Annotated in this window: 87 protein-coding genes (1 of these 87 running past the window's edge); 40 read left to right on the top strand and 47 right to left on the bottom strand. The window is 43.4% G+C overall.

Features of this window, described 5'->3' with window-relative positions; genetic code table 11:
- The 4 genes from DQQ10_RS13270 to DQQ10_RS13255 all read right to left on the bottom strand — a co-directional run.
- Positions 1-1,485, bottom strand: the 5' portion of a protein-coding gene (locus tag DQQ10_RS13270; protein ID WP_112747367.1) for an alpha/beta hydrolase family protein. Its footprint begins 306 nt before the window's first position; the window shows 1,485 of its 1,791 coding nt (coding positions 1-1,485); the start codon lies at positions 1,483-1,485; the stop codon falls past the left edge of the window.
- Positions 1,486-1,508: 23 nt separating this feature from the next.
- Positions 1,509-2,681, bottom strand: coding sequence for a hypothetical protein (locus DQQ10_RS13265; RefSeq protein ID WP_112747366.1), 1,173 nt, complete (start codon positions 2,679-2,681; stop codon positions 1,509-1,511).
- A complete protein-coding gene (locus tag DQQ10_RS13260) occupies positions 2,678-3,031 on the bottom strand; it encodes a PadR family transcriptional regulator (protein ID WP_112747365.1) in 354 nt (117 codons plus the stop codon). The genes DQQ10_RS13265 and DQQ10_RS13260 overlap by 4 nt, the downstream gene beginning before the upstream one ends.
- A gap of 75 nt (positions 3,032-3,106) precedes the next feature.
- Entirely contained in the window at positions 3,107-3,859 is a 753-nt protein-coding gene (locus tag DQQ10_RS13255; protein ID WP_112747364.1) for an SDR family NAD(P)-dependent oxidoreductase, read from the bottom strand.
- Between the two features lie 95 nt (positions 3,860-3,954).
- Here DQQ10_RS13255 and DQQ10_RS13250 point away from each other — a divergent pair, with 95 nt between their 5' ends.
- Complete coding sequence (locus DQQ10_RS13250) at positions 3,955-4,323, top strand: winged helix-turn-helix transcriptional regulator (RefSeq protein WP_112747363.1); 369 nt, start codon at positions 3,955-3,957, stop codon at positions 4,321-4,323.
- Between the two features lie 6 nt (positions 4,324-4,329).
- Here DQQ10_RS13250 and DQQ10_RS13245 read toward each other — a convergent pair whose 3' ends face one another.
- Complete coding sequence (locus DQQ10_RS13245) at positions 4,330-4,815, bottom strand: GNAT family N-acetyltransferase (protein ID WP_112747362.1); 486 nt, start codon at positions 4,813-4,815, stop codon at positions 4,330-4,332.
- A 161-nt stretch (positions 4,816-4,976) separates the two neighbouring features.
- Between DQQ10_RS13245 and DQQ10_RS13240 the strand changes: the two genes are divergently transcribed.
- A complete protein-coding gene (locus DQQ10_RS13240) occupies positions 4,977-7,349 on the top strand; it encodes an ABC transporter permease (RefSeq protein WP_112747361.1) in 2,373 nt (790 codons plus the stop codon).
- A 38-nt stretch (positions 7,350-7,387) separates the two neighbouring features.
- Here DQQ10_RS13240 and DQQ10_RS13235 read toward each other — a convergent pair whose 3' ends face one another.
- The 9 genes from DQQ10_RS13235 to DQQ10_RS13195 all read right to left on the bottom strand — a co-directional run bounded on the left by DQQ10_RS13235 (position 7,388) and on the right by DQQ10_RS13195 (position 20,463).
- Entirely contained in the window at positions 7,388-7,813 is a 426-nt protein-coding gene (locus DQQ10_RS13235) for a hypothetical protein (RefSeq protein WP_133259639.1), read from the bottom strand.
- A gap of 634 nt (positions 7,814-8,447) precedes the next feature.
- Entirely contained in the window at positions 8,448-9,587 is a 1,140-nt protein-coding gene (locus tag DQQ10_RS13230; protein ID WP_133259638.1) for a hypothetical protein, read from the bottom strand.
- Between the two features lie 3 nt (positions 9,588-9,590).
- Positions 9,591-10,628, bottom strand: a complete 1,038-nt coding sequence (locus DQQ10_RS13225; protein WP_112747358.1) for an LIC11966 family surface protein — start codon at positions 10,626-10,628, stop codon at positions 9,591-9,593.
- A gap of 11 nt (positions 10,629-10,639) precedes the next feature.
- Positions 10,640-12,721 carry a carboxy terminal-processing peptidase gene (locus DQQ10_RS13220; protein ID WP_112747357.1) on the bottom strand — a complete coding sequence of 694 codons (2,082 nt, stop codon included), beginning with the start codon at positions 12,719-12,721 and terminating at the stop codon, positions 10,640-10,642.
- Between the two features lie 70 nt (positions 12,722-12,791).
- The gene (locus DQQ10_RS13215) at positions 12,792-16,205 is read right to left on the bottom strand and encodes a CotH kinase family protein (protein WP_112747356.1); all 3,414 of its coding nucleotides are present in this window, start codon (positions 16,203-16,205) and stop codon (positions 12,792-12,794) included.
- A 31-nt stretch (positions 16,206-16,236) separates the two neighbouring features.
- Positions 16,237-17,484 carry a hypothetical protein gene (locus DQQ10_RS13210; RefSeq protein ID WP_112747355.1) on the bottom strand — a complete coding sequence of 416 codons (1,248 nt, stop codon included), beginning with the start codon at positions 17,482-17,484 and terminating at the stop codon, positions 16,237-16,239.
- Positions 17,481-18,479: an HlyD family secretion protein gene (locus tag DQQ10_RS13205; protein ID WP_112747354.1), complete on the bottom strand. Its 999-nt coding sequence runs from the start codon at positions 18,477-18,479 to the stop codon at positions 17,481-17,483. Before DQQ10_RS13205 ends, DQQ10_RS13210 begins: the two co-directional genes overlap by 4 nt.
- A 5-nt stretch (positions 18,480-18,484) precedes the next feature.
- Positions 18,485-19,153 carry a DUF4956 domain-containing protein gene (locus tag DQQ10_RS13200; protein WP_112747353.1) on the bottom strand — a complete coding sequence of 223 codons (669 nt, stop codon included), beginning with the start codon at positions 19,151-19,153 and terminating at the stop codon, positions 18,485-18,487.
- A 38-nt stretch (positions 19,154-19,191) separates the two neighbouring features.
- Positions 19,192-20,463 carry a lamin tail domain-containing protein gene (locus DQQ10_RS13195; protein ID WP_112747352.1) on the bottom strand — a complete coding sequence of 424 codons (1,272 nt, stop codon included), beginning with the start codon at positions 20,461-20,463 and terminating at the stop codon, positions 19,192-19,194.
- A 104-nt stretch (positions 20,464-20,567) separates the two neighbouring features.
- Between DQQ10_RS13195 and DQQ10_RS13190 the strand changes: the two genes are divergently transcribed.
- From DQQ10_RS13190 to DQQ10_RS13170, 5 genes are all read left to right on the top strand, one after another.
- Complete coding sequence (locus DQQ10_RS13190) at positions 20,568-21,272, top strand: DNA alkylation repair protein (protein WP_112747351.1); 705 nt, start codon at positions 20,568-20,570, stop codon at positions 21,270-21,272.
- Complete coding sequence (locus tag DQQ10_RS13185) at positions 21,269-21,841, top strand: hypothetical protein (protein WP_112747350.1); 573 nt, start codon at positions 21,269-21,271, stop codon at positions 21,839-21,841. Before DQQ10_RS13190 ends, DQQ10_RS13185 begins: the two co-directional genes overlap by 4 nt.
- A gap of 170 nt (positions 21,842-22,011) precedes the next feature.
- Entirely contained in the window at positions 22,012-24,996 is a 2,985-nt protein-coding gene (locus DQQ10_RS13180; protein ID WP_112747349.1) for a methyl-accepting chemotaxis protein, read from the top strand.
- A 131-nt stretch (positions 24,997-25,127) separates the two neighbouring features.
- On the top strand, positions 25,128-26,036 hold the full coding sequence (locus DQQ10_RS13175) for a helix-turn-helix domain-containing protein (RefSeq protein WP_112747348.1): 909 nt from the start codon (positions 25,128-25,130) through the stop codon (positions 26,034-26,036).
- Between the two features lie 86 nt (positions 26,037-26,122).
- Positions 26,123-26,887 (top strand): SDR family NAD(P)-dependent oxidoreductase, encoded by a 765-nt coding sequence (locus DQQ10_RS13170; RefSeq protein WP_112747347.1) that lies wholly within the window; start codon positions 26,123-26,125, stop codon positions 26,885-26,887.
- 26 nt (positions 26,888-26,913) lie between these two features.
- Here the strand turns inward: DQQ10_RS13170 and DQQ10_RS13165 are convergent, their stop codons facing one another.
- The 22 genes from DQQ10_RS13165 to DQQ10_RS13060 form a co-directional block, all read right to left on the bottom strand.
- Positions 26,914-28,215, bottom strand: coding sequence for a cation:proton antiporter (locus DQQ10_RS13165; protein ID WP_112747346.1), 1,302 nt, complete (start codon positions 28,213-28,215; stop codon positions 26,914-26,916).
- 181 nt (positions 28,216-28,396) lie between these two features.
- Entirely contained in the window at positions 28,397-34,555 is a 6,159-nt protein-coding gene (locus tag DQQ10_RS13160) for an alpha-2-macroglobulin family protein (protein WP_165823923.1), read from the bottom strand.
- 462 nt (positions 34,556-35,017) lie between these two features.
- A complete protein-coding gene (locus DQQ10_RS13155; protein WP_245970405.1) occupies positions 35,018-36,580 on the bottom strand; it encodes a RagB/SusD family nutrient uptake outer membrane protein in 1,563 nt (520 codons plus the stop codon).
- 25 nt (positions 36,581-36,605) lie between these two features.
- Positions 36,606-40,220: a SusC/RagA family TonB-linked outer membrane protein gene (locus DQQ10_RS13150; RefSeq protein WP_112747343.1), complete on the bottom strand. Its 3,615-nt coding sequence runs from the start codon at positions 40,218-40,220 to the stop codon at positions 36,606-36,608.
- Between the two features lie 177 nt (positions 40,221-40,397).
- Positions 40,398-41,417 carry a FecR family protein gene (locus tag DQQ10_RS13145; RefSeq protein WP_112747342.1) on the bottom strand — a complete coding sequence of 340 codons (1,020 nt, stop codon included), beginning with the start codon at positions 41,415-41,417 and terminating at the stop codon, positions 40,398-40,400.
- A 79-nt stretch (positions 41,418-41,496) separates the two neighbouring features.
- Complete coding sequence (locus tag DQQ10_RS13140; RefSeq protein ID WP_165823922.1) at positions 41,497-42,066, bottom strand: RNA polymerase sigma factor; 570 nt, start codon at positions 42,064-42,066, stop codon at positions 41,497-41,499.
- 567 nt (positions 42,067-42,633) lie between these two features.
- A complete protein-coding gene (locus DQQ10_RS13135) occupies positions 42,634-43,383 on the bottom strand; it encodes a hypothetical protein (protein WP_112747340.1) in 750 nt (249 codons plus the stop codon).
- A 286-nt stretch (positions 43,384-43,669) separates the two neighbouring features.
- Positions 43,670-45,409 (bottom strand): methyl-accepting chemotaxis protein, encoded by a 1,740-nt coding sequence (locus DQQ10_RS13130; RefSeq protein WP_112747339.1) that lies wholly within the window; start codon positions 45,407-45,409, stop codon positions 43,670-43,672.
- 17 nt (positions 45,410-45,426) lie between these two features.
- On the bottom strand, positions 45,427-46,704 hold the full coding sequence (locus DQQ10_RS13125) for an alginate export family protein (protein ID WP_133259637.1): 1,278 nt from the start codon (positions 46,702-46,704) through the stop codon (positions 45,427-45,429).
- 1 nt (position 46,705) lies between these two features.
- A complete protein-coding gene (locus tag DQQ10_RS13120) occupies positions 46,706-47,014 on the bottom strand; it encodes a hypothetical protein (RefSeq protein ID WP_112747337.1) in 309 nt (102 codons plus the stop codon).
- Between the two features lie 12 nt (positions 47,015-47,026).
- Complete coding sequence (locus DQQ10_RS13115; protein WP_245970404.1) at positions 47,027-48,061, bottom strand: protein-glutamate methylesterase/protein-glutamine glutaminase; 1,035 nt, start codon at positions 48,059-48,061, stop codon at positions 47,027-47,029.
- Complete coding sequence (locus DQQ10_RS13110) at positions 48,058-48,531, bottom strand: chemotaxis protein CheD (RefSeq protein ID WP_112747336.1); 474 nt, start codon at positions 48,529-48,531, stop codon at positions 48,058-48,060. The genes DQQ10_RS13115 and DQQ10_RS13110 overlap by 4 nt, the downstream gene beginning before the upstream one ends.
- 2 nt (positions 48,532-48,533) lie before the next feature.
- Positions 48,534-49,409, bottom strand: a complete 876-nt coding sequence (locus DQQ10_RS13105; RefSeq protein ID WP_112747335.1) for a sensor histidine kinase — start codon at positions 49,407-49,409, stop codon at positions 48,534-48,536.
- Entirely contained in the window at positions 49,406-50,263 is an 858-nt protein-coding gene (locus tag DQQ10_RS13100) for a CheR family methyltransferase (protein ID WP_112747334.1), read from the bottom strand. The genes DQQ10_RS13105 and DQQ10_RS13100 overlap by 4 nt, the downstream gene beginning before the upstream one ends.
- Before the next feature lie 12 nt (positions 50,264-50,275).
- Positions 50,276-50,776 carry a chemotaxis protein CheW gene (locus DQQ10_RS13095; RefSeq protein ID WP_112747333.1) on the bottom strand — a complete coding sequence of 167 codons (501 nt, stop codon included), beginning with the start codon at positions 50,774-50,776 and terminating at the stop codon, positions 50,276-50,278.
- 193 nt (positions 50,777-50,969) lie between these two features.
- A complete protein-coding gene (locus DQQ10_RS13090) occupies positions 50,970-52,958 on the bottom strand; it encodes a chemotaxis protein CheA (RefSeq protein WP_112747332.1) in 1,989 nt (662 codons plus the stop codon).
- Between the two features lie 26 nt (positions 52,959-52,984).
- On the bottom strand, positions 52,985-53,350 hold the full coding sequence (locus DQQ10_RS13085; protein ID WP_112747331.1) for a response regulator: 366 nt from the start codon (positions 53,348-53,350) through the stop codon (positions 52,985-52,987).
- Positions 53,347-53,631 (bottom strand): hypothetical protein, encoded by a 285-nt coding sequence (locus DQQ10_RS13080; RefSeq protein WP_112747330.1) that lies wholly within the window; start codon positions 53,629-53,631, stop codon positions 53,347-53,349. Before DQQ10_RS13080 ends, DQQ10_RS13085 begins: the two co-directional genes overlap by 4 nt.
- Positions 53,632-53,634: 3 nt before the next feature.
- Positions 53,635-54,390, bottom strand: a complete 756-nt coding sequence (locus tag DQQ10_RS13075; RefSeq protein ID WP_112747329.1) for a hypothetical protein — start codon at positions 54,388-54,390, stop codon at positions 53,635-53,637.
- Entirely contained in the window at positions 54,383-55,060 is a 678-nt protein-coding gene (locus DQQ10_RS13070; RefSeq protein WP_133259636.1) for a hypothetical protein, read from the bottom strand. The genes DQQ10_RS13075 and DQQ10_RS13070 overlap by 8 nt, the downstream gene beginning before the upstream one ends.
- Positions 55,061-55,259: 199 nt before the next feature.
- Positions 55,260-55,892 carry a response regulator transcription factor gene (locus DQQ10_RS13065; RefSeq protein WP_112747327.1) on the bottom strand — a complete coding sequence of 211 codons (633 nt, stop codon included), beginning with the start codon at positions 55,890-55,892 and terminating at the stop codon, positions 55,260-55,262.
- 1 nt (position 55,893) lies between these two features.
- The gene (locus DQQ10_RS13060; protein ID WP_112747326.1) at positions 55,894-58,749 is read right to left on the bottom strand and encodes a PAS domain-containing protein; all 2,856 of its coding nucleotides are present in this window, start codon (positions 58,747-58,749) and stop codon (positions 55,894-55,896) included.
- 413 nt (positions 58,750-59,162) lie between these two features.
- On the opposite strand from DQQ10_RS13060, the gene DQQ10_RS13055 reads away from it, so the two are divergent.
- From DQQ10_RS13055 to DQQ10_RS13025, 7 genes are all read left to right on the top strand, one after another.
- Complete coding sequence (locus DQQ10_RS13055; RefSeq protein WP_112747325.1) at positions 59,163-59,720, top strand: RNA polymerase sigma-70 factor; 558 nt, start codon at positions 59,163-59,165, stop codon at positions 59,718-59,720.
- An 80-nt stretch (positions 59,721-59,800) separates the two neighbouring features.
- The gene (locus DQQ10_RS13050) at positions 59,801-61,633 is read left to right on the top strand and encodes a T9SS-dependent choice-of-anchor J family protein (RefSeq protein WP_112747324.1); all 1,833 of its coding nucleotides are present in this window, start codon (positions 59,801-59,803) and stop codon (positions 61,631-61,633) included.
- Between the two features lie 10 nt (positions 61,634-61,643).
- Positions 61,644-62,687, top strand: coding sequence for a FecR family protein (locus tag DQQ10_RS13045; RefSeq protein WP_112747323.1), 1,044 nt, complete (start codon positions 61,644-61,646; stop codon positions 62,685-62,687).
- Positions 62,688-62,866: 179 nt separating this feature from the next.
- Entirely contained in the window at positions 62,867-66,499 is a 3,633-nt protein-coding gene (locus DQQ10_RS13040; protein WP_112747322.1) for a SusC/RagA family TonB-linked outer membrane protein, read from the top strand.
- Positions 66,500-66,518: 19 nt separating this feature from the next.
- Positions 66,519-68,000: a RagB/SusD family nutrient uptake outer membrane protein gene (locus tag DQQ10_RS13035; RefSeq protein ID WP_165823921.1), complete on the top strand. Its 1,482-nt coding sequence runs from the start codon at positions 66,519-66,521 to the stop codon at positions 67,998-68,000.
- Positions 68,001-68,017: 17 nt separating this feature from the next.
- Positions 68,018-69,382 carry a zinc-binding metallopeptidase gene (locus DQQ10_RS13030; protein WP_112747320.1) on the top strand — a complete coding sequence of 455 codons (1,365 nt, stop codon included), beginning with the start codon at positions 68,018-68,020 and terminating at the stop codon, positions 69,380-69,382.
- A 15-nt stretch (positions 69,383-69,397) separates the two neighbouring features.
- Positions 69,398-70,759, top strand: coding sequence for a DUF4302 domain-containing protein (locus DQQ10_RS13025; protein ID WP_112747319.1), 1,362 nt, complete (start codon positions 69,398-69,400; stop codon positions 70,757-70,759).
- Between the two features lie 59 nt (positions 70,760-70,818).
- Here the strand turns inward: DQQ10_RS13025 and DQQ10_RS13020 are convergent, their stop codons facing one another.
- Positions 70,819-71,715, bottom strand: coding sequence for a glycoside hydrolase family 43 protein (locus DQQ10_RS13020; protein ID WP_112747562.1), 897 nt, complete (start codon positions 71,713-71,715; stop codon positions 70,819-70,821).
- Positions 71,716-71,876: 161 nt separating this feature from the next.
- On the opposite strand from DQQ10_RS13020, the gene DQQ10_RS13015 reads away from it, so the two are divergent.
- Positions 71,877-73,163 carry an acetyl-CoA C-acetyltransferase gene (locus DQQ10_RS13015; RefSeq protein WP_112747318.1) on the top strand — a complete coding sequence of 429 codons (1,287 nt, stop codon included), beginning with the start codon at positions 71,877-71,879 and terminating at the stop codon, positions 73,161-73,163.
- 13 nt (positions 73,164-73,176) lie between these two features.
- On the opposite strand, the gene DQQ10_RS13010 is transcribed toward DQQ10_RS13015, so the two are convergent.
- Positions 73,177-73,710 carry a TlpA family protein disulfide reductase gene (locus DQQ10_RS13010; protein ID WP_112747317.1) on the bottom strand — a complete coding sequence of 178 codons (534 nt, stop codon included), beginning with the start codon at positions 73,708-73,710 and terminating at the stop codon, positions 73,177-73,179.
- Between the two features lie 467 nt (positions 73,711-74,177).
- Here DQQ10_RS13010 and DQQ10_RS13005 point away from each other — a divergent pair, with 467 nt between their 5' ends.
- The 8 genes from DQQ10_RS13005 to DQQ10_RS12970 all read left to right on the top strand — a co-directional run bounded on the left by DQQ10_RS13005 (position 74,178) and on the right by DQQ10_RS12970 (position 85,377).
- Positions 74,178-74,555 (top strand): response regulator, encoded by a 378-nt coding sequence (locus DQQ10_RS13005; RefSeq protein WP_112747316.1) that lies wholly within the window; start codon positions 74,178-74,180, stop codon positions 74,553-74,555.
- Complete coding sequence (locus tag DQQ10_RS13000; RefSeq protein WP_112747315.1) at positions 74,548-76,545, top strand: chemotaxis protein CheA; 1,998 nt, start codon at positions 74,548-74,550, stop codon at positions 76,543-76,545. Before DQQ10_RS13005 ends, DQQ10_RS13000 begins: the two co-directional genes overlap by 8 nt.
- A 14-nt stretch (positions 76,546-76,559) precedes the next feature.
- Positions 76,560-77,039 carry a chemotaxis protein CheW gene (locus DQQ10_RS12995; protein ID WP_112747314.1) on the top strand — a complete coding sequence of 160 codons (480 nt, stop codon included), beginning with the start codon at positions 76,560-76,562 and terminating at the stop codon, positions 77,037-77,039.
- A 21-nt stretch (positions 77,040-77,060) separates the two neighbouring features.
- On the top strand, positions 77,061-79,220 hold the full coding sequence (locus DQQ10_RS12990) for a HAMP domain-containing methyl-accepting chemotaxis protein (RefSeq protein WP_112747313.1): 2,160 nt from the start codon (positions 77,061-77,063) through the stop codon (positions 79,218-79,220).
- 13 nt (positions 79,221-79,233) lie between these two features.
- On the top strand, positions 79,234-80,451 hold the full coding sequence (locus tag DQQ10_RS12985; RefSeq protein WP_112747312.1) for a TolC family protein: 1,218 nt from the start codon (positions 79,234-79,236) through the stop codon (positions 80,449-80,451).
- The gene (locus DQQ10_RS12980) at positions 80,448-81,308 is read left to right on the top strand and encodes a CheR family methyltransferase (RefSeq protein ID WP_112747311.1); all 861 of its coding nucleotides are present in this window, start codon (positions 80,448-80,450) and stop codon (positions 81,306-81,308) included. The genes DQQ10_RS12985 and DQQ10_RS12980 overlap by 4 nt, the downstream gene beginning before the upstream one ends.
- 16 nt (positions 81,309-81,324) lie before the next feature.
- Positions 81,325-82,362, top strand: coding sequence for a protein-glutamate methylesterase/protein-glutamine glutaminase (locus tag DQQ10_RS12975; protein ID WP_112747310.1), 1,038 nt, complete (start codon positions 81,325-81,327; stop codon positions 82,360-82,362).
- A gap of 93 nt (positions 82,363-82,455) precedes the next feature.
- Positions 82,456-85,377 carry a DEAD/DEAH box helicase gene (locus tag DQQ10_RS12970; RefSeq protein WP_112747309.1) on the top strand — a complete coding sequence of 974 codons (2,922 nt, stop codon included), beginning with the start codon at positions 82,456-82,458 and terminating at the stop codon, positions 85,375-85,377.
- Here DQQ10_RS12970 and DQQ10_RS12965 read toward each other — a convergent pair.
- Complete coding sequence (locus tag DQQ10_RS12965) at positions 85,374-86,258, bottom strand: helix-turn-helix domain-containing protein (RefSeq protein WP_112747308.1); 885 nt, start codon at positions 86,256-86,258, stop codon at positions 85,374-85,376. The genes DQQ10_RS12970 and DQQ10_RS12965 overlap by 4 nt on opposite strands.
- A gap of 234 nt (positions 86,259-86,492) precedes the next feature.
- On the opposite strand from DQQ10_RS12965, the gene DQQ10_RS12960 reads away from it, so the two are divergent.
- Positions 86,493-87,308 carry a class I SAM-dependent methyltransferase gene (locus DQQ10_RS12960; protein WP_112747307.1) on the top strand — a complete coding sequence of 272 codons (816 nt, stop codon included), beginning with the start codon at positions 86,493-86,495 and terminating at the stop codon, positions 87,306-87,308.
- A 189-nt stretch (positions 87,309-87,497) separates the two neighbouring features.
- Here the strand turns inward: DQQ10_RS12960 and DQQ10_RS12955 are convergent, their stop codons facing one another.
- The gene (locus tag DQQ10_RS12955; protein WP_112747306.1) at positions 87,498-88,310 is read right to left on the bottom strand and encodes a hypothetical protein; all 813 of its coding nucleotides are present in this window, start codon (positions 88,308-88,310) and stop codon (positions 87,498-87,500) included.
- A gap of 246 nt (positions 88,311-88,556) precedes the next feature.
- On the opposite strand from DQQ10_RS12955, the gene DQQ10_RS12950 reads away from it, so the two are divergent.
- Positions 88,557-89,342 (top strand): Ig-like domain-containing protein, encoded by a 786-nt coding sequence (locus DQQ10_RS12950; protein ID WP_112747305.1) that lies wholly within the window; start codon positions 88,557-88,559, stop codon positions 89,340-89,342.
- Between the two features lie 56 nt (positions 89,343-89,398).
- Here the strand turns inward: DQQ10_RS12950 and DQQ10_RS12945 are convergent, their stop codons facing one another.
- Both DQQ10_RS12945 and DQQ10_RS12940 read right to left on the bottom strand, forming a co-directional pair.
- Positions 89,399-90,139, bottom strand: a complete 741-nt coding sequence (locus tag DQQ10_RS12945) for a 3-keto-disaccharide hydrolase (protein WP_112747561.1) — start codon at positions 90,137-90,139, stop codon at positions 89,399-89,401.
- A 146-nt stretch (positions 90,140-90,285) separates the two neighbouring features.
- The gene (locus DQQ10_RS12940; RefSeq protein WP_165823920.1) at positions 90,286-92,460 is read right to left on the bottom strand and encodes a tetratricopeptide repeat-containing sensor histidine kinase; all 2,175 of its coding nucleotides are present in this window, start codon (positions 92,458-92,460) and stop codon (positions 90,286-90,288) included.
- Between the two features lie 352 nt (positions 92,461-92,812).
- Between DQQ10_RS12940 and DQQ10_RS27950 the strand changes: the two genes are divergently transcribed.
- A complete protein-coding gene (locus DQQ10_RS27950) occupies positions 92,813-92,956 on the top strand; it encodes a hypothetical protein (protein ID WP_165823919.1) in 144 nt (47 codons plus the stop codon).
- 64 nt (positions 92,957-93,020) lie between these two features.
- On the opposite strand, the gene DQQ10_RS12935 is transcribed toward DQQ10_RS27950, so the two are convergent.
- Together DQQ10_RS12935 and DQQ10_RS12930 are read right to left on the bottom strand one after the other, a co-directional pair.
- Entirely contained in the window at positions 93,021-93,458 is a 438-nt protein-coding gene (locus DQQ10_RS12935) for a GNAT family N-acetyltransferase (protein WP_112747303.1), read from the bottom strand.
- An 86-nt stretch (positions 93,459-93,544) separates the two neighbouring features.
- Positions 93,545-93,943 carry a hypothetical protein gene (locus tag DQQ10_RS12930; RefSeq protein ID WP_112747302.1) on the bottom strand — a complete coding sequence of 133 codons (399 nt, stop codon included), beginning with the start codon at positions 93,941-93,943 and terminating at the stop codon, positions 93,545-93,547.
- 214 nt (positions 93,944-94,157) lie between these two features.
- On the opposite strand from DQQ10_RS12930, the gene DQQ10_RS12925 reads away from it, so the two are divergent.
- The 10 genes from DQQ10_RS12925 to DQQ10_RS12880 all read left to right on the top strand — a co-directional run bounded on the left by DQQ10_RS12925 (position 94,158) and on the right by DQQ10_RS12880 (position 105,174).
- A complete protein-coding gene (locus DQQ10_RS12925) occupies positions 94,158-94,556 on the top strand; it encodes a DoxX family protein (protein WP_112747301.1) in 399 nt (132 codons plus the stop codon).
- Between the two features lie 156 nt (positions 94,557-94,712).
- Complete coding sequence (locus DQQ10_RS12920; RefSeq protein ID WP_165823918.1) at positions 94,713-95,711, top strand: alpha/beta fold hydrolase; 999 nt, start codon at positions 94,713-94,715, stop codon at positions 95,709-95,711.
- A gap of 36 nt (positions 95,712-95,747) precedes the next feature.
- On the top strand, positions 95,748-96,206 hold the full coding sequence (locus tag DQQ10_RS12915; RefSeq protein WP_112747299.1) for an organic hydroperoxide resistance protein: 459 nt from the start codon (positions 95,748-95,750) through the stop codon (positions 96,204-96,206).
- A 164-nt stretch (positions 96,207-96,370) separates the two neighbouring features.
- Positions 96,371-97,387, top strand: a complete 1,017-nt coding sequence (locus tag DQQ10_RS12910; protein WP_112747298.1) for a sensor histidine kinase — start codon at positions 96,371-96,373, stop codon at positions 97,385-97,387.
- Positions 97,368-98,129: a LytR/AlgR family response regulator transcription factor gene (locus DQQ10_RS12905; RefSeq protein WP_112747297.1), complete on the top strand. Its 762-nt coding sequence runs from the start codon at positions 97,368-97,370 to the stop codon at positions 98,127-98,129. Before DQQ10_RS12910 ends, DQQ10_RS12905 begins: the two co-directional genes overlap by 20 nt.
- 120 nt (positions 98,130-98,249) lie before the next feature.
- A complete protein-coding gene (locus tag DQQ10_RS12900; RefSeq protein WP_165823917.1) occupies positions 98,250-99,029 on the top strand; it encodes a DUF1223 domain-containing protein in 780 nt (259 codons plus the stop codon).
- Positions 99,030-99,058: 29 nt separating this feature from the next.
- Positions 99,059-99,841: an alpha/beta fold hydrolase gene (locus DQQ10_RS12895; protein WP_112747295.1), complete on the top strand. Its 783-nt coding sequence runs from the start codon at positions 99,059-99,061 to the stop codon at positions 99,839-99,841.
- Positions 99,842-99,852: 11 nt separating this feature from the next.
- A complete protein-coding gene (locus tag DQQ10_RS12890) occupies positions 99,853-101,268 on the top strand; it encodes an aldehyde dehydrogenase family protein (protein ID WP_112747294.1) in 1,416 nt (471 codons plus the stop codon).
- A 164-nt stretch (positions 101,269-101,432) separates the two neighbouring features.
- The gene (locus tag DQQ10_RS12885; protein WP_112747560.1) at positions 101,433-104,678 is read left to right on the top strand and encodes an AsmA family protein; all 3,246 of its coding nucleotides are present in this window, start codon (positions 101,433-101,435) and stop codon (positions 104,676-104,678) included.
- A gap of 70 nt (positions 104,679-104,748) precedes the next feature.
- Positions 104,749-105,174 carry a DoxX family protein gene (locus DQQ10_RS12880; RefSeq protein ID WP_185147034.1) on the top strand — a complete coding sequence of 142 codons (426 nt, stop codon included), beginning with the start codon at positions 104,749-104,751 and terminating at the stop codon, positions 105,172-105,174.
- Positions 105,175-105,309: 135 nt separating this feature from the next.
- Here the strand turns inward: DQQ10_RS12880 and DQQ10_RS12875 are convergent, their stop codons facing one another.
- Both DQQ10_RS12875 and DQQ10_RS12870 read right to left on the bottom strand, forming a co-directional pair.
- A complete protein-coding gene (locus DQQ10_RS12875; protein ID WP_112747558.1) occupies positions 105,310-106,239 on the bottom strand; it encodes a polysaccharide deacetylase family protein in 930 nt (309 codons plus the stop codon).
- A gap of 114 nt (positions 106,240-106,353) precedes the next feature.
- Positions 106,354-107,397: a glycoside hydrolase family 43 protein gene (locus DQQ10_RS12870; protein WP_245970402.1), complete on the bottom strand. Its 1,044-nt coding sequence runs from the start codon at positions 107,395-107,397 to the stop codon at positions 106,354-106,356.
- 213 nt (positions 107,398-107,610) lie between these two features.
- Here DQQ10_RS12870 and DQQ10_RS12865 point away from each other — a divergent pair, with 213 nt between their 5' ends.
- The 4 genes from DQQ10_RS12865 (at position 107,611) to DQQ10_RS12850 (ending at position 114,665) form a co-directional block, all read left to right on the top strand.
- Positions 107,611-110,700: a WGR domain-containing protein gene (locus tag DQQ10_RS12865; RefSeq protein ID WP_112747293.1), complete on the top strand. Its 3,090-nt coding sequence runs from the start codon at positions 107,611-107,613 to the stop codon at positions 110,698-110,700.
- Positions 110,701-110,703: 3 nt separating this feature from the next.
- Positions 110,704-112,344 carry an SWIM zinc finger family protein gene (locus DQQ10_RS12860; protein WP_112747292.1) on the top strand — a complete coding sequence of 547 codons (1,641 nt, stop codon included), beginning with the start codon at positions 110,704-110,706 and terminating at the stop codon, positions 112,342-112,344.
- Between the two features lie 268 nt (positions 112,345-112,612).
- A complete protein-coding gene (locus DQQ10_RS12855; RefSeq protein ID WP_112747291.1) occupies positions 112,613-114,109 on the top strand; it encodes a reverse transcriptase family protein in 1,497 nt (498 codons plus the stop codon).
- A gap of 205 nt (positions 114,110-114,314) precedes the next feature.
- Entirely contained in the window at positions 114,315-114,665 is a 351-nt protein-coding gene (locus DQQ10_RS12850; protein ID WP_112747290.1) for a hypothetical protein, read from the top strand.
- A 53-nt stretch (positions 114,666-114,718) separates the two neighbouring features.
- Here the strand turns inward: DQQ10_RS12850 and DQQ10_RS12845 are convergent, their stop codons facing one another.
- Positions 114,719-115,267 carry a hypothetical protein gene (locus tag DQQ10_RS12845; protein WP_112747289.1) on the bottom strand — a complete coding sequence of 183 codons (549 nt, stop codon included), beginning with the start codon at positions 115,265-115,267 and terminating at the stop codon, positions 114,719-114,721.
- Positions 115,268-115,343 lie beyond the last annotated feature (76 nt).

Raw genomic sequence — 115,343 nt, 5'->3', positions numbered from 1 at the left:
TTTCGAAAATACGTCCGCCTGCAAAAAATCCGTATGCGTTGATATTGCAATGACATGGTCCACCTTTTCAGTAAGGCCACCGATCAATAGCCCAACCGTTGCACCTCTACTAATTCCCATGACGAGCACTTTTGTATCCGTACTTTTATGATATAATGTTTTCACGACCTCCAAAAATGAAATCGCATCTTCTGCCGGGCCCTGCCACACGTCGCTAGTGTTACCTTCCGACCGAAAGCAAAACTCCCTTCCTTTCACAATTTCGCCACGAAAAGACGGTGCGATAACAATGTATTTATTCAAGACATCGCGACAAGCTGTACTCGCAATACGCTTTAAATATTCCGGCTCAAGTACGTCCGTTTCCACACCACCACCGTGCAATGCCATTAAAATCGGCGCCGAAGTGATATCAAGACCCGCGGGTATTCGAATCAAGCCATAGTGTCTCTTACTTTCTACGATATGTGAGACCACGTACAGCGTATCGCCGTTAGGTTCACGTTGCTGAAATTCGATTTGAATATTCTTCGGGCTAAAGTTTTTGTTATGCCACGCGTGTCTAATCGTATCAATTTCCATTTGTGTAACGGGAGCAAACAATTCGCTCAATGGAACACCCGGATCTGTAACTAATGGATCCGGAGGCACAACCTCACCAACGCAATCATGACCGCCTGTATTGACGAAGAATTTAAAGTCACGGTCAAAAGCGAGGAAATAGAAATCCAAAGAAACCGAATAGAGTATGAAAATGATCAACACATGGTTTTTCTTTAGCAATATGATCGCCGATGGCAGCACAATCATGCTCACAAAACCTAAGTGCAGGATAACGCGATATAGGCCAGGCTGCACGAGATCTGGCATCTGCCACCTTACAATCCAAAAGAGCAACATCACGAGTGACAATAATAGCGCAAAAATCGATTGTTGTTTATTCGGCAAACCCTTGCGAAACACTGCCCATAAAAAGTATCCTGCATAAAAGAAAACGAGCAAGACAAAACTGTAATAGATAAATTGTACCGTTCCTGGTAATATTCGTGCTACACCAAGAAAACCGAGAAAGCTGACAAAACTCGCGATACCAATTACAGTACCGACAACATTTTGATGTGTACGATCGGTGTCGTTCTGGAGGGCTGACACGTTGAAGAAGATAAAAAGTCCGAGCAATAAAAATCCTATGACAATATATATTTGATTAAACAGCGACACAGCCAACAAACTTTTATCTATCGCGAGGCTGAACCCAAGCATAAAAAGAATCGCGACCATCACAATGCCAATAGTAGCGGCCGCCACAGGAAAACTTAAAAAATTCTTTCGCTGTTCAAATAAAAATACCGTATAACATCCCAAGAGAATCGCGCCTCCGCTGAGTACAAAAACCGCGCCGATGCCATAGCTCACAAGTACCGTACATATCAAACCGAGAAAATAGACCACCAGCGCTACATTAATAACTGCTAACTTTTTCATAAACAATTGGGGTTGGAGATTTGCTATTTAAAATATTCGATCATATATCCCGCTGCAGATACAATCAAGTATGTCCGCGTGGCCTCGTATTTCCTGCACAATAAAATTCCTATCAATAGCATCACCGCGATTGGAATATTAAATATTATAGTTTTGGCATGCCCTGAGACAAAATCCAATCTGCAGAGGCCCCACACAGAAAATATAAGCGAAACGAAGCACGCGAAGGCCGTTGGAATGATTGAATTTGTTTGATCAACCTTCAGTGCTAGCCATGCTGACACTATCGTGTAGAATACAATCAATGCTATTCGAACATCCATCCGAACAATTTCTCCTAGGAACACCATGGCTAAACATGCTGCGGAAAATATTTGTGCGATAACTACCTGATAAATGGGAAGTAAAATCTGTTTCTCAACGGCACGCCAAGACAAAGCAATGAGCTGAATACCGCCACCAAATATGACGATCAACGCCAACGGGTCCACGATTCCATGCTGAACATATCCTAACGCCTGCAACACTTTCCCGATGGCGATGGGTATTAGTAAAAGCAACAAAAACCGATCGATTCCAGGTGAGTATTTCTCATGAAGAAAAGTCATTAAATTTTCTCTCGCTCTATTCGCACGGTGAGCATGAAACGTATTGACAACAATCGAAACTAGCACCATCACGATGGAACCTAGGATTAGAATCTCAGCACCTGCTAAGTGACTAATTTTAAATCCATAACCAGCAATGAGAATAACGGCACTTAATACAAATAACAACACCCGGAACACGCCGCGTTTTTTGCGGTGTAGATACATGCCATGCAAAGAGCTTTGAAGAAGCGACAGCCCGAGTAGTACAAACGAGAGCAACAGTATCTCAGTAGCAAACTGCAAATGAAAGATCTTGAATACAACGCTTAAAGGCAGCATAAGCAGGACCGCGTATGTTATCCATTTGCTCATGGACGCGCGCTTATCGATGACCTCAAGCGTTTCTTGTTGGATGTCTTCAAAATGATCCTCAGGCAGATCAAGTAGCGCACTTTCCAGCGCATCTTCAAATGATATGCCCGTCGCCATGCGATCTTCGACATCACAGCTGATATGATCAATCATCTCCGCTTGAAGTGGCTTAAATGTCATGCCTTTCCTTTCGAGAAACTGTCGAATAACTTCGCGTTGCCCATCACTTATCATGCAGCCGATGTTTTGAGACTCAATTTCGAATCGTTCAAAATAGACGTCAGTATCTTATTGAATTCTTGAAGTTCAGACACCTTTGCTTTGGCTACTTTCTTACCTTCAGACGTAAGCGCATAATACTTCCGTGCGCGGTTATCCACAACTTCCGTCGTCGTGACCAACAAACCTTCAGATTCTAATTTGTGCAGCACAGGATACAGCGCACCGTAGGATAGTACAATCTCGTTCTTCGACAACTGGGCAACATGTTGGGTGATTTCATAACCATACATCTGCTTGTTTTGTGCCAGGAGTTTCAGAATGATCGTACGAATTGTACCTCGAATAAATTCCTTGGAAAGCATCTTATATATATAATTTTCTTAAATATATAAGATTTAGATAATAAAACAAAAAACGACAGCTGCGTGATGATGCGTTCAAAACGCATGGTGTCGCCATCCACCGTCCACAACGGATACGCTACCCGTTATGTAGCGAGCGCGATCAGAAACAAGAAACACAGCCATGTTTGCCATATCTTCAGGATGACCAAATTCACCGAGTGGGATTTCTCGTGCAGCAAATACTTTCTGATCTTCTTTCGTGAAAACGCGACGAATGTTGGCCGTTTCAATGAGGCCGGGCTGTAAACAATTCACACGGATACCATATTGCCCCAATTGTCCCGCGAGCTGCTTCGCCCACATCACCACACTCGCCTTTGCCACAGCTGACGCATTGATAGACCTTAACTCATACGTACTCGTAATATTTAATATCGCACCTTGATGACGCGCGATAAAATCTGGGATCAATTGCTGCGTGAGTTGGCGATGACGACAAAAATCTAGCGTCATTGCCGCTTCCCATTCTTCCTCCGAACCCACCACATCTAAAGCGCGGCTTCTCCCCGCATTATTAACCAATATATCAACGTGCCCCAGTGCACTTTTAGCAGCGATTGAAATTTCTTTTGGAGCTTCCGGTGCTGTGAAATCTTTCACAAAAACAACGGGCTTAACACCACCCTGCTCCACTGCTTGCAGTTCAAGTTGTGCTAATAAATTTTCGTTTCGCGCAACAGCGAAAACTTGTACCCCCTCGCGCGAAAGTTCCAGCGTGATTGCTTTTCCAATGCCTTGGCTTGCACCTGTCACGATAGCTGTCTTTCCTTTTAAATACAGATCCATAAATTTTATTTTTTTATTGAACGCAAAACTAGTCGGGCGATCTATTCGTAAAGACATCAACAATTCATTGTAGGATACGCACAAACATGTAAGTAATGGCTACTCAAAAAAAAGACACGACCTACTCCCGCAACGAGAAATGCATCAACGAATGCGATCTTACGTATGTAATCGCGAAGATTGGAGGACGTTGGAAACTTCAGATTCTGAGCAAACTCGATGGTAAAACCCTTCGGTATAGTGCACTTAAAAAAGAATTCCCACACACTACAGAACGCATGCTTGCACTCCAACGCAAAGGACTTGAACAAGACAATTTGATTTCACGCACCGTATACGCAGAAGTACCGCCGCGTGTAGAATATGAACTTACAGACATTGCAAAAGAACTCATCCCGATATTCGCGCATCTCAGCACATGGGGGAATCGGCATAAAGAAGTCGTAAAAGAAAAATCAAACTAATCATAATTATATTGCGGGAACATCTAGCTTCTTCTCCATATAAATTGTCCCGGCTATTGGACTAAACCGGTAAGCATCGATGGTATAGAATCCAGCATCGCGATAAAGTTGTTGCGCTTTTTCTTGTCCGGGTACAGTATCGAGTCGCACAAAACGATAACCCAGTACACCAGCTTGTTCAATGGCTTTCTCCAGCAACTGTTTTCCGACTCGATGTTTTCTAAATTCCGTTTTTACAAACAAGCGCTTAAGCTCGGCCACCTCTTCTGAAACCCGGCGGATACCGACACATCCCATAGCTTGATTTTGATATACCGAAAGGATCATAGCGCCCTCCGGATGAGCGTACTGACGAGACAAGGTCGCTAACTCTGCTTCAAAATTCTGATACGACAGCGTAAACGAAAGCGAGTCGGCATATGCCCTGAATAAACTCCTAGCCTCACTGAAATCTGAGTCATTACCAGCCACGCGAAATTCAATTTCTTCCATGCAATAAGCTAATAAAAATATGAATACAATTGCCCAAGATCGGACACCATTGACTTAATTCGAACATGCGACATGCTAAATCCAGCTAATTGAGTGGTGTTTTGTGAATGGCACGATTCTGTCATATAAGCCGACGAACTTAGACGTAATATTCAGAGCTTATGCTGAAAAACTATCTCAAAATCGCTATCAGAAGTATTCGCAGATCATCGTCCTATGCCGCTATCAACGTATCGGGATTGGCACTTGGCATAACTTGCACGCTGCTCATTTTTTCGCTGGTAACGTATCACCTTAGCTTCGATAATTTTCATGAAAATAGCGACCGCATTTACCGTTTCGTAACGGAACAACATCGCGACGATGTAACGTACGCACCTGGTGTACCGCCTGCTTTCGGAAAACAGTTTCGAGAAGATTTCACCTATGGTGAAGCTGTCGCGAGGCTCTACACAACATCAGATGTTTTGGTCAGCATCGACCAGGGCAACGATGTCCGTAAGTTCAGAGAAAGTATTTCCTTCGCAGATCCAGCGTTCTTTGATCTTTTTAATTTCCCTTTGGTATCCGGCGATATAAAAACGATTCTATCGGCGCCCAACAATGCTGTGATCACGGAGAAGATGGCTAAAAAATATTTTGGCGAAGAAAATGCCGTTGGGAAAACGCTTCGCTTTGAAAACACAATTGACTTCGTTGTCGCAGGTATTCTAAAAGACATTCCCGATAACACCGATTTCCGGACTGAAATATTCTTTCCGTATATGACGGTCGGAAAATACAATGAGTGGTATGCACGCGATGACGCTTGGGGAGGAATCACATCCGAAATTCAAACCTTCGTTAAATTACATCAAGGCATCAATCCAACGGAGGTAGAATCGAAACTTCCCGCTTACGTTACCAAATACAGACCAACGAGTAAGAACGTCCATCATTATAAACTGCAGCCGCTTGACGACATCCATTTCAACCCGAAGTATCAAGGCGTTATGGAAAAGAATACGCTTGTCATATTATCGATCATCGGATTCTTCTTGATCTTCACGGCATGTTTAAACTTTATAAACTTAGCAACAGCACAGGCGGTTACACGCTCGAAGGAAGTTGGCGTCCGCAAGACACTGGGTAGCATGCGCGCTCAATTATTTTGGCAATTCACATTAGAAACTTCTGTCATTGTTGTGCTCTCTACAACGGTAGCGCTAGCGTTCGCATATGCCATACTTCCGATGGTCAACCAACTCTTCGAGACGCGCGTTCAATTTGAAGTTTTTAACAATGCACAACTATTATTCTTCATCCCGTTATTAATGGTGATTGTTACCGTGCTATCAAGTTTATATCCTGGATTGATTCTCTCTGGCTTTAAACCCGTATTGGCGTTAAAAGGAAAACTTACCAATACCGGTAACTTTAACATTCGTCGCATCCTCATCACTACGCAATTCACGATATCGCAAGTTCTGTTGATTGGACTAATTGTGGTGATGTACCAGATGCACTATTTCAAAGAAAAAGATCTTGGATTTTCACAAGAGGCAATCGTGGTGATCCCAGCAGGAACCACTGACGAGAAAATAAATTTGCTGCGCGATCGCCTTGCACAGTTACCCAATGTACAACAGGTAACGGCATGTTTTTCGGCACCAGCATCTGAAAGTCATTGGCATACTTCACTTACTTACGATAACCGTACGGAACCCGAAGACTTTGGCGTAAGCTTTCGTGGTGGCGATGAACATTACATTTCAACATTTGGATTGAATCTTATCGCGGGTAGAAATATTGAGAAGGCTGATACCGTACGTGAGTTTGTTGTCAATGAAACATTCGTTGAAAAAATTGGCGTTGCTTCACCAGAAGAAATTCTTGGCAAAGAAATTCGGGTGAATGGCCGTTGGACAGGACCTGTCGTTGGCGTTGTGAAAGATTTTCATGACGCATCATTACACTCCGACATCAGTCCGATTTTTATTACAACGTCGCGAGAAAATTATCAATCGCTGGCCATTAAAATCAGTATGAATGAAGCGAAGACTACTTTGGCTTCAATCGAAAAAACATGGATGGATATTCACCCGGATCTTCTTTACACCTACGACTTCGTCGATAATCTCACCGCGCAGTTCTATCAAACGGAAGAAACAATGCTGACGCTGATACAAGTATTTTCCTGTATCGCGTTGTTCATTGGATGTATGGGACTTTACGGATTAGTATCGTTCATGGGAACACAGAAAACGAAAGAAATTGGCATACGCAAAGTACTCGGTGGCGATGTGACTCATATCCTCTGGATCTTTGGGAAAGAGTTTTCGCGACTCATCATCATTGCATTCGTCCTTGCGGCACCGGTGGGATGGTATCTGATGTCGCAATGGCTTGAAGAATTTGTATTTCACATCGACTTATCACCGTGGATTTTTTTGGTAGAACTTGCCGTAATCGCCGTGTTTGTACTGGCCACCGTAGGATACCAATCTGCAAAAGCCGCACTGATGAATCCAGTAAAGGCGCTACGAACAGAGTAGCGCTTAGGAATATGAATCATTAACAATGCGTGATCAATCTACCATTTTGTGTAGAGACGGCAGACGTTTTGTTTCGCCGTGTCGTTCCAATACGCGCATGACGAAAATCCTTTGTGATCCGTCCACTGAATACCGCCGCAGAAATTAAGCGTTTCTTTGTTGACGTCAGCAATTGCAATTTTCTTCACAACCAGCGTTTTCAACGGCGCATGCTTCACATCAACAGTAAAGGTTGTATCGAAGGCTTCCGTGAACGTGAAGTCTTCTTTGGAAAGGCGTTCGATGCGCAGATAAAATGTCACCTCTTGAGGGTCGAGTGATTCAGCGTCAGAATTATCGATTTCGAATTGAATTTCTGCAACCGCTGGCTTAGCCTCAATTTTAGGCTCAGCATTATTATCATCATCGCAGGACAATAACAGTGTTAAACTCATCAAGACGAAGAAAAGGGAGAATAATTTCATGGGTGTTTATTTGATTGGCAAATATCAAGGGAGCTTTCTTAATATCACTTGATGTTTGTCAATTTCGCACAAATAGTGCCATGTTTATTTAGTATCACAAATACACTTATCTATAATTCTATTTTATTACTAAAGACACACGCGAACATGTGGCTTAAATTCGTCTACAACCAAACTGCAGAATTCGTTTTGCCGCTAAGGCACTAGGGCACAAAGGTGAACGCAACATCGATGATCGCGAACATCGTCTTTTCGTGGCTTAAATTTGTCTATAACCAAACTGCAGAATTCGTTTCGCCACTAAGGCACTAGGGCACAAAGGTGAACGCAACGGTGCTTCGCGAACATCTTCCCCTCCTGGCTTAAATTTGTCTATAACCAAACTGCGAATTCGTTTTGCCACTAAGGCACTAGGGCACAAAGGTGAACGCAAACATCGATGATTCGCGAACATCGTCTTTTCGTGGCTTAAATTTGTCTATAACCAAACTGCGAATTCGTTTTTGCCACTAAGGCACGAGGACACAAAGGTGACCAACAGTGCTTCGCGAGCATGGTGTCTTCGTCGCTGAAATTCGCCTACGCCCAACTGCAGAATTCGTTTTCCTATTAAAGAGCAAAGACGAAGTGTTCATTAATTTATCAACTCCACCTGATTAAGTTTAATCAGATTAACCTCAAATTTTTCAACAATCATGTTCATGATTGGATCATTGTGAACCTTCTGGACGATACGTGAAGTCTGATGCTTGTCGTATCCCATCACCATTTGATCGGTAAGTTTTAAATGTTTTACAGCGTAGAAGAATCCAGCCACTACATAGGGACCAAATGGTGTATGTGGAATATCAAACGATGTACCAGTCATGTTAAACACAGTATTCGGAAGATAGTCGCCGCTATGTGCAATGTTCTTCATCGACATATAATGATTGGCTGCAAGCGTACGCGACGCCATACGCGGATCACTCATACTCAGCAATCCCGCAAGTGGTTTTTGTTTTTGCGATTGATGTATCAATACATCTTTTGCACTACGATCATTCTGCGAATGCTTTCTAACCTCCATCTGTACTTCATCCCAGAAAGTAACAGCAGGGTCGCCATCATCAACGCGGATCAAGGCATGAATGGCATAGTCCATGATACCGCATGTTATCTTAATGTCTAACATTTTCAATTCAGGATCCGTAGCGATACTTTTCTCCAACACCGTACGTTGATGGCGTGGATGCGTTCGAAGTAAATCTATGCTCTTGATCCAATCACCCGCAAGATATCCATCATAGGCATAGTGATGCTGTAGCAAGTTTTTGATCTTCGTATCGTTATCGATAACGACGCGCTTACCATTAATGGCAATAACTGGTTTCTCCTCGATAATCATCTGCTCAATTTCTACACCAACCGTAGATGCGCCAAGCATACCACAATTAAGCGGTGAGCCATCAACAATACGAAGGTCATGCACGTGACTGATGTAATGGTCATTGGAATCTTCCGTAAGGTGACCATGCGTTTGGATGTGCACGAAATATTTTATCGGCATTGTGGCATCCGCGTTGCGTTGCACTTGCTCAAAGGTGCGTTTGATATCCATCACCACGTCAGGCGACACAAAAGATCCTGCTGCGCGAATGGCGTGCATTTCGATTTCTATACCGTTATCCTTAAACTCGCTAGTAACTTTTGCAACGGCATCGAGTTGAACTTGACTTAGATCGCGTGCATCGGCGCAACCCACAAGAATGTGTACCTGTTTTTCGTGCATCATTTTTTATTTAGGAACGTGTGTATCTAAAAATTTCCGTTCTGCCTCCTGATGGTCATCAAGTAGTTTTTTACGCGCTGTATTGTCTGCGTTCGACGCTACGTTCGTCGCATTCACCGTCGCATTAAATTTCGTCACGGCTTTGTTGTAGGTGTCAATATCAGCTTGTGTTCGCTTGTTGGCAGGCGTTGTTTCCATCGACTTCTGCAATTTATCAAATTCTGCGCGCTTGATCATAAAATCGATTTGCTTTACAATTCCCTGCTGCGCTTCCTTTATGTAGAAATTCAGAATTCGCCGCAGTGATGTTGTCAATGAAGCATCGTGACCATAGGGCTTAATGGTATCTAATTTCGCCAAACCCTCTTCAGCGTACTTAATCAACGTCAGTCTGTTTTGTTCTGCGCCATTAACATCATTTTTATTGATCGCATCCAACAAATAGGCTTCTTGTTTATAGCTCTTGAAGTAGATCAAATAAATCTTATTGAAGTAATCTGTAACCTCACCAGTTTTGTCAAGCTTCGAATTGACTTTACTTTCGGTATCAACCAACGTAATCTTATTACGGTTAGCAAAATCTGAAAATACAAGACGCACCTCCCCGTGAGCCGATTGTAAAACTTTTGCAGCTTGTTGCTGTGCAGTCATATAGGCTTCCATTGCATCATACGACTGCTCCGCAATTTCTTCCATATCAACAATCTTGTGATAATCTTCATTAAAAACTTTCAATTCTAGATCCCAATATTTTTTGTAAGCATCTCGCAACGTCGCATCCCCTTGAAAGGGCTTTAAGCGCGTGACCTCACCAAGATTCTTGCGAATCTCGGCAATCAATTCACTACGACGTTTCTCCATCTTCTTTGCACGACGACTGTGCGCCACCGCTGCCATGTAGCTCATATACTTATCGGCAAGGTTATTACTTCTGCTACTCAAATACTCCATGTATTCAACGGCTGTTTGAGGCGTCTGCGCAAATGTTACGTTTAACGATGCTGGCACACACAAAACGGACAGCAAAACAATTAAGGTTCGCATATTTTCTAGTGTTATTTTATGGCTAATAAATCATTCATAATCTGAAACGCTTCCGCCAAGTATATATCCTTTTCCATCTCCCTCATACTCGATTGATGAAATTCATTGGCGTATGCATCAAGTGTTAGTCGCGCCTTCTCAACATTTACTACACGAGCCTTGAAAACTGCAGTTGGCAGTGTTAACGTTTTTTGAAGTCCTTCGGTAATCTCTCTCTTCGTACGTTCTTGCTTCACCAATTCGTCCCACGTCAATACCTCGGCATTTTCTAGCAACAGTTCATTTTGAAGTCTCTCGATTCCGTCTGCTACGCCTTTAAAAGCCGCGGATGAAGACACACGTGCGTTGCTACGTTCGCGTAATGCAGTAATCGATAGTGGTCGCAATGGTTTATAATATGATTTTTTCATAATCGAATCTGCGATGATTGCATGATCGAGATTAACTTCTCGATAGGGTGATGCTGCGATAATATCAGGAAGAATAATATCCGGTATCACACCCCTACCTTGCAATGATTTACCAGTTACGCGATAAATTCGGCTCGTTGTAATTTTAGCAAATCCTTGGTTACCATTGCTCGACATGTTAGCAGCGTTAACATTTCCATTAAGCGGTATCACCTCTTGACCTGTAGCCTTTCCGAATGTCTGTCCACCAACAATCACAGCACGGTTATAGTCTTGAAGCACCGCAGCAACAATCTCCGACGCAGATGCACTTCCCCCGTTTACCATCACAACCAGGGGACCATCATAGAGCGTACCGCGATTCATATCCTTTAACGATATTGGGTCGCTGCCCGTAGCCCTCATCATCGCCATAGCACCTTCTTCCAAAAAGATCCCCGACAACGCAATGGCTTCCTTCAACGAACCTCCACCATTGTGACGGATATCAAAAATCAAACCTTGTATCTTTTCTTTTGTGAGCTTCATGATCTCCTTTGCAACATCATTCGCGCAACGATTGGCCGCCAAGTCATCAGAATCCCATTGTGAATAAAACTCGGGTAGCACAACATATCCATAACGACCACCATCGACACCCTCCAGCACATAGCCGCGCACAAGATTTTGCTCTTGCGACAACTTTTCCTTCTGCAGCGTTACAGTTTTCACCTCGCCATTCGATTTCTGCAACGTGAATTTTAAATTCATTTGATCAGCCTCGCCCAGGAGTTCATTCACTTCATGAAGACGCAAATCACTCAGATCAATGGCCTTTTCATTTTCCCATTGTAGTGCAATTAGCTTGTCATGCAGTTGAAATTCTCCGGAGCGCCATGCAGGTCCGCCAGGCGCCAACGATGAAATGATCACATCACCACGTTCATTTTCTTTCAACGAAAACCCAAAGTAAAAACCTTCAGCACTTACAAGCGCGCTAAAAATCTCCATGTTACTCAGGTTGAAATAGTTTGTATGCGGATCGTAAGTTGTTGCTAGGTGTTCGAGATATTGTTCAGCAATAAAAACATCAAATCCTTCTTTCGGGTTTAGCGCGCGATGAACATCCCGCATCGCCATGTTTTTTACACGATGCCTTGCGTCTACTTCTTGTTTCTGAAAAACTTGTGCGGTTGTGATGCTCGCGCCGTGTAACATCGTAAGCTTCAACAGCGTTTGGTAATGAAGCGTGTTACGCCATCGTGTAGCAAGTGCCTGCTCATCTGTAACCCATGTTGTGGTATCTGCAAAAAACGAACTCTTTGCCGTGAACGAAAACGCGGGTTCCGACTGCTTTTGAATAATCTGTTTGGATCGCTCTAACACGTCGCGATACATTGTAGTAACGTCAGGAATAAATTTCCAAGAAGAAGTATTAATCTCATCATCGAGCATTGTGCGATACTTCTCCAATCGCTTAAGGTCCACAGCACTGAAATAAAGTCCATCAGGATCCAGTCCTTCTAAAAAACGATCAAAAAGTTCAGATGAGAAGACGTCATCAACAGGACGTGGCGCGATATGTTTACTCGCTATGGTTTTGCGTAGCGCGGCAACTTCTTTTTTGAAGTCGCGCGAAACTTGCGCCGTTGCTAATGTAGTAGCACAACAGGCAAAAAGGGTTACAAACAGTAAACGGGGCATAACAAAAAGGAACAGCAATATAGTAAACCGCTGGTTCGCTAGTTATGCCATGCAGAAATATTGCAAGAATTTATTCCTTCACAACCCGTGTTGTTTGTCCATAAGTGCCAGAAATAATTCGCACCAAATAGAGTCCACGGGCTACATCATTCATGGGGATATTGAAGTTTCCTGTGACGTTTTTAAAGGATTTAATTTCGTGGCCAAAAGAATCAATAAGCACGACTTCATCAATGATTGCCGCCGATTGAATCCACAACGTGCTGGCTACTGGATTGGGATACAATTGAAAGGTGAGTCTTGGCTCGACCGATGTCACCGTTAACATATTTACTGCACCTGGCGTCGCGCCATCGGTGTGTACGAGCGGCCCCGTTCCATCCGGAATTCTACTCCACGAGCCTGCATCCGTTTGCGCATTATAATACATCTCATCAACGGCGGTGATCACACCATCAAGTTCTTGATAAAGTCCGACCATTTCACCATCGGCAGAAAGCTTAAAACGCACGTGATCTTTGCCTTCCGCAAGTTCTTCGTCGGCCCAGAAAATCTTATAAGCGCCTGGCGCTAGCATTGTTTCGGAGCCATCCGCGAGAATAATATGCTTTTTCTTTTGGGATGGATTGTCTGTTAAGAAAAGGCCAGCCAAGTTCACGGCTTTACCACTCACATTTTTTATCTCAAACCAATCTTCTGCTTCGTTGTTGCCGTCGCGGTATGCCGATGGGATAGCACTGATCTCATTGATTACAAGACCGGTAATAACGCGGTTATCCACTTCAAATAGCGCCTCAAACTCAAGCGCAGAATATGCCGTTCCCGTAAGCGCAGGCGTTGTCGTTGTTGATTCTTGTTTTGCACCTAACTTGACCGTACGCATTGAAAGATCGAAACTTAAATCAGAACTACCGACGCCATTCTGATGCACTTCAACAGCCAACACATTCATACCGGGTTTAATAATTCCCTTGGCAATTTTAAATGGATAAAATATGTTCTCTGCCGGAAGATTTCCCAACGCCAGGGTATTTCGATCAATCACACCTTGCGGCATATTGCTTCGATACATTTCAACACCGTTTAAATAAACGACGATACCATCATCGAATAAAGCTTCACCGAGGATATCATCAAATCCAACGGTGTCCGCCACGGTGAACGTCTTACGGAAGTATGAAGTAACGTATTTATTTGCCGCATCTGGGCCATATGAAATAACCGTTTGCTCATCACCGTCGCCGTATCCTAACTGTGCTTGTCCAGTCGACCACGAAGCATCGTCGAATGCCGCAGTATTCCATCCGTTAGTCACCACACCTTGATCAAAATACCTCCATGCAGATGCTGGATCGATCAGCGGAACAGGAGTAGCATCACGCTTTGTTACTTTCCAAGATTTGAACTTGTATCCGGAAACATTCACTGGTTTAAGATCGTATGCCATTCCCTTCGGGAAAATTCCATCAACAACGGGTGCGTCGCTGGTAATACCGTTGAAGGTAAACGATCCGCTTTGCACTGGATTTGTTTTAATTGAAATCGAAACGTCTTCACTCGTAGTTCCGAAGAACTCACGCAAGTGTTGCCGCATAAACGAATTTCTATTTCTTGCGAATTGACGCATGCGCTCTACTTGGTAATTAAAATCATTTATAGATCCACCCCACCGCGTTTTATGATAAGGCATCTCCGTAGCGATACGCGATTGAAACGAATTCAGAAAACCGATTACACGCTCTGGTGCAAACGTAGTGTTCAATGCCGTATTGAAAGTTTTAATGAACTGTTCGCGAAACTTCGGATTGTCAAGCACCAATCGAATATGCAGTGTCGACCATGCTGGGTTAGGCCACGCATCGCCTGTAGTCACCGTTGCAAAATTTAGCGTTGGGTGTGTTACCATGTTATCATCATATATCCCAAACCCGAAATCCATATCCCAGAGTATCCATCGGAAGGGACTGTCGTTAGAACGTTGGCGCCAGAACTTTACATTGTTACCAGGCCAATCTGTATTACCATAATAGATTTCAGTGACGAGATAGTTGATGTACGACTGAACATCGATATTCTCGCTGATAAAATCATACGCTTCAGGTGTGCTACGATCCATCGATCCTAACGCTGTACGATAGTTCACGTACTCTGTCTTCGTCCCTTCCAATGCCCGCTCATCAGTCTCTAACAAATCGAGATCATCTTTATCGATATTGTAATTCGCTTCGATGTAATCAGCATCAATCTTTTCACGCATATTCAATATGCCCCAATATTTTCCATTCAGATAAACGATCGTCGGCTGATAGTCGAGATAGTCTATATCCATTTGATCAGCAACAATCGCCTGCTCTACAGCATCGCGAAAGTGTGTCATATTAAAATCATTTCCAGAGTTTCTTAACACAAAACCACCGTAAGCATTGATATCCTTATTGGGAAATAATTTTTGCTCAATCAGCTTACTACCATATTTATCGCGCGCCTTAACAACAAAAGATTTTTGCGGAAAATTTCTACTGCATGCACCACCCAAACGAATATCAATGTGCTGATCAAACTTTTTGTTCCCAGATGGCTCGAAGTACTCAATCACAGCATGACGATCCCAGTCTTGATTCCAATTTCTTGGGCCATTGCTACAGTTTAACGTAATTCCATTAGTGCCCTCGACATAAATACCAATCAAGTCACTATTGAGATATGCGTCACTTGTAGAAAGTGATATTACCGGAAGTGAAAAGGCATGTTCATTGATAAAATATGTTGCGGCAACAGTTTCGCTGGGTAAGAAACCATTTTTATAGGCTCTCACTTTAAGCGTCTTCGTAGATGTGATCATAATCGGCGCGCTATACAGTGATGAACTGCCATTGGGCTCACTGCCATCGAGCGTATAGCGAAATGAAACACCCGATGCCGAGTGTAGACACGAAACGCTTCTCGATCCCGAGTGACGACCAGCATCAACAGAAAGTTCTGGTTTATCGAGAACCTCTGTTCCACCACTCTCGGCATTCGCTCCGCTTGGCGAAGCGTTCACCAAATATCCCATAGCCGTACCGTTAGAAATACGTCCATAAGAAACGTTTGTGTATTGCTTGGGGAATTCAACCTGATCAACCAACTGAGACGACGCATTGCTCAGCACAAAAAATTCGCCATCACTATCAAGGGAAAAATTTGTATGCGTACCACTATTCATATCGTCGCACCATATCAGTAGATATGCTTTGGCCGGGATAGATTGATTATTGAGACGAAACTTATTGGGAACAGCTGGGTCATCTGACACGTAATATCCATTCAGGTTAACCGCGCTACTTCCCGCATTGTACAATTCCACCCATGGAGAAAAGTTATAGTACTGCGGATCATATTTCACATCAGCATTGGCCGCGCAAATTTCATTGATAACAATCTGCGCATAACTCATTGAAGTGATCGCAACACAAGAAAATAATAGAAGTACAATTCTTTTCATATTCCAAAAATTGAAAGAACAATCAATGTTATCACTCCATCGCTCGAAGGTCCGACGTAAAATAGTTGATCATCGGCGTCTGCTGTAAAACATCCATCTGCGCCAAAAACTCTATGTACGCGTAATAGACACTTTGTTTTAATTTCACAGCCACGATCTCTAATTTCAAAATGTTCGCATTCAACCGAATCCTTACCGCAGGATTGTTTCCCTGCATGGTGTTGAGTGTCTTGGAAATATTATCGACACGCAACGACTTAATCTTTTCCTGAATACTAGTATACCTTTTGATGAGGTTCCGTAACTGCTCTCTGGCGCGAATTGAAGCCGTTTGTTGTTCTGTCGACACCTCTTGCTTTTCCTGTTCTTCTTCCATCATCTCTATCTTGCGCTTCGCCATGTCTCCTTTATTCGGGTTGAATATGGGTATGGTAACCCCTGCCGAAATACTCCATGGATGCCGCCCCTGCGCCTTCCTGAATTCTTCATAGGTCGCCTGAACAAAACCAAGATTTACATTCGCTTTTTCCAAAGTATATTCTTTTTTTGCAAGTGTAATGCGCTCGTTGTGATAGGCTATTGTACTGGGCGTAGCGGGAACACTAAAGATACTATCGACGATCATCATCATGCGCTCAAATGTAAGCGTATCACTTTTCCACGCCGTTGGGTCTGTGTCTGTCTTATAGATTGTTGTTATCTGCCGTGCTACGTCGTCACGCTCAAATGCCGCTTCTTCAGCCTCTACGTCTCGGTCGATTTGATCAAGCTTCAACTTCACATAGTCTTCACCATCGAAAAAATCTGAGTACTGCTGCTGTTCCATGATGCCGATATACGTATCGATCAATTCACGCTCCTTCTGCCTGACATTCTTCAATTCTTGATGATACCGTAAATCTGCCAACAATAAATAACGCTCATACAAAGCTTCTTTCAACAACACTCCCCGCTCTAACGCTAACATTGATCTGTATTGGCGAAAGTATTGATTGTTGTTTCGTAACTCCCACGGATTTGCTGGATTTACCCGCAGTCCATACTCCTGTCGTGTGGGATCGAGTTGATTACTCGCAGTACGCAGCTCAATCTTTTGCAGTGGCGCAAGGCGGTAAGGTTTCTCATCTAAATATTTGATCTGATTATCGACAGATTTTACTTCCGAATCTTCTCGTGCAGCAAGTAAAAATCCCTCCGCATCGTTTTGTGCGTATACGGCCACCGTTGCACTGATCAACACGGAGAAAAGAACTGGCAACGCGCGTAACATCAATTTCATTTCACTAAAACTTTCTGACCATTCGCCAATTCGTTATTGCCTTCAATCTCGATGAATACTTCGCGACCGAATGCCTTAATTGCGGTGGACTTCTGTAAAATCTCTGGAAGTTCTGTTACCGAACCGTAACCAATTACTTTTCCGCCAACCTCATTCGCCGACTGTAAACCGTAAGCCTTTACAGTCACCTTTGATCCAACATCAAACTGCGAAGTCTTTGGACCAACGAGATACGCCACCACTGCGGCAGGTCTCAACGGCGTTACCGAAAGCAATGGCGTAAAGGCATTCACTTGCTCACCTGTTTTGATGTAGACGTTTCCGATCACGCCATCGTTCATCGCATATTTACTGAGCTTCTTCTTCTCTTCTAATAAAAGTGCAAGTTCTCGCTCCGATAATCTGATCTGATTAATCAGCTGTGTTTGATCAAGGGCATGATCCTTTTGAAGATCACTAATCTTGATATCAACCGCTGATTGATGTTTCCGTTGCTGTTCACGAAGCGAGTTTATCTTCACTTGCAATGGACTTTTCGAATCGTCGCTCACTGAATCTTTCACAAATGCTTTCGTCAACTTCCGATTCAATTCTATCTCGCTTTGCGTTTGACTTATCTCCGCTTCAAGCTCTTCATCCACTATACCTTCATCAGCTACGATGTAGGCGATTTTCGACTCAACATTCTTGGCCTTCACTTGCTGTTCACCACGCATTACCTCCAAGCGGTCTTGTAGTTTTTCAATCTCGATATCCAATGCTGTGCTCGAAAGCTCCATCAATAGATCTCCCATTTTAACTTGCTGACCAGGCACGACTAATACACTTTTTACGATCGATGCTTTTTCTGCATTGATTTTATACTCTTTCGAGCTTGCGATACCAACAGATGAACTTGTGCTTCCTTTGAAGTAACGTCCACTGATATAAATCATTCCAACGAACAAAAGTCCGATGAATACATAGTACCAATTAAATCCTGATTGCTGTTTCATTGTGGTCAGTTCAAAACTTCATTGGGTGTAATTTTCACTTGACGCACACCGTCAATAAGCTTCAGATCACTCACGAGTTGAAACTTATCTTCATCGCGAGAAAACGAAATTGAATACTGGTACCGCATACCTTTCTCACGATCGTCAGAAATATTGATCACTTTGTAATCGCGCGAAAATCGTTCAATAGTCGAAATAACTTCTTCTAAGTGACTGGCATCAATCAACGTAAAATAAAGACGGCTATTAAAGTAGAAGCTTCTGAAAGGTGAAAAGTGCAGAATAAACGCAACGATGCTAAAGAGCATTGTGCCGGCAAAAGAAATCGTAAATCCATATACACCGATCGCTAGCCCTGTACTCAGTGCGGCAAATAAAAACAATACGTCGCGTGGATCGTCAATGCGAGTCCTAAAACGAATGATCGCCATCGCACCGAAAACACCGAGTCCACGCGCAAGACTATCGCCAATGGCCATCATCACCATTGTCGTAACAATCGCACCGAGAATCAGTGACTGAAAAAAGTTCTTTGGATACTGATCGCCTGTAAATGTTAAACGATGAACAATCGCGATGATGGAGGACAAAAGAAAAGCCCACACAAAAGAGTACAGAATATTCACCATCTGTGAATACTCATACACGGGCTGATCCGGAAATAACTCGAACATTGGGGTTGGTTTGGTTTAGGTCGGCTTCTGACGAGCGATTATTTGTTATTCGATGATCCCTGACTTGGTGTGAGCGAACCCCACGTATCGCCGCCATCGCTGGTACGTCCATAAGAGACATCATCAGCTTGAGCGCCGTACGTATAAGAATCTATCAGGCGCCCATCGATATAAAATAAACCGATATCTTCACCTGTTCCACTAAGTTTGAAATTCAAGTGATACGATCCTTGATCTCTCATTTCATCTGCCCAGAACACCACAAAGCCACCTGCAGGAATCGGCGGAACATCTGATGGAATTTTACTACCAAACGGATTGTCTTTGTTATCTGAGAGATACATACCAGCAATCGGTACTGCAAAGTCATTCGGATTATAAATTTCGATCCAATCATCAAACTCTTCCGCACCACTATCGTCATCAGGACAGCACGATACATTGAGCGCCATAAATTCGTTGATCTTCAATACAGGAAGTTCATCATCGTTCAATAAATAGTCGTGGTAGTTTTCTGTGTTTGCCGGATGACGTGACTGAACACCAGCACTGCTCTTCGCCAAAATGTAATATTCAATTTCGCCTTCAGCATTCTGCGCAGGAATCGTTGCTGAATAAATTGATCCGGCAGCAACCATGTTCAATTCTTTAAATGAACCGCCATCAAATCTGTAAACAAGTTTAACACTTCCGATGATTGTTGCACTGATAACTTTGGCGGTAACATTGACGTCCTGATTCAACCCTGGCACTAACGGTATGCGTGTAACATCGCTTATCGCTGGCGCATTAGCATCATTGTTCGATTCAGCTTTACTTGAGTTCCCTGAAATTTGAAATCCACCTGTTCCATCAGGAAATCTTCCGAATGACTGTCCATTACTGAGCGCTGGCACTTCAGCTTTGTCAATTAATGTTCCACTTGCGTTCTCGAGGTATATTGTTTCGCCATCAGAAGTAATCTTGAAATTGGTATGAATGCCTGTTGCAGTCCCGTCAGCTAAGAGTACCAAGAACCCATTCGCAGGAACAGTGGTACCGGCTGGCAACGTATACTTATCTGTTTCGTCGTCAAATATTTTATATCCACCAATGTTCATTGGAGAATCTGACGAATTGTATAACTCAATCCAGTCATCGCCTGCACTGTAAACTTCGTTGATAGCGACTTCTTCCGGTGTTGGCTCCGGATCTTCATCATCCCCAGGTCCGCATGAGGCTAGAAATGCTGTAGCGAGTGCAAGTACCAACCATGCGCTACCGTTAACGATATGCTTTTTTAGTTCCGAAAAGGGGGCAGTTTGAGGCATATTAATTATAATGAATCCTTAAAGATATGGTAATATTACAGAAATATCACAGCTACGTCGATTGCTAAACGTAGCCAAACGCATAAGATTTTGTATTCTTCGCCATGAATTCACACCATCGCGATCTTCTTGAAGCAATTGAGCATGCCGCGGGTGAACCAACACAGCATACTTTTTCCGATACCTACCTCGGAAACTCTAATCCCAGGTTCGCCATCAATGCGCCCACGCTCCGTGCAATAGCCCGCACGTGGTCTATGGAAAACAAAGCACTTTCGCAAAATGAATTTGTCACAACCATCGACAGCCTAATCAAAGGCGTATCGTCAACTGAGAAAATGTTGGCAGGGATGCTGTTGGATCGCGCGACTGCGGACCAACGAGCCTTTAACCCAAAATCTTTTGATAAGTGGCTAGAACATCTGTGCGGTTGGGCTGAAGTGGATGTTGTTTGCACGGGAGCTTTTACAAGCAAAACTTTACCCTTACAACCTAACGCATGGTCGCCTCTATTAACAAAGTTCTCTAAAAGTAAAGACATCCATAAAAGACGAGCTTCATTGGTCTTTTTGTGCTCACCTATGAGCCACCACAAAGCATCATGGATGGAAGCAATAGCCATCCATAACATCGAGCGACTAAAATCTGAGAAAGAAATTTTGATCACAAAAGCAATCTCGTGGTTGTTGCGTAGCATGATCAAAAATTATCGCAGCACAGTAGAAAAATATCTAAAGCTGCAGGGTGATACCTTACCCGCAATCGCGTTGAGAGAAACGAAAACAAAACTATTGACGGGAAGAAAATGATGGCAGAACATAAAGACGCAATGCAGTTAATTGCCGGCATTATTGCCATGATCGCCTACATCCCACTGATTGTCGGCATCGCGCGAAACAAAGCCGAACAAAGTTTTGCTGCATTTCTTTTATGGGCATTATTGGATTCTATCGCTACGATTACAACCTATCTTGAACATGGAAATTATTGGCTTCCCTTCAGTAATGTAATAGGCACTATAACGGTCACGCTACTGCTCGTCGTTAAGCGCCAAGTATCTTGGTCGTGGGTAGAAAATGTTACCGCGTTCCTGGTTATTATTTGCGTTGCTATTTGGTATTCCGCCGGGGAGCAAGCTGGCATTGTGGCCAGTAGCCTCGCCGTTGTAATTGCCAGCATCCCACAAATGGTCGACACGTTTAAGCGTCCACGCACCACGCCCGTACTTTCTTACATCCTGTTCTTCAGTGCAAATGTGGTCTCATTTCTCGCCGGCAGAACATGGACTATCGAAGAACGTTTCTATGCTGCATGTTCCATGTTCCTCTGTTTCGTGATCATCTTTTTTGCCTTCTCACGACGCACTACGCATCGATAAATCAAACCGTTTTCCCCAACTATGTCTACGTACTTCTACGCATAAGTCTACGGACAACAGCGTAAATTCAAATACAACCTTCTTCGGATAAAGCTTAGCCATGGGAGCGTTAACTTTGTATGCACTTTTAATGTGTACGAAGCGCTCATTTTTTCTCAAACATCGCTGTCATGAAGAAAAACTATTATCAAGAGAAAGCCAACGGCTCTGCAGGAGCGGGTTCCTCGAAAACGCCAAATGACCTTTTGAAGCGAATTGCTGAACTCGAAAAGTCACAGCTGCACCTTCAGCAGCTCGTTGACAACACATCGGACGTGTTCATTCAGTTTAATGAAACGCGTAAAATTAACTTCATCAACACCGCGGGTGAGACGCTTTTTGCTCATCCTAAATCAGATATCGTCGGAAAAAACATACAGCAGTTCCTGCCGACGACAATAGTTAACGTCGATGAATTGATTTCGAATGAGCAACCTTATCACTTTCGCTATATCAACACCGACAGTACCTACCGTTGGCTCAATGTGAGCATTTCGAAAAGGAAACATCAGGACGAAATTCAGTACACGCTCGTATTAAAAAACATCTCGGAAGAGATGCGATTGGAAGAAGATTTGAAGAGCTATAAAGAACAAACGCAAGCGCAAGAAGAAGAGATGCGTCAAACGATGGAAGAAATGACTTCCACACAAGAAGAGATGGCGCGCAAGCAAATGGAAATTGAAGGACAGATGAGTGCAATCAATGCAACATTGGCGTTCATTGAATTTTCACCGGATGGCACAGTGCTTCTTGCGAATGAATTATTTCTTTCAGCCATGAAGTGCGAGCTCAAAGATATTGTCGGCAAACATCACAGCATTTTCTGCGACGCGCAGTATATCAAAACCAATGCGTACACGACTTTCTGGAATAATCTCCGCAAAGGAATTGCACAGTCTGGAGAATTTAAACGCCATGCACTAGACGGATCGGAAGTTTGGTTACTGGCAAACTATACGCCTGTCGTCGATCGTTTTGGTCACGTCGTAAAAGTTGTAAAACTTGCCAACGACATCACGAAGGTCAAACTGGCATCCGCAAATTATCAGGGGCAAATTGACGCCATCAGTAAATCACAAGCTGTCATCGAATTTGATTTGAATGGCACTATTTTATCAGCAAACGATAACTTCTTAAAAACGCTTGGATATTCCCTAGCAGAAATCACTGGCCAACATCACCGCTTGTTTGTACCGCCGGCCATCGCCAATAGTCGGGAGTATGCCGATTTCTGGCAGAAGCTTAGCCTCGGCGAATTCTATTCCGGAGAATTTCAGCGTATTGGCAAAAACGGAAAAGACATCTGGATTCAAGCATCATATAATCCAATTTTTGATTTGAACGGAAGGCCATTCAAGGTTGTAAAGTTCGCGACCGACATCACAGCACAAAAACTTTTAGCCGCCGACAACAAAGGTCAAATGGATGCCGTCAATCGTTCTAATGCCGTTATTGAATTCGAACTCGATGGAACGATCCTTCATGCAAATGACAACTTCTTAAACTTGCTCGGTTATTCTATTCACGATGTGAAAGGCAAGCATCATCGCATGTTTGTAGAACAGAAGTACGCGCAAAGTCAGGAGTATAAAGATTTTTGGTCAGCACTCAACCGCGGCGAATTTATATCCGGAAATTTCACTCGCATCAACCGCAAAGGCGAAGAGATTTACATCCAGGCGTCGTACAATCCGATCTTCGATATCAATGGTCGTCCCATGAAAGTGGTGAAGTATGCAACTGATGCAACGGAATTTACACGTGCCCTGAAAGCTGTGTCGAAATTTACAAGTGAGCTTGCTGAAGGAAACTTGCGCGCCGAGTTAAACATTAAAGCAGAAGGCGACATCGGCAAGATGGTGAACGATAACATCGCCCTTCGCAATACATTACAACGGATTCTTACGGACGTCAATAAGGTGGTGCAGGCTGCAGGAAACGAAGGTAAACTTCAAACCCGACTTAACATCGCTGATGCAAAAGGTGCATGGCGCGAGCTTACAGATTCCATCAATCAGCTTTTGCAATCTATAGCCGAACCAGTAATGGAATTTAATAAGATCATTACAGAGATGTCAAATGGAGATCTTACACAACGGTTCCGTATGCTCGCCAATGGTGACATCAAAAATATGGCGAGTGCATTGAATAAAGCCATCGACAATCTTAACGACTTGCTTTACAGCATTGGCATGAACGCAGACGTCGTCGCTAGTTCATCAATGAACATGTTGCAGAAAACGGAGAGCATGAAGCGCAATACCAATGAAGTAGCCGCAGCGATATCGCAGATGGCAAAAGGCGCACAAGATCAGGCCGCAAGAACAGATGAATCGTCGAAACTCGTGGAGAAAGTAATGAACTCTGCGAACGACATGGAGAAAAAAGCAAACCACATCAACAAGGCTGCAGAGAAAGGACAAAAGAGCAGCGAAAGCGGATTGAAGATCATGAAGACTTTGGTCAATAACATGAGCGGCATCAATGAGTCTGCTGGACTAACATCTAAATCTATCGATATCTTAACACGTCGTTCAGAAGAAATCGGCCGTACGTTAAATGTAATCACTGACATTGCTAGTCAGACAAATCTCCTCGCCTTGAATGCAGCAATTGAAGCGGCACGCGCAGGCGACGCAGGTCGTGGTTTCGCTGTTGTTGCAGAAGAGATCAGGAAGCTTGCTGAAGATTCACGCAAGTCTGCTGTCGAGATAGAAAAGATTATTAGCGATGTTCAAAAAGATACGCAAGCCGCAACGAAAGCAATTGACACCATGCAGCGTAGTGTAAAAGACGGAAACGCTGCCACGAATGAAGCACAGGATATCTTCCAAGAAATTGCAAAGTCCAGCCATGAAACTTTTAGTTTCTCGAAGGAAATTCAAGAAGCTACCAGCGGGCAACGTTCGACAATAGATATCGTCGTGAAAAACATCGAACAGATTGTTGTTGTCGCAGAAGAGACTGCTGCAGGAACACAGGAAGCTGCGAGCGCGTCGCAGCAATTGAATGGTGCCATGGGCGAAATTACCGAGGGCAGCAACAAGCTTTCTGGCGTCGCCCTCGAACTTCAAACAGGCATTAACAAATTTAAATTGAAAAAAGTCGGGTAACCGAAATCGATACTGAAAGGTGAGTTGTTTGTGCAGAACACCGGAGTGAGGGCTTCGGTGTTTCTTTTTTCAATGCTGGTAACATCAACATTCGTCTAGCATTTCCGTATATTTGATTTTTACAACATCTTATGCCAGACATCACATCGCTCGAACAGTTCTACAAAGATACGGCGACATTGATTCCAGAAGGCATCAATAAAGAAATTGGTCACTTCAACGTATTTCGCATCAGCGAACTGATGACGCGCTTACGGGAGAAACCTGGCATGCCCTACAACCGCCGCGCCTACTATAAGATCAGCTTGATTATCGGAAAAAATACCGCGGAATACGCAGACAAAGTGATTGAGATCAAGAAGAACGCTTTGCTGTTTGCGACACCGAAAATTCCGTATAACTACATTCCGCAAGACGACAAACAAACAGGTCACTTCTGCATTTTTACGAGTGATTTTCTGTTGCAAAACAAGACTGGCGTCGTGCTCGATGAACTCCCTATTTTTAAACCCGGCGGCATTCCTATTTTCACCCTAACCGCCGATCAAGTAAAAGAACTTGAAATACTGTTCACGAAAATGCATCGGGAACTCTCTTCTGATTACGCATTTAAATATGATCTGTTAAGAAATTACGTACTCGAACTTATTCACTTCGGGCAAAAACTCCAACCTGCCACTACGCTTTACACCAGCCATAATGCGTCAGCACGTGTATCGTCGCTTTTTATTGAATTGTTGGAGCGTCAATTTCCAATTGAATCACCACAACAAAAACTAATCCTTCGAACAGCGAAAGATTTCGCAGACAGGTTATCCGTGCACGTAAACCATTTGAATAAAGTGCTCAAGGAAAATACGGGCAAAACGACTACGGATCTGATCACATCAAGGGTCGTACAAGAAGCTAAAATTCTCTTAAAGCAAACGAATTGGAACGTTTCTGAGATCGCTTACAGCTTGGGCTTCGAAGAAGTCGCGCATTTTTCAAACTTCTTCAAAAAACAAACAACGGTCGCGCCGCTTACATTCCGGGCTTGATTTGATTTTTACAAACCTTGGATTGATCTGCGCAAACACTTCCCCATCGCCGTCGATGATCTTTGTATCATCAAAAACAAACAACGATGGCAAACAAGAATAAAATTGCACTGGTTACTGGCGGAAGCCGCGGTCTTGGAAAGGATATGGCAATCAACCTCGCCAAGAAAGGAATAGACGTCATCTTAACATACAACAGCAAGAAAGACGAAGGGCAAGCGGTTGTCGAAGAAATAAAACAAGCAGGGCAAAAAGCTGTTGCATTACAATTCGATGCTGGTAATGTAAAAAGTTTCACAGCATTCATCGAACTGGTAAAAACAACGCTAAAGACGACTTTCAACACTGATCGTTTTGACTTTCTAATCAACAACGCCGGCATTGGTATTCACGCTGCGTTTTCTGAAACCACTGAAGACCAATTCGATCAACTTGTAAACATTCATTTCAAGGGCGTATTCTTCCTGACACAAAAGTCGCTTCCCATCTTAAACGACGGCGGACGTATTATCAACATCTCGACAGGTCTTGCACGTTTTTCAACACCTGGTTATGCAGCCTACGCTTCGATGAAAGGCGGTATTGAAACGTTATCACGATACATGGCAAAAGAGCTCGGCGCAAGAGGCATTGCCGTGAACGTAGTAGCACCGGGTGCGATCGAAACCGATTTTGGAGGTGGTGTTGTTCGCGACAACGAACAGCTAAACAAATATATCGCCGGTGTTACAGCACTTGGTCGTGTTGGTCGTGCTGACGATATCGGAAGCGTCGTGGCATTCCTCTGTACCGAAGAAGCAAAATGGATTAATGCACAACGAATAGAAGTATCAGGCGGAATGAATCTATAATCGCCTGGCAGTAAAAGGAAAAGTAATCATGCTGTGTTGCTTTTCCTTTTATTTCCACGCGTCTTCGCCTTCGGCATTGCCGTGGTAATACTTGTTGACCTTTGCATCGATGTTAATTTTCCAATACTCAACCCCTGCACAACAATGGAGAACACAACGATATAATAAGTAATCGCCAGAAATAAATTCTGATGTAGGTGTTGATCTATCGTAAGCGCTAAAGCTACAGACACGCCACCACGAAGTCCTCCCCACACCAAAATAGTTATGGTCTTTGCATCGAACTTCCCGATGTTGGGCACAAACCTAATCGGAAGCCAGATCGAGAAAAATCTTGCCAAGAGTACAATCGCGATACTGATCAACCCAACTTGCCAATATTCACGTATATCATTGATGAGTAGTAACTCAAACCCAATGATCAAGAACAGCATGGCATTGAGAATTTCATCGATCAACTCCCAAAACTTATCCAAATAATCTTTATCTGCGGCAGACATCGCAGTAGCCTTGCCGTAGTTACCAATCACTAATCCCGCGGCAACCATTGTGAGAGGTCCGGAAATGTGGAGATACTGTGTAACCAAATATCCACCCATCACGATCGCGAGGGTAATCATCACTGTGACGTTATAATTATTGATACGTTTGATGCCTTGCGAGCCGATGAATCCAAGTAAGAGTCCGATCAACAAACCACCAACAGCTTCACGAATGAACAAACCTGTCACGTTCGCAAACGTTAGATCATTTTCGCCTCCACGCGCAAGTTGCAGCAACACGGTGAACAACACGACGGCTACACCGTCATTAAACAACGACTCACCGGCTACCTTTATCTCCAATGTTTTTCTGATCCCGGCCTTTCGCAAAATGCCAATCACAGCAATCGGGTCTGTTGGTGATATAAGTGCTCCGAAAACCAAACACAAAATGAATGGGATTTCAAGCTGCATGAGCATAAACATGAAATACATCATCGCACCAACAAGTACCGTCGAGATGATTACACCTACTGTTGAAAAAATCATGATCGGAATGCGCTGCTTGCGTAGATCGTGCAAGCTGATGTGAATAGCGCCTGCAAACAACAAGAAGTTCAACATCGCCCCCATGAGTACTTCGGTGAAGTCAACACTCGCGATGACATTTGAGAATCCTTGAATAAGACTAGGGTATGAATTACCTGCAACCACCAAACCAATAGAGGCCATGATGGCAATAAGCATCACGCCGATGGTTGACGGGAGCTTCAGGTATCGCAAATTCAAATAGGAAAACACCGCCGCCAAGACAATCAAGATTGAGAAGGAGTAGTATAATTCCATGTGTAATTTTTAAGGCAGGTTTAAAGATAGCAACATTGCCGGGCAATAGGAAACAGATCAAGCAACGTGTACTGAAATGTAGAAAATTGTATCTTTTCTCAGCTACTTTCTGAAGTATATAAAAAAAAGCGTGAGCAACAGACCCACGCTAATTTTTTTTAATACAAAATTAATTTCAGCACTACTTCATCTCGACACGAATTCCCTGCGAGTGACTTGAAAATTCCGGTGCATACATACACTGTATTGTTGTAACGCCATTTGAGAAATCTCCTTTCTGCGACACCCTTAAGGCATACTCAAAAACGTAAGTCCCCTTCGGAAGGTATCCGATAAAAAAATTTGTCGCCAAATCCTTTGGACTTTCGTAGTACCATAACCCATCTTGGTACTTATGGGTTGATATTGTCGACACCGGTTCAAATCCTGCAGCGCGCATATCTTTCATATGAACATACTCCATCGTTCTGTCTACACGAAGCTCAATACGAACTTTCACAAGGTCGCCTAGCCGTAGCGTTGTCTTTTCATTCACCGGTGTAATCACCGGTCCACGATCCGTGTTCTGTTGCAGGAATAGATCTTTCTTTAACTTCAGTGGTGTTTCCACCGGCGTAATCTTATCAAGCTGCTCGAAATACTGCCAGTAAGCGGCTCCCCAAGCAACACCTTCATCGGTTTTTGTAACTGTAATTGAACCCATCTCTGATTTAACTTCATCCGCTTGCCACGCTGTTTTAAAATATCCCGTGCCCGCCTCTACTTTTGCATCCGCGCGCTTCGTCGGATCGACAACTTCGTTTCCAACTTTTACTTCTACAAGTTTACTACTCGCCAACGCATCCGTTCCGCGACGTAGCAATGCATAACACGCCTCCACTGTGGCTTTGGTTGTGCGCCAATCTTGCGTTTGCTTCTGCTTCAGCAACCACGCCTTCATATCCTCCACAGCCGCCACATCATTCGCAACCTCGTCGTATACCTCAATCATAAGCGCCTGTGTTTCAATCGGAGCCTGATACCAATAATATCCGACGTCGCTTTTCCAGTACATGCCCATCTCTTCAGAATGCAATGCGCGTTCGGAGAATGACTTGATCATATTCTTCGGCGTTTCTTTATCACCAAACCTACTCAATGCCAAACATGTCATGCCTTGCAAGTAAAGATTTGTCTTCAACCAATATCTTTTTGCTTGGTCGAGATAATAATCAAAAGCCTCCTTACAGTTTGCCGGCACCGCTACATCTTTAAAATAACTTCGCGTGTACAAGTAATGATATTGCAAATATCCGATATGATTGTCTTCGAGTTTAATCTCCTTGCGTTTCGAACTTGCCTTCAAGCGATCATAGTCGTCCTTCATGTTCGCATCGATAAACGAAAGTGCGTGGTGGATCATCTGCCAGGTATCGCTATGGTCACGAACCGACTTCACACCCATCACATCAAGGTGCCCCATACCGGCAATAATATGCTGTGTCATGTAAGGATCAGAAGGGAACCCGGGAAACCAACTGAACCCACCGTTACCGTTTTGCGCTTTCGTGATCTTCTCTAAAGCACGACCTTGCTCAGAGGCCATTCGGTTCAGATCAAAAAGAACACCTACCATTCGCTTGCGCTGGCTTTCATCCTTCGCCTGCAACACCCATGGCGTTTCTTCCAACAATGCAGATTTCAATTCTTGATTCTTTTCAAGATTAGAAAGTAATGCGTCAGGCTGAATATTCTTCCACGTATCGAACACCTGCTTGATGCGTGGATTCGAATTGGCGATGTGCGATGCAATACTATTGGCGTAATACTTACTAAACGTTTGCTCCACGCAATCGTATGGATATTCCATCAGGTATGGCAGTGCTTGTATAGCATACCATGCAGGATTAGACGTATACTCCAATGTAAAACGCTGATGACGCAAGGTTGTTGACTTATTATTCATCAACTTCTCAAACTTGAACGTTTTCGTTTGCTTACCACGAATCGGAAGCGGTAATGTTTCTGTCACCAGCATACGATTCGTCACAACCGGAATCACCATTTCTTCACCATCAGAAAAATTCTCTGCCTTTGCAACAATACGATACGTGATCGCTTGAATTCCTTCTGGAATCTCGATTGCCCACTCTACACTTGTACTTTGACGCGCCTTCAATGCGAAACGCAAAGTTTTGTCATTGTTCTTCATCAACACATCCACAGGCTTCATCGTGAGCGCATCAAAAAACTCCAATTGCGCTTGACCATTAACGTCTTTGTCAACGAGACTACTGATCTTCGCAGAAAATTTCATTTTATCATTTTCACGGAAAAATCTAGGTTGATTCGGTACAACCATCAGATCCTTTTGCGTCACAAGCTGATTATAGGCAAATCCCGACTTCAAATCCTTCGTGTGTGCAAAGCCAAGCATTTTCCAACGTGTGAGCGCTTCTGGGATCGTAAAGTTCACGATGATCTCACCCTTCTCATTGGTCATCAGTTGCGGATAGAAAAATGCAGTTTCATTAAAATTCGTCCGAACCTTTACATCACCAAAATCGGCTTCTTTTTTTGATGGTCCCTGCGTTGGCGGTGGCGTGACATTGGCACTTACAGCGGCTTCAACGGGCGCCGCTTCTTTTTTCGCGCTATCCATCACAACTTCATTCAACGACTCTTCCGCTTCTCCTTTCGGAGCCGCCATAGCAGGTGCACTTTCTAACTTCATCACAGACTTCGAACGACGCGCACCGCCATGGAAACTGTAAAAATTAAAACCAAACCAATTCAGATTATCAAAATAAGCACTCTCTGCATAACGACTCGCGCGATCATTCCAATCGTTGGTATATACTTGCAATGCTTTTTGATTGAACCCATTCGACGAAGTCCAATTCAATCGTGAGTAGTTTGATCCGTAAAAGTTTGCCCACCAACTGTTCATACGGAATTCATCCAACGAAGCATCATATAATGTCGCCACCATCTCGGCGGCAACCTTGTCGGCATTTTTTCCTTTCACTAAAATCTTCCACTGTTCCTGCGCTCCAGGCTGCAGTTTATCACGGAACGTCGCGAAAGAAACATCGAGCATCTTGTTTGTAAACGGAACCGCTATATCCTGATGCATACTATACAATCGATTATGCTTGATGAAAGTATAATGCACGGCGATGTTACCACGATACTCTTCTTTTAAAGCTACCTCAAAAAGTCGCTGCTCAGATTTTAGATTCAGCCATTGACTCGATAACAAAGTACCATCAAGCTCAACCTCGTACAGTACATGGATGTTCTCAGAAGTACCTGCTACAAATGAAGCCTTCTCGCCAGGCTCACCACTCATCTTTAATGCGTGGTAGTGATGTACCAACGGTGTGGCTATTGTTTTCGCTGACGGAGAAAATACAGTGAAGTAATTTACCTCTTTCACATCTCCGCCATCCTTATCACGGGAAGTGATTTCGAACATGTATTCGCCAGCTGCCCAGCTTGCTAAATCAGGAACAGTGAACGTCTTTGCTTTTTCTGTATCGAAATTCAATTGGAGTACTTCACGCTGTTTTTCCCACTTCACCTTGTTGGTTTCGTCGTCGTAAAGATCTTGCGGAAAAAATTTGTAGTACTCTTCTCGTGAATAGAGATGTCTATCAGGTTGCTCCCACAAGCGATTGCGAAAGGCCTTGACCGACGGTTTCAATCGCCATATTTTAAGTTGACCTTTTGCTGCTTGAAATTGTCCTGCAAGGTTTGTCGTCGAGATAGAAAACTCATTCTTTAATGAACGATCATCTTTGTTAATGTTTCCGATGATTGCGTTCACCAATAAAGATTTGTAACCCACAGCAATCGACGTCGACGAACTGTGCGTCTCCCCGTTGATGTCTGTCACATCCGCATAGATGGTATAGGTGAATGTTGGATCAGCACTGCGATCGACGGACAAATCAGGAATTGCTTGAAAGTTCACCTCAAATTTCCCATTCACATCAGTTGTACCTTTGCCATGCGCGATCTCCATTGCAGGTGAGGTAGGATAGTGTCCCCAACGGTACCACCACCAGATAGGAAAGTTCGCCTGACGAACTACGCGATAACTCACCGCAGCACCATCGATGTTCGCGCCCGAATAGGCACGCGCAAAACCATTTGCTTTTATCGTCTCATTCAGCCTGAATGACGACGTGATCGGATCAAACCCAACTTCAAACTTAGGTCTCTTATATTCCTCCACGGAGAAATCAATACTTCCACTCTCATCGGAAGCTTGAATAGACATGTTGCCCGTCAAACCACTCGACGGTGCCGTGAGTACACCGTTAAATGTACCATACTCGTTTGTCGTAAAGGAAAGCTCACCTTGCTCCTGCCCGTTCACGTCATACAAGGTTACACTGGTGTGATATCCTACTTTAATCGTTGATTGCTTTCCATTTGTATCTACAACAAGGCCTTTGAAATAGATCTGCTGCCCAGGGCGATAGATAGCACGATCGAGGAAAAAGAATGTCTCCGTTTTGTTGTGAGGTCGCTCCTCACGATTCTGGTAGATGGTCCCTGAATGATAATAATAATTACCCGCATCAATAGGCTCCGTGCTGTTCACGTCATTCCCTTTCGTAAAATCAATCGAGAAATTTCGTGTATCGTCGGATTTAAAGTAAGCTACTTTCAGATAACCATTCGCATCGGTTTCATACGTTCCGACTTTCAGCTTTTCATACTGGTTCTTCTTATAATTATATCGCTGTGTAAACAAGTTCACGCCCACGTTTCCAATGGCCTCTCCCGATTCGCGGTGACGTGTATAAATTTCCGTACCACCATCAGCCGCATCGCGGTGAACATATGACAAGTTTGATACGCGTGTAAATCCATAGGCTAATGCATTGTTGGTGGATGCAAAGTCATTGCCATGACTAAACAACACGATGTACTCACCCGGAGGCGCTGCATCAAGTTTCACCTCAAGGGAATGTTGCTGATAGTCCTTGTCATCTGGCAATACAAATGAACCTGTTAACTGCGGTGTCTTCGACAAAAAATGACTGATAAACTTTCGCTCTTGCTCATCGTAATCGCGCTCCAACTTGCGCCGCAAATCGTACACCTCTTGTCGCGAAACTTTCACCAAACGATAATGCAACGCCGAAATATTTCTGTAGCGGATCAAAGCCCTGAACGGTTTTTCAGGGATATTATTCTCTTCAATTACAGCATCGATTGACTTATACAAAAGACTTTCTTGTAATTGTTCACAAAGAATAGCACCATCAGAAGACGGAAAACGTTTTTTAACTTCCTCACACAAATTATAAGCGGCGCGTAAATCCCATTTATGTTCGTCACTCACCAACGGTTTGTACTGCGATGAACGCCCAACGTATACTTGCGCTTTCTCATACACAACAACACCTACTATCGGATGATCTTTAACCTTTTGCTCCAGTTGCTCCAACGATTTAAAGTAGTAACTATCGTCTTTGATCGTCAAATGTTGCTGCACAAATTTCATTCGTTCTAAGTCGACATCCACCAACGCGTCAGGGTCTTCATCCTTCAGGTGGAAGCGAACAAGATCTTGCAATATTACCAGCGCTTGAAATTTCATCGATGAAGAATCTCTGCTATCAATTTTGACGTCTACGAATTGACCGGCGTCAGATAGGTATGCGGCGTTGTCGATTTCGAAAGCAAAGGCTGGCCTCGTGAGATGAGGTTCGTCTGATTTAAAAAAATCTACTGCCAGATGTGCAAGAAAATCATATAACGTCGGCCTAAATTTCCTTCCTTTTGTATTGGCTTTGTTCAATACCGGCTCATACACATCTATCTTGAGTTGTTTACTTTTTTCTGCATCGGCAAGACTCAGCTGATAATGCTTAAAGGTTTCTTCAGCAATTTTATCAAGGCTCCAAGTCTCAATATCTTGCGCATCGAAATTGATTGTTTTTGATCGATTATAAAATTGATAGCGATTACTCTGATAATACTGCCAATACAACTGTGCGAGCATGGAATGAAGTACAGGTTTAACCGGAAAAGTTGAAGCGGCTATCTCCTGCTTTAACTGTTCAAGGCTCTTAACGTAACCATCTTCTTCCTTGTCATTACGAAACTTCATTTGATGAATGATCGCCTTAACCAATTGCGCCGCGTTGTTTTCCGCTTTTGCTTGGCTGGCAATCTGATTAACTACTTTCAAAGCCGATTCAGGTAATCCTTTGTTCTCAAAATCCAAAACTTCCTTCCAGGCTTTTTCATAGTCGATTGATGTCATAGTATTGGGTTTATTTTGTGCAACGCATTGTGCTAAAATCAATAGCAGCGATAGGGCTAGAATTGAATTTTTCATAGTCATCAAAGTTAACAATCCATTGAATAATACCGCGTTCCGGTAAAAGTCACACACTAGATGCAGCGCAAACCGCGATTCCACAATGCTGTCGCACAATTATTTAGCTACACGAAAATGGGGTTGAGTTGATCGATAAAAGAATAAGAACGAAATGATGCACACAGGCGTCACCATAAAAGAACACGCGATGCAAATAAATATAGGACCTGTTTTTTTTTAAGCAGATGGAACCTCAAACAGAAGGTGTGTCGCTACCGCCCAACGTTCGCGAAAAAGTTAAAAACGCGGGAACAAAGTCAACATGACGACAAACAAATAACCAATAACCGATAACAAAAAAAGAAGGGATTAGTCTCCACTAACCCCTTCGTCCCAATTCACCCCAATTATGAACAACGCTATAATTAGGACTCGTGGAATGAATGGACTTTTACATCCATTCACTCGACAAATCTTAATTTACCATCCAGGGTTGTTTGGTCTTAAGTTTTCATTATTTCTGAAGTCTGCTGCCGGTAGCGGAAGCAAGAGATGTTTTTGCTCAAGTGTGTGCGGCTTTCCTGATACCACGATCACCGATCCTACAAATGGATCGAACTCATCATTTTCGGCGTCGTATACAAGCTGCAAACGAATCATGTCGAACCAGGTTAAATTTTCAAATGCAAGTTCATGCCAACGCTCTCTCAACACAGCCTCTTTAAAGCTTTCTTGCGTGAAAGTACCGATATCAGGCGTTGTAAGCCCTGCACGTGTGCGCACGGCAGCAAGTGCGTTATAAGCATCTGCTGTCAATGCACCTGCTTCATTTTGAGCTTCAGCATAGATGAGTAAAACCTCGGCGTAACGAATAAGCGGATAGTTAAGACCAGAGTTACCTGTCCCCGCAGCTCCGGGAGCACCATTCGCGGGCAAATCGAAATGTTTATAGATATACTTCTTATTAAAATCGATTTCGCTACCCGTGCCACCATTGTCAAAATACTTCTGAAAATAGTATCCCTTCTCTTCAATACGTTTGTCACCGGCTTCATAGCTGTCGAGGAAAATTTCTTTGGGCACGGTCGTTCCAACCTCACCGCTAGCCGTCACGTTTGTGTTGTTCGGAAGATACTTATCTTGGTAGCCTGCGTTAGCGATACCCGCGGCATATTGAATACTAAAGATGTGTTCAAATTTATTTTCATTTGCAGGTGTACGAATTAGATCCAATGTTGCAAACAAGCCGATCCCCTTATCGATACTTGTATTCGCGGCAGCATAGTCGATCACTTCTTTTGCTTTGTCCGCTGCAAGTTGGTAGTAACCATCTTTATTCATCGGTTCTCCTGCCATCACGAGATATACTTTTGCAAGCAGCGACTTCACTGCGGCACGCGATGCAAGTCCACTTGCATCCACCCATGGGAACTCGGCAGCTTCAGCATCTTTAAGATCGGCAACGATGAGGTCGTAAACACTTTCTTTAGAAGCACGAGATGGCGTAACCAACGGATCGAGGTAACTTGTTACTGGTTGCGTCATCAGCGGAACATCACCCCAAAGTTGCACAAGCCAGAAATAATGAAGTGCACGTAAAAACTTAGCGTGCCCTACCCACTTTATCTGAAGCTCTGGCTTGATATTGGGAATCGTAGGAATTTTTGTAATGGCAAGATTCGCATTGCCAATGCCTTCGTACAACTCTCTCCACCACTGCGACAATAACAAGTTATCACCAGTGTGCTCAAACGTGTATAAGTTGTTAAGGTCAGAGTTCTGCCCTGTTTCAGTTTCAGCTGTTCCACTTAAGGCATCCAGCATCTGAAAGTTCGACACGAAGATTCCCGCGCCACCACTGTGAAAACGCAAGTTTTCATAGATACCGTGCACGGCAAGTTCGGCGTGTTCAGGGAACGTAAAGAAAGTCTCAGGCTCGATGTTCGATGGATCTTCTTCATCGAGGAAACCCGAACATCCTGATCCCACCATTAAAGCGCCTGACAAGAACAAAGCAAATATTTTATGTATGTTGAATTTCATCTTCTTAGTCATTTAAAATTAAATACTATAATCCGAGGCTTACACCAAACATGTAAAGTGTTGGCTTAGGATAGTCAAAGAACGTTTGACCTTGAGAAAACGGATTCGGATACGTGTTTACTTCTGGATCGTTACCGCTGTATTTAGTCGAGAGGAAGAAATTTTGGGCCGACACATATACACGTGCCTTGCTTAAGCCAACGCGCTCAACCACACTGCCAGGGAAGTTGTATCCCAGCATGATGTTACGTCCACGGATAAACGATCCATCTTCCACCCAATGTGTGTCAACCATGGAAGTATATCCAGCTTTTGAATCGCGAACGGCAGCAATCGGCGTGTTTTGATTTGTTTCTGTCCACGCATTCAAAACAGTTCTGTAGCTATTTGCGAGACCAGTACGATCTTCACCAGAGTGTTTCGTCATGTTCAACACATCGTTTCCGTAATTGAATTGAATATCAATCAAAAGATCAAATCCTTTATAGCGGAAGTTGTTGATCAATGTTCCATAAAAATCCGGATTACCATTACCGATGATCATACGGTCGTTGTCATTGATTTGGTAATTGCCGTCAACATCCAAATACTTGATATCACCTGGCTTCAACGGCCTGTTGGTACCGTAGCTGTATTTGGCAGCTTCTTCCGCTTCTGCAGTACTCCAGGTTCCTAATCGGTTCAGTCCCCAGAAAGAACCGACGGGCTGACCTTCCATGATCACACCAGTTTGGTTTGTAAAGTTGGGATTACCCACACCAAAGATTGGCGCAGGGTTCGCAAGCTTCAACACTTTATTTCTGTTGAACGAAATATTAAATGTCGTTGTCCACGCTAATTCACCTGCGGTTAAATTTTCCGAAGTAACAGCAATTTCTAACCCTTTATTTTCCATACTTCCTACGTTGCGTGTGATGGTCGCATAACCTGATGTAACCGGAAGTGGTGCTGCCAATAGCATGTCCGTTGTTTTACGATAGTAAACATCTGCTTCGATAGAGATACGATTTTGGAACAGGCCTACTTCAACACCAACATCTGTTTGCGCTGTCCGCTCCCATTTCAAATCCGGATTTCCAAGGCGATTATTCGCAACGCCAATAGCGCGGCCGTTATTAAACACGTTTGTCACAGTGCGTAATGCTGGTAGTGCAGAATATGTTGCGATCTCCGAATTCCCCGTTACACCATAGCTTGTACGAAGTTTCAAATTTGAAACAACGGAATTGTCTTTCAAGAAATCTTCTTCAGACACTCTCCAAGCCAATGCACCTGATGGGAAGAATGCGTATTTGTTATCCGATCCGAACTTTGACGATCCATCGGCACGACCGCTTATGGTAAGTAAGTATTTATCTTTCAGACTGTAATTGATCCTCCCAAAATACGAGTTGAATGCAAACCTTGCCGCGTTTGAACTAATCGGTGGCGAATCCACTAAAAAATCTGCGGCTGAACCGATGTTGTTATACTGAAAGTGATCGGTTATAAAGTTACGAGCACTTTCGTTGAACGAGAATATTTCCGTCTCTTGCGCCGATTGACCGACTACTGCAGTGATGGAATGAATGTCATTGAACCGTTTTGTATACGTGAGGTAATTTTCGAATGACCAGAATACCTCTTGATCCTCATTCAATCTCGCTGTACCGCGTGAGTTTACCGGGTTAACGAAGTTCGCAGTCTCAACGGCGGGTTGTCCATTGTAACGCTGACGTAAACGTGTCATGACGTTGGCACCTATGATAGACCGAAATTCAAGACCTTCCGTCAATTTAACATTAGCATACACGGTGCTCAATAAATTTTGAACATTGAGCAAGTACGTATTTTTCAATAGCTGGTCTACAGGATTTTGTCCGCCCTCAATTGACGTATTCCCGACGAGTCCAGCTGAATTCTGCGTATAGTTTTTATTGTGCGAATAGATCCCATTCGGATACTTCACTGGCAAGATCGGAAGTGCTTCCACAATCATACGGGGTACGTTCAGTCCACCTGTTCCAGTATCAACAATATTTTCTTTCTGTTTATTGTAGCTGATCGATCCACCAATTCTAAGCCATGGCTTAATTTCAGAATCCATGACAAATCTGGCAGAATAACGCTTCAAGTAAGATGTTAGCAAAAGACCATTATCATCCCTGTAACCGAGATAAACTCCGTAGCTATTTTCTTTGTTACCGCCCGTTAAAGACAATTGATGGTTCTGCGAAAGTTTGCTTTGCGTAGACTCTTTCATCCAATCTGTGTCATAGAGTGGATTACCATTGTCATCGAATAATGCCCAGTTACCAGCAACTGATTGATAAAAACGCGGGCGAACAATTTGCGGATCTTGACGCGCACCAGAAAAATCGTGGGAGTCACCAGCATCGGGTTGATTCGGATTTCCACCTTCGTTCCATCCAAGTGGATCGTAAATCTTCATATTATCCCAACCGAGTTGCTCGATCTCAAGATATTCTTTAGCATTCAAAGGTTTTACACGATTTGGATTTGGCCCAAGCGTAGGCACACTTAACTGCATATTGTAAGTGATACGACCTCCACCGGTACTTCCTCTCTTCGTCGTAATGATCACAACACCGTTCGCACCACGCGCACCATAGATCGCCGTTGATGAAGCATCTTTCAAAATCTCAACCGAAGCTATATCAGATGGATTGATGTTATCGATCGCGTTGTTCAAATTATAGTTACCATCCGTTTGCGTTCCAACCGGCATGATCACACCGTCGATTACATACAATGGATTGTTCGACGTACTGATAGAGCTAAATCCGCGAATACGAATGCTTGATTGTCCACCAGGTCTACCGGAGTTTACGCTTACATTTACACCCGATACGCGTCCCGCAAGTGCTTGCGATACTGAAGGCGCCTGGCGCTCCTGAATTTCTTCAGTCTTCACTGTACCTACTGCACCCGTAAGGTCTGATTTCTTTTGTGTACCGTAACCAACAACAACAATCTCTTCAAGTGATGTGATGTCGGATGCAAGGGTTACACTGATATCAGTTTGTTTACCGACAACGACTTCTTTCATTTCATATCCGATGAAAGAAAATACCAACACATCATTTTCGCTATCTACATTGATCACAAATTTTCCATCTGAATCAGTGGTTGTGCCACGCGTGGTACCTTTAATGAGAACGTTTACACCTGGTAATGGCGATCCTGTATCGTCGATAACGGTACCAGTAACATCAATTAACATGATGGGAATTCTTTCCGCGTTCACACTGGCTTCCGCAATGTCGTTCGTGGGCGTTCTGTAAAGCGAAATTCTGTCGGCAATTACTTGATAAGAAATCCCTCTCGGTGTGAGAAGATTACTTAGTAAGTCGCCAAGTTTTTCATGATGTGCTGTTACGGTAACTTTTTCGAGATCGCGAACGATACTGGGACTATACGCGAATTTCGTCCCCGCCAGTTTCTCAAGTTTGCTCAATGCATTCTTCAACTGAATGTTCTCGATATTGATCGTCACCTCAGTATCGAGGATGCCCTGTCCATTGGTAGTACCGCAAAATGCAACGGTACTAACAACAGCGGCGATAACGAACTGAATAACCGAGATCTTCATGATGAATAGCATTAAATCATAGCTTTGCAGCCAAGGCAGTTTTTTCATAACTTGATAAAGTTTTGTTAGTGAGTGGATATTATTAACAAGACACTTTGGACATCTTGCAGGATCTCCAAAGCATACAGGTCGGCAGTAGCAATATTGCCGGCCTTATTTTTTCAAGTAATTGTTCTATTCATAGTCAGCAGGGTTTGGGTTGATTGATATATAAATTAAAATCGGTTAGTCACATCCTTTGCCGGTAATCAGGATTTTCGTCCCTTTTACCTCATAGCTATTGCCTGTTGTCTTACAAATGACATTCAGCATATCGTAAAGTTCCATTGCGGAAACATCGCCCGTAAATGTGCACGCATGAATCGAGTCACTATCCACGATTACATCGATAGCATAACTCTTTTCGACGCGTTCGATAATCTGATCCATTGTTGTGTTACTAAAAACAAATTCTTCAGACTTATTCACCCCTGGCGACGGCTTGGGCTGCTCCACCAAACTCGTAACCCAATGACGGTTGTCGACAAAAAACTCTACTTCCTCGTTGGGTGTTAACACCACGCCATGACTACTGGACACTTTGCTCTTAACAGGCTCTTTATCTTCATACACTGACACCTTCCCTGTTCGCACGGCGACTTTAATACTTTTAGCGTCCTTGGCTGCATTCACCGAAAAGCTTGTCCCCAATACTTTCGTTACAATGTCTCCGCCATACACATAAAATGGTCTTTGGCTATCTTTCACGACATTAAAAAACGCTTCGCCAACAAGCCGAACCTCGCGTTTGTTACCGTGCCATTCACGTGCATAGGAAATTTCTGCGTTGGGATTGAGCGCCACCGTACTTGAATCCGGAAGCTTCATTAACACAACATCGGTCGTCGTGTTGAGATGATGAAGGTGTTCTTCGTCTGTATCCATCGGGTCATAAGCAACCTGATCTGTCGACGACGACCACGAGCGATGAAATATTAAATATGTTACGAGAACAGTTGCCAAAACACTGGCGGCAACTTTTAACAATGTAAAAGAATTCGGCTTGATTCTCTTTCTTCCAGAAGGAAGCGCATACTGGATTTCGGCTAAGATATGATCATGAATATCTTGCTTTTCAGAAGCGTCGAGATCGATGTCTTCGTCCGACACATTGGCGAACCATCGGTCAACCTCGCGTCTTTCTGCTTCTGAGCATTGCCCGGCCGTATATCGTTGCAGGAGGTCCTGAAATTCTTCTTTAGTCATAGGTCAACCCTTCACACTGATGGGTTATACAGATGACGGTGATCCAGGATTAAATCCTCAAATGAGTTTTGATTTTTTCTTACAAAAAGAACGCAGCGAGAAACATCAAGAGATACTCGCGAAGATAAGTCCGCATAAACTTCAAGGACTTGGTAAGATGATAACCAACGGTTTTCTCGGAGAGATTCAGATGACGCGCAATCTTTTCGGAACTCCAACGATCCAATCGACTTAGCTTAAATACTTCTTGCGTTTTTACCGGCAATTTTAAAAGACCTTTTTCGATGGCCTCAGTGAGATCATCAAATTCAACAACCTGCTGCGTTGCCGAAGAACTTTGTTCAGCATACGATTTGTAGAAGTCAACATACTTGTTGGCGACAAGACCTGCGTTGATATGATCGATTACAGAATTCTTAATTGATACCGAGAGATAGTTACCAATTTTCTGTGGCCTTAATGCTTCGCGCTTCTCCCACAATTTCAAGAAGAGATCTTGTGTGAGTTCTTGCGCAATTTCTTTTTTACCAAGACGCTTGTACGCGATCATGAAGACATGATACCAATAGGTTTCATAGATCTTCAAGAAAGCCTCCTCATCACCATTGCGAAGAGCCTTCAGAATTTCTTCTTCATTGGTTGTATTCACGAACATTGTTGAGTAGTCTCGTTCAGGTCTCAACAATTTTAGGACAAAGAATTTTTAAAAACAACATCGCATTGCGAAGACGATTTCAAAGCGCACACGCAAATCCAAAAAATCAGACGAACGGTTGAGCATTTTCTTTCACAAAATCGTCATCGAAAAATTAAGTGTATGCATGCACTTAAATGATTCACGTTGCAACGTCGAGTTTACTATTTGCTACGTCATGATAACCCAATTTTCTGCGTAATCTGCTTATTTAGAGCGATATCAATTCACCAACAAATTTATATGTTAACCCATTTTACAGTACTTCATCAGCTTCATGCTACGTCATCAAAGGCTCATCATGTACCCAAATTCAATACGACTCGTGTGCCGTGCATCCATTATTTTTTTGTTGATTTTTTATTGAAAATATTTTTTTGCTAAATCGATTTTACCCCTTACAATTTGCCAGGTCAGCACATTTTGACCACGACCTAATAACAGGCTTCAATGTCTGTAAAAAAGAAAAGCGCTCCGTGAAGAGCGCTTTCAGATTAAATAACCCAACCTAAATTCTTATGCTTATGCTTCCCAAGTACCCGAGTCTGATACTTCGCCATCCTCGTAGAAAGCCCATGTTCCATTACCTGCCGCATCCCATGTCATTTCATACATCTTTGCGCCATCTACAACGGCAACAACACTTCCTGCTCCTGTTTTTGTATTTACTTCAACAGTCCAAGAGTTCTGATCTGTTCCATCATTGAACTCAACCGTGAAGATGTCGCCCGACGTTGACCACTCATAGGCTAGCACCACTTTCGATGGATCTTCTCCTTCTGTATCGAAAACCTTGAATGAACCGGCGCTTTGATCCTTCTTCTCTTCTGCATGCACTACCTTCAACCAATTCTCACCAGTTTCTTTTGTGAAAATTTCCCACACAAAGCGATCAGACGTTTCGCTTACTTGGTATGCAACGCTCATTCCTGACTGCTCATCTTCCCACGTGTATACCAATACATCGCCTGCCTCTTTTACACGTGCATTACTTGCTGTAATTCTAGAACCCGACTTCGCCGCGCCTTCCGGAAATTCAAAAAATCCGAAATATTGCGTCATACCATTCGCCATCTGAATCCAGGCATTCGCTTGCATAGCATGTTCGTCATCGGAATTTTGCAATCCAGCGGGAGCCGTTACAACGGTGCTCTTATTGGCTAAACTAAATTTAGCTGATTCGAGACTTGATTTTTTGTCATCATCGTCATCGCTACAAGCTGACGCAACAATTGTTGCCGCCGCAAGCAAAAGTGCTTTGGTGATTTTCATGAATTAAAGTTTATGTGAGTTGTTTGTTAAAAAGATTCTATATCAATAGTGCACATCAAAAAGTATTATCAACGCTATCTGTCATTCAATTTCGGTATACATACGGCCTGTTACAGAAAAGGTGACACCTGAACTTCGTTTTTTCCGAAGAATTACATCTTCATGTAGGCGCAGCGACCAAGTCCAAAATCAAAAAAACAATAAACATCACCCAGCTTGCGTGAAAATATAAAAGCGCTCGTCAACAAAGTCAACGAACGCTCTATACTCAGTTAAAGGTTTCTAATCAATAAGAGGTAAACTCATCGTCTTTTCCGTTGTGATCAAGTGTCACGCTGATACCGTTCTCGCGCTCTTGATATTCGAAAGAACGCTTCGGCCTTCTTTCATGCTCTCCTTTTAGTTTCTTGATCTTGCTCGCTGGTGCAGTGGCATTCCATTGCTGATACTTTTTCGTCGCGTGATCATCATAACCTTTCTCTTTCTTCTCCTCTTCAATCTTGAAGAATGAAACGAGATCTTTCAAACTATCAGCCTGGGCCGCAAGTTCTTCCGAGCTACTCGCCATCTCCTCAGCATTGGCCGCATTTTGCTGCACAATCTGATTCAACTGCTGAAGTGCGTTATTCACCTGGTTAGAAGATTCACTCTGTTCTTGCGAACTCGCTGCAATCTCTTGCACTAAGTTTGACGTGCGCTGGATATCTGGAACAATTGACTCTAACAATTTACCCGACTGCTCCGCTACATCGACACTATTCTTCGACAATGAGTCAATCTCTGCAGCTGCATTGTGACTTCTTTCTGCAAGCTTTCTAACTTCCGCAGCTACCACCGCGAAACCTCTTCCGTGTTCACCTGCACGTGCCGCTTCAACCGCCGCATTCAACGCAAGAATATTTGTTTGACGTGCAATTTCACCAATGATCTTAATCTTATCCGCGATTGTCTTCATCGACGAAACCGTCATCGCTACAGACTTATTACCTTCCGCTATATCCGTCGCCGCTTTCACTGAAATCTTCTCAGTTTGCTGTGCGTTGTCAGTATTCTGCTGGATCGCGCTCGACATCTCTTCCATGGACGACGCTACTTCTTCTGCTGATGCTGCCTGCTCATTCGCACCTTGTGAAATCTGCTGAGAACCTGATGACAACTGACTTGAAGCAATGGCAAGATTATCAGAGATAATCGCAATGTTTTGAATAACACCGCTAAGCTTTTCAACCATCGCTTTTAAGTCCTTGTACAAACCGATCTCTTTCTTCTTTGTGAAAGCGATACGCAAGTTTCCATTCGCAAGATTCTTAGCAATATCAGCGGCCTCAAATGGTTCACATCCCAATTGGCGAACAATGCTTCTCGTTAATAAGATACCCGCGAGCACTAACGCGATAAGCACTGCACCGAAGAAAATGAAAGCAAGCTTCGTGATCTCGTCGGCTTTATCCATACTCTCCTGATATTCCGTGGCTGTCTGTGTTGAACTAAACTCAGTCAAATCATTGATTGCATTACGCATGCTTTCAAAATGCGTCGAATACTCGCCGAAATAAAGATCTTTAGCAGGTTGAATCTTTTTATCTTGGATCAACGTCTCCAATTCAGCAGAATGCTTTTCAACGATCGCAAACTCATGCTCGAAAATATTAAAGGCATCATGGTTTTGCCCGCCAGTTCCCAAGAAGATATCCTTGAACTTAGCAAAACGCTCACGCAATTGAACCAAGTTATCTTTAAGATCTTTAAACTCAATCAGTGCAGCACTGTCTTTTTCATTTGTCTTTTTGCTGTTTACGATAGCAATCGCCTCCATCACAGAGATCTTCGACTGATAACCATCTCGATCGGCTTCGAGCAAAGCTGTGATGCTCAATAGCCTGTTTTGATAGATGCTCGTAACATTATCGCGGATATCATTCAAACTGACAATGTTATACGCAATATTTCCGATGTAGAATCCGATGATGACCACGAAGGTGATCAAAACACGATGTCCTACTTTTAAATTGGTTAGCGCTTTCATATTGATTTAGTGATCTTTTATTGTTCTGATTTGGTTTTAAAGAAATTAGGCGTTGCTGTAATCACAGCATAAAGCACCTGGTTCTCTTGACTCTTTCTTCCGTCAAAAACTTGATCAAGGGTTGCCGTACCAAACATGATCGAGTGTCCCACACTAGCTTTGAATGTCGATGAGAACTTGTAATTCAAGAGAATATCATTTTCAATTCCGAGCGCATGACTCATCGGTGAATCGTCAACTTGATTGTATACACGTGCTGATGTTGTGAAATTGTGAATATGATCTTCTATCGAAAACTTTTTGTTTACATTCACCTTTGTTTTCAAGTAATAATCATGGACACCGTAATTTGTCGGATTTGTCACGTAGAAATAATCGAGGTACCCGAAGTGACCGTGAAGCAACCCATAGTGCCGGTCGAAGGTGTACGACTTCGTATTATTTGGATCGCCTTGTCTATGTGTATTTGTCCCAGTCCCCGCATCAACACCTAAAATAAATTCAAGCGTCTCCGACGGTTCATATTCTAACAGTGCAGAATAGAAAGATGCATTGAGGTCATGGCCTTCGATCGTCTCGCCAACCTGATAGTAGTACAACCCTTTGAATGTAAGCTTATCCGATAATTTGATCTTTGTATACGGGCCGAAAGTTTGAGTATAGGCAGATGTCGTATCGCCTTTCTCCATACCGCGGTTGATCACCGTAAAAGTCAAGAGGTGGTCGTTGATCTTTTTTTCCACCCAGAAGAACTGCATGTTCTTGTACATGTTATAATCATACACCTCACGTTTCAATTCTTGTCCATTAGCATTGTACGCTACCGCGAGGTGTGCTTTGAAACCTTCTGTCTCATATTTAAGTAGGGCTGCATCATGCGCGCGTGTACCCACCCAGTTAGGATCACCGAGGATGTGTTGTTCGTCATAAACAAATCCTTGACGACCAAGTCGGACGGAAAACTTAGGTGTGAAATACTTCTCTACCCATGCGCGAAACACCGAGAGGTTTGCAACGTCGGCGCGATCATCTTGATCTCCCCAAAAACGCCTGTCTTGCACGATGATCTCTGCTTCCAAATCATCAGGTTTCTCATAGCGCAAAATGAGGCGTGTCCGTTGCATGGTAAAAAGGCCTGCCTCGTCGCCTTTATACATCGGCTCCCGAAAACCGCGAGAATACACCGGATTAATTCGATACTCTCCATCAAAAGAAACAGACTGCGCTGTCGACCATTGACAAAGTAATGTCAGCATCGCGATCAACAACATCAACCTACAATTCAATCGTTTCATATTACTTGTTCGTATAGTTTTCTACATTATTTAATAACTCATTTTTTTCTTCGTGGCGATTCAACGTTCTAGAAATCGCGACAGTCACTTTCTCGATTGTATTAATCTCGTCGTTCAACATGATTATCAGCTCTCGTGCTGACTGTGGAAGTTTTTCATAGTTCAACAATTCGAGTAATCCCAACGCCCTGCACACAGGACCTCTCATGATGTGATCATTGTGAAAACGATACACATTCACCAATTCTCTAATGCGAAAGAATGGATCATCTGGCGGAGAGGGGTCTATTTTTTCCTGTAGTGGTTCCATGTCGTTCTTATTTTAATCAAGGGTAACTAGTTCGTTCGGAATATTCTCAAGCGGTAGAATTTTATCTACTGCATTGAGTTTCGCAGCTTCCTTCGGCATGCCATACACCACCGAAGTCGCCTCGTCTTGTGCAATTGTAAATGCACCTTTCTTCTTCATTGCCAAAAGTCCTTGCGCGCCGTCTTTGCCCATTCCGGTGAGCAGTACGCCAATACAATTTTTACCAAGCTGATCCGCCGCAGAATCAAATAATACATCCACCGAAGGCTTATGAAGATTTACAGGCTCACCGTCCCAAAGTTTTACAACCGTAGTGGCTCCGTGACGAAGAACTTTTACGTGAATTCCACCAGGGCAAATCAGTACTTTACCTGGCAACACACGTTCACCATCTTCTGCCTCTTTTACAGTAAGTACCGACAGCTCATTCAGTCGCGCGGCAAAATGTTTGGTAAATTCCCGCGGCATATGTTGAACGATCACCATACCGGGTGTATCGATTGGCAGCGCCGACAGTATGTTATGAATCGCCGTGGTGCCTCCCGTAGAAGCGCCCAACACGATAATCTTATCGCTTGTACCAATCTTATTCAGTTCATGCACCGGATTGATTTGGATTGCCGATGGCTTCAATCGTTTAATCCGTGCTTGGTGCGCCACGCGAATACGTGACACCAACGAATCGTATCCGCTATGATCATTACTCACCACACGAATATTATCTTTCAAGAAAACATCCACCGCACCATATTCCATAGCCTTGACCGCTACTGCCGCACTCGTTAAGCTCGACACGATGATAACCGGAATCGGATGCTGCTCCATGAGCTTACGCAAGAAGGTTAACCCGTCCATGCGTGGCATCTCGATATCAAGCGTAATCACGTCGGGCTTCTGCACACGCATCTTGTCTACAGCGATATATGGATCAGCAGCTACACCGATCACTTCCATATCTTCTTGCGCGTTGATCCATTCACGCAAAGTTTTCCGAACCAATGCTGCATCGTCAATGACCAGCACCTTTATTTTGGCGTTGCTCATCATCGGATGTTACCTTTTATGTATTTCAACTTCACTACACCTGTTGATGTATCGAAACGAATATTCATTCCATGCTCTCCTACAACATTCTCCGCCACCACAGGAATACCATATTCAGACATCATCTGCTTTGCAATCTGCGCATTACGCTCACCGATATTGAAAGAAATGCGTGTATCGTGTTGTGCACGACCACCGAAAATCTTACCAACCATATGACGTCTGTTGGCGCCGTAAGACTCCATCTTCGAAATCAATTTCTCGATAGCAATATTTCCATACTTTGGAGAAGCAAGTCCTTCACCATTCCAAAGCGGCAACAAATAATGGTTCATCCCCCCGATCTTGGTTCTCGTATCCCAAAGACATACTGCAACGCAAGTTCCAAGCAACGTCGCGATGCAAACCGGACGAAGCGAAACATGGATGTTTGCCGGATAGAGAAATACCTTTTCGAGTGTTTCAGCTTCCATGCTTAGAAAGATTGATCAAATAGAATCTCATCACCATTTCCAAGCGACGCATCTAAACCGTCTTGACTAAACTTCACCGGTAGCACGATGCTAAAGGCCGATCCTTCTGCCGATGACTTCACCGAGATCGTGCCGTCAAGCAATTCCACAAGATCTTTAATGACCGACAAGCCAATGCCATGCCCTTGATATTTCTTCATCGTTCCCACATCGAGCTGCGTAAAACGATCGAATATTCTTGGAAAATCCTGTTGTGAAATACCGACACCAGCATCCACAACATCTATGTTCAACGATTCACCACCGTGGGAAACTGAAATTGCAACCACACCTTCTTCTCTGCTAAACTTCACAGCGTTCGACACGAGGTTAGCAACAATAATTTTGAAGTAATGACTGTCCGTAACGAAGTGAATGTCTTTCTCTTCAGGAACGACGATATTAATTTTCTTCTTATCGATACTGCTTTTGAAAGCATGAATCACCTGATCTATAATCGTGGACACATTTGCATCATCAAATCGAGGCGACACTTGACCCGCCTCAATTTCTGCCGCGGTCATAATATTATCCAATTGAAAATCGAGTGCATGCGCTTCATTGTAGATCAAACGAATACTCTTCGACAACTCTGGAGACAATTGATCTCCTTTACGAAGTACGTTCTGCGACAACGCCAGAATACTTGCTAAAGGATTGTTGATCTCATTCTTGATATTGCTGATAAAATGACTCTTCAGCGCTTCCGATTGCTCGAGCTTTCTATTCAGATCTTTCAACTGCGCAAGCATATCTTGTTGCTCGCTGATGATTTGTTCGCAGCCGGCAAGTCTCCGGTTTATCTCCTGCAAAAGCGCTTCGTTAGAAATATCTTTCATCGGATCTTTTTGTAAATGGTGGGCTTCACTTGCTTGAGTGGAAGATTCATATTCGTAAGTGATTCTGAATGACCGATGAATAAATAGCCACCAATCTTCAAATGCTCACACAAACTTTGAACAACCTGAAACTGTACATCTCTATTAAAATAGATCAGTACGTTCCTACAGAAAATCACGTCAAAGTGACGTTCAATACCGTGTAGCGACTTCAGAAGATTCACTTGACGAAAGGCTACATTCTTCAAAAAGTCGGCCTTCACGCGTGCACGTGGATTCTCGCGGTCTTTACTTCTTTGGAAGTATTTCTTTTTGATAGCCATTGGAATGGCATCAATTCGGTCTTCGTCGTAAACCGCTTTTACCGCTTGCTGAAGTACTTCTCCCGAGAGATCAGTACCAAGTATTTGATACGGGAATTTTTTAAACTGACGGAACAGAAATTCTTCGATTGTAATCAAGATAGAATAAATCTCTTCACCTGTTGACGATGCTGCACTCCACACTTTAAGGCCACCGGGCGCATTGCCCAGGTGATGTCCGAACTCCGGAAGCACAACTTGCGTCAAATAATCAAAATGTGCTGGTTCACGAAAGAATTCTGTTTTATTAGTCGTGATAAGATCAACCATGCGGTTGTACTCTTCACCTTGTCCTTGCGAAAAAGCAAATTCGAAGTATTCAGGAAACGAATCGATTCTCAGCGCACGAAGACGTTTCTGCAAACGAGCCTCCACCATCTTCTTCTTAGAGATGGGCAACTGAATTCCATAATGCATTTCGATATAATCGCTAATGCGAAAGAAATCATCGTCACTAAGTAATTGCGCTCCGGTTGCAGTGGTGGTGCTCATCGTACCGTTCAATTAAGCGACAGAATCTGTTGATTGTAAAGAAAGAAGCTCTTCTGTTGAAAAGACGCGATCGACATCGAGCACCATAATAAAGCGCTCATTCATCTTGATCACACCTTGAATAAACTTCATGCTTGATTTGTTACCAACTGCCGGGAGTGGCAACACAGCATCGTTCGTAATTTCTATCACTTCCGACACCGCATCAACAATGGCTCCGACCTTTACGACCTCATCTTCCATTTGAATCGTCATCACGACAATGCATGTATTGATTGTATCCTCAACGGACTTCAATGAAAACTTAATTCGTGTATCGATTACCGGAACAACAGCGCCGCGCAAATTGATAACACCCCGCATAAATTCGGGAGCGCGCGGAACATGCGTTACAGGAAGCATCTCCAAAAGTTCAGTAACTTTCGTTACACTCACAGCAAATAGCTCGTTATCCATCAAAAAGGTGAGATACGATTCGAGCTGTGCTTCTGGCTTAGTAGATGTTGATTGCATCGCGTTGTACTTTTTTGTTATACAAAGAGAGCGAATTGCAATAGGCGACTGTATAGGAGGAATCTGAAATCGTCAGGAAATGACCTTTTTTTCACTAGGAAATTTCCCAATCCTTCAAACAAATAAAAAAGTCCCGCGGAAACCGCGGGACTGGCACACAAACTTACCCAAACCTAACCCCGTTTGTATGCTGTTAGTTTATCGATAACCTTTCGATCAATCGATTTGTATCCAAAACCAGCGCCACCCTTCCATTTCCAAGAATAGTCGCACCGGAAGCAAAATCTTGCTCTTTATAAATCTTTCCTAATGGCTTGATCACCGCCTGGTATTCGTCAATAATGGTATCAACTTCAAACGCCACCTTCTGACCTTCGTGTCTCGCCACTACCAAATTAACATACTGTGGCTTCGCACTCTTACAAGCGAATACATCACGCAGTTCAATGTAGGGTATCTGCTCACCGTCAAGTACAATCAAGTCGTGCATATCAGGTTTTACAGCATCACTCTCCATCTCGTAACATTTATCGATTGCACTCAATGGAATAACATAATTTGCGCGCTCAATGCCGACCAGCAAACCATCAATAATGCTAAGGGATAATGGAAGTTTCATGCGCATAACCGACCCTTTACCCGGCACTGAATCCACTTCTATTTCTCCGCGCAAATTCTTGATCGCCTTGTTCACCACGTCCATGCCGACACCACGCCCAGAAACGTTGGTCACCTTCTTTGCCGTCGAAAATCCTGCATGGAAAATGAAATTGAAGATCTCATGATCAGAAACTTCGTCAGCTGCTTTCACGAGTCCCATCTCAATAGCTTTCTGCAATACGCGTTGCTTATTGATTCCCGCGCCATCATCTTGTATCTCGATAATCACGTCAGTACCGGCATAATATGACTTTAAGGTAATCGTTCCCACTTCATCTTTCCCTTCACGCTTGCGCACTTCTGGAAGTTCAATACCATGATCGATGCTATTGCGTAATATATGAAGCATCGGATCCATCAAATTCTCGATGATCTTCTTATCGAGTGCCGTGTCACCGCCAATGGTCACAAACCTTATCTTCTTATTCAGTTCTTTCGACGTATCACGAACGAGACGCTCAAAACGCGTCGACAAATGACTGATCGGTAACAACGAAATACTAAACGCTTCATCTCGTAACTGACGCACGAGCTTTTCAACGTTCTCAGAAATCTCTTCCAACTCCGTATTCTTAGTCCCCTCGACAAACAAACTCAAGCGCGCCTGTGTCGTTACGAGCTCGCTCACAATGCTCATGAGCTTATCGATTTTCTCGTATGTGACCTTAATAGACTGCAACGACTTTTGGTGACTCACCTTCTGTGTTGCATCTTCCTTTTTACTTTTCACCTCACCTTGTCCACGTTCATCAAAACGTGTCACCAGTGTCGGAGGCAGTACACCATCAAAGTCATCCACGAACTTCTTGAAGTCTTCTCTTACCAATAAGTTTTCTTCACCGATAACATCGATCTTCAAATCGCATTGATCTTCAACAAACAGAAACTCGCTGCGGATTTGCTTCGTGTCGGCCTGCGTGAACAGCAGGATATTCCAATACAAGTATGCGTTGTCTGCCACATATCCTTCCGCATCGGGAATTTCATCGGTAAACGTTTTAATGTAAACCATTCCATGCGCAGAGAGATCTTCGATGAGATACAAAGGATTGTTTCCGCTTTTTAAAAAATCGGCATGAGGCTTAAAAAATATGCAAAACAATCTCCCCGTCTTCGTATCCACTTCATTTGCCGCAGTCACCTCTGAAGATTTTTCGCTTGACATGCGCTTCACGGCCTGCATGATTTTGTCATGCTCAGCTTCTGAATGTCCCGACTCGCGAGTTTCCAAAAGCATCCGTAAATAATCTACGGCATTCAAGGTGATCTCCAGAATTTCGTCAGAGAGATCAATTTTGCCGCGACGTAGATCATCAAAAATATTTTCTAAGTAATGCGTGAACTCACCGATCCGGTCGAATCCAAACATCTTCGCAGTTCCTTTGAATGTATGCATCACGCGAAAAACTTCTTCAACCTGACTCGCATCGTCGCGTGACTTATCGAGCTGAAGAACTGCTTTCTCCAACGCGTCCATCAGTTCGGCGGCCTCGTGCAAAAATTTTTCGTGCGCTTTATCCATGAGTACTACTTCAAATCTGTTCTTAATTAACGTAACACCTTTTTAACAACAGCCTTCAAGTTTTCTGGCTGAAAGGGTTTTACGATCCAACCTGTTGCCCCCGCTTCTTTTGCCTCTTGCTTCTTCGCCATCTGCGATTCTGTTGTGAGCATGAGGATCGGAACCAGCGATAATTTCTCCTGGCTTCGGGCTTGCTTGATCACCTGAATTCCATCCGCCTTCGGCATGTTCAAATCAGTGATGATCAAATCTATCTGAATACCGCTCGCGAGTTTGCTAATCGCTTCAGCACCGTCAGATGCGGTAATCACCTGATACTCCTCTTCCAGAGTTGTTGAAACGACCGCAAGAATACTCTCCGAATCGTCTACTGCTAATATTGTCTTCTTCATTTGGTTTGGATTAAAGCTTCAATTACCTCCGCGATTGGCGATGCCGGTTTGTGATCTAGCCATACGATGGAGATTGTTTTTTTCTCCTTCGCCAGTAGCCCCATCATTTGAACAAGCATGTAGTCATGTGCCAATACACTATTCAATTCGAACTTTATCGGTGCTTGCCGCTGCAATAAATCCTGATAAAGGTCATTAATAAAATCAGCGCTGGTAACCCTCTCCGTTATGGTGAGCGTTACCTCCCCTCTCTCCCCTATGATTATTTGCGCTGATTTCATGTCTTAAAAAAATATTTCGTCGTCACTCACCAACTCTTCCTGAATACCGAACGTGTTGTTAAAGATCTCACGCTCAGAATCCATCGTATACGTTTGTTTCACCTCGTTGAGGATCGACATTCTCAATTCCTCCGAGATCTCAACCTCAAAAGCTCTTCGCTCTTCGCGCAGACGATCGTGCATCTTGATAATCAGATCCATCGCTTCTAACACATTGCGAAGATTCTCTGCCGTATTAAACAAAAACAGCTGAAGTGTTTTCGATATATCACGGTCGGCCCAAAGCTGCCGAAGTATCCGCTGGATCTTGTTAGAAGCCATCAGATAATCTTCTTTCACCTGCAACATCTGATTGTAGGAAAGCTTGATTACATCATACAACACCAAAGTAAAATGTGCATTCCCTGTTGTATCGTTGCTCTTATATATCTGAGAAAACTCTTTGCTCAATGTAGATTCAACGGCATAGATATGCTCTAGCTTTTGACGGATAATATCATGGTACTGCAACTCTATAATGATCGAGTCGAAGCTTTTCACAGCTATACGAACCTTCTCCCGTAAATCTGTATTTAATTTGCCCGAAGCCATTTTTTCGCGTGCGATCGTATTGTACTTCTTTACCTTGTTGGTAGTCACTAGAAAATCATTATTCAAGTGATCATACAATGCATCAATCTTTTGATTCAGACTCTTAAACAAACTTGAGTACTGATTGGCTATATAAGCGCTGATATGGAATTTAACGACCTTACTCATGATTGATTAATGACGATGAATCCCACTTCGGGAAGAGGGAGTTAATAATTTGTTGTTCTTCGCGCGAATTCAATCGATTCGATATCATGCGCAGCACAATCCACCGATGGAAGACTTCATCTTTTTTGTTGCACTTAATGGCGATCGTAAAATCAGCATACAGCACTTCAGCCCGATGAAAAGCCTCCTCAAACTTCTGATAGAGAATGTGATTCACGCTCAATATCAATTTCAACTTCTCTGCTAACTCCCGATCCAGCCAAAGTTTTGTTATCTTAACTTTAATGGTATCAAGAATACGTTCGTAGCGGCTCTTAATGTATTTTATTTGCCCCAAGCATACATTTGAAATCGAGTCTATGTAACTGGTCACATTATTAACAAGATCTTCCTTACTGCTCATGGCAAAGCGAACCATCTTATTCACTTGTTTGATATGTTGAAGCGGCTCAATGAGTTCGGCAAGTTGCGCACTGTCTTTTTTAGCATCTTCAAAAACACGCGAAGCCTTATGCAGCTTCTGTTCAAACTTCGTTTCAACTTTGCCCGTATGGCGCCGAATGCGATGAAGATATAGATCGAACGACTGCTCCAACCCACGCATCTCCTGCTGGAGAACGCTGGTCATCAGGTCAATACTTTCGTCTATCTCGTTAATGGCTATCTTCATATTCGACACCGACACTGGTGAAGTCATATCAAACACACTACTTCCTTTTGGTTACAAAGTAGCATCGAAATAAAGACGAGAAATCTAGGAGGATTCAGAAATTGAAGGGATGATGTCATAAAGTGGACTGGGAAATTTCCCAATCCCACCGACATACCCTTAGCCTGCGGGCTTTAAATTAGATTTTCAACCAAAAATACTAGGCGTGCTGCAGGTAAAGCTTAATTAATTGCACAACATTTTTTACATCGCACTTTTGAAGAATGCTCACGCGATAATTAGCCGCTGTTTTCTCACTGATAAATAATTTAGCCGCAATCTCATCGGTATCATGACCTTCTACGATCAATTCAAGAACCTCAAGCTCACGCTTTGAAAGCACTTGCTTAAAAAAATCGTGACCCACTTTAGGCTTGTTCATGTTCTCGACAATATTCGACATGATATTTTGCCCGATATACTTCTTTCCCTGTGATACTGACACAATACCAGCAATCAACTCCTCTTTCGGCGTGTCTTTCGTCAAATATCCTTTCGCACCTGCGTCAATAGCCTTCGTCGCATATGACGATTTATCATGCATCGTCAACAGCACAACTTTGATAGATTTATTATACGTCTTGCAATATTCCAGAACCTCAAAACCATCGCCGTCTGGAAAATTAATATCACACAACAGGATCTCGGCATCGGTGTGTTTATCGAGCATCGTTTTGGTCTCAGCAACCGTGCCTGCTTCGGCTAACACGGTACATTTTCCTGACAATTGCAGCATGTTTACCACACCTTCGCGTAGTAGGCTATGATCATCGGCTACTAAAATCTTTATCATATTAAGAGAGGGGAATCGTTAAGCTGATTGTTGTTCCACTATTTTCTGCAGCATTGATAAGCAGTTTACCCTTCAGTAGGCGCGCTCGCTCATGCATCGTTTTCAAACCAAAACTATTCTGTTTTTTCATCTGCACAGAAAGATCAAATCCTTTTCCATTGTCTTCCACGATCAAGTTGATGCTTCCCTTTAACTTCATACACATCAATGAGATACTTGTTGCACCTGAATATTTGATCGCGTTATTGATCGCTTCCTGTGCTATACGGTAAATATGAATCGCATTACGTTGATCGGGTTCATAACCATCGAGATGAATCTTGCACGTGATTTCTTTGTCTTTCAACGAATGGTATCGTTCTAACAATCCAGATAAAGCAGCTTCCAACCCAAGGTTACGAACGCTTAGCGGCATTAAATCACGCGTAAGGCTCTTGATGTCCGTTGTGATATGCTGGACGAGCTCGCGTACATTTTTTCCTTGCTGCTGCAGCTCCGGGGAAAGGCCGGCAGAAATTTCTTCAAGCTGAAGTTTTGCAAGACTTAACAATTGCCCCACGCCGTCATGCAACTCCCGGGCTATGCTTTCTTTCTCATTCTCTTGCACCTGAATACTAATCTCTGTTTGGCGACGCTGTGCCTCCAACTGCGCCTCGAGCTTTGAAAGCGTCAACAAGTTAATCTCATTCTCCAACCGCGCTTTCTCGGTCATGTCGATGATGTTAAATACAAAGCCTATCGGGTCACCCTCGTGCCATATCAACGAGGTCGCTGCTTGTGTCACAAACTCTCTTCCTGATTTCGACATCACCGAAAGCTTACTGTGGAATTTATCTTCCAACACACCCTTCAATCCAAGCTTAGGCAACACCGTTCGAATATCTTTACCGATAATTTCATGCTGTTTGTACTCCAAGGAATCGAGCGCGGTTTTATTCACAAACTCTATCGTTCCATCTACCGATGTAAACAAAATCATTGAGTGATTCTGTTTAATCATCTCCTCGTAAATGGTAAGCTCTTTCTTAAATAATTTATCCTGCGAAAGATCGGTTACCGTACCCACCATTCGCAATGGCGTATCGTCATCGGCAACTTCTACGACTTTTCCACGAAGTAAAACCCAACGCAGATTGTTTCTATTATCACGCAATTGAAGTTCGACCCGTAGCGGTTCAAATGGCGCATGCAAGGCTATTGTCAACAGGCTTTGAAATTCAGATAACGACTCATCATGAAGCGCATCTGTGAAGGCAAATGATTCTTCTTTATTGAAGCCTAAAATTTCGCGCGCACGCTCTGAGAAATACCACTCCCCTGTGGCGATGTTAAACTCACATACACCATCCCCATTACCCTCCAACGCGTACGCCCAGCGCAATTTGCTCTCCCGTAAATCTTTGTTAAGGCTTTGCAACGCACGCATCTGGGTGATGAGCTTATCTTGTGTAACCGTTAACGTCTCATTGAGTTCTGTTTGCTTCTGCAATGACTCCACCAATCTCGCTTCGGCATCTTTCGCATCCTGAATGTCCTTGATAATACCGATGATCCGGGTGATATGACCTTTATCGTTAAACTCAACAGCCATATTCGATGACTCGATCCAACGATATTGACCTTCTTTTGTCATCATCCGGTAGGTATAGTCCATGGCCTTGTTATTGGCGATACGTTCTTTAAAACTTCTCCAATCGAATTGCCATCGATCGCTCGGGTGAATTAAAGACAGCCACTTCTCACTTGATATTGTGATCTGCTCACCGGGCATTCCGATCATCTCACAAAGGCGTGCGCTAAAAATACAATGATCTTGCTCAACGTACCAGTCGTAGACACCGAGTGATCCTACCTTCAAAGCAAACGCATACCATTCCTCACGCTGCTTTATACGCTGATATAATCTTTCCTGAAGATCATATGAAAGATTAAGTTCTTCCTCGCGTTTAACTTCTTCATCAACATCTTTTATAATTCCAACATTGCGCCGGTATAATTTAGCCGCGTCGGAATAAAATGAATAGCTCTGAATTTCTACCCACTTATAATTACCTGATTTCGTTTGAATGCGATATCGTGTAGGACCAAAATATTCCTTTTCGTCTTCTATCTTCCGGGCGAGCTGTATCGCAAGCTTATCATAATCATCAGGATGAACTAATGAAACCCATTTGAGATAAGTGGGCTGAAACTCTGCTGGCGTAAATCCGATAATCTCGAATAGCCGCGCGTTAAAAATTAAATCTCCGTTGTAAATATTCCAATCGTATACACCAAGGTCGCCGGCTCTCAAGGCAAACTCCAAGCGCTCCTGCTGTTCTTTCATGCGCTGCTCCATGAACAACCGCTCAAGCTCAGCTTTAATCCTAGTCGACAAAACTTCAAAAGCAAGACTTACAAAATCAGGATCTTGCACAGGAGACTTGAAGAGACCCACCACAACACCGATGGGAACATTCGCAGCATTTACCAGCGCGATTCCAACGTATCCCTCAATGCGCATCTCCACCAACAAATTATCGTCTGGAAATTGCGCCGCAACACCTTCTTGATAAACACAAGACTTTACCGAGCTCAAGGTTGCGCAAGGTGTTCCCTCTAGCGGATACGCAAACGGTTCCATCAATCCATTTCGATCGTATGCCGCAATGGTCGATACTTCTGTTCGCGTCTTATTGACATTGCCAATGAGGGTGTAGTCCGCATTGACAAGTTTCGCGATGCGCTCTACCGTGAGGTTAAAGAACTCATAGCCGATTTTTTCTGACAACTCAAGCTGCATGCGCAACAACGCCTTGTCGGGTGACGAAGCCCGTTGCTGAAAATCATGGCTATGTATTGTTTTCTCGTTAATCATCCGCTTTGTCGAAGTTGTACTTTATCGAATCGTTTTATGCATCGTTGTCAAAAGCATATTACAATCTTGTTCCTGCTTGAATGAGCGCCTTTTGAGATTCATTTTGAATTTACAAAAATCAACACGAACACCACCAACAAATAACATTTTTGAAAATTAACTCGTGTAGGATTTACGCTTTTTTGCGATCCTTTACTGCTTTTACGACCGAATTCACAGACGACCTACCGCCACGATACTGCAACTATAAAAGCGTTCACCGCGTGCGACGCCATCAATACCGTTGACATGGATGACGTACCTGATCACAGATGATTTTCTCGAGAATTTTACCGGAGCAGGTGAGAATTCCAATTATTTAATAATTTAAGCTTTTCAAAGCCCTCCCCTTTCAATTGACAAGTAGCTGAACGGTGAAAGAATATTCATCTGAAGAAGATATTGTAGCGCAACTTCGTGTTGGTAATGACGATGCATTTAAATTCATCTTCGACCAATACTATAGACCGCTCACTATCTTCGCCATGAAATACGTTGGTGATGTATCGGAGGCAAAAGAAATTGTGCAAGATTTCTACGTTCGCCTCTGGGCTCGCCGCGCCGATCTTCAAGTTCGGTTCTCGCTCCGCATGTATCTCTACCAAAGCATTCGCAATGCCTGTCTCAATTATTTAGAATCCAGTAAAGTCGCACAAAAAAGATTGAAAGGTTATCACGTTCCCCTAAGCACCACCGACAATGCCCTTGACCACATCGTAGTGGCTGAACAAGAAGAAATGCTCATGCGCGCCATCGATAATCTTCCCGAAAAATGCCGAGAGATATTTCTGCTCAGCAGAATGCAACGACTATCGAATCAGGCTATCGCCGACCAGCTCAACATCTCTATCAAAACCGTCGAAGGCCAGATTTCAATCGCGCTCAAACGTTTACTGGAATGGATAATCGCATTGATTATCTTTTTTTTATAAAAAAGTTAAAAAATCTTTAAGGGTAACAATTCATTTTCCTGTCTCTGGTAAAATTTTAATTCTAAAACCAGAACGGAAGCATGATGCACCATTTCTACAAAAAGAATTTTCTTCGCGGTTCAATTCTCTTGTTTACGATCAGCATTTTGTTGATCTCCTCCTCGACCTCCGCTCAAACATTCACGTTTTCCGAAACATTCGATGACACACCCACAGGTGAGGTTCCCGAAAATTGGAAATGGTATTCGCTTGGCGGAACCCATGGCAATAATTGGGTGCGTAGTACGTACGGATTCTTTGGACCGAAAGTGATGAGTAGTGGCGCTGAATACGCCTTTCCTGGACAAGTAGATGAAGATTGGTTGGTAACACCACAGATCACTCCCGTCAATGGCGACTATTTGATTTTTGACTCAGGGCAAGAATTTGTTTGGGATGATTGGGGATCAACTTTCGAAATTTTGATCTCAACAAAATCAGCAAGTCGGAGTGATTTTACGAACGTACTCGCCTCCTATACGGAAACCGAATTCCCTGGCTACCTGTACGAAGAAAGAATTACGCTCGACTTATCGGCATACGTTGGAAAGCCCATCTACATCGCGTTCGTACACAAAAATCCCGTCTCCGACGAAGCAGGTGAGATGCCTCCGGTTGAAAACTGGTATCTCGACAATGTAGCCGTAAGAGCGCTGCAACCCTTGGACTATGCGGGCGCCGAAATTCATGGATCATATAAAAGCGTTATCAGAATCGTTCAATCAAAAACGTCGGTCATTGTAGGATTTATCGTGCGCGCTGCCGGCGACAACGGTGAGGCTAACATCACTTCCATGCGCTTTACTACCGCCAACACTTCTCCACTTGTGAAAATCAAAGAAGCAACAGTCTACATCACCTACGATCAATCATTCATCGCCACCGATGACGAAAATGGTATTGTGTGGGCAGATGTGTATGGTACGGTTGAAAATCCCGGCGATGAGTTTATTGTTGAGGGTGACAAACCTTTATCACGGGGCGACACATTCTTTTGGTTGATGTACACCTTGGAAGCCGATGAACATGATCTTCGTTATCCATATCCAGAAGCCGACGCAACCTTTGAAAGCGTAGTGGTAAATGGTGTAGAACACGCTACAACAGTGCCGTCAACGGACGGGGCACACGCAGTCGTCCCGCACACACCGCCTAATGATTTTTATGCTAACGCGGAAGATATCACCCTAGACAAAAATCGTTATGGCTCCTATACATACAAAGCCACGTTCGAATCCGAATTGGAAAAACTAGCCTACTGTGCTACCCCTGTTAACGGGACAGCAATGGATGGATCTAACTCTGTATGGTGGCGCTTCAAAGCACCTGGCGATGGCAGAATAACCGTCGACCTTTCAGCGTCAGATTTCAACACACTCCTTCTCATCCAGGACGATAATTACTATCAACTTGCTTGTAACAAAGACATCGATGGAAATGCCTTCATCTTCCAATCTAAAATCACCGACTTCGACGTACGCGCCAACCAAGAATATTATATCCGCGTGAGTGGAGAAGGTCTATACCCGGGTGATCCTAATACGGCCAACGGCGTTGTTCACATGGATTTCTCATTCTCATTTCCGCTTTCCAATGAAGGCAATTTGGAAGATGATCTTTCTGCGTTATATCCAAATCCAACGACAGGTCTAGTGTACGTGGATCTTTCACTCAAACGCCCCACGCATGTCACATTCGACATTATTGATTTTATGGGACGCCCCGTTGCAACACAAGATCTTGGATTCTACACCACGGGAAAAGTTGAGCGAATCCCAGTAAACTTACAGTCGCTCCCGAATGGAACGTACATGGTTCGACTGCGGGAAGCGCAACACGATCAGCCAAAGAAACTTGTAATCTTCAATAAATAATCCACACGTCATGCAAAATACAGAGCCTGCAGAACGTCAATGGTACCTCGCCGCGAAAGCACTTTCAAGCTCCCTCACTTCAGAGGAACAAATGGAGTGGGAAGCTTTTACACGCAACGAGAAATTCCGACATGACTTCGAACAACTAAAAAAACATTGGAATGTGGCCACAACCCTGCCCTATGCCGACATCAACAAAGAAGCCGACTGGGAAATTGTGCTGGGTAAAATCAAAGCGAAAAAACCAACTAAACAAAACTTTTCGATCGGTAAGATTTGGCGCGTAGCAGCGGTTATTACAGGTTTTATCGCGTTATCCATCATCGCATGGAATGTCGGATTCAAGCGCAACGGTCAGGCGATTGCCACCATGATACAAGCACCTAAAGGCGCCAGAACGCACGTTGTTCTTCCCGACAGCTCGAGTGTATGGCTTAATGCCGAAAGTAAAATTTCTTTTGATCAACACTTCGGGAAAGATAATCGCGACATCACCCTTGAAGGTGAAGCGTTCTTCGATGTAGAAAAAGAAGCGGTGCCGTTTCAGATCCATACCGCAGATTTTGATATCGAAGTGTTGGGTACAGCTTTCAATGTGAAAGCCTATCATAACGACGACGTTCTCAGCACAACGCTAATCCGCGGTTCGCTTCGCATCTCGAAAGAAAACAGTAGTGGTACCGTTGATCAGGTTGTATTGAAGCCGAATGAAAAAGTAGTCTTACGCGGCACGCCACAGGAACGCCTCGCACAATCCTTTGCGCTTGAGAAAAATATCGACGGACAAGCCGAAGCCGATTGGAAAGATGGCTGGCTCACTGTTCGCGGTGAATCGCTTCAAGACCTTTGCAAAAAGATCGAGCGTCTCTACAATGTAACCGTCCGTTTTGAAGACGAAAGCTTAAAATCTTACCACTATACCGGAAGAATTCAACAACTCAGCCTTGAACAAGTATTGAACGCACTCGCTCTTACATCGCCTGTGATGTTCAACGTAAATGAAAAAGAAGTGACACTACGACTCAACAAGTCGACACAATCAAAATACCAGTAAGAATATTTATTGTTAACCGAAAACCACAAATATGAAATGATTTTACACTAGCCGTCGGTGCAAAAAAAAGTGGGACCAAATGATGCGGCAACATCAGATGATCCCGGTGGACTGACAACCTTTCTGAACCTACCTGCAAGGGCGAGGACAAAACATTTATCCAATCCTAAATTAAGTCTATGAAAAAAAACGAATACGGCCAACACCGTTGGTCAGTATTGAACAAAACAGTATTGGTTATGAAAATTTGGCTTTTATTGTTGATTCCTATCGGTGTAGCGATCGCAGGCGATGTGCACTCACAAAATGTGAGCATCTCGCTGAAAGACGCCACCATCCGGGAAGCACTTCACGCGATCGAACGAGAAAGTGGATACTCCTTCTTTTACAATGATTCGTTCAACGACCTTGAAAAAAGAATCTCCATCACGGCGAAAGCTGAAGCACTGAGTACGGTCGTTCAAAAAGTACTTTCGAACACCAACCTTACGCACAAATTTCTAGAAGGAAAGCTAATCGTCATCATGTTGAAAGATACATCCGACAAGATTCGTGTGAAGGGAAAAGTAACAACCTCCGATACACACGAAGCACTTCCTGGTGTAAACGTAACAATCAAAGGCACTGCGCAAGGCACGATAACGAATGCTGACGGTGAATACATGATCGACGTCGAGACGGGCGCCACATTGATATTTTCTTTTGTGGGGTACCTCACCGCAGAATCCGTAATCACCAACGCCACTACGGTTAACATCGAACTACAAGTAGACGCACAGACCCTTGGCGAAATAACCGTTGTGTCCACGGGCTATCAAGAAATGGATAAACGTCTGTTCACGGGTTCCGCCGTGATGCTCGACGCAAAAGACATCAAGACAGAGGGTACTACCGACTTAGGACGAATGTTACAAGGACGTGCAGCAGGCGTATCGGTTCAGAATGTGTCCGGAACATTTGGTGCCGCTCCAAAGATTCGCGTGCGTGGCGCTACTTCAATCACTGGCGACAATAAACCATTGTGGGTTGTCGACAACGTAGTGCTGGAAGACGTCGTAAACATCTCTGCCGAACAACTCACCACCGGAGATCCAAACACACTCATCGGCTCATCAGTAGCCGGACTTAACGCCGACGACATCGAAAGCATTACGGTGTTAAAGGATGCATCAGCAACGGCACTGTACGGCGCACGCGCAAAAGACGGTGTCATCGTAATCAAAACTAAAAGAGGTAAAGTCGGTAAACCGCAGATCACCTACACTGGAAATTTCTCAACATATCTCAAGCCATCCTACAATAATTTTAACATCCTGAACTCAGTCGACCAAATGTCTGTGTATTCAGAAATGGAAAGGAAAGGTCTCTTGAATCATGCAACGATGTCCGCACTCCCCAATGGTGGTGTATTTAAAAAGATGTATGATATCATCAACGACTCGTATAATGAGCAAACCGATGAATACGAATTACTGAACACGCCAGAAGAACGTCGCGCATTCCTCAAACAATATGCGCTGAAGAATACCGACTGGTTTGATCTGCTTTTTAAAAACTCTTTTGTTCAAGAACATTCGCTAGGTGTCTCCGCAGGTACTGATATCTCGCAACTATATTTTTCAGCCAGCTATTATAACGACAACGGTTGGACTATTGCCGACAACGTAGACCGTTACACGCTGAACGCAAGGGGAACATTCAAACTTTCTGAAAAAGTAAGCTTTGGATTAACAGCCAATGGTTCCTCACGTACACAACGCGTACCCGGAACCGTTACGCGCGACGTCAACGTAGTGGAAGGAGGATACGATAGAGATTTCGATATCAACCCTTTTAGCTATTCACTTAACACCAGTCGTGTACTTACCGCTTATGATGATTCCGGCGACCGTGAATACTTCACGAGGAACTACGCACCGTTCAACATCATGCACGAAGTTGCAACAAATTATATCGACCTCAATCTTTTAGACCTTCGATTACAGGGTGACCTGAGCTATAAACTCTCAAAAGATTTTAAGTATGAATTCGTTGGTGCAGTGCGCGATGTAAGAACAACAACAGAACATAAAGTCGAAGAAGAATCGAACATGGCAGAAGCCTATCGCGCCGATGGAACGCAAATCATACGGCGTGGCAATAAATTCCTTTATTACAATCCCGACTTTCCCAATCTAGATCCTGTAGTTGTACTTCCAGAAGGTGGATTTTACAATCGCTCCGACGATCGGATGCGCAGCTACTACATTAAAAATCAGCTCGACTGGAACCATACGTTTACAAATAAACACAACTTAAGCATCGTAGTAGGCCAAGAAATAAGAATGGTAGATCGCCAAAATGCATACAACAACGGCTACGGCTACCAGTTTAACAAAGGTGGTTTAGCGTTCACGGACTATCAAATTGTAAAGCAACTCCTCGAAGGAAATTTTAATTACTTCGGCATGGGCTACACACAAGAGCGCTATGCAAGTTTCTACGCAGGGGCAAATTACTCTTGGCGCGACAAATACATTTTTAATACAACGCTTCGTGCCGATGGTTCCAATAAACTTGGCGAAGCACGCACCGCACGATGGTTACCCACGTGGAATGTGAGCGCCGCGTGGAATCTTGATACCGAACGCTTCATTCAACAAATAAACCTGATCGATTTCTTGACGCTCAAAGCGGGCTATGGTCTTACCGCCAATGTTGGAAACGCCACAAACTCTTCCGTCGTCTATCGAAGCGGCACAACACGCCGACCTCACCTCGATGAAACAGAAGCGCAAATCATCATCGACGGTTTAGAAAACCAAGACTTGACGTGGGAGAAACAATATGAATTAAACATCGGACTAAGTGCTGGCATCTTCAAAAAGTACACCATCGCTTTTGACTACTACAAACGCGATCATTTTGATCTTATCAGTGTGATCAAAACTTCTGGTATTGGCGGCGAACCATACAAAGCCATCAACTATGCTGATATGAAATCCCAGGGCATCGACCTTACCCTCGGTGCAACGGTATTGAATCGCGGAAACTTCAATTGGTCTACCAACTTTGTTTACAGTTACAACAAAAGCGAGATCACAAAACTCAAGAACTTACCACGAATCTATAATCTTGTGTTTCAAGATGGCGGTGCACAACAAGGCTACCCGGTTCGTGGACTTTTCTCCATCGACTACCAAGGTTTGAGTGCCGACACCGGTGTACCGACGTTTATCGATCATGAAGGAAATTTAACATCGAATGTATACCTCCAAAGTCTCAATACCCAGTACCTAAAATACGAAGGCCCTGTCGATCCAACTTTTACAGGTGGTCTGTCGAATACGATTCAATATAAAAACTTCGCATTGAACGTATTCTTCACCTATCAAGGTGGCAACAAAATTAGACTCAACCCTTCTTTCAAAAGTGAATATTCAGACCTCGACGCCATGCCGCGTGAATTTTTAGATCGCTGGATTTTACCTGGCGATGAACAACACACCGACGTACCCGCTATCGTCGACCTCAGCACGTTGGTGTCGTTAGGCACGACGTATCCTTACAATGCCTATAACTATTCCACCGCACGTGTTGCCGATGGTGGTTTCATTCGCATGAGAACGATCGCGCTTACCTATACACTACCAAGCAAAATGGTTGGCACCACGCCTTTCAGCAATGCTTCAATCAGTATTACCGGAACAAATCTCTGGCTGCCTTACGCTGATAAAAAATTATACGGACAGGATCCTGAGTTTTTTACTTCGGGCGGTGTGGCGCTTCCTGTACCGAAGCAGGTTACACTTTCTGTAAAACTTAGTTTATAAAATGAAATCATTGAAAGCTATGACGAAAAAGAATTTGATAATCTTACCCGTGCTTTGCATCATGATTATCGTTACGGGTTGTGACGATTTCCTCTCGGAGACGCCAGACAACCGCGCTTCGCTCGACACACAAGAAAAAATTGCCGAACTACTCGTGACCGCATATCCGGAAGCCAATTACATTCCTTTCTGTGAGGCGATGTCGGATAACGTGGAAGACAACTTTGGCGCACCACAAGATGTGATCAATGCTGATGCTTACTTCTGGCGTGATGGCGCTGCAACCTGGCAAGACTCCCCTGAAAATTATTGGAACAACGCCTACACCGCCATTGCGGCAGCGAACCATGCATTACGTGCAATTGAAGAACACAATGACCCTGCATCGCTCGACGCTCAAAAAGGAGAAGCGCTTGTAGCCCGCGCTTATGCACACTTTATGCTCGTGAGTTTATTCTCGAAGATGTATGATCCTTTAACAGCTGATCACGATGCAGGCATTCCCTACGTCACTGAACCCGAAACAAAATCATTGAAAGAATACGAAAGAAAAACAGTGCAGTACGTCTACGACATGATCGAACAAGATCTCGTCACAGGCATTCCGTTGATCAATGATCAAGCTTACGGCGGTGACGGCAACAATGCTTCGAACTTGGCACGTTTCCATTTCAATCGCGCCGCTGCACACGCCTTCGCATCACGATTCTACTTGTTTAAGAAAGAATACGATAAGGTTGTTGAACACGCCGACTTCGTACTCAACGAAAGCGACCTCGTATCATCATTACGCCCGTGGACAACAACGTACCGGTCCTACACGACCAATGAGTTATCGATTGCCTATACGCGCTCCACAGAAGATACCAATCTCCTTTTATGTGAAACCGCTTCGAGTTGGGGATCCACGTTCAACAATCTCCGTTACGCAACAGGTGCTACGCGCATGAATGAAATGCTACTCGTGAATAATCCGGCAGCATCGTACTATGCTTATTCCACATACGCTACAAACACCGGCATTCAATTCATATTTAAGTTCCGTCAGCATTTCGTTAAAATAGGAACCAACGCTACGACAGGGTATCCCTACACGATCATACCACTTTTTACGAAAGAAGAAGTGTTGCTGAACCGTGCCGAGGCGTACGCCATGCAAATCAAGTTTCACGACGCGCTCATTGAAATGAATAAGTTCATCAGTGCACGCGTCTTGAACTACAATCCCGAAGTACACAACGTGACATTCAATAGACTTTACAACCTCTATCAGGAGAATGACAACAAAAAGGCAATTGTGCGTGGGATTCTCGAATTACGCAGGGTAGAATTTGTACATGAAGGCCTTCGCTGGTTTGATATACTCCGACATAAAATCCCTGTAACGCATACAACTAATAACGGACAATCATTCGTGTTAGGTGCCAACGACAAACGCCGTGTCATTCAACTCCCCGCCGAAGCAATTTCTATGGGAGGATTAGAACCCAATCCACGCTAACGTATAATTAAACGACTATGACATTTAAAAAATATACGGTCACTGCAGCGATCTTTCTATCACTCCTACTCGGATGCGAGGATCCCTACAACAAAAATATCGACGAATCTAAAACAGATTATGTCACGAACGACCCGAAGTTTCCGCCAACTCCCTTGGACAATTGGTTGGTCGACAACTTCACATATCCTTACAACATCGAAGTTAAATATCGCTGGGATGCCAGCGAAGCCGACCTCTACAGAACACTTGCTCCTGCAAAGGTGAATCAAGTGCAGCCGCTCATGGAAGTTGTTAAAGATGTTTGGATAGATCCTTATGCAACGTTAGCTGGTCCTGCATTTATCAAAACATATTGCCCGAAACAATTTCTGCTTGTGGGAAGTGCGCGCTACAACGTGGATGGCACTTTTACCCTCGGCACGGCTGAAGGCGGTAGAAAAGTAGTGCTGTACGTAGTGAACGACTTTGTTCCGGCAAATCGATCGGCGCTCAAAACAATGCTCCATATTGTGCATCACGAGTTCGGCCACATCCTAAATCAAAAAGTAATTTATCCTTCCGCTTTCCGCGAAATTACCGCAGGTGCCTACACGGGAGACTGGCGCTTTAGATCCGTTGCCCAAGCACGTGCGCAAGGATTCATCACCAACTACGCCATGTCATCACCCGATGAAGACTTCGTTGAAATGATTGCAACGATGCTCATTGAGGGAAAAGAAGGATATGAAGCAATTCTCGAATGCGAGACCAACGGCAACAGTCGCGCAATCATCAGAAAAAAAGAACAGCTCGTGGTGAAGTATTACAAAGATGCATTTAACATCGACTTCTATGCACTGCAAGAAAAAGTACAAGCCGCTATCGACGACATCGCGCCGCCGAGCGAAGACCCTGAGGAACTTCCGCCGCTGTTCGATTTATGGGGATTCGACAAAGAAAAGAAATCGGTAAGGTTCGACCTCACACAAACAAGTCAACCCGCTGAGTTCGCCGCACGATTCAATCAAGACAATAGAATTCTACATGACAACGGTTTAGCCTTAGACTATAATTTTAAGATGCATTACATCGCCGAAGATGAACTCGTTCTTAAACTATACTACTACACCATTGAAGAAGAAGATAGGGTCTACAAATATGCTAACTTCTACTTTATCACAACGGTGAATGAAGACAACACCATTAACTTGATTATGAATGGTGGTGATGACAACGCGTTGTACTTGGCCAATGAATTGAAAGCAAGTGCGCTCCTCGGATTTTTTGCAGACCGAGCATTCACGATCGATTGGCTACAAAGCTGCGGCAGCGAAGTGTACGTTGGCTTTATCCCTAAAGACTCGCCAAGCAATTTCTGCTTCGGTATGTTGGAAAATTAAAACACGTTTAACACCATGAAGCAAATAAAAATATACACCATAGTTTCACTCGTTGCCACACTGGCAATGATGACGAGCTGTGATAAACAGTACGACACGATCTTTAAAGAAACACCCGATGAACGTGTACAGGCTGCCCTTGCTGAATACAACCAAACTTTAGTAAATGCGCCACATGGATGGACAGCATCTTTGTACACAGGTACTGGCGCGGGCTACTTTTACTATTTCAATTTCAAAGACGATGGCACTGTGAATATGCTCTCTGATTTTAATGTTACAACTGCCGGCGAAATCATGGGTAGCACATGGACGTTGAAAGCGCTACAGCGACCTTCGTTAAGTTTCACCACTTACTCCTACGTTCACCTTCCTGCAGACCCTGACGGAAACATCAACAACGGAATTCCAGGTAGCGGCTTACGATCCGACTTCGAGTTTGCATTCGTACGCACTGCAGGCGACAGCATTATCATGGAAGGTCTGTTACACAAAGCACAACTCTTTCTCGTGAAAGCTAGCGCCGAAGAAAAAACCGCTTACGAAGGAAAACGAATCCAGGAACTCTTTTTAAAAACTGAGACTTACCTCAACGACTATCGTGGCTATACACTTACACTACCGAATAACGTAGAAGTACCTATGGCCCTTGCGCTCGAACAAAAACTAATTTCGTTTCAATATCTCGCCGCGCAAGACGAAACCATCCAACTTCCGATGAGTGCATTTACCTTTAGCACCGACGGAATTATTCTCAAAGACCCAATCAGAATTCATGATTACACGATTAAAAAACTCGTTTGGGATGATAACACCGAAAGCTATCACGTGACATTCGACACTCCGGTAACTTTAGTCGGAAACGATTCGCCCTTCATTCTACGCCCAGCCACGCCGTTGCATAGCATCCTTGGTGAGGTGAGCATCAAAACGTTGATTCCCTACGGTGCAGGAGAAAACCCGCTCCCAGCACAATCCGACGAATTCACCGAAGCATACAATTTTGCAGCAACGCAAATGCATGAAGGAGAATTTCGATTGACATTGGAAAACATGCAGTTTGTCTTTCCGCCAAATACAGATCGCATGTTCTTTGTTGTCTCTGTCTTACAACCCGTATCCGGTGGCGGCTACGCGCGTTTCCTTGCACAGTACACATACTCGTATCAAGTACGTGCAGATGGTACAATTAAATTTAAACTCGAAGGTAATGACGACAACGCCGGCGCGCTATATGCTGACCTGATCGGTATTCTTAACCACTTCGACAACGACACCTTTACTTTAGAATATGTTGGGGGAGGATTCTCCAAAACAGTAGCATTTTTTAGCCAAGAAGAAATAGGATATCACTTCGGCGCTTACATGACTGAATAATGTATTGTTAGGAATAGCTTGACGACTGTCGTCAGGCTTTTCGTTGTCCCATCCGCTAGCTATTCCTTCGTTAATATTTGGATACCCAAAGCCACATCGGTGTCACGCGTGGTCATCAGTACCTTTTTCATCGTGCCGTCAGCGTTGTAATATAGTCTGTCGACACAAAGGGATCTACGGTAACTTCCACCATTTGCTAATGCGCCATTGTGATAAAAAAAGTAGGGCACTCCTTTGAAGTCTACAATTGCTGGACGATTCGTTTCGCAGTTAACAGGAACCTCATTCAATATCCCTTTGAATTCCCACGGTCCATGAATATGTCGGCTCATCGCATATGCAACTTTCTCGGGCATGTCGTAGCCGTAACATAGGTAAAACCATTCTTCACGCTTGTGCAAATGAACACCTTCCTGAAACTTAGGCAACGCGATAGTTTGAACCGCGCCCGCCATTTCTATCATATTCGTTTTTAATGGCGCATAGTAGCAAACATCTTTTCCCCAAAATAAAAAAGCCTGCCCATCGTCGTCAATAATTACGCTCGGATCAAAGTTTCTTCCGCCATAAACAAGATGTGATGTCGTGACTAACGGCGTACCGCGCGCATCTATGAATGGACCTGTAGGATTATCAGCAACTGCAACCCCTATTGCTTCCCCACCAGATCGATTGGTTAATGACACATAAAAATAAAATTTACCATCGCGATGGATAATTTTCGATGCAAATGCATCACGCGCCGCCCAACTAAAATTCGACGGACTAAAATCAATCGGATGCTCGTCCCACGTCTGCAAATCATCGGAAGAAAAGCATAGCCACTCCGTTAGCACATAACCCGGATATCGTAATGGTGCTTCATCGTGACCAGTATACACATAGACTCTATCATTATGAACCAATACCGTTGGATCACTTGTAAACTTATGACGAATAATAGGATTGCCATTCATACCTAACATCTTTAGGAAAAATACCTTAATATCTCATGCCTGTGGCGCGACATGTCAAACATCGTTTTCAATCGATTTCTCAAAATCATTTGTATAGACATGAATTATTAAGCGGCCATAAGAGTTATTGTTATATTTAATGGTAAAGTCAATATTTCATTATGAACACCTCGCAACAAAACCGTCGCGTCGCGATTGTCGGTTATAACCGGATACCCTTTGCACGTGCAAATACTGCTTATACCCATGCATCTAATCAAGATATGTTGACAGCCGCGCTCAATGGATTAGTCGACCGCTATAAACTACAAGGTATTCTAATTGGTGAAGTTGCTGCAGGTGCTGTTCTTAAACACAGTAAAGATTTTAATCTCGTACGCGAAAGCGTACTGGGTACGGCACTTGACCCCGGCACGCCTGCCGCCGACATTCAACAAGCATGCGCGACCGGTATGGAGTCCGCAATCTATATCGCCAACAAAATAGCACTCGGCCAAATAGAAGTAGGTATTGCGGGCGGCGTCGATTCTATTAGCAATCTCCCGCTCATGACAAGTGAACCTTTGCGTAAAGCACTACTCGCCGCCAGGAGACAGAAATCATTTTTAGGAAAGGTTAAAGAATTTCTGAAAGTGAAATTGAAGGATCTTTCACCTGTAATCGCCGGAACGGATGAACCTCGAACAGGACTATCCATGGGTGGTCACACCGAAGTAATGGCGAAGTATTATCATATCTCACGACAAGAACAAGATCAACTTTCGTTAGAGAGCCATCAGAAAATGATTGCCGCGTACAAAGAAGGATTTTATGCAGATTTGATCACCCCATACCTTGGCCTCGATCGCGACAACAACGCACGTGCCGACACAAATCTGGAAAAACTCGCGAAGCTCAAAACGGTCTATGATACTTCCGTCAATGGAACACTCACCGCGGGTAATTCAACCCCACTCACCGACGGAGCATCAACAATTCTGCTCGCCAGTGAAGCATGGGCGAAAGAACATAACTTGCCAGTGATCGCCTACATCACACATGTTGAAGTCGCTGGGATTGAATTTGTGCAGCAACGACAGAACCTTCTCCTCGCGCCTGTTTACGCGGCCACACGTATGTTACAAAAAGCAAATATGAAGTTGGAAGACTTCGACTTCTTCGAAATACACGAAGCATTCGCCGCGCAAGCACTCGCAACAATGAAGATATGGGAAAGCAAGGAACTGATGGCCACTTTCGGATTCAATGAAGCACTAGGGAAAATCGATCGTTCTAAACTGAACGTTAAAGGCGGAAGCCTAGCCGCTGCACACCCTTTTGCCGCAACAGGCGGAAGAGTAATCGCTACAATGGCAAAATTGTTAAATCAAAAAGGGAAAGGAAAAGGTTTAATTTCCGTATGTGCTGCTGGTGGTTTGGGCGTGACAATGATCGTTGAAAAACCATAGCGATCACAAGCCACTACTCCGTGAGCTTCTTTAATACATCAGGATGCTCAACCTTAACGGCTTTTGGCAACACTACCTTACCACTTTCGTCGATGATGAGGTAACGCGGTATCCAATCCAATACAATATAATTGGTAAGCGTATTTTTCCATGCCGTTTCACTTCGGAAGTGCGCGCCGCCTTTCATGTTGAACTTTTCAATGGCGTTCAACCACTTGGTTTCGTCTTTATCAACGGAAATAAAAATGAAATCTACTTTTGTGCTATCAACATCTTTTATGAGCGCTTCTAGTTTGGGATAACCAACGATACAATCGCGACACCACGACGCCCAAAAATCTACAAACACTTTCTTACCACGATGTGCTTCGATAATTTTTCCAAACGTTGTCTTTCCATTATCCCGAGTGAGCAATGAAAGATTTAGCACGCTATCCGGAAAAGCTTGCGTAGTAAGATACGCTGGTGGCAAAGCATCTTGCGCATAACTAAAATCGGCACGACTAAAAAGTACAATAAGCGCTATGGCAAGTGTTTGAATTTTCATCGTTATATTCTTTCTCCCTAATTAACGCCATTTAGTTCTTCCACACAAAAATATCAACACGGAAGATTTACAGACTCCGCCATCCATTAACATTCAAAAAGTATTTTACAGAAAGCTGCAAACGTTGGTTTAAAGCCGCCAACCCAGGTCCGTTTCATGTCCCAAAGTCCCTCAAACGATTGACGTAAATCTTACTCAATCTTTATCGATCAGTCAGCCATTGCAATTTGTGCAAGCGGCAATACGGAGCATTTCAAGAGCAAATTTCTTTGCATCCCCGCCAAAACATACACCACATAATTCTACGGGATAATACGGAGCAAATTTCGCCACATCACGTGTGCGGGCTATGTTTTACAAGAAAACACTTTTTCTGTAACCCAACATTGCGCACATCGACTTTCGCCCAACTAGAAAATAATCCAGTCTCGACACTTCATGAAATTTGCATTCAATAACAAAAGGCCATGAAGAAAACAATACTCGTCGTCGACGATTTCGCTAGCATCAGAGAATTTATCTGCGATACCCTTAAACGCAAAGGCTATGACATTCTTGGTGCCTCAAACGGGAATGAAGCAATTCAGGTATTAGAAGAAAACAAGGACCGTATTGATCTTGTCCTTTCCGATTACAACATGCCGGATTGCAATGGCCTTGAGTTGCTCAAGAAAATCAAAACGCACGCAACCATTGCTAAGACGCCCGTCATTTTTTTAACGACTGAATCAAGTCCTGAAAAAATGAAGTCAGCAAAAGAAGCAGGCCTTGCTGCCTGGATCAAAAAGCCATATAAAACAGAAACGTTTTTCGCGCAAATAGAAAACGTTCTTAAAAATGGATAGCACGCAAATCCGGTTTATTGAAGACACGCTCGACCTATTGAATGACCTGGACGAAGGGTTACTTCAATTGGAAGCTAATCCGAACGCTTCCGCGCCGCTTGAGCAAGTCTTCAGAACGATGCACACCATCAAAGGTGCTGCGAATATGTTTGGCTTTGAAAACATTGGCAAACTCGCGCATCAGATTGAATCGGTTTTTGATCTCGTTCGCTCCGGTAAAGTACAAGTCACCGATGCCATCATCAGTCTTACGCTTCAAGCTTTCGACAATGTGCGCAATCTGCTTCAAACGAAAGACCTCCAAAAAATTCTAAACGACGACTTGCTGAACGAACACATCGCTCAAAGCACGTCGTACTACAAAGATCTACAAGCAACCAATACAACCGAAGAAGGAACTGTTACCAATAGAGATGAGCTGGCAACGTTCTTCCTCAACATTACCCCAACTATTGAGATGACAAATGATGGAAACCATCCCTTGGTTTTCATTATGTCAGACCTTCAAGACCTTGGCACATCTTCTATGAAGATCAAAACCCAAGGTGAAAAAATTATCTGTTGGAACCTTTTCATTTCAACGACGAGTTCAATCGCCGAACTTTTAAGTTATTTTCTTTTTGTAGAGGATGAATGTAAAGTCGAACATCAACGACTCGCAGAAGGAAACCTTTTTGAAGATAGCGACTTCCAACTTGTAGTCGATAAATTCAACGACGGAAGCGTTGTGTGGGAAGCCGTACAAGACCAAGCTCAACTTTCGTTATCGAAACTCAAGAGCATTCAACAACAACAAGATGATGACGCACCGGTTTCATCCTTCAAAAAACAACAAGGTGATGCCATCATCAAGGTGAGTAAACGAAAAATTGATCACCTCCTCAATTGGATAAGCGAACTCATCGTATTACAAGCGCAACTCACAACCGTGAGCAAAGAAGCTGTTCACCCTGCGCTACATAACATTTCCGAACAATTGGAAATGATCACCAGCAGACTTCGCGATACATCTTTGGAGATCGGTCTTGTACCCATTGAAACATTGGTTACAAAATTCAAAAGATTTGTACGAGATCTTTCAAAAAGTCTAAATAAGAAGGTCAACTTCTTAAGCGAAGGTGCCGATACGGAAATGGACAAGGACGTAATCGAAATGATGACCGAGCCCATGATCCATTTGATCCGTAATGCAATCGATCATGGTATCGGAACACCAGAGGTTCGCAAACGCAATGGCAAAAGTGAGCATGGCACGGTAAAACTGAAAGCCTTTAACAGCAGCACTTTCGTCAACATCGTTATCAGCGACGACGGAGAAGGTATCGATAAAGAAGCTGTCGTGAGGAAGGCAATTCAGTCTGGCATCGTCACAGGCGAAGAAGAACTCACCGACGAAGAAGCACTGAACCTCATTTTCCATCCCGGTTTATCTACAGCTGCTAAAGTATCTGACATTTCTGGAAGAGGGGTTGGTATGGATGTGGTGCGTCAAAAAATTCATGAACTCAGAGGGAGCATCACCATAAAAAGCGAGAAAGGATTGGGTACATCCTTTCATATCAAACTTCCGCTCTCACGATCTATTATCGAAGGGCTTTTAGTGAACGTGGCGCAAGCACGTTACGTCATACCACTGAATGTGATTGAAAGAATTGATCGCATCCCTTATGAAGCATTGAATAAGGAACAAAGTGTGAATCGCTCCATTCTCGTCAATGAAGAACTACTACCAGTACTATCACTTCGCAAAAAATTTCACAGCACAGCTACCGATACACCGAAAACTGCCGACATCATTTCCATTTCCATTGATGGCAAGCGACAAGGCATCGCAGTAGACAAGATTGAAGGTAAAATGCAAACGGTCTTAAAGCCACTCGGCGATGTGTACCAACAGCAAGATTTCATTGCCGGAAGTACAATCTTAGGAAATGGCGGATTAGCGCTCGTCTTAGATCCTTCCAGATTATTAAAACTAGAACATCATTAAAATCACAAGTGTATATGCAAACCACAAGTGCGATTAACTCTTACATCACATTCGGATTGGGCGAAGAAAAATTCGCACTACCGGTGTCTTTTGTGCAGGAAATCGTTGAAGTCGACAAAGTAACAAAAATTCCCAACGCACCAGAGTTTATGCTGGGCATCATCAATCTCCGTGGAAGAATTCTGCCATTACTAGACACGCGTTTAAAACTCGGTCTGCCCAAGTCAGAAACCACGAAGAAAAGTCGCATCCTGGTACTAGACATTGAAGTATCGGACAAATCAATCCAAATCGGAGCGTTGGTTGATGTGGCGAAAGAAGTTGTTGAGATTTCCGCCGCCGATATTCAAGATGCGCCCGACTTCGACAACTACAATGCAAAAACACCCATCACTGGCGTGAGAAACAATCAGGGCGACATCACGCTCATCATGGATATCAACAAAGTGTTCTCGGCTTCCGATATCCTTCAACTTAATAAAGTAATCAACTAATTTTTTAAAATACCTTCTATCATGATCAAGAATTTGACCATCAGAACAAAACTCATCGCCGCATTCAGTTTACTGCTGCTTTTGATGGGTGTGATTTTCATTGTGTCGTACTTCCGTATCAGCGACATCAATGATAAGCTTAACAAAATCACGGATGTCAGCGCCGTACAACTTCAACTCGTGGGCGACATTGAAGTAAACTTAACAGAGATCAGCCGCGATCAGAAGAAGATTATTCAAGCCGAAGATGCTGAAAGCATGAACGCACTGAAACGTTCTATCGACGGATTTACCGAAGAGCTGAATTCAACCATACTTGAATTGGAGAAGATCAGCACCGGTGAAACGCTGATTAAGATGAAAGACTTGAAGGCACGCGTTAATGACTTCTTGAGCGCAGGCGCAAATGTTGTTCACCTCGCTGCACAAAATTCAGAAGTACAGGCAACAAAATTATCGCAAAACGAAAGCGAAGTTGAGTTCCAAAAAATAAAGTCAACATTGGACGAACTGTTGACCAAGGTTTCGGCAAACAACGGCAAAGAAGTTTCCGATAGAATTCACCGTATGCGCGGACTATTGGTTGATCTCAAGAATTTTGAGATGACTCTAATCGCCGCAGAAACTGACGAAGTCAACAAAGAGATAATCAAAAAAGCTGGTGAAATAGAAACACAAATCGAATTAATCAGCACAGCCGTTGGGGGTTCTCTTTCCGGCGAAGCAAAATCTTTGTTCGATCGCTATCAAATGCAATACAGCAACTTCTACAATCAACATTTGAAAGTTCGTGAGCTTGCTCAATTAAACACAAATACAAAGGCAGAAGCGCTTTCAGAAGGTGAAGTTGAAAAGATGGACGACGCATCAGACGCAGTGCTCTCTGAAATCGAAGCGATGATCGAAGGTGAGCTTGCTCAGGATCGTATAGAGGTGGACCAAATGTATTCAAGCACGATCATTACAATGGTTGTCGTTATCTCTGTTGCCGTTCTTCTTGGGATTTTGATCGCAGCATGGCTATTAAAAGATATAACAGGTTCACTCAACCTCGCGAAAGCAACAATCAAAAAAGTAGCACAAGGTGATTTCTCTGCCGATATCAAGCAAGATAAAACGGACGAAATCGGCGATATGTTGATCGAATTGCAATACATGATTGAAAAGCTCCGCAGTAGCGTTGATGTCGCTAAAAAGGTTTCTAAAGGAGACTTAACGATAGACTTCAGCAGCATGAAAAATAAAGGTGGCGACTTAGACGAAGCACTGGAAACAATGGTGGGTAACTTGCGTGAAATTGCATCGAGCATTTACAACGGCGCCGAAAATGTTTCTGCTGCCAGTCAACAAGTAGCCTCTGCATCTCAACAGATGTCGCAAGGCGCGCAAGAACAAGCTAGCGCGACGGAAGAAGTATCATCTTCTATGGAGCAAATGGTTGCCAACATCCAGCAGAATACTGACAATTCAAGAGAGACTGAAAAAATTTCCAACAAAGCTGCGAAAGATATCCAGATCAGCAGCGAATCAGTTTCTGAGACCGTAGAAGCTATTACGAACATCGCCGATAAAATTGCAATCATCGAAGAGATCGCTTCTAAAACAGATCTACTCGCATTGAACGCTGCGGTTGAAGCGGCGCGTGCCGGCGAACATGGAAAAGGCTTCGCGGTAGTCGCGGCTGAAGTTAGAAAACTTGCCGAGAGAAGTCAGAAGGCTGCTGCCGAAATCACAGAGATCTCAGCAAAGACAGTGAAGGCCGCACAGCAATCGAAAGAACTTCTTTTGAACACATTGCCAGACATCAACAAAACAGCGCAACTCGTACAAGAAATTGCGGCTGCTAGTGTGGAACAAAATACGGGTGCAGACCAAGTAAACGGAGCAATCCAACAATTGTCGCAGGTAACACAAGGCAATGCATCGGCTGCAGAAGAGATGTCATCAAATGCGGAAGAATTGAACAGCCAAGCAGAAGAATTGAAAGCAGCGGTGAGCTACTTCAAATTGGATAACGCTGCGATGTCGAAGTTCAGAAAAGCAAAAACATCAAATGGATCGCGTGGACCGGTTAAGAAATCGACCGTGACAGAAGTTTCTAATAACGGTGTGTCACCGAAGGGTTTCGACCTTAAACTCGACGGCGGACCGTCAGACAGTGACTTCACGGATATCGCATAACGATCTTATTACCATGTTTTCAATAAAACATTATCTATTGGCCTTCGCGTGGCTCGCTACTATAGCAAGTCACGCGCAAAGTGCAGTGCAGCCACCCACACGAATGTCGGTAGCGACCTTTCTGAATATCGTCAATACACATGATGACATTGCAAAAGCACAGTCTGCTGTACAAATGGCAAAAGTTGATATCGAGCTCGCATCTGCCTCACCATCGCCAACGTTAACCTTCGGGAATGCATGCGGTGATGTAAGCGGCATCAGCATGCCTCATCAACTGTATGCTGGCCTAGATTTTACCATTGAGACCGGTGGGAAAAAGAAAAATCGTATTCACTACTCCCAAGCGCAAGCCGACTTAGCCCGTGTTGAATACGAAATCTTCGTAAGAAACTTTAGACGCGAAGCGCTGATGCTGTACAATACTTGTTGGCTCGAAGAGACACACATCGCTACGCTCACCAATTATCATGATGCCTTGGCTAAGATGACCACCGCTGACAGTATCTCAGCGCTACAAAAAAGTATTGCACTCAAAAAACTACAATTAGACATCGCAGCCCTTGAAGAGACTTTCCATGAAAATATCATTGCGTTTAATGAACTCATCGGTTCAGAAAACACAATCGTGTATCCAGAAGGCCCGGCTTGGAACGAGACAAATGACATCATCGTCGCAGATCCTAAAGCGAATGACCTCACGCTGATGCAACAAGATCTGTCATCGTCGGTGGCGCATCGCGAGCTAGCATTAGCGCAAAGCAACCAACGCGGTGACTACACGCTTTCACTCGGAAATAGCTTCATGACGCGTGCACGAAATACAGAAGCTCCTTCACCTGCATACAATGCCGTGACTGCGACAATTTCCATTCCCATTCGATTTACATCAAATAAATCGAACACACACATGAACAGACTCAAGAAAGAGGCACTTGACCAGCAGACTACCGTTACTTCAGACGATTTAAAAAAGAAATGGCAACAACTTCGTCAGCAAAAGCACAAGCTAACGGAGGAGATTAAAATCATTACGGAACTTCTCAACGATCAATTAAAATTGATGAACATAATTTCCGTATGCAATACTGCAAACATTAGCAATGCAGAAGAATTATGCGCGTTAGCGAGGCGAAAACAAGATAAGGAAATCGCGCTTGCAAAAATCAACGGCGAGATTTTCTGGCACAACGACACACCCCGCACGCACCTAATCGCGAATACAAAATGATACAGCTACAAGCACCTATGCCGCAAGATGCTTTGTTCATGCACATGGACGATGAAAGCTTTCAACGCTTGAGCACCTATGTAACGCGCGAGTACGGAATCAAACTCCCGCCTTCGAAACGCTCGATGCTAGAAAGTAGGCTCAATAAAAAGGTCAAGTCGCTAGGCATGACCAACTATAAACATTTTATCGATTATATCTTCAGTGAAGAGGGAAAGCAAACCGTGCTCTTCGACGTAATCGATTTGATCACTACCAACAAAACCGATTTCTTCCGTGAACCCGCACACTTCGATTTTCTAACGAAGCAATATCTACCAGCTTTCAAAACAGCAGGAAACGACAGCTTGAATATTTGGTCAGCAGGATGCTCTACCGGCGAAGAACCCTATACAACGGTAATGGTTCTCGAAGAATTCCGAAAAAAGAATCCGCACTTCAAGTACAATCTACTTGCATCAGATGTGTCTATGCGCGTGATGCAAACTGCTTATCAAGGAATTTATACGCTAGACAAAATCGCGGGTGTTCCGCATGAAATACGCCGCGAATACTTCCTGCGCAGTAAAGTCCAACCCGACGTTGTGCGCATTAAACCACAATTCCGCAAGAATATTTCGTATAAACGAATTAACTTGATGAACGACTCTTTTGGACTAAATTCCAATATGTTTAACATCATCTTTTGCAGAAATGTATTGATATACTTTGACAAGCAGCGTCAAGAGGCGGTGATTCGTAAGTTCGCCAACCATCTCCGCCCAGGGGGAATTCTTTTTCTCGGTCATAGCGAATCGATCATGGGAATGAATGTACCGTTTCGCCAAATCAGGCCTACAACCTACGAACGCATCTAATATTAGCATAGCGACTATGGCACGCCCGATTAAGGTTTTAATTATCGACGACTCCGCGCTGGTACGGCAAACGCTAACCGATCTTATTAGCGCCGACCCATCATTGGAAGTCATCGGAAAAGCTGCCGATCCAATCTTCGCTGTACAACACATAAAAAAAGAAATTCCGGACGTTATTACACTCGACATCGAAATGCCGCGCATGGATGGGATTACGTTCCTGAAAACATTGATGGCGCAATGTCCAGTACCCGTCGTTATCATCTCGAGTCTTACACAAGAAGGGAGTAATTTGGCATTACAAGCACTCGATCATGGCGCCGTAGAAATTTTATCGAAGTCTGAAATCAGAAACACAAAAGAGCACCTCGAAGAATCTAAAATACGAATCATCGACGCCATTAAGGCTGCTTATATGGTGCCTGTGAAACGTGTCGGCATCGCGAGAAAAACACAACCGACTACACCCGTAAAAAAATCTGCTAGCATCTATAAGACAACCGATAAGGTAATCGCCGTTGGTGCATCTACGGGGGGAACGGAAGCGCTTCGATTATTTTTGCGACAACTCCCCGTGACAACACCTGGTGTATTGATCACCCAACATATGCCCGCGGGATTCACGAAATCGTTTGCCGAACATTGCAATAAAATTTGCGAGATAACCGTAACCGAAGCAACCAATGGCGAACGCGTATTGCGAGGCCATGCCTATATCGCCCCCGGCGGAAAACACATGGAGTTAGTTCGAAGTGGTGCGTTATACTATATCAAAATCAGCGATGGTGAACTCGTTAACAGACATAAACCTTCCGTTGATGTACTCTTTAATTCCGTAGCGCGACACGCCGGACAAAATGCTGTTGGCGTTATCATGACCGGTATGGGAAAAGATGGTGCTCAAGGTCTACTACAAATGAAAGAAGCAGGCGCAAAAACAATTGCCCAAGACGAAGCCTCCTGCATTGTTTTCGGTATGCCGAAAGAGGCCATCAAACTAAACGCTGCAGATTACGTTCTCCCGCTGACAGAAATTTCTAAAAAAGTACATTAACTAAATTTAAGGCTACCTGGCACTTAGATTTTTCCGCAGGAAAAAGATTAAACGGTTAATTCACAAAAGCGCCAACTTTTGTAACTAGCGTTGATGTTCGAAAAATCTACAGGCGACAACACACACCAGGAATTTAAACGGATTGCAGAACCGGGTAAAGAGGCACTCTTCAAAAACTTCGTACCCGATACTTTTACCATTCACGAAAATCAACAGCTTCTACTCGTCATCGGTAAACATCGATACTACGATCTCATTAGTACGCAACTAATCCTGTGCGAAAAATCTGCCAACAACAAAATCAAAGCGCCATTCGAAAAGATAAACCCGATGGATTGGGTCTGGAAAGAAAATCAGATTCCACAGCTGAAATTTTATCTCGCCGTAATCCGCTTTCAAAATGTCTATCAAAAATCACAAGCAGATATTCAAAGTCTCAAAGCACTCATCTCAAATCCACTTAAACTCCAGTGTTACGCTCACGATCATCGCATCTCCGACAAAATAACGACTAAGTCAATTTCACCCGTGGAAATCACACAAAGCAAGCTCTCCACGAAGGTGATCGTCACAAAGCATGTAGATTATTACACCGTTCATTGTGAATTCAACGCGGATAACACGCGATTTGCGCTCGAGAGAATCTCTATCAACCACGAATATTTTATTTGCGTTCACGACCGTTGGTATCTATGCGCCGACGTAAACATGTTACAGGTGATATCCTATTTCATCGAACATGGCCCCGTACTTACACTTTCTTACGACACATTCAAGGAATTCAAACACGACGTATTAAACACGTTTGAGTTGTACGTTACGGTAGAACTAACGGACCTCACAGAAAATACAGGGAACAAAAGGTCCAAATCAGATTTCTCAAATGTTGAGATAAAGAAAATCATCTACCTCTCGAACCTCGACAATTACATTGCCATCAATCCGGTTATTCAGTACGGACATGTAGAAGTTCCAGTGCTCTCGAAGAAACAAATCTATTTCGAAGATGACGACGGAAAACAATTTAAGGTTGAAAGACAAGGTGCTCTCGAAGATGACTTCATTGCGTTGTTATTAAAACAACACAGCGATTTCAACGATCAACTTTCAAACCCATTGCTTTATTTCTATTTGCACAAAGCATACTTCCTGGATCAACATCAATTTTTACGTTTGTTCGACGATTGGCAAGCCCATAATATTGCTGTATTTGGATTCAGTGAACTAAAGGGAAATAAATTCAACAGGAACCGGGGGAATATTACCATGCGCGTGTCCAGTGGTGTAAATTGGTTCAACACCGATGTGAACATTCAGTTCGGAGACACCCGCGCTACTTTGTCGCAGCTGAAATATTCTCTGCGCAATAAGTCACGTTATATTCAACTCGATGATGGCACCATTGGTATCATCCCACAAGAATGGATCGAAAAATTCAAGAGCTTCTTCCGCGTTGCTGAAGTCGACGGCGACCATTCGTTTCGAATAAGCAAAACCAATTATTCGTTTATTCAAGCAGAAAGCGAACTCGTTATTGATAGCGAAGCGAAAAAAGAAATCGCTTCGCTAGAACACGCGCTCAATAATATAATCGACATACCGCTCGTTCCAGTTCCGCTCACCCTCCAAGCTTCGCTCAGGCATTATCAGCATCAAGGGGTTTCATGGCTAAACTTACTCGACGACCTAAAATTCGGTGGTTGCCTTGCCGACGATATGGGGCTCGGTAAAACAATACAAGTCATTGCCTTCATTCTCCACCTGAAAGAAAAACACAAAAAACGAACGCACTTAATTGTCGCGCCTACTACGCTGCTATTCTCCTGGAAGGCGGAGCTTGAAAAATTCGCACCAGGGTTGAAAGTTCATATTCAACACGGAACAAAACGTATTAATGTTACAAAGTTTATTTCTTTTGACGTCGTTCTCACGTCCTACGGAATTGTAGCGCAAGACATTCAGCGTCTCGCGCAGTTTAATTTCTCATACGTAATTCTCGACGAAGCGCAGAATATTAAAAACTATTCTTCACAACGACATAAAGCTGTTTCGTTATTGAAATGCGACAATCGCCTGATACTTTCCGGGACGCCCTTTGAAAATAACGTATTTGATCTTTTCTCACTATTCTCCTTTGCTTGCCCGGGACTACTCGGAACACGTCAACACTTCAGGGATACTTATGGCATTGCTATCATGAAGTATAAACAAAAGCGCGCTTCAAAACTTCTTCAGAAAAAGATCGCGCCGTTCTTACTGCGGCGTACCAAGGATGAAGTTGCCCGCGAGCTACCAGAGAAAACGGAAATGATCTTGTATTGCCAGATGGATGTAGAACAAACATCGCTCTACAAACAAGAAGAGAAAAAATTCAGGGACTATATTTCAGCCATCAAACAAGACGAACTTCTTAAACATTCGCTTCATATTCTAAAAGGCTTAACACGACTTCGACAAATTTGTAATTCCCCTGCCCTATTAAAAGAAGACGCTGTGCACACAACACAGTCGGCTAAAATTGATTTAATCCTCGATAAACTCACGGCTATTTCTCCTCAACACAAAGTACTCGTGTTCTCACAGTTCGTATCAATGTTAGATCTGATTGCTGCTGGACTTGACGACAGAAATATTCCCTACACGACTCTAACGGGAAAAACAAAAAATCGTAAGGAAGTCGTAAAGCAATTTAACGACGACACTGCATTGCGGGTATTTTTGATCAGCCTCAAGACTGGCGGCACTGGCTTGAATTTGACCGCCGCCGACTACGTCTTCATTGTCGATCCATGGTGGAACCCGGCTGTAGAAAATCAAGCCATTGATCGTGCCTACCGCATCGGACAAGAGCAGAAAGTTGTAGCCGTCAGGTTTATTTGCAAAAACTCAATTGAAGAAAAGATCGTCACGCTTCAGGAATCAAAAGCATCCATGTCAAAAGTTCTTATGGACACGAAAAGTCCCTTTCCAGGTTTTCAAACTAAGGAAAGTTTGCTCGACTGGATCGATCATTAAATCGCCACGACGCGTTCCTGTTTAAACGCAGACGGCGCAATACCAAAACGTTGTTTAAATGAGCGGCTGAAGTGAGATATACTTTCAAATCCGCTTAAGAAAGTAATGTCGCCAATAGACTTTTGTGTATCGTTTAGCAATCGTATCGCGTGGTTTAGTCGCTGTTCGAGCAACCATTTCCCTGGCGCGATGCCATATAGCTTCTGAAAATCTCTCTTAAAAGTAGAAAGGCTTCGATTGCTAAGTTGAGCATATTGCTCCAAGCCGAGATTGAAACAATAGTTTTCATCCATAAGGCGCTGCAGCGAAATATGTTGTGGTTCATGCAGCAAAGAACCGAAATACGATAGAAGCTCGGCATTCTGAGGATTGTCGGCAATCGTTAAAATCAATTCTTTGAATTTCAATTCAAGCAAGGAACGATCAGGATCATAGTTGTCAGAGAAGTAGTTAGAGAAAGAATGAAAAAATCCTGACAGCGTATCCGACTTATCTAAAATCATTACCGGCTCATACTTGTTCGTATGTACATTGAGCGGTTTCGATTTTGTCTTTAGTGTATCGCATATAAATTCGTCGGGTATAAAAAACAGTACCACACAAAAGCCTTCATCAAGAAAATTCTCCAGAACCCAAGCTCCCTTTCTTACAAACACGCATGTATCGCGACCGATCTCATACGCTTGATTTGCCGTATGCCAAACTTTTCGTCCTTCGACTACATAGAACAAATAATTATACTTTGTCCAGAGGTCCGCAAAATGAGTTTTCATCATACGCGCTTCAAGAGGGCAATTAAACGCTGTGATTAACGAATCGCCGCAGTTGAACTGTCGATAATAATTCGGATTCTGCAACACTCTTTCATAAAAGTTCATCATACGTTGGAGCAGATTAAGTTTAAAGTTCCTCTATCATCATTTGTAATTTTCTTTAGCAGAACGTTACGCCTTGACCTTTATAGACATCAACTTTGAACCAGTAAGTAAAATTTAGTGACGATAAACGCAATAACTTTGTAAAAGATTCATGAGGGGATTTCCCTTTTCAATTGTCTCAACCGAGAACGAACAGATGGCCATTAATAGATCATATAAATAAATTAGAAAAAAAAGATGAATCCGAACAAGCAATTATGGGAAAAGGGTGATTTCACCCGTCTTGCAGAAACGATGCGCGAAAGTGGTGCACAATTGGTGACAAATATTGGAATAAAAAAAGGAATGAAAGTCCTTGACCTTGGATGTGGTGATGGTACTACAGCAATTCCTGCTGCTAAATTAGGCGCAGAGGTTCTTGGCGTTGACATTGCTTCGAACCTAGTAGCCGCAGGAAATCGTAGAGCAAAAGCAGAAGGGCTCACCAATATTTCTTTTCAAGAAGGAGACGCAACAAACCTCGCGGAACTACATGACAAAAGTTTTGATGTGGCGGTAAGCATCTTCGGTGCCATGTTCGCACCAAAACCATTTGATGTTGCAAAAGAACTTGTTCGCGTTACGCGCCCCGGTGGAAAGATCGTAATGGGAAATTGGATCCCTGGAGATCCGACACTCGTCGCACAAATACTTAAGGTGAGCTCGTCATACACACCGCCACCACCAGAAGGCTTTGTTAGCCCGATGCTATGGGGTGTGGAGCAAAACGTAATCGAACGTTTTATGAATGCTGGGATTGCAAAGGAAAATATCTCCTTCACCCGCGACACGTACACTTTCAGCGCACCCTTCTCGCCTTCAACTTTTGTAGATCGTTTCAAGAACTTCTACGGACCTACCATGAACGCATTTGAAGCTGCTGAAAAAAATGGCAAGCAAGCCGAACTACAACGCGAACTAGAAACACTCTTCAACGATCAGAACAGAAGCGGCAGCAATGACCGTACGTCTATACCAGCTACTTTTCTACGGGTCACCGTAAACGTGAATTAGAGCGGAAAGTGGAAAGCGGAAAGCAGAAAGCGGAAAGCGGTCCAGTCGAAAAAAAGTCTCGCCGAACAGCGAGACTTTTTTAAAGTAAGCAGTTGCAAAATCTTCTTACTTCTTACTTCTTACTTCTTACTTCTTACTTCTTACTTCTTACTTCTTACTTCTTACTTCTTACTTCTTACTTCTTACTTCTTACTTCTTTAAAAAGAAAAGTACCCCAACTTGCAGTCCCCATGAATTCATGGCGAATGGTCTTTTGAGTGGCGGCTCACCACCTTCACCTTGCGATTCACCTTCTTCATCTAACTCTATCGTTCTGTCCTCTTTCGGGATATCTTCAATTCTGTTCTCACCATTCACTTCATATGTAGTAATCTCCCGTTCTTTTGGCGCGTATGACATCGCTAAGAAATTTAGCTCAGTGAAGAGTTTTACGCTCTCGCTTAACCCATAAGTTACACCAACGCTACCCCGAAGACCAATACCAAGACCACCAGAATACTCAGACTTTTCAAGAAACGTGTAGCTGTTTGCGTATGAGTCATTATACTCCTCATCAATTTTGGTTTGTGAGAACACTGGCCCAAAACGCGCCACTGGCTGAAATTTACCCGTGCCACCGATAAATGTTAGCGCCGGTGAAAACTGTATCGACCGTGCTTGGCGAGTGGTCTCACGTAAGCTGGTACCATATGGATCAATGGATTCATTTTTCTCCACTGAATATTCTTTTCCTACCAAGTAGCTAAATCCTAGATCATAGCCGAAAAGACCATTTCCGAACATACCACCAAAGGCTAGGTCAGCTGAAAGTCCGGTGCCATAACTTCCGTAGACACCTTTATAACGACCGTTGTCATTGTTTTGGTAATCGTATTTGTATTCGCTACCCATAGATTCACCACTGAGCGGCAAATTATAGCCAACATTCGCGCGAATGTATAGCTGGCTAAACGCAGGCAATGCAGCAAGGCAAAGCAATAATGCTAATAGATTTTTTTTCATAGGGGATAAATAATTAAGGCTCGTAAAAATTTATAGGCCCAAAGATAGTTGAAAGTGAAGCAAAGAATCATCTACAACATGAATATGTAGGAGGGGAATAACCCGGTTTACAGAGCTTTTAGACAATTCACCATAACCCTTCGCGCACTTCGCCGTTCTAGACTATCCAACGGCATCAACGGTGTGCCTATACGCAATCTGACGCACAAACACTTTGAATATTTAAAACAAAAAAAAACAAGTTACATGAAACAAAAAGTGAGCAATCTTGTACTCGTACTTTCATTTGCGGCCGTAATCTGGTCTTGTAAAGATGATGATGTAAATGTCTCGGGCTTATCGCTAAACAGCAACGAGATTACCCTTTTTACAGCCGAAGAATCTACGCTCACGGCTACCGCAGCCCCTTCAGATGCAGACAACAAAACCATCTCGTGGAGCACCGATAAAGCCAACATCGCTACGGTAGATGCTATAGGTAAAGTCGTTGCCCTTACACCTGGCATTGCAAAAATCACCGCCACATCTCACAATGGAAAGACTGCAACCTGTACCGTCGTTGTCCTGAACGGTTACAACTACGATGAGGACAGAAAAGAAATCAAAACTGCAGTTTACCAAGATTATACAACTGAAGAAGGCGGCGGATACCGCTTTTATTTATATCCTACTGAAGAAGAAGCAGGTGCTGGGGAAAGTCCAAACGAATATGTATGGATAGACATCCCTAAAGAAAGAATGGGCACTACGTTTCAACTCACAACAGAAGATCCTTACAACTGGGGCTGGTGGATCGAGTATGTTGTGAAAGACACTGAGCTGAGCCTCTCTGGATTCGGTCACGAAGGTGAGATGGAAGACGTTGAAAGCGGAACGATGTACGCAAAAGTTACGGGTGAAAATACATTCTCGCTGAAGATCGAAGTAAAATTCCTGAATGGCGAAACACTTAAATTCTCTTACGAAGGTGCAATGACTGAGGTTGATGCCGACGATGGTCGCAGACCAACGAGTTTAAATAAAAATCAATAACTACCGTCAACTGACTTTGCAATACCTCATCAAAACCGGATGAGGTATTTTTTTGATCAACGCAACGGAAGCAACTCCACCTTACGAAAGTCAATCGGTTGCCCCTCGCTCTGTAAAGCAATGTAGCCTGATTTTAATGGCTTACCTTCTTGCCATACAGAACGATCATAATTATTAGCAACGCCACCACCCATTGTCGGATGCGTATATTGCAAAACGGTATCACCATTGATCATGTGTGTAATGAGCGAGTCGCCCAACACAATCAATTCTGCCCTCACCCACTCGTCTTTTCCGAAAGTCTTCGAAGACGAATTCAAACAATGGCCATCATACTTTTTTCCTTGAAAGACGATATCCGTGCCCGGTGAACACATATTACCTGTCGGCCTCACTTTACCATCACCAAGACCAGCCAAAAATTGCATCTCCACTGAGATCGGCCAATCTTGTTCTTTCGGCATCGTGTGTGGGTCTTGAGAATGGAACATCACGCCACTATTTAAAACCGTATAACTCGGTGCTCCGCGTTGAAGCTCGCCCGCAAAACGGTACTCCACTACCAAGCGATAATATGAATAAGGTGTCTTGTAATAAAGGTGTCCAAACTGATCATTAAAATCTCCATACTTATCATAACGCACTTTGATCATTCCGTCTTCGACGCGAAAAGTCTCATGAGCGTTCACGCCAACTTCATGGTGGTGGATCTTAACAAACCAATCTTCAATATCTTTCCCATTGAACAACGAAATCCATTTGGCTTCAGCTTTATTTGCCTGAGCAGTAGATCTCATTTTCGAATTGGATTGACATCCAACGATCAGGATAGAAAACAACAATATAACAATAGCAGAATTTCTGAGTGAGATCATATTGATTTAATCGTTCAAAGTGAAGTGAAAAATTAAACCAAAAGAAACACGAAAACAACCCTCGTAAGTTAAGACGCAAGCATCACGGGTTGAAATTTAAAATGTAATGGCAATGTAATCGTAACGGCTGCACCCTTACCCCATTCACTATCGATTCTAACCGTACCACCAATTTTCTCTACGAGTGTCTTCACAATCGACAATCCCAATCCGGTAGAACTCTCACCTGCCGTTGGTCGTGCGGAAAGCTTTTTGAATTTTCTAAACAAATGTGGCAAGTCATCAGGATGAAAACCCTGGCCTTGATCAGCCACAATGATGTCAACGCTCTCTTCCTTGCGAACTACACGCAATTGAACTTCTTTTCCCGCGGGCGAAAATTTAATCGCATTCGTGATCAAATTATCGAGGATGCGATCAAGATAACTCGCGTTAGACGAAATAGAAACCTCCGCCGGTGTATCGATGGCAAATCGAATATTCTTCTGCATCAACGATGCACCAAAATGAGCAGACATCTTCTTTGCTTGCGCAACCAAATCTATTGTCGATACTTCAACAACCTGACTGTTTTCGTACTGATTGATCTCTAATAGATCGCGAATCAAACCGTTCCCCTGAGTACACACCTTCTCGATAATCGTGATTAACTCTTTATCGTCGCGCGTCAACTGCGGATTAAAGCTTAGGAGGTGAACAAGTCCAGAGATACGATTTAACGGTGCGCGTAAGTCATGCGCAACGACGCCGATCAATCCATCTTTTTCACGATGCAGCTCTTCCAGTGCTTCATTTTTCTGCGCCAACGATTTGTTCTGTTCCTCAACCTTATCGACAAGCAATTTAAGTTCTTTATATGCCTCTGTAATCTTTGTATGCTGCTCTTCCAATACAGTTGAATGACGCGACTTCACCGTCAACCAGTAGAGAATGGCCATAATGATGGCGATAAAAAAGATAGCAGAAATTATTAAGAGCTTCTGATTACTGGACGCTTTCAACGCTTCCATTTTCTTGGCTTCGCTTAACAGCAATATCTCTTTATCTTTTTTTTCACTTTCATAAAGCTCTCGCATTTGAAGCACCTGTTGGCTTTTACGTTCGTTGAACAAGCTGTCGTTCAAGGCCGAGTATGCCTTAAACCAACCATATGCACCTTCGTAATTCTTCCGAACAGAGTCGAGTTTTGCATTAAACAAATACGTTTTCTCAAGCCATAACATAGACCCCGTGCGTTTGGCTATCTGATGTGCTCTATCCAAATGGCGCGCTGCTTTTTCACGCTGATCCATCTTGATATACAATTCCGCTGCGCCAAGAAGTCCTTTCAAGAGTGCCTCCTCACTTTTAATCGCTTCAGCGATTTCGATTGCCTGATTAAAATGACGCTCCGCCCGTACAAAATCTTTCCTTAAAAAATAACATTCGCCAAGATTGCCGTGCGCTAGTGCCATCCCGCGTTTTTCATCCACTTGACGATAGGTGACCAACGCTGAATCTAAATATTGAATAGCAGATTCATAACTGCGTTTTTTCATATACACTTCACCGACATTGAGCAACGCCACAGCAATAAACTGTGTATGGCCCAGGTCGCGCATCGTCCTGAGATATTTTTGAAAATATTCTAATGCAGCGTCGTACTGCAAAACGCTCATGTTCACAACACCAATATTATTCAACACCGAAGCATAGTAGAGTTTATTATCAAATTTCTCACAAACTTTTAGCGCATCCATGTAATACCCCAACGCAGTTTCGTAACTACCTCTATTGAAGTAAGTAATGCCCATACTATTCAGAATCTTGAACTTTATCGCATCATCAGCATATGACTCGATTAACGTAAGCGCAGTTTTGTAGTGATCGAGTGCAACGGTGTACTTGGCTTGATAATCATTTACCTGCCCTTTGAACAAATGAACGTTTGCAAGGCGTCGATAATTTTGAATGGATGTAAACAACGCGGTGGCATGATCAAGATGGCTGAGAGCACTATCGTAAGCACCTTGTCGCATGGCCACGTGACCTAAGGTTGTCCAACTTTCTCCCTCCCCCTTTTTATACCCCAATTTTTGTGAGAGATTTTTCGCCTCCAGTGCAAAAGCAACTTCATCGTTGTATTGACCTGTTCCATACATGGCACGTGCCAGATTGAGCAGAAGATTTACACGAACGGTATCTTGCCCCGTGCGCTGAAGTACATTGTTAAGGCTATCAATTTTATGCTGCTGCCCAAACATGTTATGAAAGGATAACAACAGCAAAGACACCATTAATAAACTAATGCGACTAAAAGACTTTCTCCCTACATACACCATATTTCCGCGAATAACTTAATCGTAAATATCCTATACGGCAATTAGACAGTTCCAGTTTACGATTCGTTGGACTCATGTATGATTTACTATCATTTTGTTTCGTGATTCATGCTTTTTTAAACCAATCATGATTTAACAACGGTTGCCCTAACAGACATATGGTTTATTACTACCCCATAGACATGGTGGAGCACATGCACCGCGTTGGAATAACAACAGGGTTTGCACAGGAAACACAATCGCGTTACCTTGCGGCAGTTTTAATAAGCACAACATGACTAAAGAACAAGCGAAAGAATTAAAAACACTTCAACGTGAATTAAAGAAGGACGTAAAAAATGTTGAACGTCAGCAGAAAGCGATCGATAAAAAGCTCGCTAAACTCGAGAAGCTTGTTACGAAATACAACGCAAAATAGTACACAGGTTAATTCAAAAATAGAAAGGCATGCATCACGCGTGCCTTTTTTTGTTGCATCTCAATTACAGCCGCATTCGCAAAAGTGGATAAGCTCTTCCTTGATCATCTTTATCCGTGCGTTCATACACTTTGAATCCCATGCGCTCGTAAAATTTCACTGCATTGGTATTCTGTTCGTTCACATCAACCTCACAAGCACGGAGGTCTGACATGGCAAACATCAACAATCGCTTACCTAAGCCGCCAGAAAAATACGCTGGGTCTAAAAACAACATTTCTACTTTTCGCTCGGCCACGCCGATAAATCCAATCACGGTATCCTCATTCATCAAGCAGTAAACCTCGAATGCCGCGAAGTCAATGCCTTGAACGAGCTTTTTAATCTCTTCGAAATCTTCAATACTCAAAAAATGATGCGTAGCCCTAACGGATCTCTCCCAAACATCAACGATTTGCGATCGATACGATTCTTGATATGATTTGATCATGACGTTATTCATATTTCATTCACCTTTCATGCCCAGGAAATTACATTTCCGACAATTCCGTATTCACCATCTTGTTACAACCGAGATAGAGAGTAAATTCACTTAATACTCCAAGCATCGCGCCACACGCTCCACTCTACCATTACCAACGTGCTGATTACAATGATCTCACCAAAGAAGTAGATAACACCTAATGGCTTCAAATCTTTTAAGTGAAAAATAACAAGCACCAACGTAACTAAACAGTAACAAACATTTAAGCCAATAACGGTCAATAATAAAGATCTCCACAGTCTGCTTACTAATAAAAAGCATGACGCAGAAAACAATCCAAGTAACAATGCAATGATCAGCAACAGCGTCAGCAAAAAGTTGGGCATACCAATATAGCCGTTGAACTTTAGAAGAATAACCAACAAAAAAGAGAAACTCAGAAATGCACCTAACGCGTCAACCAAAAAGATATTCCGGGGAGTTAATACAAATCTTTTCACCATTTAATTTCAAATCTACTAAAAGAATTTCGCTCATCACGCTACGCATTGAGTTTATAGTGTCGCGAAATTCACAGCAACCGGAATATCAAATTAACAGACCGCGTCGTCTATTGTCTACCTCGCCTACCGAATAGTCCATCTCGCCCACAATTGACTGCTCCAGACAGAAGATTCAACACACCTTTGTTCATCGATCACCAAAACAGAAACAATCATGAACACAAAAACAACAACTGTAATTTATTGGGCTGGCACAATTCTCACTTCTCTATGGTTTGGCGCTAGTGGATTTTTCGAGCTCACAACTAACCCTGTCGTTTGGGATATCACGGTTAAACTGGGATACCCAGCACATTTTATCTACATCCTGGGTGTAGCAAAACTATCCGGCGTCGTTGTACTCCTGATACCGAACAGATTACTGCGCTTGAAGGAATGGGTTTTCGCGGGTGTATTCTTCGACATCATCTTCGCCTTCTTCTCGAAAGTGGCTGTGTTGGGTCTACCGTCAACTGTTGACGCGATCGTTGCCTTTACTATGGTCAGCACGACATATTTGATGTTCAGAAAATTGTACCCCGCCACCTACAACGTTCAACCACAAGCGGTCTAAGCAAAAGAATTTCGGGAAACGAGGTGTCTACTTCACCGGCGTGTTTGTCCAGTTCAGCCCGAAAATCAATCCAAACAAAAACGCCGCCGTATACCTTCGAGCCATTCAAAACAGAAACGCATCTGAAAGAATCGGAAAAGGAAAATCAACATGACCATGACCACAAAAAAATCACATAGCATCCCTAAGACTGTAACGTACACGTTGCTCCTATTTCTTGCGAATACAGTGAACGCACAGCAAACAACGTCATCGTTTGGAAATATAAAACAAGTAAACGCCGGTGTACTCAATATTGGTTATGCCGAAGTTGGCCCTTCAACAGGAGAAGTCGTTATCCTATTGCATGGGTGGCCATACGACATCCATAGTTACACCGAAGTTGCAAATGCACTGGCCGCTAAAAAATATCGTGTCATCATTCCATACCTGCGTGGGTTTGGAAGCACAAGATTCCTCGACGCGAACACACCGCGTAACGGACAACAATCTGCCCTTGCCGTCGATGTGATTGCATTGATGGACGCTCTCAAGATTGACAAGGCGATTATTGGCGGATTCGATTGGGGTGCACGTACGGCAAACATCGTTGCCGCGCTATGGCCACAACGTGTTACTGCCCTCGTATCGGTTAGCGGCTACTTAATCGGAAGCCAGCAGCTCAACAAGGCGCCACTTAATCCCATAGTCGAACTTTCATGGTGGTATCAATTCTATTTTGCAACAGAGCGTGGTCGCGAAGGATATGAATTGAATAGAAATGATTTCGCAGAACTCATTTGGAAAACAGCTTCTCCACAATGGTCATTCGATAGTACTACATTTAACACATCGGCATCGTCATTCAATAACCCCGATCACGTCGCCATTGTTATTCACAACTATCGCTGGCGTCTTGGTCTTGCTGAAGGTGAAATCAAATACAATGAGCTTGAACAAAAACTTGCCGCTTCGCCCATTATAACTGTCCCTACAGTTACACTCGAGGGAGATGCAAACGGGGCACCACATCCAAGTCCGTCAATGTATGCATCGAAATACAAAGGTAAATATGCGCATCACACTTTAACGGGAGGCATCGGACACAACTTACCACAAGAAGCGCCAAAGGCATTTGTAGATGCCATCCTTGAAGCGGCGAGCTTCTCAAAATAGAATTTCTAAAAAATATCAATCATAAAAATCACGACCATGAAAAATCATACAGTAGTCAACGACAACAACAGTGCAAACTTAGCGATCAACAAAGTTCTATACACCGGAAAAGTTCACGTCACCGGCGGAAGAGAAGGATCAGCTAAAAGTGACGACGGAAGACTAAATACTAGTCTTTCAACGCCCGGCGGTCCTGGCACAGGTTCCAATCCTGAACAATTACTCGCTGCAGGTTGGTCTGCATGTTTCATCGGCGCGATGAAACACAACGCCACGCGTTTACAAATTCCACTTCCCGCTGATACGTCAGTGGACACTGAAATCGATCTTGCCACTAACGACAGCGGCTATACATTACAAGCAAGACTGAATGTGAATTTACCGGGATTGACTTTCGAACAAGCACAAACCGTGATTGAAGCCGCGCATCAGACGTGCCCTTACTCGAAAGCAACGCGCGGAAATATCAATGTGACAATCAATGCAATAGTTTGATCTTCGTAACTCACGACGCAACAAGAAGAGCACCTGTTTTCGAAGGTGCTCTTTCTTCGTTATCACGAGACATCGTTTTTATTTTTTTCATTTACAAAGCCTATTGATCTGTACATCGCAATTAAGTTAGCTTTGTGCGCGCGAACTAATGCAACATCGGTTTCATGAATACAACCAAAGTTAAGATATCACCGCTAATTATTTGGGGGAGTTCCATTGTATTGGGCATACTTTCTTCGGTTCCTCAAATTGCACAAAGACATTTTAATGCGGCAGAAGCTATTGTGAATGCTGCACTCACTGGCACATTCGCCTTATTGATCTGGTACTTCAACATCTCGATGATGTCTACGAAACCAGGACGACATAAGCAGGGCATCTCTTACGCACGACTATTCAAAAGTCTTGCTTTCGGTATCGTCGTCATGTTTGTGTTGGCATGGATTCAACAACTCATCCTTTCGAACATCAATTTTGGTCCTGTCATGCTCATGGTGGAAGTTCGAGGAATACTCATCAATTTAATATTCTACATGTTCCTGCACCTGCTGCAACAAAATTATGAGAACCAACAAGTGAACATGGAGTTGGAACGAATCAAGAATGATAGTCTAAGCGCGCAATATGAATTACTAAAACAACAAGTAAACCCTCACTTTCTTTTCAACAGTCTCAACACATTAAAAGCGATGGTCGAAATCGGCGACAAGCAGGCCGTCAATTTCATCTTAAAGCTTTCAAATTTCTACCGTTACACACTGGAAAGCCGAAAGCATGATTTAATACATGTGTCAGAAGAAATGGACATACTACAAGCATACTTATTCTTGCAGAAAGCGCGATTCGAAGATGGATTCACTTTTACAAGCGCACTTGATGATAACGTAAGCGCCACCCTCATTCCCCCATTTACATTACAATTATTGATTGAAAATTGTATCAAGCACAATATTGTATCGCTCAGCAAGCCACTACACATTCGCATTTATTCCGAAGGCGATAAGATAGTTGTTGAAAACCAAGTACAACCAAAAACAGGCGATGATTCATCGTTAGGCGTGGGCCTCAAGAATATAAACCTGCGTTATCAACATTTACTTGAAAAACAAATCGACATCATTGCGACTGACAAATTATTCCAAATTAAACTTCCGCTAATCCATGAATATCATTCTCATTGAAGACGAACTAAAAACCGCGAAGTCGCTGGAGAATATCATTCAATCACTCCGTCCTGACGCCAACATCACAGGCCGGTATCAGAGCGTAGAAGACTCTGTTGAAAGATTATCAAAAGGCGATACACCCGACCTCATCTTCATGGACGTTCAACTCGCCGACGGCCTATGTTTTGAAATATTTAAGGCCGTGAAAATCAATTGCCCCATAGTATTTTGTACAGCCTACGATGAGTACTCACTCGAAGCGTTCAAAACCAATGGCATCGACTACATCCTCAAACCCTTTTCTAAAGAGAGTATCGGTGAAGCTTTTAAGAAAGTGGATGAACTTAAAAATTTCTTCCAGCAAAAGAACATCCCTAATCTTGAAAGCTTACTCGCTAAACTTGATACACCTGCCGAAAAGACAACGTTCTTAGTCTTTAAAAATCAGAAATACACCACCGTACAAACGAGTAACATCGCCTTCTTTTTTATCCGGAATGAATCCACCTGCATCATGACTTTCGATAAACAAGAATTCGTCATCAATCAATCGCTTGATCAAGTAGCAGGTGCCGTATCATCCCAACAGTTCTTCAGGGTAAATCGCCAATACCTCGTAAACTTTAAAGCCATTAAAGAAATCGAACACTACTTCCTGCGAAAATTGCTGGTAAAACTCGTTATCGAAACACCCGACAAGCTCTTGATAAACAAAGAGAAGTCGCACAGCTTTTTGAGCTGGATGGAAGATCGTTAATTTCGTAAGAGCCGCGCTAGCAAATGTCTAACTCGCGACCCACTATGTCCACCTCACCCTTTTAGTGCTCTCCAATCGATACTTCATCATCTACTTTTGATCATGCAAAATTCAAAAGAGATGAAATACATAGAGAAAATCACGATGAGTACTGCGGTACTGCTATCGTCTACTGCCTTCACCATTCCATGCGCACCACTTCCCAAAGAACCAGCAACCACTGAAAAAGGATTTGTTGTGCTCGAGCTATTCACGTCAGAAGGATGCTCAAGTTGTCCTGCTGCGGATGAACTTATGGCCAAACTCCAAAACGAAAAATCAGATCAGCCGCGCTACATATTATCATACCATGTCGACTACTGGGATCGACTGGGTTGGCGCGATGCATTTAGTGATCCACAATTTTCAAAGCGTCAACGCAAGTACGGAGAATGGCTGCGTGACCCTCAGATTTACACACCACAACTTGTCGTGAATGGAAAATCAGTGTGCATTGGATCAGATGAAGTCAGCATCAAAGCCATTGAGAAAGAATACCAAACAAAAAGTACATCGGCAACCCTTACCCTACGCGGCGAACAAGTTGCTGACAAAATGAATCTCCATTATGAAGTACTTGGAAATAATGATCGCAGCGAGTTGCTCATTGCCACCGTGCAGAAGTACGCTATTACAAATGTAAAACGTGGCGAAAATGGCGGACGCATTTTACACCACGTGCAGGTCGTCAGATCACTATCGACTTTCCCAGTCGAACATGATAGCGAGGGACAACAATCAATCACACTACCACCAGGATTCAACGCGAAGGATTTCGAAATTATTGCGATGATCCAAGACACAAGGACAGGGGAAATCACGGCTGCCACACGCGCAAACCTCCCAAACACTGTTCGATAGATTTATCCATTAAACTTTACAACAACATTATGAATACAAAATCAAATCTCTTCAAGAAGTCCTCGTTTCTTGTAACGCTAGTGCTCATTATTTTGTCTTACGCACCACAATCGTCACGCGCACAAAACACAACAACAAAAAACATTGTGCTCGTACATGGAGCCTTCGCCGATGGGTCAGGCTGGAAAGCGGTCTATGAAATTCTCACCGCCAAAGGCTACCACGTCAGCATCGTGCAAAATCCACTTACATCATTACAAAATGACATCGACGCAACCAACAGTGTAATTAATCAACAACAAGGTCAAGTTGTATTGGTCGGTCATTCGTGGGGAGGAACGGTGATTACTGAAGCGGGTGTAAATCCCAAAGTAGCATCGCTGGTATACGTTGCCGCTTTCGCACCAGATCGTGGTGAAACGACTGGGCAATGGGTTGCCGCGGCACCGCCCTCACCAGACGCAGGCTTCACGGCCCCTGATCAATTTGGATTTATTTACTATGACCGCTCCAAATTCCATGGTGGATTTGCCGCTGATCTTCGTGAATCTGAAGCAGCATGGATGAACGCTACACAAGTACCGATCGTCGGCAAGTGTTTTGAAACACCCATACAAGAAGTTGCTTGGAAGCGTAAACCCAGTTTTGCAATCGTCGCGACAAACGACAAGAGTCTCCATCCAAAAACCCAACGTGAGATGTATAAACGCGCTGACGCAAAAATCACCGAAATTAAAGGGAGTCACGTGATTTTCATTTCACAACCGGAAGCTGTAGCCAAGGTAATTATGGCGGCGGCAAACATTCACTAATCACTACACACATGAAACTAGCACATAAAATATTCATCAATGGGAATTTCGTATCCCCGCAAGGAAACGACATCATGGAAATCGTAAACCCAGCAAATGAAAAACTTATTGGAGAAGTTGCGTTGGGAAACGAGCAAGATGCGCTCGCCGCAATCGCAAGCGCAAAACGCGCACTACCCGCTTTCGCCCAAACGGCACGTCATCAACGTCAATATTATTTACAGCGTTTGCATGATACAATTATCGCACGATTGGAGGATTTAAAAGAAGCCACCATCGAAGAATACGGCGCCACCGTTCAACGCGCGCGATGGTCGAACCACTATGCAGCCGAAACCTTTCTGCTGTTCAAAGAATTATTAGGAGAATACGAATTTGAAAAAACAATAAGCAAATCAAAACTCATCATGCAACCAGTGGGTGTAACAGCCATCTTCACAGCATGGAATGCAAATGCAGGATCTATCTGTGTAAAGCTCGCGGCCGCCATTGCTGCTGGATGCACAGTCGTGATCAAGCCGAGTGAAATGAGCGCATTACAAACGAAGATACTGATGGAATGCTTTGCTGAAGCCGGCCTTCCTCCCGGCGTAATCAACGTCGTGAATGGTCGGGGCGACGTGCTCGGACCTGTTCTTTCTACACATCCGGATGTAGCAAGAGTTACTTTCACAGGCTCTACGGCGATTGGAAAAATCATCGCTCGAAATGCAATCGACACCATGAAGCGGATGACACTTGAGCTCAGTGGAAAATCACCCAACATCATTCTCGATGATGCAGACTTATCAAGCGCGATCCCCATGGCCGTCAACGAATGTTTTCAAAACAATGGGCAAGCTTGTGTGGCCGGATCTAGGTTAATCGTTCCTAAAAAACTTTTACCCGAAATAAGACAGTTGGTTATCGAAATCGTGCGCGCCATGAAAGTAGGTGACCCGCGTGATGAAAGAACAACAATCGGCCCGCTCGCGAGTGAGAAACAATATCAACGTATACAACACTATATCCGCGTTGGCATCGAAGAAGGTGCCGAATTACTGATCGGCGGTGAAGGCAAACCAGACGGACTATCTAAAGGATACTACGTAAAACCAACGGTGTTCGTCAACGTTACCCCTACCATGACGATAGCACGAGAAGAAATCTTCGGCCCCGTGCTATCCATTCTCACTTACGAAACAGAAGACGAAGCAGTCCAAATGGCTAACGATACGGTGTTCGGATTACAAGCCTACATCAGCTCAACAAATATGGAAAGAGCGAATAAAATAGCGGCACAAATAGACGCGGGAAGAGTTTCCCTCAACACGATGACACATGATCCGCTAGCGCCCTTTGGAGGATTTAAACAATCGGGTATCGGCAGAGAAGGCGGGATTTTTGGCTTAGAACAACAACTCGAGCCGAAGGTGATTCTTAACTAGACACCAACTGGGGGAATACGCGAGTTTTTAAAGCAGAATTTTGCAGCTGAACTCAGTATTCCCTCTATTTTTTTACCCGATTCGTCGAAGATCTTAGATATTTGCAAAAATTCTCTGACTTGTTGGAATGGCTTTCGTTACGTCCAACGTTAGAAGTAGTGCTTATGAATCCCAGGATCAAAAAATGGCTTGTCAGGCCATTAATCATTGTCGCCATCACCCTTTCAACGCTATTGACGGTAGCCTTCCTACTCGTTTCTTTGGAACAAGACCGACTCGTCAAGTTTGCAGTCGGCGAACTAAACAAAACTTTCAAAGGCGAACTCACCATCGACGACAGTAACATTTCGTTGTTCAAGCACTTCCCCTATGTCTCTATCGCGCTGCACAATGGAAACTTCTTTCCCGATAAGTCGAAAACACAAAAACCAATCGCGCAATTTGAACATCTGTATGTGGGCTTCAGTATTGATGAATTGATTCAGCATCACTACAACGTTAAAGTTCTTTTCATCGAGAAGGGCTTTGTAAATCTTGTTCAAGACAAAAACGGAAAAATCAATTTACTGGAAGCCGAGAAGTCTGCACCCCAATCAACAACACCTTCAGCAGCTAGCGATACCACGTCATCGGTTGCCATCAACCTGAAAAAAGTCGTATTGCGCGACATGAAAGTCTCTTATCTGCATGCGGCGAGTGGCCAAAACGTGAACGCTCACATTGAAAAAATGTCATCATCACTTCAGATTGACAGCTTGATGGTATTGATGGCCATCAAAAGTGAAATGAAACTCGATGTCACCAGCAATACAGACACTACTTTCTTCCGCAATAAGCGATTCCTCCTCGACATTGAAGCAGACTATAAATTAAAAGAAAGTACGTTCAACATTTTTGCTTGTAATTTCAAGATTGAAGACGCAGGCTTTAATGTAACCGGAAATGCAAACTTTGCCGACACTACGTCTGTACACTTTAAAGTAAAAGGCGACAAACAAGATTTCAAGTTGTTCTCTGCCTTCATTCCGGAACATGTAAAACATAATCTGAAACCTTTCCAGTATGATGGTCGCCTCTATTTCGATGCCTTAATACAAGGAAAAATATCCGACAACCATCTTCCTTTGATCGAAGTTGCTTTTGGCTGCGAAGAAGGTTGGTTTTTGAATACGGGAGCAAATAAAAAAATCGACAAACTCGGTTTCACGGGATATTACACCAATGGGCATGAACACTCTCTAAAAACCTCTGAAGTACACATCATCAATGTGAGTGCCCGCCCTGAAAAAGGTATATTCCGCGGCAATTTCGTCGTACGCGATTTCACCGACCCTAAAACGTTGGTGCAAATTAATTCAGAGCTTGAGCTAAAATTCCTTGGCGAATTTCTTGGCATCGCAGACTTGCAACAAACATCGGGTAATATCAAGCTCGATATGAACTTCAAGGAGTTAAATGACATCAAGCTTCCAGAAGAATCACTAAACAAGTTGAAAGAAGGCATTCAAAGTAAATTGACAGTCACCGACCTTTCGTTCCGTATCCCTGGGTTTCCACATGCTGTTAAAGAAGTGAATCTACATGCCGAGATGAAAGACGGCAAAGTAACTGTCGACTCTGGGCGCATGAAGATCGGATCTTCTGATCTACGGTTGAATGGAAGCATCAGCGATGTGCGCGCATTTTTACGTGAGCGCGATAAAACAATCAACCTCAAGCTCAATGCAAAAAGCGATCAGATGATTCTCTCTGAATTAATGTCGTACGACACTGCGCTAGCACGAAAATGGAATGAAGAGATCAGGGGATTTAACGTCACACTTGCATTAGAAACAACCGTACGCGAACTCCTCAACCCATCGCCGCTACCAAAAGGTAAATTTGAAATGACAAAGCTCCGCGCGACTTTCAAAAACTACCCGCACACTTTTAAAGATCTCAACGCAACCGTGATGATCAACGATACACTCTTACGCCTTCGTGATTTTACGGGAATGATCGACAGCTCAGACATCAACTTCAAAGGCCGTATCACCAATTACAATCTATGGTTTGATAACATCAAGAAAGGCAAAACGCAAATCGCGTTCGACTTTAAGTCTAATCGCTTCGGCATGAAAGACGTACTCGGAAAAGAAAGCAGAAAATATATACCGCGTGGTTATCGTCGTGAGCTGTTAACGAATGTATGGTTGCGCATGAAGATCGACCTGAAGTACGATACAATCTTCAGGTTTGCAAAAGCGAAAGTCACCAATATCACGGCAGATCTACAAAAACACAACCTCAAACTACATGAGATCAGCGGCGGTATTAAATACGGATCAAAAATATTATCCTTCGACACCCTACGCGGTAAAATCGGCAACAGCGATTTCGACATCAGTCTTAAATACTATTTTAAGGGTGTTGATCGAAACAACAACAAAGTATCAAACTCATTGAATTTTGCTTCTAAATTTCTCGATGCGGATGAGATCAGCCAGTATGACCTCGCTCCAAAAAAGGGACGGTCGCGACGTGATACAACCAAAGTCGCAGTCGCCGAAATAAAAGTTGATTCTTCCGCACACGCTAAGTCTTTCAATATTTTCAGCATACCGTTCTCAAACTTTAATGCGCAAATCGATATTGGAAAACTAAAATACAATCGACTTTGGTTAAAAGATGTATCGGCAACAGTCCGCATGCAGGAAGATCAAACAATCACGCTTGATACACTCGTCATGCAAGTAGCCGGTGGCAACGTTCGCATGCGTGGAAAGTTTAATGGCGCTAATCACGAGAGAATATATTTCAGAAGTAGGATTAACATCGACGACGTTGATCTTGAGAAGATGCTTTTAAAACTCGATCACTTTGGACAAGACGTTGTCGTCAATAAAAACGTAAAAGGTCGACTCAGCGGACAAATTAAAAGCTACGTCCAAGTACATCCTAACTTGGTTCCGATCATGAATAACACAAAGGCGGAGATGAACGTAAAAATCACCAACGGTACATTGGTCGACTTCGCGCCAATGCAAGCCATGGCAAGCTATTTCAAGGACAAAAATTTACGACTCATCCGCTTCGACACGTTACACAATACATTAACTTTCTCCAATGGCGTTTTGGATATTCCCGCCATGAAAATCAACTCGTCCCTCGGATACATTCAAATGTCTGGCAAGCAATCGCTTGATATGTCGATGGAATACTACGTACGTGTACCAATGAAAATGGTCACTAAAGTTGGATTCAATTCACTGTTCAGCAAAAAGCCCGAAGAAGTTGACATGAATCAAGTAGACGAAATTGAATACATCGATGCCGATAAAAAAATCGCCTTCATGAACCTGAAAATTACCGGCACACCGAGCGACTACAAAGTTGGCCTCGGCAAGAATAAAGACAAGAAAACGTTGTAGCGAACAGCCAATGCGCGTTGTTGTTTAAAACATCAACCTCCTGTGGTACGTGTTTTTTACAAGTTAGAGTATGACTACAATGAATGTGCACACCACAAAATTGCAAATGCTCGCACGTGTTGCTTTAGGCATTGCCATGATATTCGCTGGAATAGGCCACCTGTCTTTTGCAAGAGTAGAATTCCAAGCGCAGGTTCCGAATTGGGTTCCGATGAACAAAGACCTCGTCGTTATTCTTTCCGGCATCGTTGAAATCATGCTTGGACTTGCCCTAACATTTTGGACGACATACAAAGTGCAAATAGGATTGACGCTCGCAATCTTCTTCGTGCTCGTCTTCCCAGGCAACATCGCGCAATACACCAATGGCATCGACGCGTTTGGACTCGATACCGATCGCGCACGACTCATCCGCTTGTTCTTTCAACCAGTATTAATCTTATGGGCCTTGTGGTCCACTGGCGCACTGCAATTCCTTGTGAAAAAATTATCATGATCGTTGTGGCAATGCCTGCGAAGCGCAGGCCCAGGCTATCCGCTAAACTCCTCGTGCCGCCCGCGATCTAACGCTACTGCGGGGTATCGCTCCTATCCTTATTGCAACGTGCTGATAACAAAATGTAGCAATAGCTCATCGTGCAAGGTCAGCTATATATGTGGGTGTTGCCGGATCCTCCTTAAAAAAATCATTCTTCTTCCCTGCCGAAAGCGCCCACCGATCAATCCATGAAATTCCCCACTTCCCGAATACAGATATCGCCGAAGTATACGCCGAATCTTTCATCGCCTCCGATAAACTCACAAAGTCATATCCGTTCTTGATAAACATCTTCGCTAACGCATCGGTATAGTCAGCATTTAGCTTACTGCTATGAAGTAGCAGCACGTGACTAATATTCCGTCCAAAGAGATTCGTCGATTGCCGTTCAAAGTACAACAACTTCTTTTCCATGTACGCTACATAATCAGCGCCGATTTGCATCATCAGCTTTTCATCTTTCTTCGACGACGCCCGCGCATAAGCTAACGCAAAAAGATAATCGTCATTGTCAATGGTTACAGGTGCAACAGTATAACCGCGTGCCGTAAGAAAATTAGTAAGCGAGTCCGATTTAAATTTCGTATCTCCCGTGTGAAGAAATGGATGACGGAAATAACGAATTGTCATTCCCTTCTCCGACAACAAACGCTTCGTCACTTTTTCTCCTTTGATAATCTCTTCCGTAAATGCCACGTAGTTCAACTTGTTGTAGTCAGGGTGAGAGAAAGTGTGATTACCAAGTTCCAAACCATTCGATGGCCAAAGCTGCAACATGCGCACCTGATGCGGTATTTCAACGCCACTGTTGTACAACTTACTTTCATTTACAAAACCTATCGCCGGAATTCGATTTTGCTTCAAGGATTCAATAAGCTTCTCCGACAACTTATGCTGCTCAACCGAATCCACTAATCCGTAACCAACAAAAGGCAAATCATCATACGTAAAGCAAACTTGCTTTTTTTGAGCAAGCGCAACGAGACTCATCAAACAAAAAGACAGGAGCAGGATCTTCTTCATACCGTACAGAAAGATTGTTAATAACGACAAGATCGTTGCATTTGTCGGTTCAAGCAAATATGAAAATGCATGTAGCACTTCATATCACTATACTTCACATATTCATCGCTCAGGTCATGAAGGCTTTTTCACACCCACACCCAATGGAACTGGCTTACCAAAAAATGGTTTACCATTATTATCCCACGAAAAAGGCTGCATCCTTATCGAGCGATTATTACCACAACCTTGTCCTGTTTGGGGATTTGCATGATAAACAATCCAATCCGTTCCGTCATCAGAAGTGAAAAAACTACAATGCCCCGGACCATAAACTTGGCCTTCCGGTAATTTTGAGAATACAGGTTGTGAATCTTTCACCCAAGAATCCGGATCCATCAGATCAGCATCGTCTTCCGCGGTTAATAATCCCAGCGTGTAATCATCGGTCCAACAACCACTCGCAGAATAAACAATGAAGATTTTGTCACCACGCCTCAATATTTGTGGCCCTTCATTGATTGTGCCACCTATCTGCTCCCACGATAGTTCAGGTTTCGAGATCTGCACACGCGGTCCTTCAGCCGTCCACGGGTTAGACATCTTTGAGATATAGAGCTCCTGACTTTTGAATGGTTCATCTTCCCACCCCGACCAAATCATATACAACTGATCGCCTTGGTAAAAGACGGTACCATCAATGGCCCACTTGTCATCACCAAGCTCCAGCTTTCCCTTATCTTCCCACGTGCCATTCATCGGGTTCGCAGATTTATTCTCAAGCACCCACATCCGGTGATTCGCATTATCGCCATCGTCGGCAGCGTAATAGCAATACCACGCGTTGTTAATGAAATGAATTTCCGGAGCCCAAATATTTTTAGCATTCATCCCCGTCGAAGGAGCAAGCCAAACATTCTTGCTTGTCGCCGATGAAAGATTCGCCATGTTACTCGTTGCATACAGCTTAAGTCCGTTTCCTGTTGTATGCGTTGCATAATAGATCTTATCTTTCTTGAACACCCATGGATCTGGACCATTCAACAATAATGGATTCTTAAATTCTGAAACCGTCACGGGTGGTGGCGTTACAGTACCATGATCGTCCTTACATGCCATTGACACAATCAGAAGCATGATCATCAAAAGAGGCTTACGCAGTATTACATTCTTGCTCATACACATTGGTTTCATGTTCATTTCTCCGTACAAATCGGTTCGCTTTATACTAGTGCACCCATCAACGTGTTTTTACTCTCCGACCACAAAAAAAAATTATACGGTCGTCGTCCCGTCCTCATCATTAGTAGTGAAGATAAACGGCGAAGTCCTTTTTCATTTAATGATCTTTCTTTAAAATTAAGGCACGATACAAGCTGTAACCCCGCTGTTGTGAAATTAGTAAACCAACTTAAGCTCTATTTTCAGGAAGGTACATCTGACAAAGTCTATGAGATAGATCTCTGTGAATCCGGCGACGGCTTCCTTGTCAATTTCAGATATGGCAGAAGAGGCGCCGCATTGAAAGAAGGAACAAAGACGGTTTTTCCTGTGCCCTTGGCAGAAGCCCAAAAAGTATTTGCTGCACTTGAAAACGAGAAACGCAAGAAGGGATACGTAGCCGCCGGCGAAGCACCCATCATTACTGCAAGTGCACCGGCCACAACAAAGACCGGCACCGACAAACGCAAGAAGGCGATTGTGAAACTGCTCAAGGCAGCTGCCGCGGGAGAAGAAGCCGAACACTGGCAATTGTCGCGCATCATCTGGCGCGCTGGCGACTTAAAAATAAAAGAAGCAATACCCTATATCATTCAAGTTGCTGACGCTTCCGACGCTGCCAATATTTACTCCGCTGTTTGGGCCATTGCACGTTGCGGCACATCAGACGCACTCGGATTCCTGCAAAACCTTCAGCAAAATAAAGCACTACCTGACCACGTCAAGCATGTTGTCTTCGAAGCAATCTTAAAATTGTCAAATGACAAGGACAAGGAAATGTTATTAAACAACGTCCTTGAGTCGTTGCCGCGTCCATTCCGAAGTAGTATCGCAAAAAAAGACGTCAAACAATTTAAAAGAGATCTCCATGAATTTCTGTTTGAGCTTAAGACTGCTTCGAACGAATATCTCGTTGGTATCTACCAGCTTACCAGAAACGACATCGCATTACACGCTGTTTTCTTAGACGTACTAAGCCAAATCAAATTCGAGCACAACTACTTTAAGTATGTGCGTAAGATTTTCAAAGTGTCGGAGATGCTGCAAGACTACAGCACGTACGGTGTTATTGCCAGGCAGATCGACAAACAACCAGCCACATACCGCGTGAGCTATTGGATGACGCCTGAGCAGAAGCAACAACAAGCTTTTTCAAACAAAACAAAATCATATTTATCAAGTCGTATCGTCAGGCAACTGCGAAAATATGGCCAAGCAAATGAGTCGTCATATGTTGAATTGGCATCTCAAATTCTACTGGCTTTTCGCGACGATCAAGACCTGACGCCGCCGTACTATACTTCTCAGTATACGTATAACTACAATCCAGAAACGCGCTCGCATAGTTCCGCAGAAAAGAAAACACACTTTGATTCTTATAGCCGGTACAATGCTTTCAATTATATTCTGTTCAAAAACAGCGCCCGCTATCGACAGGTAGATGATCATTTTGTATGCGTACCACCATACGAACCCGGTAACGCTATACCTATGGTGCGTGAAGAAGCATTCCCACATTTGTGGAATGATGCCTTCGACGAAGTGGTTGAACTACTTTCCTTCAGCAAAGTAAATTGGGTGCACGACTTTGCACTGAAAGTCTGGAACGCCAATGCGACATTCGAAGCACAAATTGAGACGTTGCACATTATTCGATTCCTGCACGCACACGCTACTGGAACACAACAGCTGGGACTATCACTTGCCAGAAAAAAATACAATACCAGTCAACCGGATACATTGCTGCTCATGGCCATGCTCGACAGCAATCTCGAAGAAGCGCGAACACAAGCATCCGAATGGATTACAATATCTCGCAGCACACTACTGGCCGACACCACGTTCGTAACGCAGCTCTTCAAGATGCGTAAAGTTGAAGCGCATGCGTGGCTCAGAAGTACACTCGCAACACATGCCCTGACACAAACACAAGCTGAGGTCATTATTGCTAGTGTTATCGCCTACCTCATGAGCATCGAGCACGACACTGAAGAAGATCGTCGCTACCTCAATCAGGTTGCCGACACGGTGATTATTAGCTTGGGTGAATTCATTAAGAACATCAGTCTTGACGTTATACGTGATCTCTTTAAACATCAATCATCAGACCTGCATACTTTCGCCGGAAAGATCTTGATGAAACATGCTATAAAACCAGAAGATCTGCCTGAAGACTTCTTAAATATCCTCCTCGCATCGAATAACCCAAATTCACGAAGTTTGGGCATTTCGCTCCTTGGAAATTTTCCCGACCAATTGCTACTAACCAAGAAAGATATACTCGTAAGTTTTTGTTTATCGCCACTCGCCGACGTGAGAAACGCCGTCAAGCCAATCATTATGCGACTTACCAAAGCGTATCCTGATTTTGGTAAAGCGCTTGTCGAACTTTTTGTGCCTGCATTCCTAATCAAAGAATCGTACGAAGGCGCACACGATGATCTACTAAGTTTACTCTCACATGAGCTTGAAAGCAGTTTACACATCATCCCGAAAGAAAAAACATTAGTATTACTGAATTCACGATATCGAACATCACAAGTCATTGGTAGTATCCTCTTGAAGAAGACCATCACGACAGACGACCTCAGCGTTATGGAGCTTGTTAAACTTGGCAACAACCCAATACAAGATGTACGGAATTTTACATGGAGTGCTTTTCAAAGAAATCCAGAAAAGATAAAAGCTGCAAAGGCCGAAGCCATCAGAATCACTGACACCGATTGGGATGATACACGAATCTTCGCCTTTGATTTCTTCCGAAATACTTTTACAGTATCGGACTGGGACACTGAACTGTTAATCAGTCTTTGCGATAGTACAAGAGAAGACGTCCAAGACTTCGCGCGAGAGATGATTACAAAATTCTTTGCCGCCAATCAAGGCGCCGAATATTTACTCAAGCTCAGCCAACACCCGTCGTCAAAAGTACAATTGTTCGCCACCGCTTATTTAGATGAATACGCGAGTGGAAAACTTGAGGTGATGACATCGTTGAAATTGTATTTCATCACGCTACTTTCACAAGTAAACAAAGGGAAAGTAGCAAAAGCCCGTGTGATGGATTTCCTCAGAAAAGAATCACTCAAAAGTGAAGATGTAGCACACCTGGCCGCAGAGATATTCACGCGCGTTTCGGTATCCATAGCAATCACCGAGAGAGCCGAATGTATTGCTGCCCTGCGTGACATCAAGAAGAAATTTCCTGCAGTACAAACGCTAATGGCCGTAAAAGAATTTAATGACTACGTGAGAAACTAATTTATGCAGTTCGATTATAAATTTAAAGGTGACACGTCGGTTAGCAATAGCGCGCATGGTACGGCCATGAATTTTGCGCCTGATGTTTATCGCGAACCAACATACTTCTCTGGTTACCTGAATAAACATATTCCTTTTCGCGAAGCCATCTCTGCGCTACACGATATCGTTGTATCTGACTTCCGGTTCAAACCGAAAGACAAATCAGACTATAAAGCGTGGGCAAAACAACAAGAAGATATCTGGCTAGCGGAATACATGCGTGGTGCCGCCGACGTAGGCGAAAAAATCAAAGGAGTACAAGAGCGACTCTCCACGATCAGAAAACAGAAAGATCAGATCATGGAGCCTTTCCATAAGGCGAAGCGTAAATATTTTGACTTCCTCTACCAAACAAATCGCGACGCGTGGGTTGTGCTCGATCCTGTCATCACCATCCATCCCGACGAATTATTCTTCGAATGTTTCAGTCAAGACGAATCATCGTATGGCAAGCTTGGATGCAATTACAATGTATTCAACAAGGTAAGCGAATTTAAATGCGGTACAACCAACGTTGACTACTCCTCGCTGCTGTACAATGAGTTTCAAAAGATACGCGACTACAAAGAAACGTATTTCAATGTCGACCCAAGTGGATTTGAAGTTCAAACGACAGCGGAAGAAAGTTACAAAGAAGTGAAGATCGACGTGCCGGCAAGCTGGGTAAGAGGTTTCTTACAAGTGAGCTCCGCGATGACGATCCCAGCGACCACTTTTCATCTTCATCCTATGGATGTGTACAACATCTGCTTTATGCTTCGCAGGTATAAAGAAAAAGAAGGGCCGCGCTCCATACGTTGGATATTGAAACCAGGTCAGCCGGTAAAACTCGTACTCGAACCTTGGAACTACGAAATTGTTTGTGGACGATCGTTATACGAAGGCACAAGCGAAAATGAAATTCGCATTTGGGGACGACGACGCTTACTATTATTAGAGCGATTGATCCCGGTTACGCAAAGTTTCAAAGTAGTACTTCTCGGTTCCGGACTTCCTTCATTTTATATCGCCGATCTTGGTGATCTTAACTTTACCCTAGGGCTATCGGGTTGGACCGTTAACGACTGGTCGCGTGTTGGAAATTTCGATTTGTTAGCACCACGCGCGGAAGTTGATAGCATGACGATGCAAAAAGTTTACGTTGGACTGAGAGAAGAGTGGGTTGAAGATACCGACAGCCTAGCTAAACGATTGGGTCTCGAGAAAAATGTTGTGCTCGGTGCGTTGAGCGCGTTCACGCAAGCAGGGCGTGTGATCTACGATTTAAATAGAAATGCGTACCGCATCCGCGAGCTGGCCCGTGAAGCGCTTCCGTTAGAAGAACTTCGCTTTGCAAATGCGCGTGAAGAATCGGCAAATCGTTTTGTGCTCCTCAACCATGTAACGCTGGCAATAGGAACAAAAGATGGAAATACGATTCTTAAAGGAAATGTAAGAGATAAAGATAAAGTACTTGAAGCAGAGTTAGTAATTGACAAAGATGAGCGCGCGTTGAGCGGAAAATGCAATTGCAACTTTTTTAAGCAAAACAAACTGATGCAAGGACCATGCGAACATATGATTGCATTGCGAATTGCTATGCGTGAGAAAACGCAAAAATAAAACGACGACTAAATAAATTTTATTAATTTTAAACCGGTAGCAGCAGGATATTAAGACTTGCAACCCGGGTGGTGGATCACCATCCTTGTACACAGCTTGCTAACGCGCCACTGGCTCGTTCTTGACTGTGCGATCCTCGTACTAGTGTACCATTCCCGGTGTGAAATCTGAGGAATTGAAATAGTACACTAGTACGGTCTCGCTTGAGTTGACCGTTCCAGTCCTCAGGATGACGAAGGATATCCGCTGCTACCATTTTTTTACCCCTATGGCAGACATTCGTCAGCAACTCTATGATCGCATTAAGGCGTCGACCAAAGAGTCCGTTATCCTTGAAGAAATGAAGCGTCTTGGTTTCTGGAAACAAGAAACCGGTGTGCCATCACTCCCTGAACAATTAATTCTACAAGAAGCAGACTTAACAAAAGAACTGCAATCTCTTCTTGAGCAGCAACGGAAGTACCAGAACAAAGAACAAGCGCTAAAGGAAATGCGCAAAGCGCGCCTGGAAAAATCCAAGCTCAAGAGAGAAGAAAATAAAAAGCTCCGTAAGCAAAAAAGAGAAGAAAAGGCTGCACGATGGAAAGCCACGCAAGAAACCGACATCATCTATCTCGGTGAAGATGTTTCCAAAGGACTCAACAACAAAGAGACCGATGTCGCTAAAATCAATACACATCAGCTTCCTGGTATTACTACCGTTGAGGAATTAGCAAAAGCAATGAACATCAGCGTGGGTACTGTTCGCTACTTATCATACAACCGTATCATCAGCAAGACCACGCACTACAAAAGATTCTACATTCCGAAAAAGACGGGTGGAAAAAGGCTTATCTCAACACCAATGCCCAAGCTTAAACGCGCACAGTATTGGATATTGGAAAACATCCTTGAAAAAATTGCAATACAAGATTCTGCCCACGGATTCGTAAAGAAAAAATCTATTGTCTCGAATGCATTGCCGCACGTGAAAGCCGAAGTGGTTGTGAATATCGACATGAAAGATTTTTTTCCTACGATCACTTATCCGCGTGTGAAAGGTGTATTTCAATCATTCGGATACTCGGAACAGATTGCGACAATCTTAGCATTGATGTGCACGGAAGCCGAATGTGATCAAATCGATCTTGATGGCATTACCTACTACGCGGCCGGTCTCGAACGATTCCTCCCACAAGGTGCCCCAACCAGTCCAGCATTGACGAATATCATCTGCCGAAAATTGGACGCCAGATTAAAAGGCATTGCTACAAAGTTCAATTTTAACTACACGCGTTACGCCGATGACCTCACCTTTTCCGCCTCCGGAGAAGCTACTGCTCATTTGAAAACATTAATGGGTTTCATCAAGCGAATTATTAAAGAAGAAAACCTTCACATTCATCCTGATAAAGTTCGTGTACTGAGAAAAGGTGCGCGCAAAGAAGTGACAGGCATCGTGGTTAACGACAGGCCTGCTGTAAACGCGAAAGAACTCGATCGTTTCAGGGCGCTTCTATTTCAAATAGAAAAAGATGGTCTTGATGGAAAACATTGGAAGGGCTCGAACAATTTATTGGCGTCTATCAAAGGGTACGCAAATTTTGTATTGATGGTCGATCCAATAAAAGGCAAACCATTGATGGAGCGTGTTTCTAAAATACTATCGACACATGAATTCAAACACGTGATTAGGCACAAACCGAAATCATTGCTCGCGAACGAACCTGAGAAACCAAAAAATACTGAAGAGCAAAGTAAAAAGCCGTGGTGGCGGTTTTGGTAGTGTGGGCCTGCAGTGTAGAATAATATTTTTACAAACAGACCTTAAATTCTCAATTGCTTTCGTTTCATTTTCGTGCAGTACAATATTCTTGAGAAAGGGAGTAACCGAATTACATTGAAGTGTCAACATCCTCCCAAAGTTCACCAGTGACTTCCTCCTCGCCATACGAGGATGCGAGCCAAGTTAGTACGCGATACCTTTCATAATGCAAGCAAAACTTTACAATGCACATCAAAAGTTGGTACAGGCGATGGAGGAATTTAATGCACAGCACTATCGTGTATACGGTCGCATACTCCGGGATGAAGAGCCAATCAGAAAACTTATCAGAATCACTCAAGAATCCCAAACAGAAATGGTAGTGGTGGATGCCGTGAAAAAATTAGGCGAAAGGTTTACCGACAAAGAAACTGGTCTACCGGTATTGGAAACGATCGAGCCTGCTCATACAGTTGGTAAAACAACTTGGATGGATCCGGAGGTGAAATTGAATGAATTCTTTTATATGAGCAATCGGTTTCCAGTAGTCGACGCCAAAGGTATGGCGCAGGTATAACTCAAATGCAAAGCGTTGAACGAAATATAAAACCTGGTAAGTAGCATCAGGTTTTATATTGGTTCAATAATATTTCCATGTCTGTCCTTCAATACTTTCTTTCCATAGTAATCATCCCAATACACCGAATTGACTTCCAATTCATTTACATTCCATCGTGGGAGTCGGCCTTTCCATTCTATTTCTCCTTTACTTGTTACTGAATTTGCCCAGTCAAGTACATCGATGTCGTACTTGCCATTGTGCACTCTCTTAACCAAAATCCATTCTACCGCATTCAAATACATTTTGCCAGAATCGATCACGGATCGTTCCAATGCAAAATTTTCTGCATTTGCCCACATCTGTACAGTGGGGTACATTAGCCCGTCAAATTGCAACATCGCAGGGTCTATTGATTTATGTTTATCAGCAATTGCAATTGTTAACTTGTATAATTCCTTTTTGTTAGCAGGAACCGATTGACTAAATGTTTTAGCTAGGTATTCGCCTATTAACTTATTTGTTTCATCGTTTATACTATCTATTTCTTTGTCACCATGCCACTCAGGTGAATATTTCGCTACCGTCTGACCCACCCTTTCGGTAATTACCTGACCCACCTATTTCGGAAATGGTTTGACCCAGGTATTTCGCTAATTATCTGACCCACCCGTTTCGGTAATCATTTGACCCGGG

The organism is Pseudochryseolinea flava (assembly GCF_003286915.1).
Classification (GTDB): Bacteria; Bacteroidota; Bacteroidia; order Cytophagales; family Cyclobacteriaceae; genus Ohtaekwangia; species Ohtaekwangia flava.
The sequence above is the reverse complement of the archived record's forward strand: the minus strand, read 5'-3'. Positions and strand labels throughout refer to the sequence as shown.

Coding starts and splice junctions, on each gene's coding strand:
- DQQ10_RS13005 (WP_112747316.1), top strand. CDS start 74,178: ATGAAGAAAACAATACTCGTCGTCGACGATTTCGCTAGCATCAGAGAA.
- DQQ10_RS13155 (WP_245970405.1), bottom strand. CDS start 36,580: ATGAAATTCAACATACATAAAATATTTGCTTTGTTCTTGTCAGGCGCT.
- DQQ10_RS13030 (WP_112747320.1), top strand. CDS start 68,018: ATGACATTTAAAAAATATACGGTCACTGCAGCGATCTTTCTATCACTC.
- DQQ10_RS13235 (WP_133259639.1), bottom strand. CDS start 7,813: ATGAAATTATTCTCCCTTTTCTTCGTCTTGATGAGTTTAACACTGTTA.
- DQQ10_RS13175 (WP_112747348.1), top strand. CDS start 25,128: ATGCCAGACATCACATCGCTCGAACAGTTCTACAAAGATACGGCGACA.
- DQQ10_RS13080 (WP_112747330.1), bottom strand. CDS start 53,631: ATGAAATCAGCGCAAATAATCATAGGGGAGAGAGGGGAGGTAACGCTC.
- DQQ10_RS12990 (WP_112747313.1), top strand. CDS start 77,061: ATGATCAAGAATTTGACCATCAGAACAAAACTCATCGCCGCATTCAGT.
- DQQ10_RS13195 (WP_112747352.1), bottom strand. CDS start 20,463: ATGCCTCAAACTGCCCCCTTTTCGGAACTAAAAAAGCATATCGTTAAC.
- DQQ10_RS13060 (WP_112747326.1), bottom strand. CDS start 58,749: ATGATTAACGAGAAAACAATACATAGCCATGATTTTCAGCAACGGGCT.
- DQQ10_RS13220 (WP_112747357.1), bottom strand. CDS start 12,721: ATGCCCCGTTTACTGTTTGTAACCCTTTTTGCCTGTTGTGCTACTACA.
- DQQ10_RS13010 (WP_112747317.1), bottom strand. CDS start 73,710: ATGAAAATTCAAACACTTGCCATAGCGCTTATTGTACTTTTTAGTCGT.
- DQQ10_RS13050 (WP_112747324.1), top strand. CDS start 59,801: ATGATGCACCATTTCTACAAAAAGAATTTTCTTCGCGGTTCAATTCTC.
- DQQ10_RS13210 (WP_112747355.1), bottom strand. CDS start 17,484: ATGAAATTGATGTTACGCGCGTTGCCAGTTCTTTTCTCCGTGTTGATC.
- DQQ10_RS12970 (WP_112747309.1), top strand. CDS start 82,456: ATGTTCGAAAAATCTACAGGCGACAACACACACCAGGAATTTAAACGG.
- DQQ10_RS12935 (WP_112747303.1), bottom strand. CDS start 93,458: ATGAATAACGTCATGATCAAATCATATCAAGAATCGTATCGATCGCAA.
- DQQ10_RS12860 (WP_112747292.1), top strand. CDS start 110,704: ATGCAGTTCGATTATAAATTTAAAGGTGACACGTCGGTTAGCAATAGC.
- DQQ10_RS13115 (WP_245970404.1), bottom strand. CDS start 48,061: ATGATGAGCAACGCCAAAATAAAGGTGCTGGTCATTGACGATGCAGCA.
- DQQ10_RS13035 (WP_165823921.1), top strand. CDS start 66,519: ATGACGAAAAAGAATTTGATAATCTTACCCGTGCTTTGCATCATGATT.
- DQQ10_RS13160 (WP_165823923.1), bottom strand. CDS start 34,555: ATGAAAAATTCAATTCTAGCCCTATCGCTGCTATTGATTTTAGCACAA.
- DQQ10_RS13090 (WP_112747332.1), bottom strand. CDS start 52,958: ATGGATAAAGCGCACGAAAAATTTTTGCACGAGGCCGCCGAACTGATG.
- DQQ10_RS12875 (WP_112747558.1), bottom strand. CDS start 106,239: ATGAAGAAGATCCTGCTCCTGTCTTTTTGTTTGATGAGTCTCGTTGCG.
- DQQ10_RS13040 (WP_112747322.1), top strand. CDS start 62,867: ATGAAAAAAAACGAATACGGCCAACACCGTTGGTCAGTATTGAACAAA.
- DQQ10_RS12880 (WP_185147034.1), top strand. CDS start 104,749: ATGACTACAATGAATGTGCACACCACAAAATTGCAAATGCTCGCACGT.
- DQQ10_RS12980 (WP_112747311.1), top strand. CDS start 80,448: ATGATACAGCTACAAGCACCTATGCCGCAAGATGCTTTGTTCATGCAC.
- DQQ10_RS13260 (WP_112747365.1), bottom strand. CDS start 3,031: ATGCTTTCCAAGGAATTTATTCGAGGTACAATTCGTACGATCATTCTG.
- DQQ10_RS13015 (WP_112747318.1), top strand. CDS start 71,877: ATGAACACCTCGCAACAAAACCGTCGCGTCGCGATTGTCGGTTATAAC.
- DQQ10_RS12985 (WP_112747312.1), top strand. CDS start 79,234: ATGTTTTCAATAAAACATTATCTATTGGCCTTCGCGTGGCTCGCTACT.
- DQQ10_RS12910 (WP_112747298.1), top strand. CDS start 96,371: ATGAATACAACCAAAGTTAAGATATCACCGCTAATTATTTGGGGGAGT.
- DQQ10_RS13000 (WP_112747315.1), top strand. CDS start 74,548: ATGGATAGCACGCAAATCCGGTTTATTGAAGACACGCTCGACCTATTG.
- DQQ10_RS13265 (WP_112747366.1), bottom strand. CDS start 2,681: ATGATAAGTGATGGGCAACGCGAAGTTATTCGACAGTTTCTCGAAAGG.
- DQQ10_RS13065 (WP_112747327.1), bottom strand. CDS start 55,892: ATGATAAAGATTTTAGTAGCCGATGATCATAGCCTACTACGCGAAGGT.
- DQQ10_RS13215 (WP_112747356.1), bottom strand. CDS start 16,205: ATGAAAAGAATTGTACTTCTATTATTTTCTTGTGTTGCGATCACTTCA.
- DQQ10_RS12930 (WP_112747302.1), bottom strand. CDS start 93,943: ATGGTGAAAAGATTTGTATTAACTCCCCGGAATATCTTTTTGGTTGAC.
- DQQ10_RS13110 (WP_112747336.1), bottom strand. CDS start 48,531: ATGGAAGCTGAAACACTCGAAAAGGTATTTCTCTATCCGGCAAACATC.
- DQQ10_RS12885 (WP_112747560.1), top strand. CDS start 101,433: ATGAATCCCAGGATCAAAAAATGGCTTGTCAGGCCATTAATCATTGTC.
- DQQ10_RS13120 (WP_112747337.1), bottom strand. CDS start 47,014: ATGGAACCACTACAGGAAAAAATAGACCCCTCTCCGCCAGATGATCCA.
- DQQ10_RS12945 (WP_112747561.1), bottom strand. CDS start 90,139: ATGAGATCTACTGCTCAGGCAAATAAAGCTGAAGCCAAATGGATTTCG.
- DQQ10_RS13125 (WP_133259637.1), bottom strand. CDS start 46,704: ATGAAACGATTGAATTGTAGGTTGATGTTGTTGATCGCGATGCTGACA.
- DQQ10_RS13070 (WP_133259636.1), bottom strand. CDS start 55,060: ATGAAGATAGCCATTAACGAGATAGACGAAAGTATTGACCTGATGACC.
- DQQ10_RS13165 (WP_112747346.1), bottom strand. CDS start 28,215: ATGGAATTATACTACTCCTTCTCAATCTTGATTGTCTTGGCGGCGGTG.
- DQQ10_RS13180 (WP_112747349.1), top strand. CDS start 22,012: ATGAAGAAAAACTATTATCAAGAGAAAGCCAACGGCTCTGCAGGAGCG.
- DQQ10_RS13255 (WP_112747364.1), bottom strand. CDS start 3,859: ATGGATCTGTATTTAAAAGGAAAGACAGCTATCGTGACAGGTGCAAGC.
- DQQ10_RS13085 (WP_112747331.1), bottom strand. CDS start 53,350: ATGAAGAAGACAATATTAGCAGTAGACGATTCGGAGAGTATTCTTGCG.
- DQQ10_RS12900 (WP_165823917.1), top strand. CDS start 98,250: ATGAAATACATAGAGAAAATCACGATGAGTACTGCGGTACTGCTATCG.
- DQQ10_RS12950 (WP_112747305.1), top strand. CDS start 88,557: ATGAAACAAAAAGTGAGCAATCTTGTACTCGTACTTTCATTTGCGGCC.
- DQQ10_RS12905 (WP_112747297.1), top strand. CDS start 97,368: ATGAATATCATTCTCATTGAAGACGAACTAAAAACCGCGAAGTCGCTG.
- DQQ10_RS12960 (WP_112747307.1), top strand. CDS start 86,493: ATGAATCCGAACAAGCAATTATGGGAAAAGGGTGATTTCACCCGTCTT.
- DQQ10_RS13145 (WP_112747342.1), bottom strand. CDS start 41,417: ATGACTAAAGAAGAATTTCAGGACCTCCTGCAACGATATACGGCCGGG.
- DQQ10_RS13045 (WP_112747323.1), top strand. CDS start 61,644: ATGCAAAATACAGAGCCTGCAGAACGTCAATGGTACCTCGCCGCGAAA.
- DQQ10_RS12925 (WP_112747301.1), top strand. CDS start 94,158: ATGAACACAAAAACAACAACTGTAATTTATTGGGCTGGCACAATTCTC.
- DQQ10_RS12855 (WP_112747291.1), top strand. CDS start 112,613: ATGGCAGACATTCGTCAGCAACTCTATGATCGCATTAAGGCGTCGACC.
- DQQ10_RS13135 (WP_112747340.1), bottom strand. CDS start 43,383: ATGAAAATCACCAAAGCACTTTTGCTTGCGGCGGCAACAATTGTTGCG.
- DQQ10_RS13025 (WP_112747319.1), top strand. CDS start 69,398: ATGAAGCAAATAAAAATATACACCATAGTTTCACTCGTTGCCACACTG.
- DQQ10_RS12895 (WP_112747295.1), top strand. CDS start 99,059: ATGAATACAAAATCAAATCTCTTCAAGAAGTCCTCGTTTCTTGTAACG.
- DQQ10_RS13185 (WP_112747350.1), top strand. CDS start 21,269: ATGATGGCAGAACATAAAGACGCAATGCAGTTAATTGCCGGCATTATT.
- DQQ10_RS13105 (WP_112747335.1), bottom strand. CDS start 49,409: ATGAAAGATATTTCTAACGAAGCGCTTTTGCAGGAGATAAACCGGAGA.
- DQQ10_RS12940 (WP_165823920.1), bottom strand. CDS start 92,460: ATGTTTGGGCAGCAGCATAAAATTGATAGCCTTAACAATGTACTTCAG.
- DQQ10_RS27950 (WP_165823919.1), top strand. CDS start 92,813: ATGACTAAAGAACAAGCGAAAGAATTAAAAACACTTCAACGTGAATTA.
- DQQ10_RS12890 (WP_112747294.1), top strand. CDS start 99,853: ATGAAACTAGCACATAAAATATTCATCAATGGGAATTTCGTATCCCCG.
- DQQ10_RS13170 (WP_112747347.1), top strand. CDS start 26,123: ATGGCAAACAAGAATAAAATTGCACTGGTTACTGGCGGAAGCCGCGGT.
- DQQ10_RS12915 (WP_112747299.1), top strand. CDS start 95,748: ATGAAAAATCATACAGTAGTCAACGACAACAACAGTGCAAACTTAGCG.
- DQQ10_RS12870 (WP_245970402.1), bottom strand. CDS start 107,397: ATGAGCAAGAATGTAATACTGCGTAAGCCTCTTTTGATGATCATGCTT.
- DQQ10_RS13075 (WP_112747329.1), bottom strand. CDS start 54,390: ATGAGTAAGGTCGTTAAATTCCATATCAGCGCTTATATAGCCAATCAG.
- DQQ10_RS12920 (WP_165823918.1), top strand. CDS start 94,713: ATGACCACAAAAAAATCACATAGCATCCCTAAGACTGTAACGTACACG.
- DQQ10_RS13020 (WP_112747562.1), bottom strand. CDS start 71,715: ATGAATGGCAATCCTATTATTCGTCATAAGTTTACAAGTGATCCAACG.
- DQQ10_RS12995 (WP_112747314.1), top strand. CDS start 76,560: ATGCAAACCACAAGTGCGATTAACTCTTACATCACATTCGGATTGGGC.
- DQQ10_RS12975 (WP_112747310.1), top strand. CDS start 81,325: ATGGCACGCCCGATTAAGGTTTTAATTATCGACGACTCCGCGCTGGTA.
- DQQ10_RS13225 (WP_112747358.1), bottom strand. CDS start 10,628: ATGCGAACCTTAATTGTTTTGCTGTCCGTTTTGTGTGTGCCAGCATCG.
- DQQ10_RS13205 (WP_112747354.1), bottom strand. CDS start 18,479: ATGAAACAGCAATCAGGATTTAATTGGTACTATGTATTCATCGGACTT.
- DQQ10_RS13190 (WP_112747351.1), top strand. CDS start 20,568: ATGAATTCACACCATCGCGATCTTCTTGAAGCAATTGAGCATGCCGCG.
- DQQ10_RS13240 (WP_112747361.1), top strand. CDS start 4,977: ATGCTGAAAAACTATCTCAAAATCGCTATCAGAAGTATTCGCAGATCA.
- DQQ10_RS13100 (WP_112747334.1), bottom strand. CDS start 50,263: ATGAGCACCACCACTGCAACCGGAGCGCAATTACTTAGTGACGATGAT.
- DQQ10_RS12955 (WP_112747306.1), bottom strand. CDS start 88,310: ATGAAAAAAAATCTATTAGCATTATTGCTTTGCCTTGCTGCATTGCCT.
- DQQ10_RS13150 (WP_112747343.1), bottom strand. CDS start 40,220: ATGAAAAAACTGCCTTGGCTGCAAAGCTATGATTTAATGCTATTCATC.
- DQQ10_RS13245 (WP_112747362.1), bottom strand. CDS start 4,815: ATGGAAGAAATTGAATTTCGCGTGGCTGGTAATGACTCAGATTTCAGT.
- DQQ10_RS13095 (WP_112747333.1), bottom strand. CDS start 50,776: ATGCAATCAACATCTACTAAGCCAGAAGCACAGCTCGAATCGTATCTC.
- DQQ10_RS13200 (WP_112747353.1), bottom strand. CDS start 19,153: ATGTTCGAGTTATTTCCGGATCAGCCCGTGTATGAGTATTCACAGATG.
- DQQ10_RS13130 (WP_112747339.1), bottom strand. CDS start 45,409: ATGAAAGCGCTAACCAATTTAAAAGTAGGACATCGTGTTTTGATCACC.
- DQQ10_RS13230 (WP_133259638.1), bottom strand. CDS start 9,587: ATGATGCACGAAAAACAGGTACACATTCTTGTGGGTTGCGCCGATGCA.
- DQQ10_RS13250 (WP_112747363.1), top strand. CDS start 3,955: ATGGCTACTCAAAAAAAAGACACGACCTACTCCCGCAACGAGAAATGC.
- DQQ10_RS12850 (WP_112747290.1), top strand. CDS start 114,315: ATGCAAGCAAAACTTTACAATGCACATCAAAAGTTGGTACAGGCGATG.
- DQQ10_RS12965 (WP_112747308.1), bottom strand. CDS start 86,258: ATGATGAACTTTTATGAAAGAGTGTTGCAGAATCCGAATTATTATCGA.